The sequence below is a fragment of the Psychrobacter immobilis genome (genome assembly GCF_904846065.1).
Lineage (GTDB): Bacteria > Pseudomonadota > Gammaproteobacteria > Pseudomonadales > Moraxellaceae > Psychrobacter > Psychrobacter immobilis_H.
This window is the reverse complement of the sequence record NZ_CAJGZV010000001.1, coordinates 2883572-2998914: the sequence shown is the minus strand read 5'-3', so window position 1 is coordinate 2998914 and position 115343 is coordinate 2883572. Positions and strand designations below refer to the sequence as shown.

General features: G+C 42.7%; 94 protein-coding genes, 2 tRNA genes and 3 rRNA genes (2 of these 99 running past the window's edge). 52 read left to right on the top strand and 47 right to left on the bottom strand.

The genetic code is table 11. The annotated features are described in order from the left end of the window. Window positions 1-606 carry the 3' portion of an acyl-CoA thioesterase gene (locus JMW64_RS12460; protein ID WP_045452453.1) on the top strand. Its footprint begins 297 nt before the window's first position, so only the last 606 of its 903 coding nucleotides appear in the window; its start codon lies beyond the left edge, outside the window; the stop codon is at window positions 604-606. Window positions 607-727: 121 nt separating this feature from the next. On the opposite strand, the gene mutY is transcribed toward JMW64_RS12460, so the two are convergent. After that, window positions 728-2014 carry an A/G-specific adenine glycosylase gene (mutY, locus tag JMW64_RS12455; RefSeq protein ID WP_227694217.1) on the bottom strand — a complete coding sequence of 429 codons (1287 nt, stop codon included), beginning with the start codon at window positions 2012-2014 and terminating at the stop codon, window positions 728-730. Window positions 2015-2371: 357 nt separating this feature from the next. Here mutY and JMW64_RS12450 point away from each other — a divergent pair, with 357 nt between their 5' ends. Further along, on the top strand, window positions 2372-2887 hold the full coding sequence (locus JMW64_RS12450) for a GlcG/HbpS family heme-binding protein (RefSeq protein WP_201554934.1): 516 nt from the start codon (window positions 2372-2374) through the stop codon (window positions 2885-2887). Between the two features lie 284 nt (window positions 2888-3171). Here the strand turns inward: JMW64_RS12450 and JMW64_RS12445 are convergent, their stop codons facing one another. The 7 genes from JMW64_RS12445 to JMW64_RS12415 form a co-directional block, all read right to left on the bottom strand. Beyond that, the gene (locus JMW64_RS12445) at window positions 3172-5088 is read right to left on the bottom strand and encodes an N-6 DNA methylase (RefSeq protein ID WP_201554932.1); all 1917 of its coding nucleotides are present in this window, start codon (window positions 5086-5088) and stop codon (window positions 3172-3174) included. A gap of 493 nt (window positions 5089-5581) precedes the next feature. Continuing rightward, a complete protein-coding gene (locus JMW64_RS12440) occupies window positions 5582-6898 on the bottom strand; it encodes an AAA family ATPase (RefSeq protein WP_201554931.1) in 1317 nt (438 codons plus the stop codon). Window positions 6899-7146: 248 nt separating this feature from the next. After that, window positions 7147-8103, bottom strand: coding sequence for a ribosome biogenesis GTPase YlqF (ylqF, locus tag JMW64_RS12435; protein ID WP_045452455.1), 957 nt, complete (start codon window positions 8101-8103; stop codon window positions 7147-7149). A 124-nt stretch (window positions 8104-8227) separates the two neighbouring features. Beyond that, the gene (locus JMW64_RS12430; RefSeq protein WP_201554930.1) at window positions 8228-11278 is read right to left on the bottom strand and encodes a DUF2339 domain-containing protein; all 3051 of its coding nucleotides are present in this window, start codon (window positions 11276-11278) and stop codon (window positions 8228-8230) included. Window positions 11279-11433: 155 nt separating this feature from the next. Further along, on the bottom strand, window positions 11434-11904 hold the full coding sequence (locus JMW64_RS12425) for a hypothetical protein (RefSeq protein ID WP_201554929.1): 471 nt from the start codon (window positions 11902-11904) through the stop codon (window positions 11434-11436). A gap of 139 nt (window positions 11905-12043) precedes the next feature. Then, the gene (locus JMW64_RS12420; RefSeq protein WP_201554928.1) at window positions 12044-12835 is read right to left on the bottom strand and encodes an SDR family NAD(P)-dependent oxidoreductase; all 792 of its coding nucleotides are present in this window, start codon (window positions 12833-12835) and stop codon (window positions 12044-12046) included. Window positions 12836-13095: 260 nt separating this feature from the next. After that, window positions 13096-13836 (bottom strand): dienelactone hydrolase family protein, encoded by a 741-nt coding sequence (locus JMW64_RS12415; protein ID WP_201554927.1) that lies wholly within the window; start codon window positions 13834-13836, stop codon window positions 13096-13098. Window positions 13837-14133: 297 nt separating this feature from the next. Here JMW64_RS12415 and JMW64_RS12410 point away from each other — a divergent pair, with 297 nt between their 5' ends. Further along, a complete protein-coding gene (locus JMW64_RS12410) occupies window positions 14134-14619 on the top strand; it encodes a YcgN family cysteine cluster protein (protein ID WP_227694261.1) in 486 nt (161 codons plus the stop codon). 79 nt (window positions 14620-14698) lie between these two features. Here JMW64_RS12410 and JMW64_RS12405 read toward each other — a convergent pair whose 3' ends face one another. Next, window positions 14699-16060, bottom strand: a complete 1362-nt coding sequence (locus tag JMW64_RS12405) for an Lnb N-terminal periplasmic domain-containing protein (protein ID WP_201554925.1) — start codon at window positions 16058-16060, stop codon at window positions 14699-14701. Between the two features lie 245 nt (window positions 16061-16305). On the opposite strand from JMW64_RS12405, the gene JMW64_RS12400 reads away from it, so the two are divergent. The 5 genes from JMW64_RS12400 (at window position 16306) to JMW64_RS12380 (ending at window position 23786) form a co-directional block, all read left to right on the top strand. Further along, the gene (locus tag JMW64_RS12400) at window positions 16306-17205 is read left to right on the top strand and encodes a CBS domain-containing protein (RefSeq protein ID WP_045445952.1); all 900 of its coding nucleotides are present in this window, start codon (window positions 16306-16308) and stop codon (window positions 17203-17205) included. A 244-nt stretch (window positions 17206-17449) separates the two neighbouring features. After that, window positions 17450-19033 (top strand): apolipoprotein N-acyltransferase, encoded by a 1584-nt coding sequence (gene lnt, locus JMW64_RS12395; protein ID WP_060491941.1) that lies wholly within the window; start codon window positions 17450-17452, stop codon window positions 19031-19033. Between the two features lie 180 nt (window positions 19034-19213). Continuing rightward, window positions 19214-19651, top strand: a complete 438-nt coding sequence (locus tag JMW64_RS12390) for a hypothetical protein (protein WP_060491940.1) — start codon at window positions 19214-19216, stop codon at window positions 19649-19651. Between the two features lie 354 nt (window positions 19652-20005). Beyond that, window positions 20006-21568 carry a peptide MFS transporter gene (locus tag JMW64_RS12385; protein WP_109592090.1) on the top strand — a complete coding sequence of 521 codons (1563 nt, stop codon included), beginning with the start codon at window positions 20006-20008 and terminating at the stop codon, window positions 21566-21568. Window positions 21569-21968: 400 nt separating this feature from the next. Beyond that, entirely contained in the window at window positions 21969-23786 is a 1818-nt protein-coding gene (locus JMW64_RS12380) for an aminopeptidase P family protein (protein WP_201554924.1), read from the top strand. A 124-nt stretch (window positions 23787-23910) separates the two neighbouring features. On the opposite strand, the gene JMW64_RS12375 is transcribed toward JMW64_RS12380, so the two are convergent. The 3 genes from JMW64_RS12375 to JMW64_RS12365 all read right to left on the bottom strand — a co-directional run bounded on the left by JMW64_RS12375 (window position 23911) and on the right by JMW64_RS12365 (window position 27715). After that, window positions 23911-24783 carry a hypothetical protein gene (locus tag JMW64_RS12375; RefSeq protein ID WP_201554923.1) on the bottom strand — a complete coding sequence of 291 codons (873 nt, stop codon included), beginning with the start codon at window positions 24781-24783 and terminating at the stop codon, window positions 23911-23913. A 115-nt stretch (window positions 24784-24898) separates the two neighbouring features. After that, a complete protein-coding gene (gene fabF, locus JMW64_RS12370; protein WP_201554922.1) occupies window positions 24899-26278 on the bottom strand; it encodes a beta-ketoacyl-ACP synthase II in 1380 nt (459 codons plus the stop codon). 96 nt (window positions 26279-26374) lie between these two features. After that, window positions 26375-27715 (bottom strand): anhydro-N-acetylmuramic acid kinase, encoded by a 1341-nt coding sequence (locus JMW64_RS12365; RefSeq protein WP_201554921.1) that lies wholly within the window; start codon window positions 27713-27715, stop codon window positions 26375-26377. A gap of 119 nt (window positions 27716-27834) precedes the next feature. Here JMW64_RS12365 and tyrS point away from each other — a divergent pair, with 119 nt between their 5' ends. The 3 genes from tyrS to JMW64_RS12350 are packed head-to-tail and all read left to right on the top strand — an operon-like array spanning window position 27835 to window position 29955. Next, window positions 27835-29046, top strand: a complete 1212-nt coding sequence (tyrS, locus tag JMW64_RS12360; protein WP_201554920.1) for a tyrosine--tRNA ligase — start codon at window positions 27835-27837, stop codon at window positions 29044-29046. Window positions 29047-29106: 60 nt separating this feature from the next. After that, a complete protein-coding gene (locus JMW64_RS12355) occupies window positions 29107-29685 on the top strand; it encodes a GNAT family N-acetyltransferase (protein ID WP_201554919.1) in 579 nt (192 codons plus the stop codon). Window positions 29686-29718: 33 nt separating this feature from the next. After that, the gene (locus JMW64_RS12350; RefSeq protein WP_201554918.1) at window positions 29719-29955 is read left to right on the top strand and encodes a DUF1653 domain-containing protein; all 237 of its coding nucleotides are present in this window, start codon (window positions 29719-29721) and stop codon (window positions 29953-29955) included. Between the two features lie 67 nt (window positions 29956-30022). On the opposite strand, the gene JMW64_RS12345 is transcribed toward JMW64_RS12350, so the two are convergent. Continuing rightward, on the bottom strand, window positions 30023-30979 hold the full coding sequence (locus JMW64_RS12345) for an alpha/beta fold hydrolase (protein ID WP_201554917.1): 957 nt from the start codon (window positions 30977-30979) through the stop codon (window positions 30023-30025). 218 nt (window positions 30980-31197) lie between these two features. Here JMW64_RS12345 and JMW64_RS12340 point away from each other — a divergent pair, with 218 nt between their 5' ends. Beyond that, complete coding sequence (locus JMW64_RS12340) at window positions 31198-31854, top strand: hypothetical protein (protein WP_201554915.1); 657 nt, start codon at window positions 31198-31200, stop codon at window positions 31852-31854. A 24-nt stretch (window positions 31855-31878) separates the two neighbouring features. Here JMW64_RS12340 and JMW64_RS12335 read toward each other — a convergent pair whose 3' ends face one another. Further along, a complete protein-coding gene (locus JMW64_RS12335) occupies window positions 31879-32631 on the bottom strand; it encodes an SDR family NAD(P)-dependent oxidoreductase (RefSeq protein ID WP_060491932.1) in 753 nt (250 codons plus the stop codon). 80 nt (window positions 32632-32711) lie between these two features. Further along, window positions 32712-33359: a uracil phosphoribosyltransferase gene (gene upp / locus JMW64_RS12330; protein ID WP_045445969.1), complete on the bottom strand. Its 648-nt coding sequence runs from the start codon at window positions 33357-33359 to the stop codon at window positions 32712-32714. A 404-nt stretch (window positions 33360-33763) separates the two neighbouring features. Here upp and JMW64_RS12325 point away from each other — a divergent pair, with 404 nt between their 5' ends. The 12 genes from JMW64_RS12325 (at window position 33764) to JMW64_RS12270 (ending at window position 46246) form a co-directional block, all read left to right on the top strand. Further along, the gene (locus JMW64_RS12325) at window positions 33764-34330 is read left to right on the top strand and encodes a DNA glycosylase (protein WP_406947507.1); all 567 of its coding nucleotides are present in this window, start codon (window positions 33764-33766) and stop codon (window positions 34328-34330) included. 632 nt (window positions 34331-34962) lie between these two features. Next, a 16S ribosomal RNA gene (locus tag JMW64_RS12320) occupies window positions 34963-36501 on the top strand. 75 nt (window positions 36502-36576) lie between these two features. Then, window positions 36577-36653: transfer RNA gene (locus tag JMW64_RS12315), tRNA-Ile, on the top strand. A gap of 9 nt (window positions 36654-36662) precedes the next feature. Next, a tRNA-Ala gene (locus tag JMW64_RS12310) sits at window positions 36663-36738 on the top strand. Between the two features lie 344 nt (window positions 36739-37082). Continuing rightward, a 23S ribosomal RNA gene (locus tag JMW64_RS12305) occupies window positions 37083-39944 on the top strand. 187 nt (window positions 39945-40131) lie between these two features. Then, window positions 40132-40246 (top strand): 5S ribosomal RNA (rrf, locus tag JMW64_RS12300). The 16S, 23S and 5S rRNA genes sit together here with 2 tRNA genes alongside, the layout of an rRNA operon. Window positions 40247-40366: 120 nt before the next feature. Further along, window positions 40367-41020 (top strand): IS1595 family transposase, encoded by a 654-nt coding sequence (locus JMW64_RS12295; protein WP_201554913.1) that lies wholly within the window; start codon window positions 40367-40369, stop codon window positions 41018-41020. Between the two features lie 314 nt (window positions 41021-41334). Continuing rightward, complete coding sequence (locus JMW64_RS12290; RefSeq protein WP_201554912.1) at window positions 41335-42396, top strand: TRAP transporter substrate-binding protein; 1062 nt, start codon at window positions 41335-41337, stop codon at window positions 42394-42396. 17 nt (window positions 42397-42413) lie between these two features. After that, entirely contained in the window at window positions 42414-42941 is a 528-nt protein-coding gene (locus JMW64_RS12285) for a TRAP transporter small permease (RefSeq protein ID WP_201554911.1), read from the top strand. Beyond that, entirely contained in the window at window positions 42938-44227 is a 1290-nt protein-coding gene (locus tag JMW64_RS12280; protein ID WP_201554910.1) for a TRAP transporter large permease, read from the top strand. The genes JMW64_RS12285 and JMW64_RS12280 overlap by 4 nt, the downstream gene beginning before the upstream one ends. Window positions 44228-44550: 323 nt before the next feature. Next, window positions 44551-45600: a 5'-nucleotidase gene (locus tag JMW64_RS12275; RefSeq protein ID WP_201554909.1), complete on the top strand. Its 1050-nt coding sequence runs from the start codon at window positions 44551-44553 to the stop codon at window positions 45598-45600. Between the two features lie 40 nt (window positions 45601-45640). After that, window positions 45641-46246, top strand: a complete 606-nt coding sequence (locus tag JMW64_RS12270; protein ID WP_201554908.1) for a rhomboid family intramembrane serine protease — start codon at window positions 45641-45643, stop codon at window positions 46244-46246. A gap of 84 nt (window positions 46247-46330) precedes the next feature. On the opposite strand, the gene JMW64_RS12265 is transcribed toward JMW64_RS12270, so the two are convergent. The 3 genes from JMW64_RS12265 to JMW64_RS12255 all read right to left on the bottom strand — a co-directional run bounded on the left by JMW64_RS12265 (window position 46331) and on the right by JMW64_RS12255 (window position 49368). Then, entirely contained in the window at window positions 46331-46876 is a 546-nt protein-coding gene (locus JMW64_RS12265) for a hypothetical protein (protein WP_201554907.1), read from the bottom strand. Between the two features lie 358 nt (window positions 46877-47234). After that, window positions 47235-49103 (bottom strand): sodium:solute symporter family protein, encoded by a 1869-nt coding sequence (locus JMW64_RS12260; protein ID WP_201540773.1) that lies wholly within the window; start codon window positions 49101-49103, stop codon window positions 47235-47237. A 4-nt stretch (window positions 49104-49107) separates the two neighbouring features. Then, window positions 49108-49368 carry a DUF4212 domain-containing protein gene (locus JMW64_RS12255; protein ID WP_045448034.1) on the bottom strand — a complete coding sequence of 87 codons (261 nt, stop codon included), beginning with the start codon at window positions 49366-49368 and terminating at the stop codon, window positions 49108-49110. A 1110-nt stretch (window positions 49369-50478) separates the two neighbouring features. Between JMW64_RS12255 and JMW64_RS12250 the strand changes: the two genes are divergently transcribed. Next, a complete protein-coding gene (locus tag JMW64_RS12250) occupies window positions 50479-51975 on the top strand; it encodes an alanine/glycine:cation symporter family protein (protein WP_060491926.1) in 1497 nt (498 codons plus the stop codon). 113 nt (window positions 51976-52088) lie between these two features. Here JMW64_RS12250 and JMW64_RS12245 read toward each other — a convergent pair whose 3' ends face one another. Further along, the gene (locus JMW64_RS12245; protein WP_201555150.1) at window positions 52089-53726 is read right to left on the bottom strand and encodes an electron transfer flavoprotein-ubiquinone oxidoreductase; all 1638 of its coding nucleotides are present in this window, start codon (window positions 53724-53726) and stop codon (window positions 52089-52091) included. A 613-nt stretch (window positions 53727-54339) separates the two neighbouring features. On the opposite strand from JMW64_RS12245, the gene JMW64_RS12240 reads away from it, so the two are divergent. The 4 genes from JMW64_RS12240 to JMW64_RS12225 all read left to right on the top strand — a co-directional run bounded on the left by JMW64_RS12240 (window position 54340) and on the right by JMW64_RS12225 (window position 58030). Next, window positions 54340-55035 carry a DUF1285 domain-containing protein gene (locus JMW64_RS12240; protein WP_201554905.1) on the top strand — a complete coding sequence of 232 codons (696 nt, stop codon included), beginning with the start codon at window positions 54340-54342 and terminating at the stop codon, window positions 55033-55035. 246 nt (window positions 55036-55281) lie between these two features. Beyond that, window positions 55282-56289, top strand: a complete 1008-nt coding sequence (gene murI / locus JMW64_RS12235; protein ID WP_201554904.1) for a glutamate racemase — start codon at window positions 55282-55284, stop codon at window positions 56287-56289. 165 nt (window positions 56290-56454) lie between these two features. After that, on the top strand, window positions 56455-57453 hold the full coding sequence (locus JMW64_RS12230) for a DUF4062 domain-containing protein (protein WP_227694213.1): 999 nt from the start codon (window positions 56455-56457) through the stop codon (window positions 57451-57453). 277 nt (window positions 57454-57730) lie between these two features. Next, on the top strand, window positions 57731-58030 hold the full coding sequence (locus JMW64_RS12225) for a hypothetical protein (protein WP_045455583.1): 300 nt from the start codon (window positions 57731-57733) through the stop codon (window positions 58028-58030). Between the two features lie 118 nt (window positions 58031-58148). Here JMW64_RS12225 and JMW64_RS12220 read toward each other — a convergent pair whose 3' ends face one another. From JMW64_RS12220 to msrA, 4 genes are all read right to left on the bottom strand, one after another. Beyond that, window positions 58149-59630 carry a lytic murein transglycosylase gene (locus JMW64_RS12220; RefSeq protein ID WP_201554902.1) on the bottom strand — a complete coding sequence of 494 codons (1482 nt, stop codon included), beginning with the start codon at window positions 59628-59630 and terminating at the stop codon, window positions 58149-58151. A 230-nt stretch (window positions 59631-59860) separates the two neighbouring features. Further along, on the bottom strand, window positions 59861-60574 hold the full coding sequence (locus tag JMW64_RS12215) for a DUF1499 domain-containing protein (protein ID WP_201554901.1): 714 nt from the start codon (window positions 60572-60574) through the stop codon (window positions 59861-59863). Between the two features lie 81 nt (window positions 60575-60655). Further along, the gene (gene tmpT / locus JMW64_RS12210) at window positions 60656-61309 is read right to left on the bottom strand and encodes a thiopurine S-methyltransferase (protein ID WP_201554900.1); all 654 of its coding nucleotides are present in this window, start codon (window positions 61307-61309) and stop codon (window positions 60656-60658) included. A gap of 172 nt (window positions 61310-61481) precedes the next feature. Beyond that, on the bottom strand, window positions 61482-62003 hold the full coding sequence (gene msrA / locus JMW64_RS12205; RefSeq protein ID WP_201554899.1) for a peptide-methionine (S)-S-oxide reductase MsrA: 522 nt from the start codon (window positions 62001-62003) through the stop codon (window positions 61482-61484). Between the two features lie 203 nt (window positions 62004-62206). Here msrA and cmoA point away from each other — a divergent pair, with 203 nt between their 5' ends. Beyond that, window positions 62207-63007 (top strand): carboxy-S-adenosyl-L-methionine synthase CmoA, encoded by an 801-nt coding sequence (gene cmoA / locus JMW64_RS12200; protein ID WP_201554897.1) that lies wholly within the window; start codon window positions 62207-62209, stop codon window positions 63005-63007. Between the two features lie 87 nt (window positions 63008-63094). Here the strand turns inward: cmoA and JMW64_RS12195 are convergent, their stop codons facing one another. After that, the gene (locus tag JMW64_RS12195; RefSeq protein WP_227694259.1) at window positions 63095-63841 is read right to left on the bottom strand and encodes a reverse transcriptase domain-containing protein; all 747 of its coding nucleotides are present in this window, start codon (window positions 63839-63841) and stop codon (window positions 63095-63097) included. Between the two features lie 178 nt (window positions 63842-64019). Continuing rightward, on the bottom strand, window positions 64020-64340 hold the full coding sequence (locus JMW64_RS12190; protein WP_201554893.1) for a helix-turn-helix transcriptional regulator: 321 nt from the start codon (window positions 64338-64340) through the stop codon (window positions 64020-64022). A gap of 714 nt (window positions 64341-65054) precedes the next feature. On the opposite strand from JMW64_RS12190, the gene cmoB reads away from it, so the two are divergent. Both cmoB and JMW64_RS12180 read left to right on the top strand, forming a co-directional pair. Beyond that, window positions 65055-66116 carry a tRNA 5-methoxyuridine(34)/uridine 5-oxyacetic acid(34) synthase CmoB gene (gene cmoB / locus JMW64_RS12185; protein ID WP_201554891.1) on the top strand — a complete coding sequence of 354 codons (1062 nt, stop codon included), beginning with the start codon at window positions 65055-65057 and terminating at the stop codon, window positions 66114-66116. Between the two features lie 37 nt (window positions 66117-66153). Next, complete coding sequence (locus JMW64_RS12180) at window positions 66154-67287, top strand: DUF1176 domain-containing protein (protein ID WP_201554889.1); 1134 nt, start codon at window positions 66154-66156, stop codon at window positions 67285-67287. Between the two features lie 156 nt (window positions 67288-67443). Here JMW64_RS12180 and JMW64_RS12175 read toward each other — a convergent pair whose 3' ends face one another. Beyond that, a complete protein-coding gene (locus JMW64_RS12175) occupies window positions 67444-67662 on the bottom strand; it encodes a DUF2788 domain-containing protein (RefSeq protein WP_045448016.1) in 219 nt (72 codons plus the stop codon). Window positions 67663-68383: 721 nt separating this feature from the next. On the opposite strand from JMW64_RS12175, the gene argS reads away from it, so the two are divergent. The 3 genes from argS to JMW64_RS12160 all read left to right on the top strand — a co-directional run bounded on the left by argS (window position 68384) and on the right by JMW64_RS12160 (window position 72368). Continuing rightward, window positions 68384-70213, top strand: a complete 1830-nt coding sequence (gene argS, locus JMW64_RS12170; RefSeq protein WP_201554887.1) for an arginine--tRNA ligase — start codon at window positions 68384-68386, stop codon at window positions 70211-70213. Window positions 70214-70315: 102 nt separating this feature from the next. Further along, window positions 70316-71128 (top strand): SPOR domain-containing protein, encoded by an 813-nt coding sequence (locus JMW64_RS12165; protein ID WP_201554885.1) that lies wholly within the window; start codon window positions 70316-70318, stop codon window positions 71126-71128. A 145-nt stretch (window positions 71129-71273) separates the two neighbouring features. After that, window positions 71274-72368: a PTS transporter subunit IIC gene (locus JMW64_RS12160; RefSeq protein WP_265089814.1), complete on the top strand. Its 1095-nt coding sequence runs from the start codon at window positions 71274-71276 to the stop codon at window positions 72366-72368. 103 nt (window positions 72369-72471) lie between these two features. On the opposite strand, the gene JMW64_RS12155 is transcribed toward JMW64_RS12160, so the two are convergent. The 7 genes from JMW64_RS12155 to rdgB form a co-directional block, all read right to left on the bottom strand. Continuing rightward, window positions 72472-73422, bottom strand: a complete 951-nt coding sequence (locus tag JMW64_RS12155; RefSeq protein WP_201554881.1) for a c-type cytochrome — start codon at window positions 73420-73422, stop codon at window positions 72472-72474. 330 nt (window positions 73423-73752) lie between these two features. Then, entirely contained in the window at window positions 73753-74763 is a 1011-nt protein-coding gene (locus JMW64_RS12150) for an SDR family NAD(P)-dependent oxidoreductase (protein ID WP_201554879.1), read from the bottom strand. A gap of 225 nt (window positions 74764-74988) precedes the next feature. Further along, window positions 74989-76302, bottom strand: a complete 1314-nt coding sequence (gene clpX, locus JMW64_RS12145; RefSeq protein ID WP_201554877.1) for an ATP-dependent protease ATP-binding subunit ClpX — start codon at window positions 76300-76302, stop codon at window positions 74989-74991. Between the two features lie 150 nt (window positions 76303-76452). Beyond that, entirely contained in the window at window positions 76453-77100 is a 648-nt protein-coding gene (clpP, locus tag JMW64_RS12140; protein ID WP_201555148.1) for an ATP-dependent Clp endopeptidase proteolytic subunit ClpP, read from the bottom strand. A 592-nt stretch (window positions 77101-77692) separates the two neighbouring features. Next, window positions 77693-79036 carry a trigger factor gene (gene tig, locus JMW64_RS12135; protein WP_201554876.1) on the bottom strand — a complete coding sequence of 448 codons (1344 nt, stop codon included), beginning with the start codon at window positions 79034-79036 and terminating at the stop codon, window positions 77693-77695. Window positions 79037-79089: 53 nt separating this feature from the next. After that, on the bottom strand, window positions 79090-79215 hold the full coding sequence (locus JMW64_RS14185; RefSeq protein WP_265089813.1) for a hypothetical protein: 126 nt from the start codon (window positions 79213-79215) through the stop codon (window positions 79090-79092). A 336-nt stretch (window positions 79216-79551) separates the two neighbouring features. After that, window positions 79552-80214, bottom strand: a complete 663-nt coding sequence (gene rdgB, locus JMW64_RS12130; RefSeq protein WP_201554875.1) for an RdgB/HAM1 family non-canonical purine NTP pyrophosphatase — start codon at window positions 80212-80214, stop codon at window positions 79552-79554. A gap of 557 nt (window positions 80215-80771) precedes the next feature. Between rdgB and JMW64_RS12125 the strand changes: the two genes are divergently transcribed. Next, window positions 80772-81401, top strand: coding sequence for a superoxide dismutase (locus JMW64_RS12125; RefSeq protein ID WP_201554874.1), 630 nt, complete (start codon window positions 80772-80774; stop codon window positions 81399-81401). A 102-nt stretch (window positions 81402-81503) separates the two neighbouring features. Here JMW64_RS12125 and JMW64_RS12120 read toward each other — a convergent pair whose 3' ends face one another. The 3 genes from JMW64_RS12120 to JMW64_RS12110 all read right to left on the bottom strand — a co-directional run bounded on the left by JMW64_RS12120 (window position 81504) and on the right by JMW64_RS12110 (window position 84484). Beyond that, window positions 81504-82277, bottom strand: a complete 774-nt coding sequence (locus tag JMW64_RS12120; RefSeq protein ID WP_201554873.1) for a hypothetical protein — start codon at window positions 82275-82277, stop codon at window positions 81504-81506. A 180-nt stretch (window positions 82278-82457) separates the two neighbouring features. Continuing rightward, window positions 82458-83276 (bottom strand): DUF72 domain-containing protein, encoded by an 819-nt coding sequence (locus tag JMW64_RS12115; RefSeq protein WP_201554872.1) that lies wholly within the window; start codon window positions 83274-83276, stop codon window positions 82458-82460. Window positions 83277-83317: 41 nt separating this feature from the next. Then, on the bottom strand, window positions 83318-84484 hold the full coding sequence (locus JMW64_RS12110) for a polyprenyl synthetase family protein (protein WP_201554870.1): 1167 nt from the start codon (window positions 84482-84484) through the stop codon (window positions 83318-83320). Window positions 84485-85246: 762 nt separating this feature from the next. Between JMW64_RS12110 and fadB the strand changes: the two genes are divergently transcribed. The 7 genes from fadB (at window position 85247) to JMW64_RS12075 (ending at window position 93950) form a co-directional block, all read left to right on the top strand. Beyond that, complete coding sequence (gene fadB / locus JMW64_RS12105; protein ID WP_109592461.1) at window positions 85247-87406, top strand: fatty acid oxidation complex subunit alpha FadB; 2160 nt, start codon at window positions 85247-85249, stop codon at window positions 87404-87406. Window positions 87407-87652: 246 nt separating this feature from the next. Further along, window positions 87653-88825: an acetyl-CoA C-acyltransferase FadA gene (fadA, locus tag JMW64_RS12100; protein ID WP_201554869.1), complete on the top strand. Its 1173-nt coding sequence runs from the start codon at window positions 87653-87655 to the stop codon at window positions 88823-88825. 152 nt (window positions 88826-88977) lie between these two features. Beyond that, window positions 88978-89907, top strand: coding sequence for a hypothetical protein (locus tag JMW64_RS12095; RefSeq protein WP_201554868.1), 930 nt, complete (start codon window positions 88978-88980; stop codon window positions 89905-89907). Window positions 89908-89924: 17 nt separating this feature from the next. Beyond that, window positions 89925-91637: a rhomboid family intramembrane serine protease gene (locus JMW64_RS12090; protein WP_201554867.1), complete on the top strand. Its 1713-nt coding sequence runs from the start codon at window positions 89925-89927 to the stop codon at window positions 91635-91637. 202 nt (window positions 91638-91839) lie between these two features. After that, window positions 91840-92415 carry an isochorismatase family protein gene (locus JMW64_RS12085; RefSeq protein WP_201554866.1) on the top strand — a complete coding sequence of 192 codons (576 nt, stop codon included), beginning with the start codon at window positions 91840-91842 and terminating at the stop codon, window positions 92413-92415. A gap of 184 nt (window positions 92416-92599) precedes the next feature. Next, window positions 92600-93229: an HD domain-containing protein gene (locus tag JMW64_RS12080; RefSeq protein ID WP_201554865.1), complete on the top strand. Its 630-nt coding sequence runs from the start codon at window positions 92600-92602 to the stop codon at window positions 93227-93229. Between the two features lie 115 nt (window positions 93230-93344). After that, entirely contained in the window at window positions 93345-93950 is a 606-nt protein-coding gene (locus JMW64_RS12075) for a DUF1287 domain-containing protein (protein WP_201554863.1), read from the top strand. Between the two features lie 118 nt (window positions 93951-94068). On the opposite strand, the gene asd is transcribed toward JMW64_RS12075, so the two are convergent. Further along, window positions 94069-94902 (bottom strand): archaetidylserine decarboxylase, encoded by an 834-nt coding sequence (gene asd, locus JMW64_RS12070; RefSeq protein WP_201554861.1) that lies wholly within the window; start codon window positions 94900-94902, stop codon window positions 94069-94071. A 112-nt stretch (window positions 94903-95014) separates the two neighbouring features. Here asd and dtd point away from each other — a divergent pair, with 112 nt between their 5' ends. From dtd to phoR, 3 genes are all read left to right on the top strand, one after another. Beyond that, window positions 95015-95470 carry a D-aminoacyl-tRNA deacylase gene (gene dtd / locus JMW64_RS12065; protein WP_201554859.1) on the top strand — a complete coding sequence of 152 codons (456 nt, stop codon included), beginning with the start codon at window positions 95015-95017 and terminating at the stop codon, window positions 95468-95470. 155 nt (window positions 95471-95625) lie between these two features. Further along, entirely contained in the window at window positions 95626-96330 is a 705-nt protein-coding gene (phoB, locus tag JMW64_RS12060; RefSeq protein ID WP_055125876.1) for a phosphate regulon transcriptional regulator PhoB, read from the top strand. Between the two features lie 80 nt (window positions 96331-96410). After that, entirely contained in the window at window positions 96411-97514 is a 1104-nt protein-coding gene (phoR, locus tag JMW64_RS12055; RefSeq protein ID WP_060491897.1) for a phosphate regulon sensor histidine kinase PhoR, read from the top strand. Here phoR and JMW64_RS12050 read toward each other — a convergent pair. Next, entirely contained in the window at window positions 97511-98113 is a 603-nt protein-coding gene (locus JMW64_RS12050; RefSeq protein ID WP_201554857.1) for a M23 family metallopeptidase, read from the bottom strand. The two genes, phoR and JMW64_RS12050, sit on opposite strands and share 4 nt — an antisense overlap. A gap of 247 nt (window positions 98114-98360) precedes the next feature. Here JMW64_RS12050 and JMW64_RS12045 point away from each other — a divergent pair, with 247 nt between their 5' ends. Beyond that, complete coding sequence (locus JMW64_RS12045; protein WP_201554855.1) at window positions 98361-99050, top strand: putative quorum-sensing-regulated virulence factor; 690 nt, start codon at window positions 98361-98363, stop codon at window positions 99048-99050. A gap of 36 nt (window positions 99051-99086) precedes the next feature. On the opposite strand, the gene JMW64_RS12040 is transcribed toward JMW64_RS12045, so the two are convergent. Further along, on the bottom strand, window positions 99087-99977 hold the full coding sequence (locus JMW64_RS12040; protein WP_201554854.1) for an alpha/beta hydrolase family protein: 891 nt from the start codon (window positions 99975-99977) through the stop codon (window positions 99087-99089). 286 nt (window positions 99978-100263) lie between these two features. Here JMW64_RS12040 and JMW64_RS12035 point away from each other — a divergent pair, with 286 nt between their 5' ends. Then, on the top strand, window positions 100264-100941 hold the full coding sequence (locus JMW64_RS12035) for an LOG family protein (protein WP_045455284.1): 678 nt from the start codon (window positions 100264-100266) through the stop codon (window positions 100939-100941). 122 nt (window positions 100942-101063) lie between these two features. On the opposite strand, the gene JMW64_RS12030 is transcribed toward JMW64_RS12035, so the two are convergent. Beyond that, a complete protein-coding gene (locus JMW64_RS12030) occupies window positions 101064-102680 on the bottom strand; it encodes an FAD-dependent oxidoreductase (RefSeq protein ID WP_201554853.1) in 1617 nt (538 codons plus the stop codon). A gap of 504 nt (window positions 102681-103184) precedes the next feature. Here JMW64_RS12030 and JMW64_RS12025 point away from each other — a divergent pair. Continuing rightward, entirely contained in the window at window positions 103185-103619 is a 435-nt protein-coding gene (locus JMW64_RS12025) for a COG4315 family predicted lipoprotein (protein WP_193008919.1), read from the top strand. Between the two features lie 110 nt (window positions 103620-103729). Here the strand turns inward: JMW64_RS12025 and JMW64_RS12020 are convergent, their stop codons facing one another. Both JMW64_RS12020 and JMW64_RS12015 read right to left on the bottom strand, forming a co-directional pair. Continuing rightward, window positions 103730-104818, bottom strand: coding sequence for a peptidoglycan bridge formation glycyltransferase FemA/FemB family protein (locus JMW64_RS12020; protein WP_193008920.1), 1089 nt, complete (start codon window positions 104816-104818; stop codon window positions 103730-103732). Between the two features lie 229 nt (window positions 104819-105047). Further along, the gene (locus tag JMW64_RS12015; protein WP_193008921.1) at window positions 105048-105671 is read right to left on the bottom strand and encodes a YceI family protein; all 624 of its coding nucleotides are present in this window, start codon (window positions 105669-105671) and stop codon (window positions 105048-105050) included. A gap of 466 nt (window positions 105672-106137) precedes the next feature. Between JMW64_RS12015 and JMW64_RS12010 the strand changes: the two genes are divergently transcribed. Then, on the top strand, window positions 106138-106419 hold the full coding sequence (locus JMW64_RS12010) for a type B 50S ribosomal protein L31 (RefSeq protein WP_011281173.1): 282 nt from the start codon (window positions 106138-106140) through the stop codon (window positions 106417-106419). 140 nt (window positions 106420-106559) lie between these two features. Here the strand turns inward: JMW64_RS12010 and JMW64_RS12005 are convergent, their stop codons facing one another. The 4 genes from JMW64_RS12005 to JMW64_RS11990 form a co-directional block, all read right to left on the bottom strand. After that, on the bottom strand, window positions 106560-107408 hold the full coding sequence (locus tag JMW64_RS12005) for an SGNH/GDSL hydrolase family protein (protein ID WP_193008922.1): 849 nt from the start codon (window positions 107406-107408) through the stop codon (window positions 106560-106562). Window positions 107409-107412: 4 nt separating this feature from the next. After that, a complete protein-coding gene (locus tag JMW64_RS12000) occupies window positions 107413-108810 on the bottom strand; it encodes a nicotinate phosphoribosyltransferase (RefSeq protein ID WP_193008923.1) in 1398 nt (465 codons plus the stop codon). 133 nt (window positions 108811-108943) lie between these two features. Next, complete coding sequence (locus JMW64_RS11995) at window positions 108944-109993, bottom strand: bifunctional nicotinamide-nucleotide adenylyltransferase/Nudix hydroxylase (RefSeq protein WP_201554852.1); 1050 nt, start codon at window positions 109991-109993, stop codon at window positions 108944-108946. 177 nt (window positions 109994-110170) lie between these two features. Beyond that, complete coding sequence (locus tag JMW64_RS11990; protein WP_201554851.1) at window positions 110171-111130, bottom strand: alpha/beta fold hydrolase; 960 nt, start codon at window positions 111128-111130, stop codon at window positions 110171-110173. A gap of 859 nt (window positions 111131-111989) precedes the next feature. Here JMW64_RS11990 and nfuA point away from each other — a divergent pair. Beyond that, the gene (gene nfuA / locus JMW64_RS11985; protein ID WP_198330258.1) at window positions 111990-112673 is read left to right on the top strand and encodes a Fe-S biogenesis protein NfuA; all 684 of its coding nucleotides are present in this window, start codon (window positions 111990-111992) and stop codon (window positions 112671-112673) included. A gap of 206 nt (window positions 112674-112879) precedes the next feature. Further along, window positions 112880-114202, top strand: a complete 1323-nt coding sequence (locus tag JMW64_RS11980) for an O-acetylhomoserine aminocarboxypropyltransferase/cysteine synthase family protein (protein ID WP_201502561.1) — start codon at window positions 112880-112882, stop codon at window positions 114200-114202. A gap of 125 nt (window positions 114203-114327) precedes the next feature. Here the strand turns inward: JMW64_RS11980 and JMW64_RS11975 are convergent, their stop codons facing one another. Beyond that, window positions 114328-115343: the 3' portion of an adenosine kinase gene (locus tag JMW64_RS11975; RefSeq protein WP_201554850.1), read on the bottom strand. Its footprint extends 4 nt past the window's final position; the window shows 1016 of its 1020 coding nt (coding positions 5-1020); the start codon falls outside the window, past its right edge; the stop codon is at window positions 114328-114330.

The window sequence follows — 115343 nt, the reverse complement described above, 5'->3', positions numbered from 1 at the left end:
TATAAAGAAGTGCGTGGTAAAGCGCCCATTGAGCAAGTAATATTTTCAATGATAGCCTCGTTTTCGCCAATGGAAGAGGGTTTAGAGTATCAAGAAGATATGCCTGTCTATCCGCCACCAGAGGATTTACTGGCTGAGCAAGATTTAAAAGAAGAGTATGTCGGAAAAGTTCCAGACGCGCTCAAAGCCCGCTTTATGCGCCGTCGTCATGTCGAAATTAAACCAGTTAAACCGCGTGATCCGATTCATCCAGAGCCAATGAAACCTAAGCAGGCGAACTGGTTGCGTATCCGCGAATTGGGCAATCAACCTGTTGCGATTCAACAAGCGCTATTGGCATTTTCGTCCGATTTTTATCTGGTTGGTACAGGGCTGATGTCACATGGTGTTAGCTTTATGACCAGCGGCTTGCAAGCGGCTAGTATTGACCACTCGATGCATTTTCATCGTAATTTTGATCTAAATGGTTGGATGCTATACGACATGTGGAGTGATACCACGTCTAATGCCAAGGGCTTAAACCATGGGCAGTTTTGGCAAGACGGTAAGCTGGTTGCTACGGTACAGCAAGAAGGTTTGATGCGTTTGCGAGTGCCGAAGTCTTAGCACTAACTGTGTTTGTAAATAACGCTGAATAAAAAGCGACTGAGAATTGTTCTGAGTCGCTTTTTTTATGGCATATGAAGTGCTTTTTTAGGCAGTTAATTTAGGCAAATTAGCCAACTTATTATTCTAAAATCTTAACCATTGCTCGTGGCAATCCAAGTGTTGCCTGAGCATCAACAGCATTTAGCCAATTAATATTAATTTGTGCTGCTTCTAAGGCTTCGGTTATTTCGGTAATTTGCTCAGCATTTAGAATCAGCGATTGCGGTGTCAAATACCAATGAAAATGGGTCAGTGAATGTTTAATAGGGGCGTCATCGAGCAAGGTATTGCTGACGGATTCTGCTATCAACTGATTTTTTGCCAACCACTCATTGATAATTTGCTCGGCAGTGGTAAATTCTGCTTCATATACTTTTTCATTACTGGTCACTTTTAATGATGTATCGTTAATTTCAGTCGTTTTTTCTGCGGCAGTTTTAGTATTCACTTTGCCTGCGGTTTTTTCAACAAACTGTAAAGGTAAACTCCACAGTCCGCCCCAAATGCCATTGTCAGGGCGTTGTAGCCATAGTATTTTGCCATCAATATCTTCAATCAATAAGGCATTGCTAAACTTGCTGGGTTTAGGCTGCTTTTTTGCTTTGACTGGATAATCCGTTTCGCGCCCCTCAGCATGTGCCAAGCAGTCCTCTTGAAGGGGACATAATAGACAGGCAGGCTTGCTACGCGTGCATAACGTCGCGCCCATATCCATCATCGCTTGCGCGAATAACCCTGAATTCTCTATTGGGGTCAAACGCTCTGCCAATGCCCATAGTTCTTTGGTGGTGGCAGATTTGATAATATCACCATCAATCGCTGCCCAACGCGTCAAGACACGTTTGACATTGCCATCACAAATGACGCCATAACGATGTAAGCCCATCGCCATAATTGCGCCAGCGGTCGATGGCCCGACGCCAGATATGGCTTCCCACCCTGCTAGCGTCTGCGGAAAGTCGCCCGTCTCATCAATGACTTCGACCAGTTGTTTCGCGCCTTTATGCAAATTACGCGCGCGTGCATAATAACCAAGTCCTGCCCAATGTTCCGCGACCGTATCCCATTCTGCGGCTGCTAAATCTTGCACGGTCGGAAACGATGCCATAAAACGGGTAAAGTAGGGCAGCACGGTCGTTACTTGGGTCTGCTGTAGCATGACTTCGGATAGCCAAACGATATAAGGATTGGGCGTGTCGGTTTGGTGTTGTTGCCATGGTAAATCGTGGCGACCATTTTCACTGAACCAATCAAGTAGGCGCGGGGCGAATGAATTGAGAGAAGTACTGGGTTGAGTAAAATTATTTTCTAACGTTGTGGGGTTTGTAGTGGGGATAAGCTGAGTCATATCATCAATTTTTGGCATATTAGTACATGAATTATAACCGATTTTTGAGAGAGGTGAGTTGATATCACGGTTGTGCGCTGTCTGAAATCATAATAACGTAAGCGTCTTTTAAGTACGAGTGTCAAAAAACGACGTATGTAACAGAAACCTTAATTTAGAGTTGCAAATTTATAAAGTAAATCTTACAAAATTCAGTGAATTTTTTAGAAAAATTAACTTATTATTATGCTTTTTGCAAGGTGATAATTTTTATTATCGCTAGGGCGCAAGAGCATTTTTGAGTTAACGATAACTCATCGTCTGGTTTCATCAAATAAGCTTACTAAGCATTTTCAAACAACTGCTCACATGTATGAGTAATATTTAGGACTATTTATGAAGTTAATTTCGAACTACTTATCTAAAGCATTATTGGCGCTAGCAGTCGTCGGCTGTTCAGCCAACGTTTTGGCAGCTAAACCAAACCTAGTGTTACAACAGCCCAATGTTTCTTTAGAATTGGCCAATGAATTAATCGATGCCACTATGGCAGCCTGTCACGCAGAGGGCAAATCTGCCGTTGTCGCAGTTGTTGATCGTGGTGGTAATTTAATCGCGCTACAGCGTGATGATAACGTTGGCCCGCACAATACTGATGCTGCTGTTCGTAAGGCATTTACGGCATTATCTACCAAAACACCATCACGCACTTTGGCGGATAATGCTCGCGCTAATCCAGACTCAAATAACTTGAATACGGTAAATGATTTACTGCTGATCGGCGGTGGTGTGCCGTTAAAGTTTGGCAATGATGTGATCGGCGCTATTGCAGCGGGCGGCGCAGGCGGTGCAGTACAAGATGAAAGTTGTGCGCTGAAAGCTATCGAAAAAGTCATGCCTAAACAGAAGTAGTTGATGACTTAGATATCGCTAAATGATTTAGATATCATCGAATAACTTCGATATCTCGCTAGCAGTAGACATAAAAAAAAGCCCTTAGGGGCTTTTTTTGTATGAGCTCTAAAATAATTTTATGCAGCTAACATTATAGACAAAAAGGGTTGTCGATTTACTTCTGATTCTTCCGTGTTTTCAAACGACGCAAGCGCTTTTCTTCTTCTTTGGCGATTCTTTTCTCTTCAGCAGCCAGACGTTGCTCGGCGACGACGAGTTCTTCAGCTTCAACTATATAGTTTCTAGTATTTAAGAGCTTTTTCTAAAATAGAATTATCAGTAAGTAGTTCGAGATTTTTATTGAAATTCAGTAAAAGGCTTTGTATCGATTCTTTATTTTCTTTCAGCAAAGTAAACCAATTACTTAGTTCAACTTGTTTTTCATAATTAGGAAGCGAAACTACTGTATTGTTTAGCTGTTTAATTGAAATAAACTTTTGTGCAACTCCTGTGGCCATCTTGTTTAAGTCCATGCTTTGTAATACATGGGCCAAATAAGGCTTAAATACCTCTGTCTCATTTTTTACTTCTAAGCTTATTGCATTGCTAGTTAACCAATAGGGTTTAGATGATAAATGGATATTTCCACAATACATTCCAACCTTACCAACGACGATTGAACTACTAAACCTATTTGCTTCTTTGTAATAGCCTATAACCCCATTGCCTCCAAAAACTGGATATGCTCCATTACTGGATATTTCCGATTTATTAAGGTTAGACCCGCTCCTAAGTTCACATATACTCTGTACAGTCACATCTTTGAACTGCTCAACATCTATATTTTTTGATGCGTTTTCAAAATAATCTTTAATTGATTCGATCAGAGCTGATTGCTCTTTTTTCAATGAGTTGATTTTTTCTATTTTATCAAAAATAAACTTTTCTTCGTTTTTTGGTAATGAAAATGAAAGGTTAGAGGTTTCATCTGCTATTAAGGACTGCTTATCTATTAGGCAAGAATTCTCACCGACTCTTCTACTTTCAAACTGAGAAATAAACTCTTCAAAGTCACTATCACCAATTGAATTAAGTCTATTTAAAGGCTTCTTAGTATTTAACTCATAAAACCAAATATCCTCCCCTGGAGTCGTATTTTCAAAAAACAAAACACTAACTTTAATTCCTGTATATGGTGCTAGTACTCCTTCCGGAAGGCTTAGAATAGAGTGTAGGTTAAAATTAGTTAATAATTGGCCTCTCAACATGTCCAAATGGTTAGCCACATTAAATAAAAGGCCATCTGGCACAATCAGAGCCGCTTTGCCATTTTTCGCCAGCTTGTCCATAGCATGCTGAAGAAACATAGCCTCTAAATTACCAGTGTATCCATGGTAGTAATATTCGTCCTTACTCATATCTGAGGCTTTACCAAACGGCACACCCGAAAGAATAAAGTCGTACTTTAAGTTATCTTTAAGCAGTAAAGAATCAGATAACGATATTTTTTCAAGATCAATTCCATTTAAAAGTAAATTCAGTATACCTATTAAGTATGCAAAAGGATTAATGTCATTCCCAATAGCCTTAAACCTCCTATCCCCATAAGTTTTAGATAGATGTTTTTCAACTTCCACAAATGTACGGCCGGTGCCCATAGCTGGGTCATAAATACTTGTTGCAGGGCTGGGGTTACTTACTTTAACTATTGTTTCAACTAAAGATTTTGGAGAGTGAAAAGCTCCTGAAGAGCTTGAGTCTTTAACCATACTTGATAACAACTCATCAAAATCAACGTCTAATGAGTTGCAAAAATCAAGATCTTCCAATCTATATAACGTAGCCTCTAAAACTTTTAAAGAACGGATACGCAGTGGGATATTATTAAATAAAAATTCAATACCTCTCCAGCTATTTTTATCAAAAAAAATCTTCCTAAAAGAACTCTTATTTCTATGAATTATCTCATAAAATATATTTTTTATGATAGAAAAATCATTATTTGCTTCTCTGTGTTCAAAGCCATCAATTTCGGAGAATAATCCCCTAAATGAAGTTCTGCGAACGTTATTTTGGTTATGGGATAGAGCAACGTCATAAAAATATTTTGTCAAAAGTAATAAAGATAGCTGCTCTATTGCCTCTATTGAGTTGTTGATGCCAGTATCTTTTCTGAGCAACTCAACTATAAGCAATAATTTATTATTAGAGTTATTCATTAGTAGCCACCAAATAATTATACATATTTGTTATATCTTCACTTATTTCCACTTCAGGTATTAAGTTTATAAATTTTGCTGCCTTATTCGAACAAAATCCCGTATCTATTTTTACATAAGGATCTATCACATCCTTGATAAGAACTGATTCTAATGATGCTGGCTTAATATTATAATCTCCACTAGTTGAGTAGTCCCCTGAACTGCTTACTGCTAATTTTGTTCTATTACCTAAATCGAATGTATTATTTAGCTCATTGATATCTTCTTTAAGGGGTGAAGGACAAATGAGATAATGCTTAATCTCTCTTCTTTTCCAAGAAAGTAGGTGTGATGTTAACTGGTTTTTATTAAATTTTTTTATTCCGGCCTGCTGTACTAATAAATCACACTTACCAGTGCCTATATTCGTTAGGGAAAACTCATCTCGATCACATATTAAATAAACATTTTTAGTATTATGCGGATGACCTTCTAAATAGTCTGTAAAGTTTTAAAGTCGTTTTAATTTTTTATCACCAAAAATTTGAGTATTTTTTTCGTAGCCAGATTCTTGCTTTATAACAACGAATCTATTGAAAAACTCCTTCATTCTAATCGCGTCATCTTCAGTTTTCGCTAACTTTTTAATCGCTAACAACATAAAGATTTCCCAGTCATCCTCGTCGTCCATGAAAACGATATTTTCTGCAATCGACATAACTTTAAGCTGTGTACTATTAATTTCTGATAATTCAGTTAATCTGGCAGCAAGGTAACTAATTTTCTCTCCTGCTTTTATTTGTCCGTTTTCAATAACTCGAAGTCTGCCTATACCTGATTTGGAAATTGAATCAAGTAAATGAGTAGTAGTAATAGCTTTGCCACTTATTCCATTAAATGTTGCCCATAAAAGGGCAATATTTTTGTAATGAAGATGTGAGCCAGCCTCATCAAACAAAAACAGAGTATTTTCTCTATCAAATAGATCTATTAGCGCATAAAGAAAAAGTAATTGATACTCACCATCGCTTAGATCTTCCAAGCGTAAAGTTTTATTACCCTCATCTTCCAATTCATTAACTCTTAAAAATTCAACTTCAACGCTATTTTTAACAATAAAATAATCATTATCAGCAGCTTGTGTAAAGAACATGATTTTTGAGTCGAAAGAGGGTTTTTCATCAGCTTCAAAGGACACTTTGGAAAGTATATTCTGAGTTAAGTTAACTGTTTTGAGAGCTATTGAGTCACTAAAATCATAGCTTTCATCAATTAGAGCATGAACAAAATTTTCTAAAGTCCGGTGGTAAGCCTTATTTGTAATAATTTCGCTATTACCACTCGCTTCTTCCTTGCCTGCCTGCTTTACTTGCTCTACATAGGCTTTATCAACTTTAACATCAAAAGAGAGCTTTGTTGACTCATCTTCATCCAATTCACTTTCAACAACGTAGTTATTCTGCCTTAAAAATGTACGTACTAAACCATTGTGATCGCTTGTTGTAGATAAAAATATTAAAAGTTTCGCAAGTGATTTATCATAATAAAAACAATCTAAGCTAAGTGCTCTTTTGTTTGCTCGCTCAGTATTTAAATAGTGAGCGAATCGCTCAGAATAACTTTCATTTTGCCCTGAAGAAAAACAAACAACTTTATAATTCTCGTAGAGATTGCTGTCCGGCTTTAATTTTTCATCAAAAATGGATTTCAAAATTGATGATTTACCAGAGCCATTCCCGCCTATGAACGTAGCAATTTTGTCAAATTCTAGCTGCTGAGGGTGGTCATAAAGGACATTAGCTGGTAGAGGAAGTGAAACAGTTGTCATCAATAATATTCCTTTATGTAGCCGTATGCTCTATCAAACAGTATTTGATATTTGTGGAGCTCATATTTAAATAATGTCTTGCGAAGTGATTGAGTGCTCATAGCGAAAACATATTAGAATTCGTTACTGAGCTACAGAATACGTTTGCTGTCTCTCTACCGCTACCAGACAATAATTTGCTAGGGTTGGTTTCTCTGCCTGACGGACAAGTTTTTACTTCTACATGATTGGTCTTATGTTTATCAAACCTATTTCCGATTCTTCCGCGTTTTCAAACGACGTAAGCGCTTTTCTTCTTCTTTAGCGATTCTTTTTTCTTCTGCTGCTAAGCGTTGCTCGGCGACGACGAGTTCTTCAGCTTCAGACATGGCTGGCGTCTCAAGCGTAATACGCCCAAGCTTAGCGCTACGTAACTCGTTGATCAAAATCTCAGACATGCGGTAGGTATCGACTTGATTGCCCGAACGTACACAGCCGCGATTGCGTCCAGCGACTTCAAAAAACTCCCAATCAGTCTTTGGTAGCGCTTCAATTTTGTAGCGGGTTTTTAGCAGCTCAGGATAGGCTTGCATCAAGTATTCAGCGGTATAGCTGGCAACATCAGCGAAGTCAAAAGCCGTATCACGAATACCACCCGTCGCTGCCAGACGATAGCCAGAGTTTTCGTTTTCGACTTTTGGCCATAACATACCGGGCGTGTCATAAAGCATGATGTCATCATCAAGTTTAATCAACTGCTGTGACTTAGTAACTGCTGGCTCATCGCCAGTTCTTGCTACGGCGCGTCCAGCCAAGGTATTAATCAACGTCGATTTACCGACGTTTGGTATGCCCATAATCATGGCTTTGATTTGGCGACCCGTACCCACTTTATTGGGCACCAGTTGTTTACAGATGGCGATGATACGTTTGACATCATTGGCTTTATCAGTATCGCAAGCAATGGCTTTCACACCGCTTTGCTGCTCAAGATAGTCCATCCACGCTTGGGTCAATTCAGGATCAGCAAGGTCAGCTTTGTTCAGGATTTTGATGACGGGTTTTTCGCCGCGCAATGCCGCGACCATTGGGTTTTCACTACTATATGGGATACGCGCATCGATCACCTCGATGACCAAATCCATCTGCGGCATGATTTCTTTGATTTCGTTACGGGCTTTGTTCATGTGCCCAGGGAACCACTGAATACTTGCTCTCTTATCCATCTGCTTTCATAACCTTTTATAAAAAATGCGCAAAGTAAGACGATCGTCATTTACTTTTTATGGTGTCCAGTTTACTACAGAACCACCTTGCTCACGCTACAATTTCGCCCAACCAGATGCGCGGTTACTCTTGAGCTGGATTTTCTATTTCATCGCGGGCAGGAGGTAACGGTGCAAGATAACCAATTAATAGTATTAAACTGCCTGCGCCGAGGAAAGATATCACCCGCCAAATTGCTTCGGTCTGTGACAAATCAACTATTACCAGTTTGAGTACGACAATACCTAATAGCCCGATGCCCATAAACCAAAGCGTCCGCTGCCAATAGCGACTGGCGACGATGGTGGCGACTAAAGCTAAGAGCGTCCATAAAATGGTCAGTCCTGTCTGCACTTGCTCGCTATTCCATGCGCCGCCCTGAGCGCTGTCCCACAACGGTGTACCGATAAAGGCATGTAGCGTTCTGACCAACATACTGGAAATCAGCCAAAAGCTAATAAGTCCCAACATAACCAATAAATAATCTGCGGTAAATATACGCTTAGTTTGGGGAGCTGCACTTGATTCGATAATACTCTCATCGCGGCGATGTTGGCTCATATAATATAGACTAAACCCAACCAATAGCGTCAGCCATGAGGTGATATCGTATAAATTCAATAGCGGAAAATATGACAGTCCCCAAATCACACCATCATAAGACCAGTTGGTAATGATGACCCAACCTAAGGCAATGGGAGCAAAGATAGCCGTGCAGCTCAATAGCGCTTGTTGCCAATCAAACCAGTACAGTGGGCTTTGCTTGAATGCCTTGTTTGTACGCGTATTTTGCTTGGGATAGTAAGCATAACGATGACAGCGCCATAATCCGGCCAATATTAAAATGGCTGGCATCAAGACAGCCATCACGCCAGCGGAATCTGCTAGTCCATAGTGGGCGGCGGCAGCAATGATTAGAATGCTAGCTCCCAGCCAGCTTGCACTATCGTAGCGTGACAACTCGGAATGGTCGTACCATGTCTTTAACCACAACTGTCCGATAATCAACCAACCAATGATTAGACCAGTCAATAGTAGCCAATCTGCTCCTTGCCATATTAAATGAAACTCGAATTTTTGCGGCAATTGCAGGACGAGCATGAGATAAAAGACGATCGATAAGCCATGGCTAAGTTGTCTGATTTCTATCCACGAGCGATAACGATTGATTGTCCAATAAATGGCAAGGCTAACCAGTGCTGCGAGTGCAATCATGGTCGTCGTTGCCAGTGTCCAACTGGTGAACCACTGGTTAAAATCAAGCAGCAGCACTTGTAGTAGCCACGCTATAGCCGTAAAGGTCAAAAACCTTATAAGTATAGGACTGTGCCAAACAAGATTAAATACTGTGCTGTGGCTGTTGATTGAGGTTAGCCATTGCTGAGCGGCATGAGTGCTAATACCTAATGCGTCGGCATAGGTTGCTATCGCATCTGGCGTGGCGTTTTGCTCTTGAGAATATGTTGAATGATTATCTAAGCTATCATTTAAGTCTTCGTTCAAACTATCATTTAGCATAGCTGGAGAGTTGTTCGTGCGTAAAATAAATACAGTGGCTAGATAAGTCATAGCCGAAATGGTTAAGGCCAATGTCGGATAATCCTGAATGGCGAAGACCACTTTTACCATCAGCATACCTATACTGATTAGCTGCAATAACGAACCAAATAGCACTGACCATGCGCGTAGTGAGCGCCGTCCAAACCAGACCAGCGCCAGTCCTTGTACTGACCAGCCAAAGGCAATCCATTCAGCATCTAATGCCAGCGGAATGACCAACGCCAAAAAGCCAAACCCTAAAGCTAGCATGCCCTCGGTGATTAAGGCATAACGCTGGCTACGCTGCACAAACAACCCGCCGAGTCCTAAATAAACAGTGGCTAAAATAGCACTAGCGATGGTTAAGGCGTTAGGAATGTCATCTAATAATGCCGAAAATAAACCAAAGGCTAATATCGGCACTGAAAACAGTAAGCCAGTATCAATAGGGAATACATAGCTATTATATCTTGCCTGAACGCTATCTAGATGTTTTACGTTGTCTGCGCTCTCTGTCTGGATGATGTCTGTTTCATTAAGGGTATTGTAGACAATGATTTGTTGGGCGTAGCGAATGACGACAAACAGATATAGCAGTAAATGTAAGGTGACCAGTAGGACTAAAGAGCAGCGCTGCGCCTCAATGACTGTGCTCAAATTTTCACTGATGCCCCAGTAGTAAGCCAATCCAAAGGTCATAGTGACACCGAATAAATTCAGTATTTTCCACGGGCGGTAATGCGCAATAATCGCAATCGTCACGTTCAATAGTAGATAGTAACTAAACAATACCACCAAACTGCCCGTGTCTTCACTGGTCAAAATAGGCGCAAAGAAACCACCCGATAATGCCAACAAAGCCAGTGGAAAAGCGTTTTGACGCACGGCAAGGGCAATGGTAATCGCAGATAATAGCCCAAGCCCAATAAAGCTCGGTAGACTAGGCAAGACTTGGTAAACGCTATAGGCAAAAAAGGTCGTTAAATACGCAATCGCTAAGCCTGCGCCTTGCAGGGTGATGCCATAAGCAAAGCGATTTTTTGCCAATTTTAGACCTAATGCTGCCAGACCTAAACCGAGGATGCCTATCGCTAAAAGCTTGGACGCTATCGACACTTCGATATAGTCGCTTAACAAGCGAAGTAGTAGCACCACACCGATAAGTAGGACGATCACGCCAACGCGCACGACTAGATTGCCGCCAAAAAACCAGTTTTTGATAGAGTGAATCAGCGAAGTGACGATAGGCAGTGAGCGTTCATCCGGCTCTATGGGCGATGGTTTTTTTGGAGAAGGGGCTGGTTTCGGGTGAATCGTAGCAGTAAATAAAGGAGGTGCTGAGTCAAATAGCTCCTCGATAATAGGTTGGGGCGAGTGAGTCTCAGCTAGCGTTTGAGTCATTGGTTCAGTATGAGCGTCTACATCATTATCGGCGTTATTACTCATAGAGCTGACACGGTGTTGCTGCGCTTGTAACTCATCTTGCAGTTGCGTGATATCTTGTTGAAGCTGATCAACGCGTCGCTTTAGTTTATGGTAAAAAACGATAATCACTACTAGACAAACAAGCAATACAAACCCGCTGATATCAGACATAGCGCTACCACACCGTTACTCAATATTTGATGGCTTGATGATGACTCGATTTCAAAGCAAACACAAGCAAAGCGCTCATCAAAATAAAAGGATTAGCCCAAGATTATTCGTTCACTATCATTGAGCTGACCTTGATGCTTTATAAACTAAGATATTTATGCGGCATATAATTTATGTCTTTCTGATAATGTACATTCACGCAAGGTTAGATAATTCACCATACCTGAGACGATACCTGCAATAACACCGATAATAATTAAAGCTGAAATCAAAGATACTTCGACCGTACCTGCGTATTTTTGCCATAGTACAGCAAGAGAGATTAATACCCCAAAGGTAAAAAATCCATGCTTTATCGTCAACCAAAAAGCAGTTGGGAAGAAGGCTACTTTTTTTTCTTTGATACCAAAATAAGCCACCATAGTTAAAATCATGGCTAACGTAATCGATAAGGTAACGGAGGTACCGAGCACTGTGTCTTCATTATTGGTAATAGAGTCAACAGATATTGCGATTGATGAGTATGTTTTTAAGAAGAAATATTGTATGCCGCCGTTAATGAAGGCATTGATTATGCCAGTAAGCATAGCGCCTTTTAGCAATTTTGCGTTTAATGTTGTTGCCATGGTGTATGTTCCAAGTCTAAGCGGGTAGGTTTATGCATAAAAAATACTGAGTAGATAAAATCCTACCCAGTATGGTCGAATGCTCAACACGCCCTATTATGTATCGTTTATAAATTTATGATTAAAGTGATGGCTGAGTTTATGAGGTTGGCATTTTGCTTTTGTAAACACCGCCGCCATTGACTGTCAGTTCAGCACCAGTAATCCAAGACGCTGCATCACTTAACAAAAACGCCATCGCTTGAGCGATATCTGCTGGCACGCCACGTCGTTTTAGGACGATACCTTTGACCACATTATCGATCATTTCTTGGGTATAACCAGCTTCTTCAGAGGAAGCACCATTATCTACTGTACCGATGATTAGTGAGTTAAAGCGCACTTCAGGACCTGATGCGACCGCCATACTTTTCACCATATTTAGCAAGCCCGCTTTAGCTGTGCTGTATTCGATAAATTCTGGCGATGGTGTATTGCCAACCATGGATCCAGAAAATACCACAGAGGCGTTTTCTTCTTGTTTTAAATACGGCATACATAAACGAGTCAAATGATAAGATCCCAAGGTGTTGAGCTTATACGCATTGACCATTTTTTCAGTGGTAGATTCCCATAAGGGCGTATTTGCACCCCAACCGACGTTGTTGACTACCGCAGAAATCTTGCCGAATTTTGCAATAGTTGCATCGACCAAGGCTGCAATTTGCGTCTCGTCAGTAAAGTCGGTTTTCATGCCTAAGGTTGCATTGCCTGTTTCTTTTTCGATATCAGCGGCAAGTTGCTTCACTTTATCTTCATTTAAATCAGCGAGGACAATGTTGCCTCCTAATGAGCTTAAAAACCGTGCCGCCTCGCTACCAATAGCGCCTGCTGCACCACTGATAATGATGGTTTTATGATGAAAGTCGAATAGTTGTTGGATGGTTTTCATGATTTTACCTTATTATTAGTGAGTGATTAGAGAGCTATCAGCAAGTGATGTGACCGATTATATGAATCACGACTGTACAATAACCATGTTAGCGTCTTAAATCCTTACCAATAGTAAGCCTTTGTAAGTGTGTGATGACCAATATGGATTTGTTTACGATAAAAAAAGCAGAGTGCGGCGGGCGCACTCTGCTATATATTGGGTTAATAAATAGTGTGTTAATAACCTGAAAACAGCTATTGATATGCCTGATTCAAAGATTATTTACCTAAGTTGTTTTCCATAAATTCAAGCATGTTTTCCCAGCTTTGCTTAGCAGCGGCTTCGTTGTAGCCAAGATCAACCTCATTTTTAGCAGCGCGCTCATCGGCATGTGGGTTGGTAAAGCCATGTTTAGCGTTGTCATAAACATCGATAATATAGTCAACGCCAGCAGCATCTAGTTCTGATTTTAGACCTTCTATTGCTTCCATTGATACCATTGAATCATCGCGACCGTGAGCAACCAATACGTTAGCGGTGAAGTTTTTATCCGCTGGCTGTTTTGGTGTTGGATTGCCATGGAAAGTGGCGACCGCTTTTAATGGCATGCCTTCGCGCGCCATATCGAGGACGACCTTACCGCCGAAGCAAAAGCCAATCGCTGCTAGATTGTCACCATCAACGGCTAGTTGGTCGCTAAAGTCATTAAGGATTAAGCGGCAGCGTGCCATCAGCATATCTTGATCTTCTAATACTTGCTCCATCCACATATTCGCTTGTGCAGCATCGGTGGTCAGCTTGCCTTCACCGTACACGTCCATTGCGACGGCGGCATAACCTGCTTCTGCCAAGCGCTCGACCACTGATTTTGGATGCTCAACCACGCCCCACCATTCTGGCGCTACTAAAATTCCCGCAACAGGATGGTCGTCAGATGCATTTTCTGGCAATGCCACATAGCTGATAAGCTGGACACCGTTTTCGGTGGTACTGATTAATTCAAAAGTCTTAATTGACATATTATTATCCTTTTTTATGTGAGGAGTTTTACGTTATAAAGGTTATTTGTCTGTGTTTTTGCGACATCGTTTTTCTTACTTTTACTACCTTAACGCTCAACCTAGGCAAAAACAGCTATAATACTGTAACGCTCTTTATCAAAATGCTACGGCACCTTTATGACACTAAACTTGTTAAACAACTGTGCAGCCCATCTAGACTCTGACGCAACTTTGCCGCTCAAAGTCATGGAAAAATCAGCTGTGAGCTTATTTCCTGACAGTGGTAATGAAAGCAACAGCGACCATGACAGTAAGATCAATGACACATTGCGTCCGAAATTTTGGTCGCGCTTTGCATTGTCAGAACTCAATCATAGCGAATGGGAAGCGTTGTGTGATGGCTGTGGCAGCTGCTGTTTGATTAAGTATATTGACGAAGATGAGCATGGTGATGTGGATGAAGAGTTGGTCGAGTATACCGATGTGACTTGCCAGCTAATGGACTGTACGACGGGTTATTGCCAGCATTACGCCACGCGTCAAGAGCATGTGCCCGACTGTATTCAGCTGACCATGGACAATCTGCCGCAGATGATGTGGTTGCCTTCGCACTGCGCCTATAAGCGTCTGTATAAAGGACAAAATTTGCCAAGTTGGCATTTGTTATTGACTCAAGATGCAGTGGTAACGCAGCAACAAATGCGTGCTGCCAATGTTGGCGTGGCAGGGCGCTGTGTTTCTGAGACTGGTATGTCTGATGAAGCGATGGAGGAGCGGGTGATCAGCTGGGTTAAGCCTTGATAATACTGAGAGTTACTGAAATCGGTGACATTAGTGACGTTGGTATTATTGCAGGGTAAAAGTACAATGCTACTTGATTTTAATAAGAAACCTGAGCCGCAGATTTGGCTTTTGCCTCAGCATCTTCTTGCGTGTCAGCCAATGGCGGGATAGGAATATCCTGACGAATTTGCTCAGAGAACTCGCGGCTGTTTTTGTGACTATTAACGCCAGACTCTAGATTGATTTGATTATTGAATTCTTTAACCTTTGAGTTGATATGGGTACGCTCGTACCATGTATCCATTGACCACGGCTGTCCAGTCTTTTCTGGATTAGCGTCAAGCATACCGACATCATATAGATAATTTGGCAGCCAGCCAGAGACCCAAATCCGATAATCCCACGGCAGGCGATCGCCACTGACGATACGCGCCATATAAAAAATGATATTGGTGCAATTACTGAGTAATGTGTTATACCAAGCAGGCTTGGCATTCAATTCATCGGCAGCGGTTAAATAAGATTCAAATAGTGACTTGACCTCGTGCTGCTGCAAGTTGCTAACGGGAAATAGATAAACTTGCTCGCCACGCGCATTCGTTCGGGTATAAATAATATCGCGCTCTTCTGCGGCAATCAGGCTCAGCTCATAGCGTCTAAAAAACCCTGCCAATGCCGAAAACGACTCGCCTTCTTCTTTACGAATCTCAAACGAGAAAGCAAGCGGTCTATCATCTTCAAAACGAAAGCTGACCAACGTATGAGCAATCAGTGGACCCATCCAGTAAGAGTTGGTGACATCGACGCCAGATAGTTTGGACATATCAATGGTACGTGTGTCCCAGCGTTCGGTCGCCTCCGTGTCGGTATGCCAATCAAAGTTGCGTACATTGGTTAGGGTCACTAAGTCAGGATTGGTTGCATCGCGCTCATAGGTGACCCTTTTACTTACCTCAGCCATCCAGTCGCGCTCTTGTTGGGGTTCAATAGAAAAAAACCAGCCAACGCCTACCAACCAAATAGCGCCATATAAAGCGGTTAACCATTTATTTGCTGACTTGCTATTTATGGTTGCTTTGTTGCTCCATGGTTTACTGCTGCCTTGTCTATTATCAAAGCGCTGAGCGATTTTCGGCCAATAGCGAACGCTTAGTAAGGCTGTCAGTACACCAACAATGAAAAGTGCGGCTAACCAAGTGATGGCAGAGCCTGCCCCAAACTGATACCAAATCGCCAGCAATAACCAAACGGCTGACAGTAGCAAGGTAATAATGATGAAAAACTGTACAAGATAATATCGCCATGTAGGTGTCGGTTGGCGACCATTAGCAGTGTTATTTTTTAAGCCGTGTCTATCCGAACCATGATTATTTGGCTCAAGCGTGTCCAAGCCGTTATCTGAACGATGGCTATGTGAGTGCGGCGTGAGCAGGCGAGAGAAAAAGGAACGTAGCGACATAGGGTGTGCTTTGGTGTGTGAAGGCTTTGACCATAGCAAAGTTTATAACGTACTGACAATACAATTTGAGTGAATTTATCGTTGAATGTCGGTGAGCCTTGCGCTAAAGTGAAGCTACTTTGATCTGCTCTATTTATAATTTAATAATCAAAGATCTGTTTTATTTGCTGTATTCATCCCCATCTACGTCTGTTATTACGTATTATTTTAATTGTTATTAACTAAAGAGGTTAAATCACATCACCATGTCTGACGACACTCCCAGCCCGAGTAGTTGGTCGATGCGCGGCTTAAAACGCTGGCTATCGACCGCCCCCGAAACCCGTGACGAATTGATTCGTCTGGTACAAGACTCGCGCCAGTTCTTAGAGCCTGATACCGTCGATATGTTGGAAGGCGTGCTGGATCTGCCTGCGACACAAGTGCGCGAAATTATGACTCCGCGTCCGCAAGTGGTTGGGCTGCATGAAAGCACCAGTCTCGCTGAGGTGATGGATATCATCCTTGAGACCACCCATTCGCGTTATCCTGTCTTTGACAGTCAAGATGATGATGCCGTCATTGGCATCTTATTGGCCAAAGATTTGATTCCTATTCTTGTGCATATGGTGCGCGATCAAGAAGATAAAATCGATAGCAAACGTTTGAGAGATCTGGTACGTCAGCCGCTATATATTAGTGAGACGGCACGTTCTGATACCTTGTTACGCTCATTGCAGCGTACCCAAGTACATATGGCGATTGTCGTCGATGAATTCGGCAACTTTGGCGGTGTCGTTACCATGGAAGACTTGCTTGAAGAGATCGTCGGCGACATCGTTGATGAGCATGATGACTTCGATGAAGACAGTGATATCAACAATATTGTCGCTGATCCTGAAAAACCAAATACGTGGCGTGTGCAAGCGTCTACCGTGATTGAAGACTGTAATGATGAGCTTGGCAGTCATTTTGATGATACGGATGTCGACACCATGGGTGGTCTAGTCATGCAGGCGCTTGGTTATGTGGGTGATTTGGAAGGTGAAAGCGTGGTGATAGATGATTGGAAAATCACTATTACTGATGTTGAAGGGCGTTTTATCCAAAATCTTGAGCTCACCAAAATCAATCCTGATCAGCAAATATTGATAGGCAGTCATTGATGTGTCGATAGCGACCTAAACATTGTTTGATATACTCAAAAAAACACGATTGCGGTCGTGTTTTTTTTGTGTTTGCTATTGGGTATTTGCTACGCAATGTTACCTATTAATGGGTTGAGACTGGTATCATGGGCGGGTTTAACTTTTAGATACTGTAAAAAACACAATACGGTCTGCTTCAGCTTGGTTTTCATCTGAATGTTGACGCTTAAAATTTTGAAAAATATGGTTTTGGATAACTGCTATGCGCCTGTCTACTGTTGATTTACAAAAACGCCTGAACCCTGACAAGCCAAAGGGTTTGCCTATAGCGCTGACGGTATTGATTGCGTTGCTGGCAGGGGCGGTGTTTATATTTGCACTGGCGCCTTATGGTATTTGGCCACTGGCGCTAGTGTCGCCTGCTATTTTATATGCCTTGCTGATGCCTGATATGAGTGGCAAGCGTGCTTTTCTTATCGGTCAGGCTTACGGTACGGGACTTTGGTGCGTTGGTGCATTTTGGTTATACACCTCTATTCATGTTTATGGCGATACGCCAGCATGGCTTGCGCTGATTATGATTGCGCTGATGGGGCTAGGTATGGGGTTATTCCATGGCTTTTTGGCGTTGGTTTTCAACCGTATGGTCGGTCGTCAGCCGTTGTCGTTTGCGGCGCTATGGATACTCCAAGAGTGGCTGAAAACGTGGCTGTTCACTGGATTTCCGTGGTTGTTTGTCGGTTATGCCTTTACGGAGCAGTATTGGTTATCGTCATTAGCACCAGTCGCTGGCGTCTTTGCAGTGTCTTTTGTGGCGGTATTATTGGCAGCCAGTTTGGTTGAGCTATTGCGTCGGCGTGGTGGTTATATGATTCCGTCGATAGCATTGTTGGTAATTAGCAGCGCGTTATGGTTGATGAATCCGCAATGGACGAAACCAAAAGGCACGCCTGATTTGTCCGTGTCCTTAATCCAAGGTAATATTCCACAAGACTTAAAATGGCTCACCGAATATCAAATAGAAACCTTAAAGATTTATGCAACTCTGACAAGTACTGAGTGGGATCGCGATATCGTCTTATGGCCAGAATCCTCGATTCCTATGTTCCAAGATGAAGCGATTGGCTTTATCAGTGAAATGGTTAAAATGGCCAAAGAAACAGATACCACATGGGTAACAGGTATTCCTTATCGAGATTTAGAAAACTTTGACCCAAAAACGGATAAATATCCGCCATTTTATAATAGCGTGGTTGCGCTAGGTAGTGATGCTGAGGGGATGTATAAAAAGCAGCGTCTGGTACCATTTGGTGAATATATTCCCTTCGAAGGCATGTTAGATATCTTGCCAAATCTTGCTGGTAGCCAAGAAATCATGAGCTATAGTCGTGGTAGTGACAACCAATCACCGCTGCGTGTACGTGGTCATAATTTGGGCTCAGCAGTCTGTTATGAAGTGGCTTACCCTGATACCACTCGTAAAAACGCGATTGGTACGGACTTCTTATTGACCATCTCAAACGATGCTTGGTTTGGTACGTCGGCAGGTCCATTGCAACATCTGCAAATGGTACAGATGCGCGCGCTAGAGAATGGGCGTTGGTTTATGCGCGCGACCAATACGGGCGTGACCGCGATCATCGATCATAAAGGTCGTATCGTCGAGCGTGCACCGCAGTTTGAGCGCACCGTATTGCGCGGGGATGTTCAGGCGCGGGTTGGTAATACACCTTTTATGAGCTTCGGTAATTATCCGATTCTCTTTATCATTACGCTGTTACTTGTCTTGAGCTACTTTGGTAAGCGTGGGATGCCGCAACCGCGTTTGGGTAAGTCACTAAAATAATTGGCTATTATTACCAGTGATAATGAATCGCTCGAATGAGTTATGAGAATTAACCACAAAAGCGAGTGGCAAAGTTTGTTGATAATAAATCCTTTAAATACTTAAGGGTTTTAACAAATCGGTACGAATTGCGATATAATAGACCAATATTTTAAATATTTTGTGCAAGGTGGATAAGGTATGTCAGAACATATTGTCGAAAACAACCCTAAGAAAGAGTTCTTATTTGCTTTAGGCGGTGTTGCCTTATTTTTAGGTATCGTCTTACTTATTGGTATTTCTGGATTTTTGCGTCCAGCAGGCGAGCACATTACTGCTGAGACGACCGAAACATCAGCGGCAGCTGATGAAGCAGAAGCGATTGCTGCTGAAGACACTGCGCCAGCTGAAACAGCACCTGTAGCCGCGGATGCTACGGCGACTGATACTGCTGCAGATGCAAGCGTCACTCCAGCGACCGATACTGATAGCGCTGTGGTTACCGCAGAAGCTGGTACTGCAACTGCTTCTGGTACAGTTAGTCAAACTGCGGTTGCAGATGCTGATCTAACGGCTGAGCAAGCAGACGGTGATTTGGAAGCGGGTGATACCACTGATGAAGCGGTAGCCGCACAGTAATATACGTAAGTCGATGCTATACTTTTAAAGTATGGCTCGACAAACCGCTTTGCTTAAAGTCCAAGTATTTTCGCTTAAAACCTAAGTGTTTTTGCTTAAAACCTAAGTATTATGGCGATATTATTGTAATACCATAAGCACAACAGCGTCGTCATCAATGCCATTGATGCTAAAAATAAAAGCCCGCTTTCAGCCAATGATAGCGGGCTTTTTTGTGGGTATTTGTGTAATTATTGACCAATTATTTCTTTACTTGATTATATCCAAGTGAAACAATGATGCGCCTATATGACCGCTTGTCGGGATAATTATATATTTGGTCGTTAATACAGTGGTCTTTAAAGGAATAAAGTTATGAGTACAGAATCAAAGTCAGAGGTTAGTGCTGCTGAATTGGCAGCACTAGATAATGGATTTATGGGGCACCCTAAGCCGCTACGTCCATTGTTTTTCACAGAAATGTGGGAGCGATTCTCTTATTATAGTATCCGTCCACTATTAGTATTATTTATGGTAGCGACCGTCGGTAGTGGCGGTTTTGGTTTCGATGAGGTCACAGCTTCTGCTATCTATGGTATTTTTGCTGGTTCGTTATATTTAGCGGCAGTACCGGGTGGCTGGTTGGCTGATAATTGGCTCGGTCAAGAGCGCGCACTCTGGTGGGGTAGTATTATTATCGCCCTTGGTCATTTGTGTATCGCACTATCCGCTATGTTTGGGATGACGCTGTTTTTTGTGGGTTTGATGTGTATCGTTCTCGGTTCAGGCTTATTTAAAACCTGTATCTCCGTGATGGTCGGAACGTTATACCCCAAAGGCGATGCACGCCGTGATAGTGGCTTTACTCTATTTTATATGGGTATCAATATTGGTGCGCTACTGGCTGCCCTTATCGTTGGCGTATTTAAAGAAAAAGGTATGTGGCATGTAGGCTTTGGTGTCGGTGGTCTTGGCATGTTAGCTTCACTATTGATTTATCGTTTTTCAGCTAAAAAAACCTTAAATCGTTATGCTCGGGCCAAAAACATTACGCCTGAATGGGAACAAACGACTGGACGTTTCAAAAATGTAGGTCGCTGGGTTGGCGGGTTTCTCGCGCTACTTGCTGCCATTACTGTCTTAGTGTCGACTGGTATTATGCCATTTAACCCTGAAATGGTTGCTCAGTATATGACTTACCTCATTGCAGCAGTCGTCATACTATACTTTGCTGTCATGTTTATTTCACCGCGATTGGACAAAACTGACAAGCTGCGTTTGTTAATTTGTTTTATCTTAATCATCGGCTCGACGCTATTTTGGTCAAGCTTTGAGCAGCAGCCAACGTCTTTTAACCTGTTCGCTGATCGCTATACAGACCTGAATGTTTTAGGCTTTGAAGTGCCTAGTATTTGGTTCCAGTCGCTTAATCCCTTATTTATTTTAATATTAGCACCGATCATCAGCATTGTCTGGGTCAAGCTTGCCAATCGAGGTCTTGAGCCAAATAGTATGGTAAAGTTTGCGCTTGGTATGTTGTTTGCCGCTGCAGGCTTTGCTTTGATGATATTTGCCTCAAAAAGCATTTTGACTAGCGATGGTGGATTGGCTTCACCTTTATGGTTGGTGGGTAGTTTATTATTGCTGACCCTTGGTGAGTTGGCGCTCAGTCCTGTTGGTCTGTCTGCAATGACTAAGCTTGCGCCAAAAGGCATGCAAGGTCAGATGATGGGGCTTTTCTTTGCTTCTCTCGCTTTAGGTAATTTGGTTGCTGCGTTCTTTGGTGGTCAAGTATCAGCGGATAAGATCGAAGGGTTGCCGGGCTTATTTACGATGATGACGATCTTTTTGGTGGTCACAGCCGTTGTCTTATTGGCATTAGCCAAACCAATCAATAATATGCTGCAAAAAAGCGAGCGTGCAGATAAGCTGAGCTAATTCAGAGACACGGTTAACGTGATTTAGTATCAATAGCAATACCAGCAAAAATGTTAGATGGCGAGACGTGTTACCATGATTGGTAGCACGTTTTATGGTGACACTTAGTAAGTTATTGCCCCCACGCTATTGAAAGTCCGCTTTCCGCCCAAACATCTAATAATGCTCTGCTGTAATGCTACTAAAAATAGCTAGCCTCATTTATCTGCTCATTGACAATATTTTAATTTTTAAGACATTGAGCGTCTTACGAAGGTTGTTTAGATGCTAAGCATTCAGTGAATGATAAATAGCAAACGCCTAAAACAGTTTACTCGCTCAAATAAGACGACTATCCATAGTCGCCTCACAATATGATTTTTCCAAATCTTATTTTTTAAAATCAATAAGGACACCTTTTATGAATAAACAAAGCATCCACGATCGTATCGACAGCCTACGTCAGGCGTTGGTAGCACAAGATCTGACCGCTATTATCGTACCGTCTGCTGATCCGCATTTATCTGAGTATTTGCCAGAATATTGGCAAGCTCGCTTATGGTTATCAGGATTCACAGGCTCAGTCGGTACGCTCGTTGTTACCGCTGATTTTGCTGGATTATGGACGGACAGCCGCTATTGGGTACATGCCGCTGACCAATTAGAAGGTACTGGTATTAGCTTAGAGAAGCTTGCACCGGGTCAGCCGAATCATATTGATTGGCTCGCCGAGCACTTAGCAGAAGGCGATAGCGTGGCAGTCGATGGCAATGTATTGTCTATCTCTGAGCAAGATAGATTGTTAAATGCCTTTGATGCCAATGACATTACCTTAATCACTGAGCGTGACGTATTGACAGAAATATGGAGCGATCGTCCAGCGCTACCTACTGCCAGTCTATATCAACACGATGCGCAGTTTGTTGCGCAGTCTGCTACCTCAAAACTTGCCGCTGTACGCGCAGGTATGGCTGAGGCAGGCGCAACCCATCACTTGCTTTCAAGCTTAGACGATATTGCTTGGTTGACCAATTTACGCGGCGCTGATGTTGATTATAACCCTGTGTTTTTGGCACATATGCTCATTAGCGAAAATGACGCGACATTGTTTATCGATAATAATAAAGTCAATAGCGAGATAGCACAAATCTTAAAAGACAGCGGTATCACCCTTGCTGATTATGACGCTGTGCAAGATGCGTTGGGCACATTGACCGCCGATGACTTATTGCTATTAGACCCAAGTAAAGTGGCAGTGGGTACGTTATCTAAAATGGGCGATGGCATAGGTTTTATTGAGCAAATGGCGCCAAGTACGTTGCTAAAATCGGTTAAATCTGACGCTGATATCGACCATGTGCGTGAAGCCATGCGTCAAGATGGCGCGGCATTAAGTGAGTTTTTTGCTGCATTTGAGCAGCGTTTAGCAAACGGTGAGCGTTTAAGCGAGCTGGACGTCGATAGTATGCTCATCGAAGTGCGCAGTCAGCAGCCACATTATGTATCGCCAAGTTTCCCGACTATCGCAGGCTTTAATGAAAATGGTGCACTGCCACATTATCGCGCAAAACCAGAAAAATTCAGCTACCTTGATGTGGTCGAGGGCGAAGGTGGATTGTTACTGATTGATTCAGGTGCTCAATATCAAAACGGCACGACTGATATCACGCGTGTGGTCGGTATTGGACAGGTAAGCAGCGAACACAAACGTGACTTTACCACCGTACTCAAAGCCCATATTGCCTTGGCCAAAGCGCATTTCCCCGATGGTATCGCTTCACCACTCATCGATGCGATATGCCGTGCACCATTATGGCAGGCACAGATGGATTATGGTCACGGTACTGGTCATGGCGTTGGTTATTTCTTGAACGTCCATGAAGGCCCACAAGTGATTGCTTATAGCGCTAGCATGCCGAAAGAGCGTGCGATGAAAGAGGGCATGATCTCAAGTAATGAGCCAGGTCTATACCGTGAAGGCAAATACGGTATTCGTATTGAGAACCTGATGGTTAATAAACGTGTTGCCCAGCCTATAGAAACGGAATTTGGCGATTTTCTTAATTTTGAGACCGTCACTTATTGCCCAATTGATACCCGTTTAATTGAGTCATCATTATTGACTCAAATCGAAATTGATTGGTTGAATAATTATCATAGCCAAGTCTATGCAGAGCTAAAAGACCGCGTTGAAGGTGCGGCACTTGACTGGCTGACTGAGCGGACTAAGGCTATCTAATGTAAACGCTCATATCGACGAAGCTAAAATGAAAAAACCCCCGTAAAGTTTACGGGGGTTTTTTAGTACTAGGAATTTATTACTGAGGATTTATTGCTAAAAGGTGATGCGTAGGGAGCAGCGTTTAGCTTTTTTTCGATTCTTTGTCAGTTCCTGCTTCATCTTCGCTTAGATTTTGAGTCACTTCAGCACGTAACCAAGATTTTAAATTTTCAGACATCAGCATCATTTGCTCACTGAGATAGTCATCAATTTGCATTTCCAACTCACGGATCATCTCTTGATGCGTGGTACTCAGTTTCGCATCTTTCAGTACCAGTTTGATGGCGGCACTGGCTTTGTCATTGACCGCTTTTATACTGTGATCGTCATTGATATGCTTGTCATTAGCGACATTAGCATGTTCACTGATGGTTTTGTTCTCAGAGCTGGTAACAAGGTTATCATCAGTATTAGATTGCGTCGCAGCCGATTTTTCAACATCTTGGTTTTTTTCAACCGTGTTATCAATACTAAGCGATTCTGAATCACTCGCATCATTGGCATTCATAGCGGTCGTTTTATCAGAAATACTCTTCTTCTCAGCGGCTATTTGCTCAGTTTTCTGTTGTTCTTTTTGCGCGGTATCTGCTGCTTCACGAAGTTTGGTTTCTTCTTTTAATCTAGCACTTTCTTTTAATCTGGCATCCTCTGCCGCTTTTGCTTTTTGTTGTTCTTCTCGCTGTTGTTTTTCAGCAGTCGCTTGCTCTTCGGCCTTTTTGTCAGTAATGGCTTTAGCGATGGCTTGCTCCGCTTCATGGTTTTCGTAGAGCTCATCGATGTGGGTATCCAAATCATGAGTATTAAAGACAAAGCTTTCAAATGGGGTATCGTTTTGCAGTAAGGTGGTGATGTCTTTTAGCTCTTGGGTAATTGCTGCGCGAATAGGCTCAGGCGCACACGTCCAGCGCTGGTAAAACTGATGGGAAAATGAGTAGCTTGACATGGTATCGTCCATAAATGTTCCAAAAATTACCCCTTATCATACGCAAATACGATAAGGGGCTGCAAGTGGACAAACGTAGCAAATCTGACACCAAGGTTACAACAACCGATATGGTGAGTTTTATACCTTAATGATTCACGGGCCAGCGCGCAAATACTAACGAGCCATTGGTACCACCAAAGCCAAAGCTATTGGATACGGCATACTGTAGGTTTTCAACTTTGCGCGATTGGTTGGCGACATAGTCGAGGTTACAGTTGTCTTCCACATTGTCCAAATTAATGGTGGGTGGCACATGCTGATGCTGTAGGGCAAGAACGGTGAATATGGCTTCAACAGCACCCGCGGCACCAAGCAAATGACCCGTCATAGATTTGGTTGAGCTGACCAAAATGCGGTCTTTGACTAGGGCAAAAACGGTTTCAATAGCGATCGATTCAGCGACATCACCCGCAGGGGTGCTGGTGCCATGAGCGTTGACATAACCAACACTCGACGGCTCGATGCCAGCATCATTTAGGGCATTACGCATCGCTCGCGCCGCACCGCTGCCATCTTCAGGCGGCGCGGTGATGTGACTGGCATCATCACTCATCCCAAAGCCGACCAGTTCAGCGAGTATGGTTGCACCGCGTGCTTTGGCATGAGCGAGGCTTTCTAGTACCACCATACCCGCGCCATCACCGAGCACAAAACCATCACGGTCTTTGTCAAAGGGACGCGAGGCTTTGGTCGGTTCGTCATTGCGAGTTGAGAGGGCATGCATGGCACCAAAACCTGATATGCCAAGTGGGCTTGATCCTTTTTCACTACCGCCTGCTAGCATGACATCGGCGTCACCATAAGCAATCAAACGTGCAGCGAGCCCCATCGCATGGGTAGCGGTGGTACAAGCCGTCGATGTCGCAAGGTTGGGACCTTTTAAGGTATGTTTAATCGCCACTAAGCCTGCTGCCATATTCACAATAGAGCCAGGAATAATAAAGGGCGAAACTTTCATAGCGCCTTTTTCTCGTAGCATATCGCGACTGTTTTCAATGGTTTGGATACCACCAATACCTGAGCCTAAAATAATGCCAAATCGTTCTTGATTAACCCCATGTACGGGCGCATCAGCAGCACTTACTTCATCGATAAAACCAGCATTCTGTAATGCCATACTAGAGGCGGCAATACCATAATGAATAAATTCATCATAGCGTCGCGCGTCTTTGGCATTCATATATTGCTTGGCATCGAAATCCTTGACCACGCCAGCAATTTGAGCGCGATAGCCAGTAGCATCAAAATGTGTAATTGGCGCGATGCCGCTATCACCATTGAGCAGCTTAGTCCATGAGCTATCGACGTCGAGTCCCAAAGGTGTCAACGCACCCATACCCGTAATTACGACGCGCAAGTCATCGCTACGCTCATAGTGCGGTGGTTTCTGACGCGGTTGATGCTCTGCTGTTGCGCTAGCATCATTGGTAGCTTGATCAGTAAGTGAACTGCTGTGTTGGCTCATGCGATATATCCTGTACTTACGAGTCCTAAGAGGAGGGTATTTCAGAATTCATTATAAAACACATAAGTGCACGTGTGTAAACTAAAATTTGACCAGTCAGGCGAAACAAACCTGACCCAAAACCACGCCTTTACTGGCGCCGGTAACAGCTGGTAAGTTACCCGTTTCACCTATTAGTGTTTGCCGTGCCAGCCATGCAAAGGCGACGGCTTCGACCCACGCTGGATTCAGTCCTAAGTTGGCAGTGGTCTCTACCGTGCAATGGGGCAGATGCGCTTGCAAGCGAGTCATTAAATAATCGTTTAATGCACCGCCACCACAGACGTAAACCGAGCTATTTTCATGAGCATTAATAAACATATTAATTTGCATGCTGGCACTCATCGCTGTCAGCTCAGTAAGCGTTGCCTGCACATCCGCTGACGAATAGCGAATATGGGCAGATGCCTGATCGAACTTTTGCAGCTCATCCTGTAGCCATGCTAAGTTAAAATCTTCACGCCCAGTGCTTTTTGGATACGTTCGCGCAAAAAACGGATGTTCTATTAGCTGATTAAGTAGCGGCTCAATCACTTGTCCAGACTGCGCCCACGCGCCGCCATCATCATAATCTTTATCAGTATGCAATGCTGTCCACGCATCGAGTAATAAATTGGCAGGACCCGTATCATAACCAATCGCAGGACTATCGTTTGCTCGCAAGACTGTGATATTGGCAATACCGCCTAAATTTAATAGCACGCGCGTGCTATCAGGCGTGGCAAATAACGCTTGATGAAAAGCTGGAACCAATGGCGCTCCTTGACCACCAACCGCCATATCACGGCGGCGAAAATCGCTGACGACGCTAATGCCAGTACGCTCAGCAATGATATTGGCATCGACCAATTGCAAGCTAAAGCCCAGTTGCGGACGATGGCGTACCGTTTGACCGTGACAGCCAATCGCCAACACTGACTCTACATCAGTATTCGATTGCTGCAATAAATTATTGACCACCTTGCTGGCAAATTCAGCGTATTCTTTACTTGCCCAACCGAACCAGTCTAATTCGCTGTTTGGCTCACCCTCTGCAGGTACTAATTCTTGAACACCATTAGGCTGGCATAAAGCCAATAACACTTTACGCAAACGCGGCGGAAACTCTTGGCTATGAGTTGCTAACAGTCGCATCGGTTGCTGGGTATCTGTTTCAGCACTACTATCACTACTAAACTGACAAAGAACCGCATCCATCCCATCTAAGCTGGTACCAGACATCATGCCGATATATAAGCCATCATCGAAGTTTTCAAACACGGTTTGCTCGAGTGCATCGGTCAAGGTGGCATAGTTTAAATCGTCAATATTATCTAGACGGCTATCTAAGCTTATCTCTAAACTTAAATCTGTGTCAGGAGTATTCTGAATATCGTCAATCGATACGGGCTTGGTCATGGCAATTTACCTTAAAAAACGCTAGTATATCTCTCAAATTCTAACATCTTTTACTGGCTATGAGATTCTAAATAGCCCAAACGCGTTACCCTTTTAATAAAGACAATAAAGAGAGCATCATGACCACGCAAACCTACACCCTAGAAGAACAGCTTGCCTTGATCCAACGCGGTACGCAAGAAATCCTATCTGAAGAAGATTTGGTTAAAAAGCTGAAACTCAATCGTCCGCTACGTATCAAAGCAGGCTTTGATCCTACTGCACCTGACCTGCATTTAGGTCATACCGTGCTTATTAATAAACTCAAACATTTTCAAGACTTGGGTCATGAGATTTATTTCTTAATCGGTGATTATACTGCCAAGATTGGTGACCCGTCTGGTAAGAACAGCACCCGTCCGCCATTGACCGATGAGCAAATCAAAGTCAACGCACAGACTTATGCGGAACAAGTTTTTAAAATTTTGGATAAAGAAAAAACCAAGATTGTCTTTAACTCCGAATGGTTCAAGGATATGTCAGCGGGTGACATGATTCAGCTTTCTAGCCAATTGACCGTCTCACGTATGCTTGAGCGCGATGATTTCTCTAAACGCTATGCCGCGCAAACGCCAATTGCTATCCATGAGTTTCTCTACCCATTGGTGCAAGGTTATGACTCTATCGCGCTAAAAGCGGACGTCGAGCTTGGTGGTACTGACCAAACCTTTAACATCCTAATGGGGCGCACCCTGCAAGGTCGCTATGGTCAAGAGCCACAAGTTTGTATCACCGTACCAATCTTAGAAGGGCTAGACGGTGTTAATAAAATGTCTAAGTCTCTTGGCAACTATGTCGGCATTTACGATGCACCGGGCACCATGTACCAAAAACTGCTGTCAATGCCAGATACCTTAATCCGTCGCTACTTTGAATTTTTAAGCTTTAAGCCAATGGAAGAAGTCGAAGCGTTAATGGCAGAGATGGAAAACGGTCGCAACCCACAAGAAATCAAACGTATTCTTGCTGAAGAATTAATCGAGCGTTTCCACGATGCCGATGCTGCCGCCATTGCACACAAGTCAGCAGGTAACGTACTTGCTGATGGTGAACTGCCTGTTGATTTGCCAGAAGTGACGTTAGATTTGGAAGGTGCTGAGGCGCTATTTATTACTCAAGTACTCAACCAAGCTGGATTGGCTAAAAATAGCTCATCTGCTAAAGATATGATTAAACGTGGCGCGGTGAAAGTAGATGGCGAAGTTGTTGATGCAGGCTTTAGCTTAACGTCTGGTCAGACAGTCGTCATTCAAGCAGGCAAAAAGGCTTATGCGAAAGTGACGGTAGGGTAGTTAAAAAATTGAGTTAGGTAGCCAAAGTTTCTAAGTTCATTATGGCTTAAGGAGAAGTATATGTTAGCCCTTCCTACGTTATCAAGTAATGGCATTACCCTTAAGCCGTTGACGCTAAGTCATGCAACTGACTTAGCCGAAGCTTGCCAAGATGGTGAACTATGGAAAATAAATGAGACATCAGTACCTGAGCCAGACAAGGTTATTGACTATATTAATACCGCAACATCAATGGCTGATAGAAAAGCCTTTGTCGTCATTGATGACTTAACTGGAAAAGCGATTGGATCAACAAGTTTCCACGATATTTTACCTTTTGCAAAACGTCTAGAGATTGGCTATACCTGGTATGCAAAGTCGTACTGGCGAACGCATGTCAATACGACCTGTAAGCTCATGCTACTAACTCATATATTTGAAACTTTAGACTATCAAACCGTAGGCTGGCGCACGGATATTGGGAATTACCGTTCACAACAAGCGATTAAACGTTTAGGTGCTAAGAAAGATGGGGTGATTCGAGGTAATCGAGTACGCCGTGATGGTGTTATTTCAGATACAGTGATGTATAGTTTAATAAAATCCGAATGGCCACCCGTAAAATTAGCGCTGACGAAAAAGCTTAATGACGCTCACTAAGCTTTTATAATAATTGATACAAGTAATAAAATTATGACTCAACAACTTCAAAGTGTCCCTCAAGGTATTTACCGCCACTATAAAGGCAGCCTTTACCAAGTTTTGCATACCGCGCAGCATTCAGAAACTGAGGAAGCCTTAGTCGTTTATCGCTGCCTATATGGTGAGTATGGCGTATGGGTACGACCGTTATCTATGTTTTCTGCAACGGTTGAAGTTGAGGGTAAGCAAGTGCCGCGATTTGAGCTGACCAAAGCATTAGCTGATTAATGATTAAACTTTATTGCTCAAATAAAAAGCGACCTCAACGGGTCGCTTTTTTTATATAAATGAACAACTAATCCTGTAAAAACCCTTTTGATACTTTATAAAACCCAACAGGCTCATCCATCGGTATCGCATGACCTGAGCGCGGTAACACGACCTCAGTTGCATTGGGTAGCATTTGGGTGACTTTCTGCTGCCACTTACCATCGTAAAGTTTGGAGCGACCACCGATGAGGTTGACCACTGGAATAGTGACACGCTCTATCGCACCGCGAAAGTCATAGGGTAATGTCAAATAAGCTTGTAAGCAGCGCATTTTATGATGCCAAATACTGTGCTTATAAAGCGCAAGTTTGGGGTCATTTTTATAAGTCATCACTTGTATAAACGCTTTCGAGCGTGTGCGATTGACGGATAAGAGAGAGAACAGTCGTTCGACATCCGTTGCACGGCGTTTCAGGGCAAAAGGCAGATGGGTAAAGCTTTTGACGTCAGCATAAGGCAAAGTCTTATCAATTATCTCATGAAAGATATCGAATACTTCTTGCTGGCGCGTGCCAAACAATCCACCTCGCCAATCAGGCTGATTATGGATAGCAGGACTTTGGTCGATGTTCAAATAACGGCTGATTTTCGCGCTGCCATAACGCTCAAAATACGCCCACATTACTTGTGCGCCCATCGAAATAGCGGCAACTGGCAACGATTCTATATTGCGTGCCAAGCAAATTTGCTCAATCACAATGCTGATATCATCGGCATACTGGCGCACAAAATCAAACTGGGTGAGGTCGATATCTTTTGCAGCGCCAAATCCTCGTAAGTGCGGCAGGTAAAATGCATACTTGCCAACCAAGGGTAAAATAAATGGCAAAAACTCACGCGCGTCCATACCATAAGCATGCAGTAATATTACAGGTTTGCCACTACCTATGACTGACACTGGTAGCAACGTACCGTCAGTTAAAGTGATATCAATCGTTTTCAACTGGTAGTTAGTAGGCAAGTTGATTAAGTTTTTCTTCATAAGGCAATGTACCTTGTTTTCATTAAACGATTGTACCAAGTCGATTTAGCCAAAATGTATCGTAGCAAAAGTCTTTATCTCATTTCTAAAAGACTGCTATATTAAAGCAGGTAATTAACCATAGCATAAAAGCTGTTTAGGGTTAAAAGTAGTGACTTGCCATAGACTTTGACCAATCGAATCAAACGTCAGTAAGTAAAATATAAGGATATTAAGGCATGAACAAGCTGACGTTACCATTGCTTGATAGCAGCCTATATCCACAATTTTGGCAGCAGCAAACATTTACCAATCCACAGGCGCTATTGATGGCAATGCTGACAGCGGATATTACGCCAGATGCCGATGTTTTCACTAGGCAGTTACTAGCTAATGATACTTATCAAGAGTGGATTAATAGCAGCGTATTTGGGCGTTATTTACAGCGTAATTTTACGGCGTTTTCTCAGCAAACAGAAGACAGTTTCAACATTGATATGCCTTCGCTGTTTCGTCAGGAATTGATGCGTCACGCGCAGTATTTGCCGCTAGAGCAAGTCTTGTTTTTTGCAGGGAATTTGCCAAAAATTGTGCGTCAGACAAAGGTTTTAAGCACCACTGTTAATCCTGCCACTGCCGTGATTAATGCGCAAAAGCTGAGTAGGAAAGTTATGATGAATAATCCGACCATGATTATCAATCAAGTAGTGATTAGGGATAAGCAAGTATTAGGATTTCCGATACGCCATAATAAACGTACTAGCGAGCGTTTGCGCAATGAGGTATTGATTTTAGACTTTCAGGATTTACGCTTGGTTAATGAGATGAATATCAAAGGCAAAAAAAGAAGCAATATAGAGGAATCTATATTGCTTCGGTCTTATGAATTACGTTAGTGAGCCAAATGTTCGGCTAAACCTTTAAGAATCTTGCTTAGCAATCGTCAGCCCGTTATAAGTTTGCGCAACTGGCATCACTTCTAAACGATTGACGTTAATATGAGCAGGCGATTCAATCAGCCATAATAAAATATCGCCAATATCATCGCCGGTCATGGTTTTAAAGCCGTCGTAAACCTTGGCGGCTTTATCGTCATCGCCATGATAACGGACGTTTGAAAACTCAGTGCCCGCGACATTACCCGGTTCAAGGTTGGTCACGCGCACTTGCGTACCGATGAGATCCGCGCGCAGATTTAGGCTAAACTGTTTGACAAAGGCTTTGGTCGCACCATAGACGTTGCCACCAAAATAAGGCCAACTGCCAGCGATTGAACCAACATTGATAATATAACCGCTATCGCGCGCCACCATCGCTGGCAAGACTGCATGGGTTAGCGCCATCAACCCTTTCACATTGGTATCAGTCATACGCATCCAGTCATCAAGATTTGCCTTGTGCGCAGGCTCTGTACCTAACGCTAGCCCAGCGTTATTGACCAAGACATCGATTTGACTAAAGTCAGCAGGCAAATCAGCAATGATTTGCGGGATAGTAGCCGTGTCACTCACATCCATGACCACAGGTAAAAATGCTTCGCCTAAAGTGTCTGCTAAAGCATTTAGTTTGTCTAAGCGTCTGGCACAGCCAATCACGCGATGACCATTGGCAACCAAACGCTCGGCCAGCGCTTTACCAAAACCTGCGCTTGCTCCTGTAATCAATACGTTCATCTTATATCCTTATCATTGATGTTTTGTACCTGTGTCATGGGTGTTACGATGACGGCTAGTCTTGATTTACTTGCTTTTTCTTACTTGTTGAATAATTGCTTACCAAAGATTTTATCGCCCGCATCGCCTAAACCTGGGATGATATAGCCATGTTCATCTAAATGGCTATCTAATGCGGCGGTATAAATGGTCACATCAGGATGCGCTTCATTGACCACACGTACGCCTTCAGGGGCCGCAACCAATACCAAGGCTTTAATGTTGGTACAGCCATTTTTCTTTAACATTTCGATGGTCGCGACCATTGAGCCGCCAGTGGCTAACATTGGGTCAATGATAAGGGCTGGACGTTTGTCCATATGGCTGACAAACTTTTCAAAGAACGGCACCGGTTGTAAGGTTTCTTCATCACGCTGTAAACCGACGACAGAAATTTTTGCGGTAGGAATCAAATCGAGCACGCCGTCAAGCATACCAATGCCAGCACGCAAAATCGGTACAATCGTTGCAGTCTTACCGATGATTTGTTCACCTGTGATTTCACCACACCAGCCTTGCATTGGGAAGGTTTCGATTTCAAAATCACGGCTTGCTTCATACGCCATCAAGCGTGCAAGCTCTTTGGTCAACGTGCGAAACTTATAAGTACTACAGTCTTTTTCGCGCATAAGGCTGAGTTTATGACGGACTAACGGGTGATCAATGACGGTGATTTTTAAGTCGCTCATAAGGTTTCTCTTGGTTTTTTGGTCCGATGCTTGCGCAGTTACTGCGGTTGCCATTAGTATAAAAGATACAAACACTTACTGCACTTCAACCCTATATTTAGCCCATCAATAGTAAGCTTACTGCTTTGATAATAAAGTAAGCCAAATATATTTATGGCAGGGTTGGTTTTATTTAAGCCGACTATGTTTGACTATAATAGCGCCCTAATAAATGAAGCAGTGTTTAGGCTTGCTATGATAGCAAAAAAACCGCTTTTCTGATGAAGAATCTTATGACTACACAACCATATCACACCCATAATAATACGCATCAAACCGATAATAGCTTGATATTATCTGAAGCCCAAGCAGCAGAAGTAGAAACACATCCGTTTGCTCCCGTTTTACCACCTAATGCTACGGTAATGATGATGGGCACTTTTCCACCGACCGCTGATAAATGGGCAATGCCATTTCACTATCCAAACTTTTACAATGACATGTGGCGTATCTATGGTAGTGTTTTTTTTGATGACGTGGATTATTTTAGAGTAGGGGATGAGAAGCGCTTTGATCCTGAGCGTATTCGCGCCTTTATGTTCGAGCGCGGAATTGCTTCTTGTCCAACGGTCAATCAGGCTATTCGTGAAACGGGCAATGCCTCAGATAAGAACTTAACCGTCGTCACACCCGTTGACCTAGATAGTATATTGCCACAAGTGCCAAAGGTTGAAACCTTATTTACCACGGGCGGTAAAGCAACAGAAGTGCTGCTTGGTTTATTAGCCGAGCCACCTGCTAAATCCAAGTATCCTAAGACCAATCAAAGTATGGATTATCCTTACCAATGGCAAAACGATCACAATCGAAAAGTGGATGTAAATAATCTTACCTTATATAGGTTGCCTTCAACCTCACGTGCCTATCCTTTAGCCTTAAATAAAAAAGTCGCTGCTTATAAAGAATTCTTCAAAAAGATAGGCAAACTGTAAAGTTGCCATTTATAGAAAAGAGGCAAGCAGTTTTAAGGGAAAAAAGCTATCCTTGCTCAAAACCCCATACACTGCCGCCCGATTAAAGAAAAAGTAGCGTCGCCATTCTGCCAATTTAGTCTAACCACCAAGTTTATTCAAATTAAGGTGAATTATCTCTTGACTAAAGATTCAAACCCTCTATAATACGCCCTCATCAAGACGAGCTGGAAGCTTTATATGTAAGACACATATAAATAACCCAATTCACTTGATTAGAGCAAAACATAAAAAAGCTTGACAAATCAAATCATTATGATAAGATAGTCGGCTCGCTAGATAGCTTAACCCGCAAGGGTTTGAGACTAAACAGCAAGAGAGTTACCCTATATATCAGTTACTGGACGACAGTGATTGAGCACTATTTAAAAGCATAACTAAAGAACAACTTGTGTGGATTTTTGCTGATTCAGAATGCTAAAAAATAAAGTTGACTATCTTTTCTTTTCGGAAAGATTATTAACTATAAAAATTATCATTTAAGACAGCAGAAAAACTCAAAGTTAATTCATTACGAACATAATTTTTAGCGATTTTGCCAGATTAGATGAGCCAAGTTTAGAAGCTTCTTTAAAGAGCTTCATAGCAAGATTAAACTGAAGAGTTTGATCATGGCTCAGATTGAACGCTGGCGGCAGGCTTAACACATGCAAGTCGAGCGGTAACAGGAGAAGCTTGCTTCTCGCTGACGAGCGGCGGACGGGTGAGTAATACTTAGGAATCTACCTAGTAGTGGGGGATAGCACGGGGAAACTCGTATTAATACCGCATACGACCTACGGGAGAAAGGGGGCAGTTTACTGCTCTCGCTATTAGATGAGCCTAAGTCGGATTAGCTAGATGGTGGGGTAAAGGCCTACCATGGCGACGATCTGTAGCTGGTCTGAGAGGATGATCAGCCACACCGGGACTGAGACACGGCCCGGACTCCTACGGGAGGCAGCAGTGGGGAATATTGGACAATGGGGGAAACCCTGATCCAGCCATGCCGCGTGTGTGAAGAAGGCCTTTTGGTTGTAAAGCACTTTAAGCAGTGAAGAAGACTCCATGGTTAATACCCATGGACGATGACATTAGCTGCAGAATAAGCACCGGCTAACTCTGTGCCAGCAGCCGCGGTAATACAGAGGGTGCAAGCGTTAATCGGAATTACTGGGCGTAAAGGGAGCGTAGGTGGCTCTATAAGTCAGATGTGAAATCCCCGGGCTTAACCTGGGAACTGCATCTGAAACTGTAGAGCTAGAGTATGTGAGAGGAAGGTAGAATTCCAGGTGTAGCGGTGAAATGCGTAGAGATCTGGAGGAATACCGATGGCGAAGGCAGCCTTCTGGCATAATACTGACACTGAGGCTCGAAAGCGTGGGTAGCAAACAGGATTAGATACCCTGGTAGTCCACGCCGTAAACGATGTCTACTAGTCGTTGGGTCCCTTGAGGACTTAGTGACGCAGCTAACGCAATAAGTAGACCGCCTGGGGAGTACGGCCGCAAGGTTAAAACTCAAATGAATTGACGGGGGCCCGCACAAGCGGTGGAGCATGTGGTTTAATTCGATGCAACGCGAAGAACCTTACCTGGTCTTGACATATCTAGAATCCTGCAGAGATGCGGGAGTGCCTTCGGGAATTAGAATACAGGTGCTGCATGGCTGTCGTCAGCTCGTGTCGTGAGATGTTGGGTTAAGTCCCGCAACGAGCGCAACCCTTGTCCTTAGTTACCAGCGGGTTAAGCCGGGAACTCTAAGGATACTGCCAGTGACAAACTGGAGGAAGGCGGGGACGACGTCAAGTCATCATGGCCCTTACGACCAGGGCTACACACGTGCTACAATGGTAGGTACAGAGGGCAGCTACACAGCGATGTGATGCGAATCTCAAAAAGCCTATCGTAGTCCAGATTGGAGTCTGCAACTCGACTCCATGAAGTAGGAATCGCTAGTAATCGCGGATCAGAATGCCGCGGTGAATACGTTCCCGGGCCTTGTACACACCGCCCGTCACACCATGGGAGTTGATTGCACCAGAAGTGGATAGCTTAACCTTCGGGGGAGCGTTCACCACGGTGTGGTTGATGACTGGGGTGAAGTCGTAACAAGGTAGCCGTAGGGGAACCTGCGGCTGGATCACCTCCTTATAGATGGCATTCGGTCAGCAAGAATTCACAACAAGTTGTTCTTTAGTTTAAGCTTACGTTTTAACAAGCGTAATTGGGTCTGTAGCTCAGCTGGTTAGAGCACCGTGTTGATAACGCGGGGGTCAGTGGTTCAAGTCCACTTAGACCCACCATTTTATAATGGGGCCATAGCTCAGTTGGTAGAGCGCCTGCCTTGCACGCAGGAGGTCAACGGTTCGACTCCGTTTGGCTCCACCACTATAGACGAATAAGCTTTAAGTGCTAATAGTATAAATAGAAACAAGTGATTTATCTTTGAATAAAGACACGATTACTTCTTTCTGTTTTATACAGAATCTGTGACTCGACGAGAGCATAGAGACTATTTAAAAACATAGATATGAGTCTGGGTTAGGAACACGTGTTCACGCGTTGTTCCTAACCTTAATCACTCACCTCTTAACGACATCAGTTGTTATCCCAGGGGTGAGTGATTAAAAAAGTAATAAGAGAACTGAATCAAGCGTATAAACATAGGTGATATCGTTATCATAATTAGACTTTATAACACTTAGCAGTCGAAAGACTACTTGGGGTTGTATGGTCAAGTAATGAAGCGCACATGGTGGATGCCTTGGCAGTCAGAGGCGATGAAAGACGTGACAGCCTGCGATAAGCTTCGGGGAGGCGGCAATATCCTGTGATCCGGAGATTTCTGAATGGGGAAACCCACCTACCATAAGGTAGGTATCTTGTACTTGTACAAGAAGCGAACGAGGGGAAGTGAAACATCTCAGTACCCTTAGGAATAGACATCAAATGAGATTCCCCTAGTAGCGGCGAGCGAACGGGGAGAAGCCGATTAATGCTAATGTAGAAGAACAGCGTGGGAAAGCTGACCGTAGTAGGTGATAGTCCTGTATTCGAAACATTAGCGTTAACATATTAAGTAGAGCGGGGCACGAGAAATCCTGTTTGAAGATGGGGGGACCATCCTCCAAGGCTAAATACTCCTGACTGACCGATAGTGAACCAGTACCGTGAGGGAAAGGCGAAAAGAACCCCTGTGAGGGGAGTGAAATAGAACCTGAAACCGTGTGCGTACAAGCAGTGGGAGCCTTAATTTATTAGGGTGACCGCGTACCTTTTGTATAATGGGTCAGCGACTTATATTCTGTAGCAAGGTTAACCGTTTAGGGGAGCCGTAGGGAAACCGAGTCTTAATAGGGCGTTTAGTTGCAGGGTATAGACCCGAAACCGAGTGATCTATCCATGAGCAGGTTGAAAGTGCCGTAACAGGCACCGGAGGACCGAACCCACTGTCGTTGAAAAGCCAGGGGATGACTTGTGGATAGGGGTGAAAGGCTAATCAAACTCGGTGATAGCTGGTTCTCCCCGAAAGCTATTTAGGTAGCGCCTCGGACGAACACCATTGGGGGTAGAGCACTGTTTCGGCTAGGGGGTCATACCGACTTACCAAACCGATGCAAACTCCGAATACCGATGAGTGATATCCGGGAGACACACAGTGGGTGCTAACGTCCATTGTGGAGAGGGAAACAACCCAGACCGCCAGCTAAGGCCCCAAATTCCTAGTTAAGTGGGAAACGAGGTGGGAAGGCATAGACAGCTAGGAGGTTGGCTTAGAAGCAGCCATCCTTTAAAGAAAGCGTAATAGCTCACTAGTCGAGTCGGCCCGCGCGGAAGATGTAACGGGGCTCAAACTAGGAGCCGAAGCTGCGGATTTGAATTTGTTTTCAAGTGGTAGGGGAGCGTTGTGTAAGCCTGTGAAGGTGTGTCGTAAGGCATGCTGGAGGTATCACAAGAGCGAATGCTGACGTGAGTAACGATAATGCGAGTGAAAAGCTCGCACGCCGGAAGATCAAGGGTTCCAGTCCAACGTTAATCGGGGCTGGGTGAGTCGACCCCTAAGGCGAGGCCGAAAGGCGTAGTCGATGGGAAATCGGTTAATATTCCGATACTTGTTTATAATGCGATGGAGGGACGGAGAAGGTTATGTCAGCCTGGCGTTGGTTGTCCAGGTGAAAGGATGTAGGCTTGTGGCTTAGGTAAATCCGGGCTACTACATGGCTGAGATCTGATAGCAAGCTGTACTTGTACAGTGAAGTGGCAAATACCATGCTTCCAGGAAAAGCTTCTAAGCAATAGTTATAAACGAATCGTACCCTAAACCGACACAGGTGATCAGGTAGAGAATACCAAGGCGCTTGAGAGAACTCTGCTGAAGGAACTAGGCAAAATGGTACCGTAACTTCGGGAGAAGGTACGCTGCTGATGGTGATAGGACACGCTCCTTGAGCTGTTGGCAGTCGCAGATACCAGGCTGCTGCAACTGTTTATTAAAAACACAGCACTCTGCAAACACGAAAGTGGACGTATAGGGTGTGATGTCTGCCCGGTGCTGGAAGGTTAATTGATGGGGTTAGCGTAAGCGAAGCTCTTGATCGAAGCCCCAGTAAACGGCGGCCGTAACTATAACGGTCCTAAGGTAGCGAAATTCCTTGTCGGGTAAGTTCCGACCTGCACGAATGACATAATGATGGCAGCGCTGTCTCCAGCAGAGACTCAGTGAAATCGAAATCGCAGTGAAGATGCTGTGTACCCGCGGCTAGACGGAAAGACCCCGTGAACCTTTACTACAGCTTTACATTGAACTTTGACCTGACTTGTGCAGGATAGGTGGGAGGCTTTGAAGCCGAGACGCTAGTCTCGGTGGAGCCAATCTTGAAATACCACCCTGGTCATGTTGGGGTTCTAACTCAGGTATAACAATACCGAGGACAATGTATGGTGGGTAGTTTGACTGGGGCGGTCTCCTCCTAAAGAGTAACGGAGGAGTACGAAGGTGCGCTCAGACCGGTCGGAAATCGGTCGTAGAGTATAAAGGCAAAAGCGCGCTTAACTGCGAGACCCACAAGTCGAGCAGGTACGAAAGTAGGTCTTAGTGATCCGGTGGTTCTGTATGGAAGGGCCATCGCTCAACGGATAAAAGGTACTCTGGGGATAACAGGCTGATACCGCCCAAGAGTTCATATCGACGGCGGTGTTTGGCACCTCGATGTCGGCTCATCTCATCCTAGGGCTGAAGCAGGTCCTAAGGGTATGGCTGTTCGCCATTTAAAGAGGTACGCGAGCTGGGTTTAGAACGTCGTGAGACAGTTCGGTCCCTATCTACCGTGGGCGTTGGAAATTTGAGAGGATCTGCTCCTAGTACGAGAGGACCAGAGTGGACGAACCTCTGGTGTTCGGGTTGTCACGCCAGTGGCATTGCCCGGTAGCTACGTTCGGATGGGATAACCGCTGAAAGCATCTAAGCGGGAAGCCCACCTCAAGATTAGATTTCCCTAAAGAGCCGTTGAAGACTACGACGTTGATAGGCAGGGTGTGGAAGTGCAGCGATGCATGTAGCTAACCTGTACTAATTGCTCGTTTGGCTTGACCATACAACACCCAAGTGGTTTGTATGAAAGCTCTAATTAATCTATCTTGTATAAGCGAAAGCTTATAGAAACGAGAGAATATTTCGATATCACCTTTAACCTTGATTCAGTTAGGTTACAAGTTGATCGACCATAAACTAAACACTTATAGTCAACAATAAAAATAACAGACTCATATCTAACCCCCTTTGCTGACGACAATAGCATGATGGCACCACCTGATCCCTTCCCGAACTCAGAAGTGAAACATCATTGCGCCAATGGTAGTGTGGATTCGTCCATGTGAGAGTAGGTCATCGTCAGCTCTCTATTCTAAAGTAAAACCCCTTCCGCGAAAGCGGAGGGGGTTTTCTTTGTCTGTGGGTTGGAAAATAGTATAAAATTAGGGGCTGTCCTAGATAAGTAAAATAATCTAGGATAGTCATATGAGAAAGAGTAGATTAAGTTGGTACAAACAAACTAAGCTTATCGAACTATTTGTTGCCGATTCTACCGCAAGAACAGCAGCAAGCTTAGTGGGTGTTAATAAAACAACACCCAGCTATTACTTTCACAGGCTAAGACTATTGATTTATGAAAATAGTCAGGAGCCCGGCCTTCTAGAAGGCGAAATAGAAGTTGATGAGAGCTACTTTGGCGGCAGGCGCAAAGGCAAACGTGGTCGCGGTGCTGGTAACAAAGTTCCTGTGTTTGGACTGCTTAAGCGTAATGGTAGCGTCTACGCATGTATTATCCCTGATGCCAGAGCCGATACCTTAATTATTCCTATCATAAGGGAGAAAGTAAAGCCTGATAGTATTGTTTATACTGACTCCTTTAGAAGTTACAACGTACTTGATGTCAGTGAGTTCACCCATTACCGTATCAATCATTCAAAAGAGTTTGCACAAGACAGAAACCATATCAACGGAATAGAGAACTTTTGGAGCCAAGCCAAGCGACATATGCGTAAATATAATGGCATCTCAAAAGAGCATTTCCATCTGTTTTTAAAGGAATGCGAGTGGCGTTTTAACCACAGTGATCCAAAACGTCAATTACATCAGCTAAAACAATGGGTTAAACAGGAACTGAACTAGTTATCTAGGACAGCCCCTAAAATTATACTTAATCTAACTTACTTTTAGAATTCACACTCTATAAATGCGTTTTCTATTTGAATTGACGAGTTTTTTTTGTTTAAATACTATGCAATTTTATGAATATATTTTCCAGCCCTGCCATCAAAATGATTTGACTTATATCATTATAGCTGCTAATTTTAAAATAGATTTTTATTACAGGTATGTAAAAGATATATTTAAAACTTGTAAATTATTACATCTGGTATAGATTGGATTATTTACCAGTGATGTATTACTCCTATTTTCATAATTATCAAAAGGAATTGATAATGAAGCTAGCTCCTCTTTTTTCAATTGGTGCCTTAGCGGCTGTTAGTCTTTTAGGCTGCTCTAACCAATCTGCTAACACGACTGATGGCTCATCAGCAAACTCTCAAGAAACGACCGTTTTACGCTTCTCCCACTTTTGGCCAGCAACCTCTTCTATTAGCACAGAGGTTTTTGAGCCTTGGGCAAAGCAAATAGAGACAGATTCTAATGGTCGCTTAAAAGTAGAGTTGTATCCTTCCGCGGGTCTTGCCAAAGCAGATGTTACCTACGAATCTGCTGCTAAAGGTACGATAGATATTGGCTCACAAGCACATGGTTATACCAGTGGTCGTTTTCCTTTAACTCAAATCACTGAACTTCCTGGTTTATCAAACTCAGCGACTCAAATGGGTTGTATGCTTCAGACTCTTTATGAGGATGGCACGCTTGCTAGTGAGTATGAAGACTCACATCTGCTATTTATGTATGGCGCTGGGCCTGGCTCACTGCATACTACGGATAAGTTGATTCGAACTCCTGAAGACATGAAAGGCATGCGCATCCGCCGCCCTTCTGCGGTCGCGGGTGATATTCTCGAAAGTGCTGGGGCATCACCAGTAGGATTGCCTGCTAATGATATGTATACCTCGCTACAGCGCGGCGTCGTCGATGGGTTGAGTTTTCCTTGGGAGGCCGTAACAGCGTTCAAAATTGACGAAATCACCAAATATCACACCAACATTCCTTTTTATAGTTCGGCGCTGATGGTCACTATGAATAAGGATAAATATAACGCCTTACCTGATGATTTAAAGCAAGTATTAGATAAAAACTCAGGAATGGCATTGGCGAATAAAGTTGGTGAAGTGTTTGATAAGCATGATCAAATGGCCATTCAAGCTGCTAAAGCTAAAGGCGATGAGATCGTTGAAATCCCTGATCCACTAAATGATCCAGATTGGAAAGGACCGCTCGAAAAAGGAACGCAAAAATATCTAAGTGATGTCAATGCTTTGGGTTTAGATGCTGATAGTGTCTATGAGAAAGCAAAAGCTGCCAGTGCTGCTTGTAAAGTGGTATAACCCATTGGAGGTGTCACATGGCATTTTTAGTAAAATTCAGTATTCTAATCTCTAGATTATGCCAGTTTATTGGTGGTATCAGTCTTATTATTATTGTTCTCACAACGATGCTCGATGTGACTGCTCGCTATATTTTCAAGCTGACTGGTGGTGAGTTTGGCTTTACCGTTAAAGGCAGTGTAGAGATCGTCTCTTACTTCATGCTCTTTGCTTTACTTGCTGCCTTTGGCGCTTTCGTCGAACGCTCACAAATCATCGTTGATGTCTTTACCCAAAAAATGCCGCAAGCCGTTAAAGGTTATATGATGGGCGTCTTTATGATGGGCTTTTTTATCATTGGTATCGTTTTTGCTTGGGGGCTTTATGAGAGTGCAGTTGATGCCATAGAGTACGGCAAAGTCACTCAAGATCTTAGATTGTCAATGATGCCCATCTATGCATTTAGTGCATTTTTAAGTCTCTTACTCGCCATTCGCTCATTAATCGAATCCATCAATATCTTTAAAACGGGCGAGTTCTTTGACGCTGAGGAGACAGGCGCATGAGTCCAGAAATTATCGGTGCGATTGGCCTAGTTGTCATGATCTTGTTTGTTGTCCTACGAGTACCAGTGGCGCTTGCCATGTTAGGTGTTGGATTGGTTGGTTTTGGCGCAGTGACGGCACCCAGTGGTGCATTACAAATGCTTAAAGATATTCCGGTAGATGTGTTAGCCAAATATGACTTTAGTGCGATTCCCTTATTTATTTTAATGGGAGTCTTTGCTACCCATTCAGGGATGGCAGGGAAATTGTTTGAAGCTACCCGAACTATTTTTGGGGGAGTGAGGGGCAGTTTGGGTATCGCTGGCATAGGATCGTCTGGTATTTTTGCTTCTATCTCAGGCTCATCCTTAGCCACAGCATCCACTATGACCAAGGTTGCGCTGCCACAAATGGAGAAGTATGGTTATCAACCAGGTTTTGCCTGTGGTATTTTAGCAGCGGGTGGCACGTTAGGTATTATGATTCCGCCTAGCATTGCGCTACTGGTCTATGCCATCTTAACCCAGCAGTCAGTCGGTGACATGTTCATCGCTGGTTTCTTGCCTGGGATTTTGGGCATGGTGATGTATTCAATCACTGTTATGATTATGGTACGCTGGAAGCCGCATTTAGCGCGTCGCGGTGAGCCTACTTCTTGGAAAGCCAAGCTGCTGTCGTTGACGGGACTCATACCATTTAGCTTTATTTTTATTGTGATTATCGCTGGTATTTTCTTTGGGTTATTTACTCCGACAGAAGGAGCGGCAGTCGGTGCTTTTGTTTCTTGGGCTTATGCTTTTGCCAAAGGCATGCGTATAAAAGGTCTAAAGCAATCTTTGATTGAAACGCTTGCATTATCAGCGGTGGTGTTCTTTATGCTGCTGGGTGCAGAAGCCTTGGGTTACTTTATCTCCGTCTCACGCTTGTCTTATACGCTAGCGACTTGGATTGGTACATTAGCAGTTAGCCCGATGATTGTACTGATCTGTATCTTAATCATGTACTTCCTCTTAGGGTTGTTCATGGATGCTTTGGCAATGCTGGTTATTACCATTCCAGTGGTATATCCAATCATTGTGGCGTTAGGGTTTGATCCCGTATGGTTTGGTATCATCGCTGTATTGACAGTAGAGCTTGGACTGATTACGCCGCCGATGGGGATGAATATCTTTGTGATTAAGGCAATGGCACCGCATATTAAGCTGTCTGATATGTTCCGCGGGGTCGCACCGTTCATTGTCTCTGATCTGATTCGACTGGTTATTTTGGTCGCCTTTCCAGCGATATCTTTAGTGCTGCTAACGTAAGCGCTATTGATAAAAGTAAGCTTAGAAAATCATAGCTTCGTCGTTCATTTGTATTGTTCATTAATAGAGTCATATTGTTTTTATAGCAATATGGCTTTTTTATGATAAAAGAAAAAGTTGACGTGATAACTCTATGGTTAAATTATTTCACATAAAGTCACATTATGAGACACTTTCTGAGCGGTCATTTTGATTACTTAAAAGGTGGTTTTTATATTAAATGACATTATACGTGGATAACTTTTCTTATCATTCTAAGGGCTTGTGAATGTAGTAAACTGGTTGGCATTTCCGAATAGATAACTTTATAAGTAGAGAAAATCATGGCAGTCGATTTTAGTAATACGCTCATCGTCGCGATTTCTGCAACGGCACTTTTTGATTTAACAGAATCAGAAAATTATTTGCTAGAGCTGCTAGAGCAGAGACCTGTAAGCGCCATAAAAGAGTTTAGAGACTATATGACCAAGCGTGAAAACGATGCTCTCAGTATTGGTGCTGGTTATCCATTAATTAAAGCTCTATTAAATCTGAATAATTATTGCAATGATGGCATGCAAGATTTAGAGGTTGAGACACCTTTGGTGGAAGTGGTCATTGTTTCAAAGAGTAGTCCAGATACGGGCATTCAAGTCCTCAATGCAATTCTTGAACATGAGCTGACTATCTCACGCTCGGCATTTATTTCAGGCAGTCCTGTGGCTCCTTATATTAAAGACTTCAATGTCGATCTATTTTTGACGACCAATCGCGAAGATGCCCAGCAAGTGGCTGATGCCAATATCTGCGCTTGTGCGATACTCGATGCAACCCCCGTCAATACCTATGAGTTAGATACCGATCAGTTGCGTATTGCTTTTGATGGTGATGCGGTGCTGTTTGATGATTCAGGTGAACTGCTGTACAAGCAAAAAGGACTGCGTGCTTTTCACGATCGCGAAATACAGATGCGTGATTTACCCATTGAAAAAGGCCCTTATGCTGAATTGTTGATTAAACTATCAAATTTACAGGAACGTCTACCCGCTGGTCTCAAGTATTCTCCCATAAAGATTGCATTGGTGACAGCTCGCAACGCACCCGCTGATCTGCGTGCGATTAAGACATTGCGAGAGTGGGGCGTCAATGTTGATATGGCGTTTTTCTTAGGAGGTTTAGAAAAAACAGCTGTACTTAGAACGTTTGCACCTCATATCTTTTTTGATGATTCTATCAAACATATCGATGCCGCTCGTCGTTTTGTGCCCACCGCTTTAGTGCCTTATCACTCGACGTCGTTATTACATAGTGACAGTGATTTGATGACTGACAAAGAGGCTGCATTGTTAGATTTTACACCTGTAACATGCTCCACTACTACGCTGAGTCATTAAAATATCGCTAAAAAGATGGATTAAAAGAATAGGGCATTATATGAATTGGCAGCAACTGCTTAGCTTGATTATGATACGAATAAAGCAGGTTATAGGCTTATATGCTTTTGTATTAATACCGATGTGGGGCATGTTTTTTTTAAATGAAGTGGCATTATTTGGCATGTGGAATATATTTGGGATTGTGCCTCGTGCCTTAGATGTGGGCAGCATGATTGGAGTATTTGCATCATGGACGATGCATGGCAATTTTTCACATTTGCTTGGTAACACTTTGACGTTGTTACAAATTTTATTTTTGTTTGGATTGTTTGAGAAGAATGCTTATCGAACAGTGATTAAGCTCATTATCGCATCTGGATTGGTCACTTGGATTATTGGCTCGCCATTGTCAATTCATGTTGGCGCATCAGGGCTATGCTTCGCGATGCTCGGCTATATGATAGGCGGTGCTGTATTTGCGCGGCGTTGGGGTTATTTGATTGCTTGTATTATCATGGGTACTGGCTATTGGTTGACTATTAAGCAAGGATTGATGCCGCAACAAGGTATCTCGTTTGCGGCGCACTTCGGTGGTCTATGCGCTGGATTGCTGTTAGGCGCTAATTCTAAGCATACTTATACGGCAACTTCTCAGCGCAAATGAATACACGATTATAATATAAGCCGTCTTAAATCCCTTAATAATCAGCTATTTTAGCAGGGTTGTATTTGCATATTTATGAGGAGGTTAGCTTTTACCAGTACAAATACTAATGAACAACGGGTCATCTGTTGCCAACTCTCGCCATGCTGTTGTTTGCTTGACATGTTCATCAATCGTTAGCTTACTGTCTTTTTCGGGTATGACATAATCGGCACGCGCAGGAATACGACAGTCTATAACTTGTGGTACTTTCTGCACGCTTCTGCGTCTTTCAAACAGATATAAATTAACCAAATATACATCTGGATTGTCTACCTGCACGCTAGCGTTGGCGGTATCGGCAGCGATAAAACGTAATATTTGCGGTTTGATATAAGACCATGGGCGAAACCACTCGGTGCTTTTTGCTACTTTGACGACTTGCACGCCTGCTGGTAACTTGCTCACTTGCTGACCATACCAGTTATACTCTTGGTGTATTTGAAAGGCAAACATACCAATCGCAGCAAACAAAGGAATAAGCCACTTTGGTGCGCGTTTGCCAGCCAGTTTAATGAGGTGAGTTATAATGAGTGCCAGACCAGCCATGCCAAATGCGGCAGCGATGGTAGCGATAAACTCAAAAAGCATAAAATCTTCCTTAATGCGTTAAGCACTTTTAATTGAGCGCTTTTAACTAGGGCGTGTTCTCATTTTAAAAATGGTAATAAAAATGAGATAAATTGCCGTCAAACAAGGAAAGTAGCGCAAATAATATCGAGATATTGATAAGCTATTGACGATGTTTGGCAAAATTTAGCCATTTTTAGCCCATTTAGAGGGTAATCGATTTAATTGAGAACACGCCCTAAGCATAGTTAATAAAGTATATTCAATAAAGCAAAAATCTAACATTTTTTATAATAAGTAAGAGATAAAAAATCACTCACAAGCAGCTACTGCCTGTGAGTGATATATAGTAACTGAAGATATATTCTCATTTATATACTTAGTGGTCGACTGCACCGCCTGCGCCACGTGGAGAGCGGACACTTTCAACCAACTCTTGAATGTGTAATGGTGGCGGAGCAGTAGCATAAGAGACAGCAAACGCTACGATAAAGTTAAGCAATGCCCCAATCGCACCAAATGATAGTGGTGAGATACCAAACAACCAATACTCTGCCGTATCAGGGAAGTTCGCTGTACCGCTAATGAAGAACCAACCTTTAAAGACAAAGATATAAACAAGGATACTAATCAGACCTGTTAGCATACCAGCGATGGCACCAACATTATTGATCCGTTTAGAGAAAATACCCATCATCAGTGCAGGGAAGAGCGATGCACCAGCGATACCGAATGCTAATGCGACTACCTGTGCGGCAAACCCTGGTGGATTTATTCCTAACCAAGTAGCAACTACAATCGCAACACCCATCGTAATACGCGCAACTCTCAATTCGCCTTTATCAGTAATGTTTGGATTAAGGTTTCGTTTAATCAAGTCATGACTGATCGCTGACGAAATAGCGAGTAGTAGGCCTGCTGCTGTTGAGAGCGCTGCTGCCAAACCACCTGCGGCAATAAGACCAATAACCCATGGTGGAAGATTCGCAATTTCTGGGTTAGCTAATACTAAGATATCGGCATTGACATCCAGCTCATTACCCTTCCAGCCTGCTGCGGTGAAGCGTCCATCAAGTTCTAAATCCTGTGCGACACGTGCAGTCTCTACGGCTGCAGTGGCAGCGGCTACATCGCCACCATCCGCTTGTGCAGCACTCAAGGCAAGCTCAGCGGCACCAAGACCACTGTCGTTGTACATTTGGATACGACCATCATTATTAAGATCATTATATTTAATAAGACCGGTATCTTCCCATGTCTTCATCCAGTCTGGACGTTGATCATAGTTTATAGGTGCTTCTGCTACCCCTTGTGGATAAATCGTATCAATCAGGTTTAAACGTGCCATTGCACCTACGGCAGGAGCAGTGAAGTATAGTAGCGAGATAAATACCAATGTCCAACCAGCTGTCCAACGCGCATCAGCGACTTTAGGTACGGTGAAGAAGCGGATGATAACGTGTGGTAGACCTGCTGTACCGATCATGAGTGATAAGGTAAATAGCACCATGTTTAGTTTGTTAGGAACGTCAGCGGTATAAGCCGTGAAACCCAAATCAGTAACCACCTGATCTAGCTTGGTCAAGATAGGAACGCCTGCTTCCACATGGTTTGAAAACAAGCCCAAACCTGGAATTGGATTGCCTGTTAACTCAAGTGAGATGAAAACAGCAGGAATGGTATATGCAATCATTAGAACCACATACTGCGCTACCTGCGTATAAGTAATTCCTTTCATACCACCAAGTACAGCATAGAAGAAGACAACAACCGCAGCAATCAGTAGACCAGTAGTGTTTTCAACTTCCAAGAAGCGTGAGAAGGCAACACCAGCACCCGTCATCTGACCGATAACGTATGTGGTCGACGCGATAATCAAACAAACTACGGCAATCATTGCTGCCGTTTTTGAATAAAAACGGTCACCGATGAAGTCAGGTACCGTAAACTTACCAAATTTACGTAAATAAGGCGCTAGGAGCATTGCCAGTAGTACATAACCACCTGTCCAACCCATCAAATAAGTTGATGCGCCATAACCGCCAGCGGCAAGAATACCTGCCATCGAAATAAATGACGCAGCACTCATCCAGTCAGCAGCCGTTGCCATACCGTTGACGACAGGGTGAACCCCGCCGCCTGCTACGTAGAATTCACTCGTTGTGCCAGCACGTGCCCAAATTGCAATACCGAAGTATAGAGCGAAAGATAGACCTACAAAAATAATATTAATCGTAAATTGACTCATGGGGCTATTCCTCGTCTACGCCGTATTGTTTATCTAACTTATTCATACGCCAAGCGTAGAAGAAAATTAAAACGATAAATACCCCAATGGATCCTTGCTGAGCAAACCAAAAGCCCAAGTCGGTACCACCGATTTTAATACCTGCTAAGAGAGGACGTAACAAAATCCCAAACCCGTATGAGCATAGCGCCCAAATAAATAGGCTACCTAAAATGAGACGGACATTGGCACGCCAATAACCGGATGGATCGTTGTGGTTTTCCATAGGACAACTCCTTTTGCCTAACATAAAAACAAGATTACTGATTTGAGCCTGACAAGTTATTTTGCTTTAGCATGTATCACATGATGGAAGACAGTTCGATACGTTGTCTATAAACGAATCCTAAAATCAGTTTATAGGCTGATAAAGCAGAATGACCAACCAGTAGTAAGTAACCCAATATTATCGAAAAAAAAGCAGATTTCTATTAATCAAAGCACTACGAAAAATACTTTTCTGTGGTTCGATTTTGCTAAAAATTTACATTGTAAAATATGGCTGTGGGTCGACTATAACCTAAACATCTAACAAGACTTATGGGCTATAGAATGACTGGATTTATAGTATATAGAGATGAGGATTTATGGAGGAGGGTCGTTATTGATTGACAGTCCTCTGTCTTATTATGCTCATCATCCCTGATGATATTGTCTTAATATTTCAACTTGTTATTCATGCCAATAAGTATTGCAAGAAATATTTATGAACTTATTGGGAATATATACAATATTGACTTAATTAACAATAAATAAATTTTATTTACTTTATGTAACTAAATGTTTGCTTTATGGAAACCATGGTCAACTTATGTTAGAGAGACCAGCTAAAAAAACGGCCGTTGCTCAGGAGCTGTGCTAAAACCCTATTTATATTAAGGATTTAGTTTTATAGAGGTATTAGAGCATTATTAGCAATAAAAGTCATCCATTCTATAAATATAGCCCATACTTTGCTCAATAAATATTATGACAGTGACTATTTTTTTTGGAATGATGTTTATATGAATACGTTTTAAAATCTATCTGTTGTACCTAGTCTCAAAAGTTTTCTTCAATATTTCATATAAAAAATATTTTTTTGATCTTTATCTAAATACTTTGCAAAAGTTCGTAATTATTTAATTTTATAATAGAGGTTTGAAATAGTTAAATAATCTTTAGTCAGTTAAAATGTAGCGACAGGATGTTAGTGATTTACTTTGCCAGTATATTGATCAGGTATTTACTGTTTCATGAGTAGGCAGAGGGATTAGTAAGCATTTTTAAATATCATTAATCACATCAATCCATAAAATATACTAGCAGTATAAAATGTAAGTGAGAGGATAGCAGTATGGGTGAAGGGATAGCAGGTTGGTTTAATAGCATCGTCAATTATGGTGTCAGTATTATTTGGGGCAACAATGATTGGTTGATTGCAAGTAACCCTTGGTATGGATTACTGATGTTCGTACTGATTGGTGCAGGTTTGTATTTTACCATTGCCACACGTTTTATTCAGTTTCGCCACTTTGGGCATATGTGGCAGCTATTGCGCGTGTCCAATCAAGGGCGTAAAGATGGCGGTATCAGCTCATTTGAGGCGCTGATGACCTCATTGGCAGCGCGGGTCGGTACGGGTAACTTGGCAGGGGTTGCAATCGCGATTTACCTTGGCGGTCCGGGTGCCGTGTTTTGGATGTGGATGACTGCGATCGTCGGTATGTCGACCAGTTTTATCGAATCAACATTAGCACAAGCCTATAAAGTGCCGCACAATGACAATGTTTACCGCGGTGGACCGGCTTATTATATCGAAAAAGGTCTCGGTCAGCGCTGGCTAGCGATATTTTTCTCATTATGCTTATTAGTAGCGTTCGGTTTAGCCTTTAATGGCGTGCAGTCAAATACCATCGCACAAGCGACCAATGAAGCATTTGGTGTTCCAACGTGGATGACAGGTTTGGTATTGGTCGTATTAGTTGCGCCAGTGGTATTCGGTGGTTTGCGCTCGGTTGCTCGTATTGCGGGTAAAATCGTACCCGTTATGGCGATTCTCTATATCTTATTGGCCTTGTTCATTATCGTGACGAATTTTAGTCAATTCCCAGCGGCGATTGTGTTAATTGTTAAATCAGCATTTGGTTTTGAGCAAGCAGCAGGCGGGGTGATTGGTTATGGTATTGCTCAGGCAATGATTAACGGTATCAAGCGTGGTCTGTTTTCAAACGAAGCGGGTATGGGTTCAGCGCCTAATGCAGCGGCAACGGCGAAGAGTCATCCCGATCATCCAGCGGTGCAAGGATTTATGCAAATGCTGGGTGTGTTTATGGATACGCTTGTCATTTGTACGGCAACGGCGTCGATTATTATTTTGTCCGGTGTGGTCGATCCTAGTGTTGAGCAAGAAGGTATTCAGCTGACTCAGTTGGCACTCTCACAGTATGTGGGTGATATGGGTGTTATCTTCGTTGCGATTGCTATTTTCTTCTTCTCTTTCACCTCTATCATTGCCAATTATAGCTATGGTGAGTCAAATCTTGAATTCATCTCTGGTGCCAAAAATGCCAAAGTCATGATCATGATATTCCGCTTTATGGTACTTGGCATGGTATTTGTGGGTGCTATTGCGAGTCTTCCTGCCATATGGAACTTCGCTGACTTATCAATGGGTCTAATGGCACTTGTTAACCTAGTGGCTATTTTAATCTTGTCACCCGTAGCGCTGCGCATATTGCGTGATTACGAGCGTCAGATTAAAGAAGGTAAAACTGGCGATCAAATCAAGTTTAATCCTGATGACTTTGTGAAGCTGAAAAACGAAGCCAATCGTGATGCATGGACAGATTAATCTCACCTGATTAAAGATACACTTGTTTCATGTTTCGAAGTTAAAAAAACCGCCCTTATGAATTCATAAGGGCGGTTTTTAGTATCAGCGATTAATTCTAATATTGTTTATATTTACATATTAGGGTAGTTAGGGCCACCGCCACCTTCTGGCGTTACCCAAGTGATATTCTGTGAAGGATCTTTGATATCACAAGTTTTACAATGCACACAGTTTTGCGCATTGATCACAAACTTAGCTCCTTCCGCATCTTTTACTATTTCATATACACCAGCTGGGCAGTATAAACGAGCAGGCTCAGCATATAGCGGTAAGTTAATTGAAACAGGTACCGTTGGATCAGTCAGTTTCAAATGTACCGGCTGGTCTTCTGCATGATTAGTATTAGAGATAAATACCGATGACAGCTTGTCAAATACCAGTTTGCCATCAGGCTTGAGATAGGTTGGCTGAAAAGCATGATTGGCACGCTCTAACTGATCATAATCTGGCAGGCTGTCATGTAAGGTAAGCGGCATTTTACCTTTTAATAAGTTGTGCTCGATAAAGGTAAAAGCACCGCCCATAAACAGACCCATGCGATGTATTGCAGGCGAAAAGTTGCGTGACTCATAGTTGTCTTGATACAACCATGACTCTTTATACATGGTGGTATAAGCAATCACTTCATCATGCTGACGATCGGCCTGTAGTGCCTCAAAGATGGCTTCGGCGGCTAGCATGCCTGACTTCATCGATGTGTGTGTGCCTTTGATTTTAGCAGGGTTCAAGAATCCAGCATCATCACCGACCAATACACCACCTGGGAAAGTGAATTTCGGTAGAGAGTTTAAGCCACCTTTGGTCAAAGCACGTGCGCCATAAGAGATACGCTTGCCGCCTTCCAATACGTTTTTGATGACAGGATGGGTCTTTAGGCGCTGCATCTCATCGAATGGCGACATATATGGGTTGTGGTAAGACAAGTCAGCGACAAGACCAAAGCTTACTTGGTTGTTTTCATCGAAGTATAACCACCAGCCACCAGTAGAGCCTGTTTCGGTCAATGGCCAGCCAAGACCGTGCATGACCACGCCTTGCTCGTGTTTCTCAGGGGCTACGTCCCACAGCTCTTTTAGACCGATACCATAATGCTGAGGATCTGAGTCTTTATCAAGATCAAAACGGCTGATTAAGCGCTTACCTAAATGACCACGGCTGCCTTCGGCAAAAATAGTGTATTTAGCAAGTAACTCATAACCTGGCTCAAAGCTAGGCTTGGCTTCGCCATTGGCAGCCACACCCATATCGCCCGTCAAGACACCGCGTACAGAACCGTCGTCGTTATATAAAATATCATCTGCAGGGAATCCTGGGAACATCATGACTTCAAGCTCTTCAGCTTGTACCGCCAACCAGCGCACCACATTGCCCAATGAGACAATATAGTTGCCATTGTTGTGCATCGGTCCTGGAATCAACGAGTCAGGTACTTTAGTAGAGCGTGTGGCTGAGTTTAGATAATAAAAGCGATCTTCGGTCGCTGGCACATTAAGCGGCGCGCCTTTTTCTTTCCAATCTGGTATCAGCTCGTTCAAAGCGCGTGGTTCGATGACAGCACCTGATAAAGTATGCGCACCAAACTCAGAACCTTTTTCGACCACACAAACCATAAACTCATCATTACCAGCAGCGATAGCGAGCTGACGCAGGCGGATAGCAGCAGATAGCCCAGCAGGTCCACCACCAACGATGATAACGTCAAATTCCATGGACTCACGTTCAATCTCAGGCTCTGCCGCGACAGCTTCTACTACTGGCTCTGGCGCTTTGTCGATAGCGACTGTTTCAGCTGGCACTTCTTGGGTCACAACGGCTGACTCTGCTTTATCTAGATTTGCCGTCTCTGTCGCTACTGATGGGTCAGTATTCACAGTGTCACTATCAATGACTGGCTTTTGATTGTCTTGCTCTTGCATACCTACTCCTAAACTTTTAGTGGCTTATCTCAGGGCATCATTAGCTTAACAATTGAATAATAGACTTGCGGCGCTAACATTACTCAGACATATGGCTGCCCGATAAAAACTGTTTTTGCGACATCAATTGACCATGTTACTGTTGAGATCCAGGTATTTAAGGATATCAACACATCACGTAAAATGTGTCATTAACACAACACCCACTTGACCATTTCAATAAAAAATCGTTACTCATTATAAAAGAAAAGTCCTACAAACACGATACGCATTTATGAGTATCGATGTTAAGGTAAGATTGAACTAATGAGGGTGCTAAGATGATATGTTTTCATCATACCCGAAACTAAAATTTATAGTAATAATAGATTTGCCAAACTTTGAATGCTAAGTAAAGGATTATAAGATGAATAACAATAATGAAGACATAATTCAAAACGATGAATCGGCAGCTAAACCGCCAAAAGACGTGCCATCTGAGCTAAGTAATATGGATTCGCTCAGTCAGTATCTAAAGTCTACCGTAGGCAAACGTGAAGGACGGGCCATCCCACCATTGGATAAATGGCACCCAAAAGATGTGGCCGATATGGATCTGGTCATAAAGGCAAATGGCGAGTGGTGGCATGAAGGCGGGCAAATGACCAGAGAGTCATTGGTGAGCTTATTTGCGACTATTTTATGGAAAGAAGACAATAATGGCATCATTGAATATTTTTTGAAGACGCCAGTACAGAAAATCCGTATCCAAGTTGAAGACGCCCCTTTATTAGTCAATGACGTCGGTATCGTCAACGAAGGCAATAACCGTTGGCTAGAATTTACCACGACGACTGGCGATGTGGTGCGTTTAGATGATGAGCACACCATCACATTAAAGGCGTATAATCCTACAGACAATGATACGATTGATCAGCAGGCAGCAATGGATATGCAGGTACGTCCTTATATGCCCGTTAGAAATGGTTTGGACGCACTTATTGGGCGTAATACTTTCTATCACTTGACCGAAATTGGCGAATTGACAGAGCAAAATGGTGAGACGATACTGACATTACAAAGTGGCGGAAAATCCTATGAGCTGTCGATGCCAGCCAGTTAACGTAAGGACTTAAAGCTATGTATCCGTCAAATGATTTACTGCTTAGATATAGTCAATCCTATATAAATCAGATACGGAGTCAGACTCGCTTAGTCTACTATTTGTAGTACTTTCGCTTGCCCTCCTTGTATCCAAATTATATTGAACCGACTATAGCGATAAATCACCAGATAATTACTGTAGTATGCCAAACAGCAAACAGCATAAAGATGACAATATGTATATAAAAATGGCAGTAGAGTAGTGATGGATATTACTGCAAGTAATAGCTTAAATAGGGTGAAAATGCGCTCAGATAGCTTTGATGGTAAACATGTTGAGCATGTCGAGAGTGCAACTAATGCTAAAGCTGACATTCATAAAACGAATATTGGCACAGTTATAAATAATAAAAAGCGCAATGCGCCAATCGGATTGTTTGACTCTGGTGTCGGTGGACTGTCAGTTTATCTACATTTGGCACAGCAGTTGCCTGCTGAGCGTTATGTCTATTATGCAGACACCTTAAATGTGCCTTATGGTAATCGTGATAGCGCCGATATTGAAGCGTTGACTTTAACAGCCGTTGATTGGTTGTATGAGCAGGGCTGCAAGCTCATTGTTATTGCTTGTAATAGCGCCTCAGCTTATGCTTTGGAAACAGCCAGACGGCGTTATCCGCAGCTGCCTATCGTCGGATTAGTCCCGGCGCTAAAGCCCGCCATATCGGCGAGCAAAACTGGTCGCGTGGTCGTTTTAGCGACTAAAGCTACCTTGAATGGCACATTGCTTAATGAGGTCATCGATCACTTTGCTAAACCCAACAATACGGTAGTGACCAAATATTTTGATCCGCAATTGGTACCTTGGGTAGAGGCGGGAATGCCAGAGCAGGACGATACTGCTTTAAGATTACGCCAGCAGCTCACATTATTTGCTCATGATGGCGTTGATCAATTGGTACTAGGCTGTACGCACTATCCATTTTTCAAAACGTTTTTGTTAGATGAGATTGCTCAGCAGCAATTGGCGATGCAGGTCGTTGATTCTGGACAAGCCATTGCTGAGCGAGTTAAGCAGCTATTGGCTGCAAACCAGCTGTCTGCATTGGTTGACAATATATCAGATGATCATTGCTTAGAAACAACTAACAAAACAAAAGTTGTCATTCGACCGCCATTGATTTTTTATGCGACTAAGTTCGATGATAAACTGGGTACTTTAATAGCGCGTTTGCTTGGTAAAGACGCCATCTTGCAATACTATTCTGAATAGGCGCAGCTAAAGGTGTTTATATCAAACCCATAACCATAATATTGATATATTAAAAATAAATTGAGCTTATTTTTATAAGATTATGCTAGGCTGTGCAACACAAGATATTTGTGCTCTATTTTATATCATATTATTCTATGTCATGACCTAAGCTTAGAGGTGATTGTGCCAAACCGTCGCTATCATATTCACATCATATGCGCTGACAATGATCAATTGTTGGTCTTGGACAGCTTGGCGATATTTTTTCAGTCGCGGGCTTTCTTGACCTATGATGTGTCGAGCCAATTGCCAAAAGCATCGCTATATGGTCGACAATGTATCGACTCCTGCGATTATGCACTGATGCTCATTGGAGACAGTTATGGCACCGTGCAAAGGAATGGCGTTAGCCAAATGCATTTGAGCTATTTGAATGCCAAAGCCAAGCTCAAACCGTTACTCATCTTAATCAAAAATCATCATCCAGATGCGAGTATCAGTCGTCAACTGCAAGAATTTATTAAGTCGGTAACTCGGCAGGACAATACGATATATTATTATGATACAGAAACGGATATTGAGCCATTACTTGTACAAGCTTACTATAACGCAGTGACCAATCATCAGGTCGTTGGTGGATGGCTGAGAGCTAATGAGGAAATGATTAAATTTAGCAAGCAAACCGTGGCGGAACGGTTTGCAGATCTATTGTCTACTGACAAAACGCTAAAGGAAAATAGCCCACCTGCTGATGAATTCGTCTCTGATGATGTGAGTAAGCCAATTGTATTGTTAGAAGCTTTTGATATTCAATATAGCGCTCAAGCTTATGCAGGTGGCAACCTGACCGATGTTACCAGACCCTTGACCTTGACATGGCAAGAGATATTGATCGCCTTGATGAAAATACCAGCGACCTTTTCGAGCTATGGCTTGCAAAATGCTGTGAATCGCTTGATAGCGTCAAAAGCTGAGCAAGACATCAAAAAAGAGATGCCGAATGTCCATGCCGTCTCGCGCTGCCAAATTTCTCAAGATGATTTGAACCAGCTACAACGTCAGCTAGTGGGTGCAAACTGGATACAGCTCACAACCTATGGCACTCGCGTCTCGCAAGAACTTTGGAAGTTGACCTTTCATGCAAAAAATCTATTGAACGAAGTCCATCATAACTCCCAATGATTCGTATTCTGCACTAATAATATTCCTGCCTTCCTCATTTCAAAATAGTCAGTAGCCTATCTGCTGTAAAGAGCACACGTGTGGCTGTGACTACGTTTTGTAATACAAAGCATACGCGTCAACGGTTGTGAATCCATTTAAGACTGGTAATATTAAGACTAATCAGAGATTGATAATAAATACATTATTTATATTAAAATTACTGACGTATATATTGTATACATACAAATCGAATGTATATAAATCGCATAATAATACTGACTAAGGAGAGCACCTGATGAGTAACGCTAAAAACGATGCATTAAAAAAAGAGCTTGATGGCTTAGAAGAATCTATGCATGCTGCCGAGCAGTTTCATACACTAGAAGAGCAAGTAGCGGACATGAAACGTCGCGGTATCGACCCTAGCCAAGCTTACAAAGACTTGGACAGAAAAGAAGAAGATGCTGATTGGGGCGATGCTACTTGGAAAGAAAACGGCAAGTGGGAACCAAAAACACCTGCTGATCTAGATGAAAAAGCACGTGAGAACTGGGATGGTGACAATGGTAAACCGAACCCACCACCGATCGTTTAACTTTAATTAAAAAAAGTAGTTATATATAAAATTCGTTTAGAAAATTCATGTTATAAAAAAGCCACGCTATTATTAACGTGGCTTTTTATTTTAGTAATAATTAACAGACATTAACTAATTAAGAACCTTCGTCAACACGAACGAGCTTTACCACACCGTCGCTACCAGTGACACGGCGATAGCGTGTGTTACCAGAGGTAGGTGATTGTGCAGAAGGCTGCGTTGAGTAAGTATTAGGAGTACTCGTTTGCTGCTGAATCAACTGTCCCATGCGATCAGCAGAGGCAAGGTTTAAAGGCTGGCTATTCGACGGCTGTCTGTATTGATTGCCGTATTGCGTACTTTTCGGGGCTGTGTTTCCAGCATCTCCAATGATGGCGCGGTAGAATTTTTGTCCTGCGCGGCCATCCGCTGGCAAGATACCACGACTAGATTGGTATTGCTGAATCGCGATACGGGTGTTATCGCCAATAATGCCATCAACACCACCAATATCGTAACCCGCGTTCAATAACGCCTGCTGGATATCTTTGGCTTGCTGGCGACTGATACCAGGGTCATCGGTAGGCCATGCTGTGACAAAGTCAGTTTTGCTGCTGTCCTCTTTGGTGATTAAGTCTGATAAATGGGCGATTGCCAACGCATAATTTTCTGACGCATTATAAGAGTAAAACGTATCAAAGTTTTTACCAACTAAGAAAGCAGGACCATCTTTGCCAGCGGGTAATAATAACCCAGCGCTACTCAAATCGTTTGGCAATGGACTGCCATTGGCGAGCGTGATACCTTGATTGCGCCAGTGGCTGATAGACTTCTTGTTTTTACGGTCAGACGCTGCCCAAAATCCACTGGGCAGCTTGACTTCGTAACCCCAAGGCTCGCCCGTGCGATAGCCGCGCTTATCTAAGAAGTTTGCGGTAGAGGCTAGCGCGTCAGGCACACTATTGACCAAATCACGGCGACCATCGCCATCAAAATCAACTGCCAACTCTAAAAAGGTACTTGGCATAAATTGCGTTTGCCCAAAAGCGCCTGCCCATGAGCCGGTCATATCACTTGGCGCGATATCACCGTTTTGGACGATTTTTAGTGCATTGGCATATTCGCCTTGGAAGTAGCTCTGACGGCGATCAAAACAAGACAGCGTCGCCAAAGACTCAAACAAAGGTTTTTTGCCTAATGTCTGCCCAAAGTTTGACTCAACACCCCATACACCTAGTACGTGCTCGGCTTTGACGCCATAGCGTGATTCAATTTGACGTAGCGTATCCGCCCATTGACGCTTGGCGCGGATGCCATCTTCTACACGCTCTTTATCGACCAGCGAAGATAAATAATCCCAAACGTCTTTTTGAAATTCTGGCTGATAATTCAATGACTGAATCACGCTAGGATCAGGCTGGCTAGGGCGATAGTTATTAAAAGTAGAGCCATCAACCCCTCGAAATTTGCTAGAGTTTTTTAGACCGTCTAAGCATTGTTGAAACTCGGCATTAGATAAGTTTGGTGCTGGTGGTTTGGCTGCTTGAGCAGTGCTAGCAAAACTCAGCCCAACAGCAAGGCTGAGTAACGATAAAGTAGAAACTGGAGTCAAACGCATGAAAATATCCTATAAACGTTGAAATAGTTATTAAAAGAGAAAGCAAAGCGGATTGGTGCAGTATGGACTTAGAGTAACCAATCTCATGGGTAAAGAAAAGGTATCGAAGTAAGCTGTTACTATAAATTGACGGTGGCGTGACGTTAGGAGAGGGTTTAGGGTAGATAGGCTAAAATGGATAAAGTGCTAAAAAAATCCAATTAATCATTTCTACTTCATTCAAAACCCAACTAATCCCCCAAAACCCCATCCAACTCATTAATAAAGTCATGAATACGCGCCGCATTTTTGCCCAAATCGCTCCCACCAACCCGTGACTTGCTACGAATATCTACTAGACGTTCACTACTGTTATCCGTGATACGCACGACGACATCATCTTTAAAACCGAACCAAGCAGTCGTATCTGTCGCTTCGATGACACCTTTGTCAGCATCGATATTGACAAGCTCCCAACCTAAATTATCGATGGCTTGTTTGGTTGCCCCAACCAACTCAGATTTTGACTGGCTATAGCGTAATGTTTGTAATTCAGGGTAGGCGGCGCGCTGCTGCGTTGCAGTCTCTACACCTGCATACTCAACTGGGTTTGGTGCATCAGCGCGCAGTGGGGCAATGGCCACAAATTTAGGTGGATTCACTAGGTCGGTTGAAATATCGTGAATGGGCGGTACGTTTTTGGCGGTATTCATCATGCTTAGTGGAATAGCAATGGCAATGATAGCAAGCGCTGCTGATGTTAATACGCTACCAAGGCTAGCCGTGTCTCGTTTAAATAAAAGCTGTATGCCTAATAGTACTAATGCTGCGATACCAGCAAATACACCAAACTTAAACCCTGAAAACGCAATCGCTAAATCGACTAAGCCAAACTTGTACAGCGGACCTGCGAGTGTGACTAGCAAAATAGAGATTAAACTTATCAGCCCAACTAATATTTTCATTCAATTTCTCCATCATGATTTAGTACTGATTAATCGCTGCGCAAACGGCTTTATTAACCACTCATTTCATTTATTAACCACTCACTTTAATAGCCAAACATGCTCAGAGGCTGTTAGCTCAGGTGCCGATCCTATAGAAGTAGGTTCACTCGTCAGTTCGCTTATATGATAGTTATCGCCATAATATTGCTGTATTTGCTCGCTACTGATAGAAAACGGCGGTCCCGCTTTTTTGCTTTGGTCATAAGTGAGAGTGATGATAAATTGTGGTGCATGACCACTTATTTTACGTATATACTCGCTATACTTCGTACGCATATCAGCCGGTAGCGCAATCAATGCGGCTTTATCATACACCGCCTTTACAGATCCGATATCCTCAGATAACAGTGCAAAAATATCAGCAACCCATAAGGTAATGGTTTGTCCTGACAACTGACCTTGATAGTATTTAATCGCTGAATTGTCTACATGTTGGTGCACAGTAGGGAAGATATTTTGCTCAGTAAAGAATGCTTGTATCGCTGTTTCCACCAATTCAACGCCTACGACGTCGTAGCCTTGCGCTGCCAGCCAAGCCATATCAATCGATTTACCGCAAAGAGGGACAAAGACACGGCTACCAGCTGGCAGGTTTAACTGCTTAAAGTAATTTATTAATAATGGATTCACCGCAGACTGATTAAAGCCAATGCGTTTCTCTTGCCAGCGGCTGTGCCAAAATTCAGCGTTCATACCTTCGCCTTTATTCGTTGAGGGTTATATTTGAGTTGTTTCTATCATAACTGTTTGAGTGAGAATGCTAAAGATGTTAAAAAGCCAAACGCTCGTACAATAAGCGTTTGGCTATAATAAAATGCTGAAATATTTTTTTATTCTAAATAAAAAAATATCTTCATTTTGTGGTTTAGCTCACCATATATTGACTAAACTCTTTACGCAATTTGGCAAGCTTTGGCGGTATGGCAAAGTTGCAATACCCTTGTCCTGGATTCTTATTAAAGAAATCCTGATGGGTCTCTTCTGCTTGATAAAACTCAACAGCTGGATGTACTTCGGTGACCACATTGACGCCCATATCGCGCAGTTTGTTGATAGTGCGGTCAATCGTTGGTTTCTGATTTTCTTCGGTATAAAAAACCACGCTGCGGTACTGGCTGCCGACGTCATTGCCTTGACGATCCATTGTGGTGGGATCATGGGTGGCAAAGAAAACATCAAGTATCACTTCTAACGGAACGATAGAGTCATCGAACTCGACCTTGATGACTTCAACGTGCCCTGTATTTCCACTACAGACCGCTTCGTAATTGGCAGAAACAGCGTCACCGCCTATGTAGCCTGAAACGACAGATTGCACGCCTTTTACGGATAAAAATACCGATTCGGTGCACCAAAAACAGCCACCGCCCAAAATAATGGTTTGCATAATTTTTCCTATTTTTATAAATATAAAATATGAGCCAAGTGTTTTTTACTTAGCAATACGTATTTAGCTTAGCAGGGCATCTGACCGCGATAAGTAACAAACAGTAATGTTATAATGGGCTTTTGCTACGTCGTGCCGCTTTCAGCTAATAATGACAAGCAAGACCATTAATTATCTCCTAATTTAAGTTCTATTATCACAAAATGAGTCGCACCATGAGTCAATCTAAGCCTGCTATTATTAAACACGACACCCTATTTGACAAACCGTTTACCACGCCACTCGATAAAGCGGCGCGCTTCTCCTTTGATGAGCAAGTGGTGGCTTGTTTCCCTGATATGATTCGCCGCAGTGTGCCCGGTTATGGTCAGGTGCTAGCGATGTTGCCCATATTTGCCCGACGCCACTGTAAGTATCATCAACAGAGCGATAGTGGTCAGCGCGTCAGTCGAGTGTATGATTTGGGCTGTTCACTTGGCGCAGCAAGCATGACGTTGGCGGGTGAGTTTGAGCCGCAAGATTTGCAGATTAAAGCGATTGATATCTCACCAGCGATGACGACCGAAGCGACCACGCTACTGAGTGAAAACTATCCTGAGCATGACATCGAAGTGATTACCGCTGATATTCGCGATGTCGAGCTTGAACCGTGCGATATGGTGATTTTGAACTTAACGCTACAGTTTTTACCCGCCGCCGATAGAGTCGCAGTCTTAGAGAAGATTTATGCAGCGTTAAGTGAAGGCGGGATACTGGTATTAACTGAAAAAACCCATGCTTTTGATGAACAATATGATGCGTGGTTGGTCGAGCGTTATTATGATTTTAAACGCGCCAATGGTTATAGCGAGATGGAAATCAGCGGCAAGCGTAATGCACTAGAAAACGTCCTTATCACTGATACATTAGATGAGCATCATGCACGGTTAGATCAAGTTGGCTTTAAGCGCCATCTCACATGGTTTCAGTTTTTGAACTTTGTGTCTATTGTGGCGTTTAAGTAGGATTGATGAAGTTGTGTTGCTTTTGTAGATGAAGTCTATGTGGTGTGATCTCTAATCTAACTAAAGAAAATTTTCATTTGGAGAAACTTACGACTGAACACTTACAATGTTTCTTAGTTTTTCTTCCATCTCCAAAGAATGTGAAGGAACAAGTGAACCTAAAGATCGTAGGTACGTATTTTTACCTCTTAAACTATTATATTCTTTGAGCAATAACTTGTTATCTAAGTTTTGAATGTCACCACTTAGAAATTCGTTTTTTTTCCTCAACTTATACATAAATTTATTAACACTATTAACTTTACCATTCGAAACGGCAAGCCCAGTAATTATTGGTGTATCGTTGTAAGTGTATCGTTTTGTTTTATTACTTTTGATTAAATAGCCGTACTTTTCAACAATCTTCTTCATAGTATTAAAGAGGCTTTTATCAACGTGTTTACCTGATAAAGTAATATCATCAACATAAAGGGTAAAATTAGTGTTGTTAGCTTTAGCTAATATAGACATCTCTTCGAACATGTCTATATTAGCTAAAAAGCTTAAGTAAAAACTAACAGCACTACCTGTTGGAAGAGCGCTTTCTACGCTGCAAAGCTCAGATAGAATATAAGCAACATCTGGAGAACATTTCATCTTATTTCGAAAGAAAATCTTGACAGTATTGGATGTTATACTTGAAAAGAAAGAGCTAATATCAAATGTTATTACTTGGCGAGAGTCACTATGAAACGAAGCATTCGTAATGTAAGAGCTTTTCTTTTTAGAATGTAAGTATTCGGGTGTCTCTATTCGAGCGAGTAAACTACCGATCACATGGTGAATCTCGTACATTTTACTGATGGGATGTCGAATTAGTCGATTTTCTATAAGAAAACAGTCGTAGTGTTTGGAGAGGTTTTCCGAATCAATTAATTCTTGGATTTCGTTTTTAGATACGTTTAGTAATCTACATAGTTCTTTTTGGCTCGAAAGCTTGTAAAGAGGACTCTGATTGAGGTTATAACATTTATTATAAGTTTTTAGCTTCCTTTTCTTGTTGGTCTGCATTTTTATTGCTCCACTCTAAAATTTTCAGAACTAAAGATGCTGATTTAATTCGGAATGATTTAGAGGTCGTTGTATCTTGTTCTAATTTTTCCGAAAAAAACAACAAAGAAGAAACAGGAATATCAAAAACTTCTGAATAATTTTTTAATAGTTCTAAATTGGGTGCTTTTTTACTATTTTCGATTTCAGATAAGTAGGATTTCGAAATCTGTAGTTTATCAGCGAGTTCATTCTGTTTCATCTTATGAAAAAGACGTATTTGTTTGAGTGCCACGTTAATCATTTTTTTATTCCTAAGTTGTTAGGATGACGCTCAAGAACCTCCGTCAATCCACCTTAGAATGTTGTATATTAAGTTAAATAGAGATACAAGAAACTTAATTAAATTCCATAATGGTTTCTTCAGAGTCTTGAGCGTTCGCCGAATATTGTTAAGAATTTTCATATTTAATCTCCTAATACTATTGGCAAGAAATTTAATAGCGATGCCAATAGTTCATCAAATTAGAAGAAAGACGTGTATTCGACGATTAGTCCTAAAACCCGTATCTTGTATCATCACAAGATACGGCTTACCGCTCTTAGTATAAATGCTCATTTTGCATTTGTGCTCAAGAGCCCGATAAGTGGGTAGGAAGAGAAGTCTTCCCGCAAGTATCAAAGATACTTAGATATTCATGATGAGATTTCGTCTATGAATCTTAACAGAATAAATTCTAACATAAAAAGTTCACTATTTGCGAACTTTTTATTTTGATATCGTTTGGACTAACTTAAAAAATGCAAATTTTAAAATATTTATTCATATACTTATTTATATCTCAAGAACAACGCGCTTTTACCAAGGGACGAGGCGCGAGCATAATTATTAAAGAGCGCTGACCTGTGCTACGCATATTTTCCCACTTTTAAAGCACTCCTATATCGAGGATCATCTTTTTTTGAATCTTTTCATTATTATCCATTTAAATAACAATCAATACGGTAACCTGCTTTTATGCTTAACGACACTATTACTCACGCCGAACGCGAATTGTACTTAACCTTGTTGGAGTTAGCCCAGCAGCAGCCAAGTGCTTATGAATGGCTTACGCGCTTGCCAACATGGTTAAATGATATCAAGGACAAAGCCAACTACGCGCATGCACCTGCTTATCAAGCCTCGGTAGCACGCTTGCCAGAATTGACGGCCAATAATGTCGATCTGAACAGTGATGTTCTAACGATTGAGGCAAATCTTAGTGAGTCTCAGCGTAAACAAACAATGGCATTATTAAAGCAGCTGATGCCGTGGCGCAAAGGGCCTTTTCAAATTGGTGGTCAGCTCGAAAATCAAATTGATAGTGGTCAGAATGAAGACCAACAAGCCGCGCCAATATTGATTGATACCGAATGGCACAGTGATTGGAAGTGGCAACGGGTCACACCGCATTTGGGTAATTTAAAAGGTCGTCGCGTATTGGATGTGGGCGGTGGCTCTGGCTATCACGGCTGGCGTATGGCTGGCGCTGGCGCGGATACGGTCATTATCATTGATCCGTCTTGCTTGTTTTATCATCAGTTTATGGCGATTCGTCATTTTGTCGGGGCTGCTGATAGCTATAAAACGCATTATATCCCCGTACCACTTGAAGCATTGCCCGAGCACAGTCAGCTGTTTGATACTGTATTTAGCATGGGGGTGCTCTATCATCGCCAATCGCCGTTTGAGCATTTACAACAGCTTAAAGGGCAGTTGGTCAAAGGCGGTGAATTGGTGCTTGAAACCTTGGTTATCGAAGGTGATGCCAATACTGTACTGGTGCCACATGACCGCTATGCCCAGATGAATAATGTATATTTTTTACCATCAGTCGCCGCATTAATTGGCTGGCTAGAAAAAGCAGGCTTCTCAGACGTACGTTGCGTGGATGTAGCAGTGACCTCGACGGAAGAGCAGCGTAAAACGGAATGGATGACTTATCATTCGCTGGCCGACTTCTTAGATCCTAATGATTGCAGCAAAACGCTTGAAGGCTATCCTGCGCCGATGCGTGCGACTTTGATTGCAAAAAAGTAGCGCGTGCGTACTGTATCACTCATAAGGAATATGGACAGTGAAAAAAATAACGATTTTGCTCAGCGCTATGATGGGCTTGCTGCCATTGACGTCCATATCAGCTCATGCTGCCTATGGTACGCCATTTGAAGGGTGGGGCTTTGTGCAGGATGATTGGCAAGTGGTTTGTGATAATACATTGACCTGTCGCGCAGCAGGTTATGCAGATGAGAGTGTGTTCGATATGCCAGCTTCTATTTTATTAACTGTCATACCCAAAAAAGCCTTGCCGATTGCCCAAATCCAGTTTTTATCAGAAACCTCAGACAAAACCTACCATAGTGCTGAACTGTGGTTAAATGGCAAAAACCAAGGCATGCTACAACCAGATGCTGATGGTTCTGCGTACGATTTAACCGCCAAGCAAACGCAACACCTTATTAACCATGCGCGTCAAAATACTAGGATAGAGATAAGAGTAGGTAGTGATCGCTGGACAATTAGTGACAAAGGTATGGGTGCGGTATTGCTCAAACTTGATGAGGTGCAAGGCAGAGTGGGCACGCCAATAGCATTGGTGAGTAAAAACCACACAAGTAAGCAAACACCGAAATCCGCTAAGCCAAAGCCAATCATCAAAAAGGCATTCTTGTATTCAGAAAAAGACAATAAGACACTATCTGCATCAAAACAGGCGTACTTTCAGGTCAATATAAATAAGTGGATCGATATTGATGACGAGCAGTTAATGGGCTCTGAAGATGATATGGGAGACTGTGAGCTGATTAATCCAAAAACCGAAGTGTATCAACGAATGCAAGAGTATGGTGTTGATAGACTGGATTGGACGTTTACACCCGTAGATGCCACCCATACGCTTGCTAGCCACCTGTGCTGGCAAGGCGCATATAATGAAAGTTCGGGTTATTGGCTTATTAATCATGACAAACCAAGCAAGCCAAAACTGATCACTACGGCAGGCAATGACTATTCTGATGGCGAGATTTGGGCCACCCATAAAGATCGAGGCTTGGGTGACTGCTGGAATCGTTTGGTTTGGGTTTGGAATGGTCAAACATTTGCCAAATCAGAAGATTCCAGCTCAGGAATGTGCCGCGGTTTTGCCGGTGGTGCGTGGGATTTACCAACTTACGTGAGTGAAGTCGTAAAAAATGATAGCAAGGCTCAGTGAGTGATATTCTGATAGGAATGATTGACACACTATAAAGTGAAGCCGTCATGAGCCATGCATTTTTTTAATTGATTATTTAACCGTCTATTTACAGTGATAGGCGAGTTATTTATTACCTATCATTGACAGTGAAGACACAGCTTAATTATATAAAAATTATATCAACCACCTTTTAAAAGCGACTTCCAACAATAGCTTGAGTAAGAAGCCCACAAACCCTGCGCCTAGTGCTAAGAAAATCCAAAATGTACCTGCACGCCCAGCTTGAGATTCTTTAGAGATATCCCACATAATAAAAAATAAGAAGGCGATGAATATGGGTAGTAAAACATACAATCCCCAACTGGTAACTGTACTGGCAGCAATAGCAAACATGGCATAATCCTATAAAGTAGTAACGCCGTCTTTATTTATTTCTATTATGGATCTTTTGATAATAATTGCCTTCAAAATGAAGTATCACCATTCATGATATAAGCAGTAATCCATAAAATAAGTCAGAAAAAAGCAGGCAGCAATACAAACCGTTATTATAACGCGGAAGCGAGCAGGTATAAACTGCTGCTAAGTATGAGACAACAGTAACGCTACAATTTGCAGGGCTGACTTATCGGTAACAGCGCTAAATGCTGATCTATTTAAAATATTTTAATCTGACTTATCGTGAGTGAAAGCACAGACAACGCCTGTTAGAGCGTGTCTTCAATTCAATCGATTAACCTCTAAATGGGCTAAAAATGGCTAAATTTTGCCAAACATTGTCAACCAGCTTATCAATATATCGATATTATTTGTGCTATTTTCCTTGTTTGACGGCAATTTATCTCATGTTTATCACCATTTTTAAAATGAAGACACGCCCTAGTCACTTAAATTATCAGTGTTAACTGTCATAACCGTAAGATTTTAGTGCTAATTTTGGTGCAAATGGTGCAATGCAGGGCAAAGATTGTTATATTTACAGGTTACTTATCTTTTTTGTATTATTTTATCCCCTGCAATGTCGGTCGCTATTATAATAGGCAGTTATTGGCTGCTCGCATTCGCCACATTTTTATACCGTTTTTGTTGTTTATTTAACTGAGTTCAAATCCTTATGTCACAAGCCCAAATTGATACACTTGCATCACTATTTAACGATGCGATTCAAACCCTACAAGCAGATGGCACGTTACCAAGCGATTGGCAAAATAATAGCCAAATCACCCGTACTAAAGATTTAAGCCATGGTGATTTCGCCAGTAATATCGCGCTGACAGCTGCCAAAGCTGCCAAGGTCAATCCAAGACAGCTTGCCGAAAAAATCGTCAATGCGCTGCCTGAAAACCAAGACATTCGCCAAGTGGAAATCGCAGGTCCAGGCTTTATTAACGTGTTCTTAAATGCGGAAGCCAAGTTCGCGGTATTAGATGATATCTTTGCCTTGCAAGATCGCTTTGGTTTAAGCGATCAGTTTGATGGGCAAAAAATTCAGGTTGAGTTTGTCTCTGCCAATCCAACGTCAAGTTTGCACGTTGGGCATGGTCGCGGTGCAGCGTTCGGTATGAGCGTGGCAAACCTGCTGGAAGCGATTGGTTATGACGTCACGCGTGAATATTATGTCAATGACGCCGGTCGTCAAATGGATATCTTGGCGACCAGTACCTATTTGCGTTATCTAGAAAGCAACGGTGAGCAAATAATCTTCCCAGTCAATGGCTATCAAGGTGATTATGTCAGTGACATCGCCCAAACGTTAAAAGCGCAACACGGTGATCATTACGTTCATAGCTTTGCAGCAATCGCCAAAGATGTGCCAGCAGATGCTGAGTTTGAGATTAATGCGGACGGCGAAAAAACATTGCTGTCAGGTGACAAAGAAGCACATATTGATGGCTTGATTGCCAACAGTAAAGCCTTGCTTGGTGAGGGTTATGAGCTGTTTTTAAATGCGGCATTGAGCAGTATTTTAGCCGATATCAAAGATGACTTAAATGACTTTGGTGTGCGTTACGAGTGCTGGTTTAGCGAACGGTCTATTGATAGCGAGATTGAGCCAGTCTTGCAAACCTTAGATGAAAAAGGCTATCTATACGAAAAAGACGGTAATATTTGGTTCAAATCAACCGATTTTGGTGATGAAAAAGACCGTGTGGTGCGCCGTGCCAATGGTCAATCTACTTATTTTGCTTCTGATATCGCCTATCACAAAAACAAATTTGATCGCGGTTTTGATAAAGTGGTCAATGTTTGGGGTGCCGATCACCATGGTTATGTGCCACGCGTAAAAGCCGCTTTATTGGCGCTTGGTATTGATGCTGAGCGTTTAGATGTGGTGCTTGTGCAATTTGTTGCACTATGGCGTGGTAGTGAAAAAGTGCAAATGTCCTCGCGTTCAGGTCAATTTGTCACCCTGCGTGATTTACGTACCGAAGTTGGTAACGACGCCGCGCGTTTTTATTATGTCGCCCGTAAGCCTGAAGTGCATATTGATTTTGATTTGGAGCTGGCTAAATCACAAAGCAAAGACAATCAAGTGTATTACATTCAATACGCGCATGCCCGTGTTTGCCGAGTATTAGAAAAGCTACAAAACAGTGGTCTTGTCGTAGACGATGCGATTGGTTTAGAACATCAAAACTTACTTAGCGCACCAAACGAAGACGAGCTGATTAAATTATTAGCAGGATATCCAGCGACGTTATTACGCGCCGCGACGGGTTATGAGCCACATGTCTTGACCAACTATCTTAAAGAGTTGGCAGCGCTATTTCATGGTTGGTATGACAGCAATCGCATTTTGCCAGTGAGTTTGACCTCAGGTGAGACACCAAGCTCGGATGAGATGGAATTGATGCAAGCCCGTTTGCGTCTGTCTAAAGCCGTACGTCAAGTATTGGCCAATGGTCTTAGTTTGTTAGGGTTGTCGGCACCATCTAGCATGTAGTTTTTTTCTAGTATATAGTAACTTTCTAACATGTAGTATGAGTATAGATGACTGCTAGCCATAATTTGATGATAGTTAGATTCAGTAGGGAGAACCAGATCCATGCTAGCCAAAAAACCTAAAGGTGCGACTGAAAAACGCAAAACAAGTAGCGTATCAGGCTTATTGTGGATGTTTGTCGGGGCTGTATTGACCCTTATGATAGGGGTGTTTATATACTTGTCACCATTATTTGATTTCAGTCCCGCTGACAGCACCGCTGGTAATGATCCTGATCGTCAGGTACAGCCACGTGTCGACACTGATACTGATAATGGTGATTATGAGTTCTATGATATTTTGCCCAATCAAGAGATGGCGACTATTCCTGATGAAGATATTGCTGAGACAGGCAATGATCGCATAGGGGATATCAGTGCCTTTGAGCCTGATGTGGTGGTGACTCAACCTGAAGATGGCTCAGCCAGTCGCAATGATGATACTGGTAACTTTGGTATCTCTGAAAATACAGTGATTGCGCCCAGTCGTGGCAATAACGCTGCTACCAGTAATAGCGGCGATGACATTGTGATCGTTGAAGAAGACGCGACCTATGATGGATCGACGCCTGCTAGTAGCAATAATACGTCCAATAATACGGGCGCAGGTACTGCTAGCGTTCAGGCTGCAAAACCTGCGGCAACTTATATTTTGCAGATCAACAGCTTCGGTGATGCGGATGAAGCAGATCGCCGCCGTGCTCAAGTGTTGATGGCAGGTGTAGACGCTCGCGTGGTCAAGAATACGACGGGTAATGGTTTGCCAATCTATCAAGTTATTTCTCGCCCGATGAATAACCGCCAAGCAGTAACCACTGCTCAGCAGCGCCTACAAAATAATGGTATTGACTCCATTATTGTTGAACAGCGTCGTTAAGTTATGCTGTTTAATGACAGTTATAGTTCTTTATGAATAATAAAAAAAGCGTCGCAATGACGTTTTTTTTATCTCTGATTTTTAGCAAAGTTATTTTTCTGTTGGTTTATTACCTTTCATCAAAAATTTTATAAAGAGCATGGCTATGACTGTCTCTCATTTAGCAACACCGCCTACTGGCTTCATTAAAGCATTTTTCCAAAAGTATTTTATTGATGCGTTTACTGGCATGGCTTTAGGGCTATTTGTCACATTGATTGCTGGTCTAATCATCTCGCAAATCGGTGGCTGGTTAGATTTGCCCGCATTGGTTGCGGTGGGCAAGCTTGCCTCAGTATTAATGGGTGCGGGTATCGGAGTAGGGATCGCCTATTACCTTAAAGCACCGACGCTCGTCATGCTCAGCTGCTTGGTGGCGGGTATGCTTGGCGCACATTCTGAAGCATTAATGGCAGGGACGTTATTTACGCCCCAAGTAGGCGGACCTGCGACCTTTGCCGCCTTACCGGGCAATCCGATAGGGGCGTATTTGACCTCGGTATTTGCTTACCGTGCTGGTACTTGGGTCGCTGGCAAAACCAAGCTTGATATTCTATTGGTTCCTTTATTGGTATGCGCGGTAGCATTAGCAGTTTGCGCCCTATTGAATCCACCTATCGTCGCTGCGGTCGCTGCCATTGGTCAAGGTATTCAAGCGGCCACTGAGTTACAGCCTCTGTTAATGGGTATTGTGATTGCAGTGGTGGTGGGTATTTTATTGACATTGCCAACGTCCAGCGCTGCTATTTGTATCGCAATTGGGCTTGGTGGCGTAGCAGGCGGGGCAGCCGTGGTAGGCTGTGCGGCACACATGATTGGTTTTGCCGTTGCAAGCTTTAAAGACAACGGCGTCAGTGGCGTAATATCTCAAGGTCTGGGCACCAGTATGCTACAGATTCCTAATGTGTTAAAAAAACCGCTGGTGTTGTTGCCTGCTGTGATTGCCAGCGCCATCGTTGGTCCTATTGCGACAGTAGGTTTTGGACTGGCATGTACAGCAACGGGTGCGGGTATGGGTACCGCCGGATTGGTCGGCGTATTTGGAGTGATTGAAGCGTCACAAGACATCATGAGTACGGGTCAATTATGGACAGCGATTATCCTGTTGATGTTTGTATTACCTGCCCTAATTGCAGGGGTGGTCGCTCATGTGATGCGCCGCGTGGGCTGGCTGGTTGATGGTGATATGAAATTGCCTTAAATTAAAGATAAAGGACGCAAATTGTCCTAACTATCAATAATAAAAAAGCCCAGCTATTAAATAACTGGGCTTTTTTATTATATAAATTATGAGCTTGTTTTAATTAGCGGCGTACATCTTTAGGGGCATCACCATTGGGCCAGTCTTTGTCTTTGTTGGCTTTGATAGGTCGCGGCAGATGGGTAAAGTAAGCAGCAATATCGACCGCTTCTTGGTCACTAAGCGAGTTACCTTGACCAAAGGGCATTTTGCCTTTGATAAAGGCCGCTGCTGTATAAGTTCGTGCCATACCTGCGCCATCGTTGAATGACTTGTCTCCGGCTACTGCTGGATAGATATAAGTGCCATCGTCGTTATATTGACCTTCGCCATTTTCACCATGGCAAACGCTACATTTCTCCGCAAACAGCTTTTTGCCATTATCCGTATTTGGCTCTAAAGTTTTGTCTACTTTAACAAAACCGCGACCTTCGGGCGAGACACTATAAGGCAAGCCCTGTGATAGCCAGCTCATATAAGACACCATCGCATTCATATCATCTGAACCTAGGTCAAGCGCTTTGCCATTCATTGAGCGTTCAAAACAGCCATTGATGCGCTCTTGTATTGAATTCACGCGACCAGCACGTGACCGATAAATAGGATAAATACCCGGCATGCCATTCCAAGGCGCCGCGTAGGCCTCTGAGCCGTTACCCAAGTGACAGCTGGTACAGTTCAACTGATTGCCGACATTGTCAGGCATCTCTTTATAAGTATGATTGGCGATTTGTAAGCCGCGACGTACTGCTGCGCCGAACTCATCATCTGGAATAGTGGACTCATCTGGCATGCTAACGCTCAGTTTGGCGCTTGGATTTGCAGCCATCTCGTCTTTAATTTCTGCGGCACGTGCCTCAAGTGACTTAACGCGGGCTAATGCTTCAGCTTCTTCGACACGGTCGACAGCCTTGGTATCTGATTCACTACAGCCTGACAGGCTAACCGCACCAATAGCAAAGATAGCAGCCAGTAAAACGGAGGAAGAGGGTTTGACCCTTAAAAGTATTTTCATTGGAATATCCTTATTATCAAAAATAATATGTAATAATATATTTTTATGATAATTTAGCTGTCAAAATGACAGAAGTGATCTTAATTTTTGTGCAAAAAATCTGAATGAGTCATCAATCTGTAAGTTGCTAGAAACATAATTGTACCAAATATTAAATACTTAAAGTATATAAATAGATAAAGTGTTTTGGCTTTAGAGTGATATGAATTAATTTCATACCGTATGAAGAACGATATTGAAAGACAGTATTGACATTCTATCGATCAAAAAAGCGCTTAAATATTGATAATATTTAAGCGCTTTTTTGTGGGCAAATACTCTTCGAATATATTATTTTGGCGTGCTTGGTTTTTTATGGCGGCGTGGTTTGAGCTTACGAGAGAGCGTATGGACATCGTTCAATATTTGACTGTATGTCGCTGGAAAGACACGCTGTACCGCGTCGATTATTTTGGCATCGTTGCCAATCAGACAGCGCGGTTGATTGGTCGCGGCAGCCTGCAAAATAATCCAAGCGGCATGGCCTGCATCAAATTTCAGGAATTTATTAAAGCTCTGAATGGCTTTGGGGCCAGTACGCATGCCAATATCATTGATACTGTCATTGCCACGGGCACTATTGGCAATATTGGTTTTAATCCCGCCGGGATGGATGCAGGTCGCTGACACACCGCAGCGCTGAATATCTAGCTCTTGACGCAAGCTTTCGGTAAAGCCGCGTACAGCAAATTTACTGGCGTTATACGCAGATTGTGACGGCTGCGCGGTCAAGCCAAACAGGCTTGAGATATTAATGATGTGACCATGCTCGTTAAATTGGCGCGATCTGTTTTTTTTGCTGCCATTCGTCGATTCGCTTTGTTTGACACTATTTTTAATCAATGGCAAAAATGCCTTAGTGCCATAGACCACACCCCAAAAATTGATGTCCATTACCCATTCAAGCTCGCTAATGCTACTGCCTTCTACGGTCGAATATAGCGCCACGCCTGCATTATTAAAGATGAAGTTCACTTTGCCATAGTCTGCCATGACGCTATCTGCCCACGCTTCCACGGCTTTATTGTCTGAGACATCAAGGACTGTCATGGTCGCTTTGATGTCATAACCGACGAGCAATTCTTTGGTCTGTGCCAGTTGCGCCGCGTTGATATCAGAGAGTGCCACGTGGCAGCCCATCTTTGCCAAATGAATAGCCAACTCGCGCCCCATACCAGAGCCAGCACCCGTAATAGCCGCGACATGATTATGATAATAAGGGGCAATATCTTGGTCTATCGTGGTATGAAAAGGCAAGTGTTGACGTAATGAGGTTGCGATAGAAGTAACATTGTTAAGCATGATAAACAGTCCTTTGTTTCATCAGTGATAGGTGTTGGTAGCACATTTACCTTAGCATGCTTTGTGGCTTTAGCTATGAACGATTGATAGACGCCACTGTCACTTTATCCATACATTGGCTGTCATAAAAAGATCATAAGTGAGCAGCCATAAAAAAACGTCTAGCATAAGATATGCTAGACGCCTTTACTTCAATGACAGTTTTAATAAAGCTGATAACAACCGCTAAGCATCTATCGCTATTTGCTCTGAGTCGTCGGTAGAAAAGATGATTTCAGGTGTTTTACCTTCATTAATCACTTGCTCATCGACGATGACAGTCTTGGCGTTTTTCATCGAAGGCAACTCATACATAGTCTCAAGGAGCGCATTTTCAACGATAGAGCGCAGTCCGCGAGCACCAGTCTTACGCGCCATGGCTTTTTTAGCAATAGCATCGAGCGCTTCTTTGGTAAAGCTAATGTCAGCGCCTTCCATATCGAATAGGTACTTATATTGCTTAACCAAGGCGTTTTTTGGTTCCGTCAATATCTGAACCAATGCATCCTCGTCCAGCTCTGTGAGCGCAGCGAGAACAGGAAGACGACCGATGAGCTCAGGAATAAGACCAAATTTGATCAAATCTTCAGGCTCTACTTGTTGCAGTAATTCTGAGCTGCGTTTGCTATCGTCTTTTGAGCTGACATCGGCGTTAAAGCCGATACCGCCTTTTTCTGTACGCTGCTGAATAACTGCATCAAGACCAGCAAACGCCCCACCGACGATGATTAAGATGTTACTCGTATCAACTTGGATCAGCTCTTGCTGTGGATGCTTACGACCACCATGTGGCGGAATGGCAGCGACCGTACCTTCGATAAGCTTTAGCAACGCTTGCTGTACGCCTTCGCCTGACACATCACGGGTGATAGACGGGTTGTCGCCTTTCTTACTGATTTTATCAATCTCATCGATATAGATAATACCTTGCTCTGCTTTGCTCACATCATAATCTGATGCTTGCAAAAGTTTTTGCACGATATTTTCGACATCTTCGCCGACATAACCGGCCTCGGTCAGGGTCGTCGCATCGGCTATCGCAAAAGGTACATCAAGCAAGCGCGCTAGAGTTTGCGCTAACAAGGTTTTACCAGAACCGGTTGGACCGATTAGTAGGATATTACTTTTTGCCAATTCAACCATGGCATCATCAGCACCGATTTTAGCTTTTTTGCTGTCATTGGCCAAAGTTTGGCTGACTTTTAGGCGTTTATAATGGTTATAAACCGCCACTGCCAAGGCTTTTTTGGCCGCATCTTGCCCGATGACATATTCGTCAAGCTTGGCACGCAGCTCTTTTGGTGTTGGCAGCTTTTTATTGACCCAAGAGGTATCAATATCGCTATCGTCGTCACCATCTTCGGCGCTATCGGCAATCAGGTCTGTACATAGCTCAATACATTCATTACAAATATTGGCGTCGTCAGCGGCAATCAGCTGCTTTACTTCACTTTTTTCTTTGCCGCAAAACGAACACTGCGGGGTGTTATCTTCTGCCATATACAGGCACTCCTAAAATTTTATACTGATCAATATTCTGATTATGGACATCGATGCAAAAGCGCAGGGCACTTAATATATTTTCTCTCACCCTATCGCGCTTAGGCATCTGATGTTTTAAAGTCTCGTAGACGGCTATTATTAAAGCGCTTATAGAGAAGTCGGGCGACGCTCTAGTACTTCGTCAACCAAACCGTATTCTTTGGCTTCTTTAGCATCTAACCAATAGTCACGCTCAACGTCTTTTTCGATTTTTTCTACCGGTTGACCGGTACGCTCAGCCAAAATCTCGTTCAAGCGAGCACGCGTTTTCAGAATTTCACGCGCATTAATTTCGATATCGGTTGCTTGACCTTGCGCGCCGCCTGAAGGCTGGTGAATCATCACGCGAGAGTTGGCTAGGGCATAACGTTTGCCTTTTTCGCCAGCTGCGAGCAAAAATGAGCCCATGCTATAAGCGCCGCCCATACAAATGGTCGAAACTTCAGGTTTGATAAAGTTCATGGTATCAAAAATAGCCAAACCAGCACTGACTGAGCCGCCTGGCGAGTTGATATATAAATGGATGTCTTTATCAGGGTTTTCTGCTTCTAAAAATAATAGCTGCGCCACAATAAGATTGGCCATATGGTCTTCAACTTGACCGGTCAAAAAGATAACGCGCTCACGTAATAGGCGTGAGAAAATATCAAACGAGCGTTCACCGCGCGCTGACTGCTCAACCACCATTGGAACCAATGCGGCTTGGGGCGCGCTTTGGTTATATTGTGCGCTTTGGGCGGTATTGTGCGCACTCATCAACATATCAAAATGCGGGTTAGCAGTGATGCGATCATAATCTGTCATAAAGATGTCCTGTTTATAAGTACATAAAGTAAAGAGGTATAGGCTAGCTGTTGGCTAAATTTTTATGGTGGTTATCATTGTAAACATTGCCGCCTATGAATAAAAGCTGCCTGTTAATAAAAGCTGTCTGCTAATAAAACCTATTCGGTTCAATTAAATGCTCTAAATATCGCTAGCAAGTAGCCAATCATATTCATGATTTAAGACGGCGCTTAAAAGTTATTCCAGCTACCTGCTAGAAATAGCAGCTGTCAAAAATAGTAGCTGCTAAAAATAATTGAGCTAATGGTAACTTTTTTATTGCGGCAATAGTAACTTTTTAATGTGACAAATGATAAATGACTCCCTATTAATAAGGCGTCTGTGCCCATTTATCAAGGGCAGTGGCAATAAACACCAGATAAAAGTAGCTAATAAGCCAGTAATTTATAAGCTTGCAATAAAAATGCCCTAACAAGATGTTAGGGCATTGTAATAGGGCATTTTTGCAGTAAGAGTAGCAATTTGCCATTAATGGCAAGTTGCCAAGTTATCTCTTACTAAATTACATACCTTGCTGCTGTTGTTGCTGAGCAGCTAGCAAGTCTTGGTAGCTGACTTCTTTGTCAGTTACTTTACCTTGCTCGATTAGATAATCAACCACTTGGTCTTCTAGAACCACAGACTCAATGTTAGCGCGTTGCTGCTTGTCATTGGTGTAGTACTCGATGACCTCGCTTGGATCTTCGTAGTTTTCAGCGGCTTCTTTGATAAAGCTTTCAACACGCTCTTGGTCGACTTCTAAGCCTTTGGTGTCGATAACGCGAGCAACGATGATGCCAAGACGGGCAGCACGTAGCGCTTGCTCTTCGAACAGCTCATTTGGCAGCATGTCTTTATCGAAGCTATCAGCATTGGCACCGAACTGCTGAGAAAAACGTTGCATCATCATGTTGCGTTGACGCTCGATTTCTTGCTCTAGCATGGCGTTTGGTACGTCAAACTCGTTCTTTTCTAGTAGCGCATCAAAGGTCGCTTGTTTTACTTGGCTACGCGCCGCATTTTTGATTTCGCGTTCCATGTTTTTACGCACGTCTTCTTTTAATTTCTCAACGCCGCCTTCTTTAACACCGAATAGCTCTAGGAACTCTTCGTTGATTTCAGGTAGTTTTGATTTTTCAACCAATTTTACGTTGATTTTGAACTGGGCTTCTTTACCAGCCAAGTTTTCAGCTTGGTAATCTTCTGGGAAAGTCACGTCAATGACTTTTTCTTCGCCAGCTTTCATGCCTTTGATACCATCTTCAAAGCCTGGAATCATCTGGTTGCTACCGATAACCAATTTGAAATCTTCAGCAGAACCGCCTTCGAATTTTTCGCCGTCGATTGAGCCTTCAAAGTCAAACGTTACTTGGTTGTCTTTGGCCGCTTTACCTTTTTTCTCAACGAATTCTTCACGTTGTTTTTGTAGGTTTTCAATCATGGTGTCAACGTCTTCATCGCTAACCGTCGCTGTGTGACGCTCAACTTCGATCTCATCAATACCTTGCACGTCGATTTCTGGGAAGATTTCAACAGTCGCTTGATATACCAAGAAATCATCTTCAAGTTTTACATCATCGATGTTAGGCATGCCAACCGCGCGGATGTCTTCAGATTTGATCGCTTCAAAAACAGTATCACGTATCACATCGTTGATAACTTCTTGTTGAATGCCAGCACCGTACTGTGAACGGATATGTGACATAGGGACGTTACCTTTACGGAAACCGTCAATCTTGGCAGTTTTCGCAACTTGGCGAATACGGCCTTCAACTTTGTTTTGAATTTTTTCAACGGGTACTTTAACCGTTAGCTGAGTTTCTTTGTTAGATAGCTTGTTGGTTGTAACTTGTAAATCTGTAGCCATGTTCATTACACCTTTAGGATTTAATAGTACGTTTGATTGAATAGTACTTAGGGTTAAATAGTAATAGACAACCGTGCCTCAAAATACGGGCGGGTGTTACCGATTGCCGTTGGAATAAATAGGGGATATTGATAGCGCGCAATTTCGCAGTCCGTGCCCGTAGCAATCGCTGCTGACACAAAAATGTGAAACGCTTTATCTGAATAGACGCTATCTGATATCAATATTAACCATGAATAGGTCGCATAATAACGATTTTTGCGCAATTATACAGACAAATAACGGCTTTCAACAAAATTTTAAAAGTAGAACAGTATAATCCATCTGTTTATCAAAGTAAAAATTATCTGTTTGCTGTCTATATAGGGCAGCGCTGCTATCGTCCGTTTAAATAAAATTGCTGGGTTAATATTGTCGTATTATCGGTATTAACTATTATCGGTATTAATAACATAGCAAAGCAGTAAACGCTATGGATCGACGATAAAGTAGGACTGCTGTTATTCGGATTGCTTTTATAAAGACAATAAAGGCAACTGTGCCAATAATTGCTCAATCGCCTGACCGCGATGACTGATGCTATTTTTATCCGCCGCGCTGAGGCTTGCCGCCGTTGCTTGCAGTTCTGGCAACCAAAACAGCGGGTCATAACCAAAACCGCCATCACCATGCGGCGCCGCCAAAATCTCACCGTGCCATAAACCTTGGGCGATAATCGGTAGCGGGTCATCGGCATGACGTACCATCGCCAATACGCAAACGAACATGCCTTTAATAGGCTCATCAGGCTGTGCTGCACGGATAGGCTGCAAGTCGGCAACAAGCTTAGCATTGTTTTTACTGTCATTGCCGTGCTCGCCTGCATAGCGGGCAGAGTAGATACCGGGTGCATTGCCCAATACTGGCACGCATAACCCTGAATCATCAGCAATCGCCGGTAATCCGCTTGCTCGGCTGGCATGACGGGCTTTGATAATGGCGTTCTCAACGAAGCTTAATCCATCCTCGATTGCATCGTCGATATCAAGCTGACCTTGCGGGACAATCGTCACATCCAAATCTGCCTCAGAAAATAGGCGTTTAAACTCAGCAAGTTTGCCTTTATTGTTACTGGCGAGCACCCATTGATTATCAGGGGTCGATTGGGTGGAGGATCGTGAGGTATTCGTGGTGCTCATAGGGTTATTCCGTTATGTCATAATTAAGAATATGATTAGTGAAAGTATCATTATTGAAAGTATGGTCGGTTTTTAAATTATAGCGGTATCTTAATGCCAATTTCATCAGTTTATCAGTTAGCTAAGTGCCTAGTACGATTGGCATGGCAAGGCATTCTACACTTAGTCTATAGACAACCAAAGGCTATACTAACAGTGTTATCCATAACATTTGGTAACTGATATTTGTCGCCACTGTTGCTATAATAGCCGCCAAGCTACCGTGAATGATATCTTATGGCTTGTGAATATTAAGTTAATAAATGCTTATGAAGTCAAGCACTTGGCTTTTGAGCAAACAGTAACAAAAGTAAGTTAATTTTGGATTCATAATAATACGTGATACTGTGTTAAACAATAAACGGTATTAAGCAATAACATTCATTTCAAACAATAAACTCAGCCAATTTAGTCCGCCATTTTATCGTGTTTTTTATCATGTAAAAATAGCGTAAAATTCAGTTTCTATAATGAGTTTTTATCAAATGACGGCTAAAAACAGCAAGGATAAAATAATTATGTCAAACATTACATTGCCAGAACTACCATACGCAAAAGACGCACTAGAGCCACATATCAGTGCCGAGACGCTGGAGTATCATCATGACAAGCATCATAATGCATACGTGACTAAGCTCAACGAATTGCTACCAGGTTCTGGTCTGGAAGACAAAACATTGCCAGAAATCATCGTAGCGACTGCTAAAGATGACAGTAAGCAAGGTATGTTTAACCAAGCAGCTCAAGTATGGAATCACACGTTCTATTGGAACTGCATGACGCCAACTAACGGCGGCGGCGAACCTACTGGCGATCTAAAAGCTAAAATCGAAGAAGATTTCGGTAGCTATGACAAGTTCCGTGAAGAGTTTAAAAACGCTGCACTAACCCAGTTCGGTTCAGGTTGGGCTTGGCTAGTTGCTGATAAAGTCGGTGGCAAACTGTCTATCGCTAAAACAGCAAATGCTGATACACCACTTGCACATGACCAAGTAGCGGTATTGACTTGTGACGTATGGGAACATGCGTACTACATCGATTATCGTAACCGTCGTCCTGACTATGTTGATACGTTCCTAGACAAACTAGTGAACTGGGACTACGCAAACGCAAAATATAAAGGTCAAGATGCTGGTGTTGAAGAGTAATCTTTAACCACTAAGTATTTGATTTGAAAAAAAGGACGCTGAGAGGCGTCCTTTTTTTTGGTTTGGATTTATATAAAAAACGGCTCTTTTGGGATTGTCTAATTAGTTAGGTTCTTTCTCATCTAATAGTTGTATTTTAGTGGAGCTTAAATCAATGAAGTTTGCGATTTCTCTTACAGAAATTAATGATAGCTTTTTAGTATTTAATTCATAATAGCGTTGGTTATTTTGCCAGCTAAAATTGTATAAAAGCTCTTGTCTATCAGAATATAGGCTTTCCACTCTTGCAGGCTTATCATTGACTTTATCGTTCAAGAAATCCTCAATCACTGTTAGCCTGACGGAACCGTTTTTAGGTATATAATGTTCTGTGAGCTCAATAACAGATTGACCATTATTGATATCGTAGACCTGATAAAATATATTGTATTTGTTATGAGCTAATATGCCAGAGCTATTCAAACCTACCAACTTACTATTATAAAAATTATCTAAGAGAACTGGCTCGAATGTTAATTTATATTTAGCTTTATTGATATCTTCATCTAGGGCTTGGAAGTTATTCTTAGCCTCCCCAATCATTGTTTCATCAAACTCTGTTGTCTGTATGCCACCACTAAGGCTGCCAGTAGTTTTCAAATTTTTTAATGCAGTTAAGGCTTCGTTTCTTTCAGATTCTATTAGGTTAGATAATTTGATGTAGTGTATGCCCATATCCTCTTCTTCTAAACCAAAAGCTTTGTAGGCTTTTTGCTGATTATTTTCACTATCTACGTCGATAATATTCGCTACATTAGGGTTTATCAGAAATAAAGATATAATAAGAATAAAAGAAATTGTACCTAATCCTAAAAATACTATAAGGTTTTTTCTCATAAGAACGACTCTTTACTATAGTGATAAATGGCAGCTTTTTACAGCAGTAAAAGGGTGGATTTAAGTTCCCAAGCTAACTTTTCTGCTATGTTTCTAAGAAGCTACAATAACCTAAAAATATAGATTTTCATCTAAACTAGAGTTAGTCAAACCCTCTGATATACAGCGTGGGGAGTAGTGCTACAACACCTCAAACCCAAACTTACCCAACGCTTCCCTCAACATCGCAATATTATAATAAGCATGCGCGTTGACGGTATTTTGAAAGAAAATATAGAGCGTATCAAAGTGCTGACGCTGATTGGCAATCGCCTGCGCCCAGTCCTGCATCTCAGCTTCGCTATAGCGATAATCATGGCGGTCAGCGGCACTCATCGCATCCCACCAGTTTAGATTATTACCATGCATCCGTAGATAGCCAGTGCGCTCGGTAAATATCAATCGTGACGGTGGTAGACCGCTGACTTTGGGGTAATCGACGCTGCACCAAATGAGACCTTGCTGCCGAAAGCTATCGACCACTTGCGGGGTATGCCAGCCATTATGGCGAAACTCAACGGCTAGTGGATAATCTTGAAACCAACTGACAAGGTTTGCCAGATATAGACGATGCTCGCGGGTACGATCAAAGCCGTGTGGGAATTGCAGTAGTAGTGGCGCGAGAGCGTTGGCTTCGATCAGTGGCGTTAGAGCAGTAATAAATGCTTGGGCGTGATCGCTAGTGCCTTTACGTGCATGAGTAAAGTCTTGATGCAGTTTGACCGCGAACTTCAATTCACTGTCTGCTTGCACATAGGCTTTATCGACCATACCAGCAAAGGCTTTTTGCCCGATGGGCGCGTAGAAAGTGCTATTAATTTCCACCGCGCCGTATTGCTTGGCGTATTCGCGTAAGAAGTCGGTTTTTTTGGTGCCGATTGGATATAGCGTACCAAGTAAGTCGGTATCGCTATAACCGCCGGTGCCAAGATAAATACGCGGAGTAGGGGTACTGTCCATGTTGACCACTCATTACCATTCTTTGATGATTAAATTTTTGGCTATTTTTTACGTGCCCATAGCCATTCTATTAATGCCAGTAAAGCATCGTTGTTTGCGTCACTGCCAAGCTCGCTACTGCTTGATTCATGACGACTCAGTTCACGAATGATGGCTGTGCGTCCATCATTAAATAGCGATTGCGCATAGCTGGTTGCCTGCTCAACGCCCATCAATTTTACGTAGGTAGATTTATCCAATTTTTCATCACTGCCAGCAGGTTTACCAAGCGTATCGGTGCTGGTGGTGACGTCTAAAATATCGTCTTGTACCTGAAAGGCTAGACCAATATGCTGCGCACACTCTTGTAGAGCCATACGCTGTGGAGCGGTCGCGCCAGCACAAATACCGCCCATTAGCATCGCCGCTTCAATGAGTGCACCGGTTTTATCACGGTGGATAGCTTCCAAGTCGCTTTGTGAAATGCCTGTAGTAGCTTCGGCATTGAGATCGAGCATTTGACCCGAAACCATACGTCTGGCACGCGGTGCAAATATCGCGATGAGCTGGCTTGCGATAGCTGAATCAAAAGGGGCAAAGGTTGGCAGCTCTGCGGTCAACACTTCAAAAGCGAGTGTCTGTAGCACGTCACCTGCCAGCAGTGCGGTCGATTCTTCAAAGACGATATGGGCGGTTGGCTGACCACGGCGCAGCTCATCATCGTCCATACATGGCAAGTCATCATGTACCAATGAGTAGGTATGCAACAGCTCCACGGCTAACGCCGCACGGCGACACATATCATAATCGGAGTCGTTTTCTAGCAGCGACTCTAAATCGCTATTATAAGTGGTTCTTCTATCAGTGCTTTTATCCGCGCTTTCATCGTCATTACTAACATTGTTATTAGCGCTGTCATTAACATTAACATTGTCATTAGCGCCGTCATTAAAGTCGTCATTAGCATTGCTTTGATTGACACTATCAAAGGCGCTGGCGACCAATAACGGACGTACCAATTTACCTTGACCAGTCATCACATAACGGCAGGCATCAATCAGTGGGCTTGGCAGCTCAGCATAAGCAAATAGCACCTCGATATCTTGTGCAAGTTGCGCCCGCACGGTGCTATGAAATTGCTCGGTGTTGTTATTAAAGCTAGTAAAAGATACAAGTCTTGAAGGCATAAGGCTTTCAGGTATAAAGCTTGGCGTAGAAGAAACAGTCATAACCCAACCATTTATCAGGTGAATAATAAAAATAGCGCTAGTGTAGCATGATAGATTATATAGCTTATGGGCTGAGCATCATCAATGCCATATTTTTGCAGCTTACTTTTAAAAATTCGATTAAGTACACCGAAATAATGCAACAAGCCCTCGTTACGTATTGGTGATTTAACTTAGTCAGTGGATATGTTTTGATAAAGAATCAAGTTAAGCGTGTGACCATAAGCATCTGTCATTATAATCTTTAAAAGACGAATTTTTAGTATACAATTTCAGTATACAAACCGTCACTTAAAGCACATTACTAGTCAGGTAAAGGGCTGCTGCTGATTTAAGAGTGACTTGCGAGTATGGTATTAGCTTGTGACAGTTAGGGGCATAATCCCCTACACTAATTGGCGTAAAAATGATCTGATGATTCAGGGCAGAAGGTTTGCGTGCTTATTTCAGCGAAAAATTTGCTCAACTCTCAGTCCATATTTTTAATGTTAGTATGTTCAATATCAGTACTGGTCACAATATATATAAATGAAGCGCCGTATTCACTTGTGCTAACGCAGTAATATTAAGCATAAAAAATGAATATATAACCATGAGCGCTGGATAATAAAGACATCTTCACTGCTTACTCTATACTGACTTTATAACACAGTATATTGGCAGTGTTATTACTCGTTTTACTAACAATAACTGGCTATGACCTTTAATTTTAAAACTTTTAATTTTAAAACGTAGCTTTCGTTATATAGCAAGGAGTTCCAAATGGTATACCAAGGAAATCGCATCACGGTGACAATGCTAGAGGATGGCATCGCCAACATGCAGTACAACGCCGAAAATGAGAGCGTGAACAAGTTTGATGCTGAAACCAATAAGCAATTTGGTGAAGCCGTTACTGCTTTAGAAAAAGCCGATGACGTTAAGGGTTTAATTGTTACTTCGAGCAAAGGCGTGTTTATTGCTGGTGCTGACATTACAGAATTTGTGGCGTCTTTTAAACAGCCAGAAGAAGAGATTAAAGATTGGGTTATTAATATTAATGACGCCTTTAATCGCTTTGAAGACCTGCCTTTCCCGAAAGTAGCGGCCATCAATGGCGCGGCGCTTGGCGGTGGTTGTGAGATGACCTTGGTTTGTGAATATCGCGTCATGAGCGACAAAGCCATCATCGGTCTACCAGAAACCCAACTGGGTATCTTCCCAGGTTTTGGTGGTACGGTTCGTAGTACGCGTGTCATCGGTATCGATAATGCGCTTGAGTTGATTGCGACTGGTACACCAAAGAAACCACTTGATGCCCTAAAACTAGGCTTGGTTGATGCGACTGTTGCTGCTGATGATTTGCAAGATGCTGCCATTGATTTAGTCAAAAAATGTATCTCAGGTGAGCTTGATTGGAAAGCGAAGCGTGAAGAGAAACTCGTTCCTGTTAAATTAAATCAGCTTGAGCAAGCGATGGCGTTTAACAGTGCCAAAGGTATGATCTTTGCTAAAGCCAATCCTAAGCAATATCCTGCGCCAGCACTGGCTATCGCTGCGATGGAAAAACACGTTAACTTACCACGTGATAAAGCGATTGAAGTAGAAGCCGCTGGTTTTGCAAAAGCGGCGAAAACCCCACAAGCAGAAAGCTTGGTTGGTTTGTTCTTAAGCGATCAGTTGGTTAAAAAATTAGCCAAGCAGCATAGCAAAAAAGCGCATGAAATCAATGAAGCGGCAGTACTAGGCGCTGGTATCATGGGTGGCGGTATCGCTTATCAAGCAGCCAGCAAAGGCTTGCCAATCATCATGAAAGACATCAAGTCTGAGCAATTAGACCTTGGTATGGGCGAAGCCAGCAAGTTACTTGGCAAAATGGTCGATCGCGGCAAAATGACCCCAACTAAAATGGGTGAAACCTTAAGCCGTATCCGTCCTACTTTGAATTATGGTGATTTTGCTGAGACTGATATCGTTATCGAAGCAGTCGTAGAAAATCCAAACGTGAAGCGTGCGGTATTAAAAGAAGTGGAAGGCTTGGTAAAAGACGACTGTATCCTAGCGTCAAACACGTCGACTATCTCTATTACATTCTTGGCTGAAGCACTTGAGCGTCCAGAAAACTTCGTTGGTATGCATTTCTTTAACCCAGTACATCGTATGCCATTGGTCGAAGTTATCCGCGGTGAGAAATCATCTGAAGAAGCGATTGCGACCACGGTTGCGCTAGCGTCTAAAATGGGTAAAGTGCCTGTTGTCGTTAACGATTGCCCAGGTTTCTTAGTCAACCGTGTCTTGTTCCCATACTTTGGCGCTTTTGATTTGCTGCTTAAGCAAGGTGCTGATTTTGCTCATGTCGATAAAGTCATGGAAAAATTCGGCTGGCCGATGGGTCCAGCTTATCTAATCGACGTTGTTGGTTTAGATACTGGTGTTCATGGCGCAGAAGTCATGGCAGAAGGTTTCCCTGACCGCATGAAGCCTGATTATAAAGGCGCGATTGAGCTTTTATATGAAAACAAACGCCTAGGTCAGAAAAACGGCGTTGGTTTCTACAAGTATGAAATGGACAAACGCGGCAAGCCAAAGAAAGTTGCTGATGAAGCCACCTATGAGCTATTAAAAACCACCACAGATAGCGACAAGCAAACGTTTGAAGATCAAGCGATTATTGACCGCACTATGCTAGCGTTCTGTAATGAGACTGTACGTTGCCTAGAAGACAACATCGTCAGCACGCCATCAGAAGCTGATATGGCGATGATTATGGGCGTTGGTTTCCCGCCATTCCGCGGTGGACCTTGCCGTTATATTGACCAAATGGGTTTAGATAACTACTTGGCACTGTGTGAAAAATACGCATACCTTGGTAAAGCTTATGAAGCCCCGCAGAAGATTCGCGACATGGCAGCAGCAGGCGAGACCTTTTACGCCACCGCGTAATAGGCAGTCATTACTAGGATGAAGTGCCGTACGTTTACTATTTAGGCTGAGAAAAATTAGTTTATCACTACTCTTTAGTAGCAAGGTTCTTTAATAGTAGACGTACGATTATAGTTAGTTTTATTTAATGCTAGTACAAGGAAATCGAGCGCAGAGGTACGTATTGTACTTCAAGTGAGATTGACGAAGTAATAGCATTGAAATGGGCTGACTACACTGACAATAAAAATTGAAAAGGAAGATAGTATGACAATTTTAAGTCCAAAAGACGTGGTCATCGTAGATGGCGTACGCTCAGCGATGGGTAAAACCAAAAACGGTATGTTCCGTCATGTCCGCGCTGATAGCATGTCTGCTGAATTGGTTCGTGCATTGGTTGAACGTAATGACTTTGACCCACGTGACGTCGAAGACATCATTTGGGGCTGTGTCAATCAGACCTTAGAGCAAGGCTTGAACATCGGTCGTAACATCGGTCTGCTAGCTGGTATTCCAAAAACTGCTGGTGGCCAAACAGTCAACCGTCTATGTGGTTCGTCTATGCAGGCGCTACATACTGCTGCGGCGCAGATCATGACCAACCAAGGTGATGTGTTCATCATCGGTGGTGTTGAGCATATGGGTCACGTCGGCATGATGCATGGTGTTGATCTGAACCCTGAAGCATCAAAGCACTATGCAAAAGCCTCAAACATGATGGGCTTAACTGCTGAAATGCTTGGTCGTATGAATAACATCACTCGTGAAGAGCAAGATGCCTTTGGTCTTGAGTCGCATCGCCGTGCATGGGCTGCGACCACTGAAGGTCGTTTTGACAATGAAATCATCGGTATCGAAGGTCATGACGAAGCGGGTCGCTTGCAATTATGTACTGTCGATGAAGTGATTCGTCCAGATGCCACGATGGAGCAAATGCAAAAGCTACGTCCAGCCTTTGATCCAGTAAGCGGTACAGTGACTGCTGCTACCTCATCTGCATTATCTGATGGTGCCTCAGCAATGCTAATCATGAGTGCGCAAAAAGCCAAAGAGCTAGGTCTTAAACCTCGCGCTCGTATTCGTAGCATGGCAGTCGCTGGTTGTGATGCGGCTATCATGGGTTACGGTCCAGTACCTGCGACGCAAAAAGCGCTTAAGCGTGCTGGCATGAGCATCGATGATATGCAAACAATCGAGCTAAACGAAGCTTTTGCAGCGCAGGGCTTATCAGTACTAAAAGCCTTAAACTTGACGGACAAGCAAGACATCGTCAACATTAATGGTGGCGCGATTGCATTAGGTCATCCACTAGGGTGTTCAGGTGCTCGTATCACGGTTACTTTGCTAAACGCCATGGAGCAGTCAGATACTGAAATTGGTCTAGCGACTATGTGTATCGGTCTTGGCCAAGGTATCGCGACTATTATTGAGCGTGTGTAATTTTTATCTAATCTCCAAATAGCAGTAAATATTAATAAAGCTGATATTTGTCGATTAAATTTGTACTAATGTCTTGTAAAATGAGCGTCTCTCACTTAATGTTGGAGGCGCTTTTTTTGGTTTAAGTCATAGTAATGAAAGGTAGAGTATAAATGGCACATCATAAATCGTCAGATAAGAGGCGCTTAGATTTAGAGGTGTTTAAGTTAAAAATGCGCTATATCTTTCTTCCTTTTTTAGGTTTTAGTATTGGCGCCATTTTATTCTACAACATCATAAGATGGATGTTGGACATCTGTCTAGGGATATGGCCTCTAAAAGATACGGTCTGGAACTTAATTATCCCAATAATTATCAGTGTTATTTTAGTGCTTGTCATAATGCGATCAAGGATTAGACTGCTACGATTTGAATTATTTGATGATAATAGCGCTAATGTATTTTACTTGGTGATGATACTTGCTTTATTTCCGCCTATATCAATCAGTCAAGCTTACTTATATGAAGCAGCATATGACATTATTGATATAAGTAATATAAGTGATATTAAATTATATCCAAAACAAAAATACTTCCAATTTGATAATAAAAGTATTGAGAAACAAGGGGTTGTTTCTTACTTCAATACTAGGGAGATGGGGAAATCTAGACAAGAGTTAAAAATATACTTATATTTTGCCACTCCTTTTTATGGAGATAAAGATATCTGGTGGGGACAGGCTTTTACTAAGGTTATTGATAATGATCTTGAAGAAAAAGAGAAAGTTCAACAAATAGAAAATTTTAAAAGGATTTCTAGACAACAATATGCAAATGAAGAGATATCTACTGCTGATTATTTTGAAAAATTGCAAAACTCAGATACTAAGTATGGTTATTTAGAAGCGATTAGATTGTCAGGTCAGCAACATATTAATGACCCAATAATACTTGTATCTCAGTTGAGCACACTTAACGAAAAAGCAGATAAAGAGTTAGCAAAATTCTTTAGATTTTTTATCATTGGCATGTTTATTTGCTTACTATTAGTCTTAAAAGCAACGATTGATAAAAAAGCATTTCAACAGTTTAAGTTACGCTAGATTTGTGGTGATAGGGCATGGATAATAATAAGCAAAGCCAGTATAGGTATAAAGATAAAAATAGAAGCAGAAACAAAAAAAGAGTAAGCAAAAGGGATAAAAAGAAGCGAACACAAAACCTAAGCGCTAAAGAATCGATCATAATAAAACTAAAGCAAGTATTCTTGCCATATTTAGGTCTTAGTGTCCTGACCATTCTGCTTTTTGGGGCTTTACGCTGGTTGCTTGATATTTATCTAGATATTCTACCTTTAAAGGAAGGCTATTGGGATTTTGGTATTCCTTTTCTGTTATCTGTTTTAGTCGTTAGTATTTGGATGTGGCCGAGGTATGAGCTTTTAACCTTAAAATGGGTTAAGCGCAGTAGTTCAGGCTACTTTTTTATAACGATGGTTCTAGCATTAGTGATACCGCTCGTTCTCAGCCAAAACTATTTGTCCAAAGCGGCTTATGAGGTCATTGAAGTAAATAGCTTGAATGATATTCGTCATTATCCAAAGCAAAAGTATTTCAGAGTAAATGATTTTGAGCCACTCAAATTAGAGAGCGTTTCTTTTATAGAAACACAAGTAATCAGTGGACGAAATTTTGACTCAACATTGCATATTGATTATTACATTGCGACGCCATTTATAGCCGCTGAGAATATTTGGCTAGGTTCTAGCTACCACACGAAATACGATAATCGTGCAGACCAAAGTATTAAAGACAGTCAATACTCAGCGTTTATTAACGACTCGCGCCATAAGTACGAAGCCAAAGACCTCTCTACTATCAGCTACTTTAAGAAACTTAAATCATCAAATAGCAGAAATGCTTACTTACACACGATTTCTACGGCTAATAGGCAATCTAATTTGCCACCCTTGATATTGAAGCCAGAAACAGGATTACTTGCTGATAGCTTAGATCGTGATTTTGTTTGGGGATTTGGTTCGTTTTTTATTGGTATGGTGCTGTGCTTGTTGCTCGTTCTTGCAGCAGAGTTTGATAGTCAAGAAAAGAAAGGTACGCAAAAACATATACAAAAGCGAAAACATATACAAAAGCCTGTAAAAAAACGAGCACCAGTCAGTGATGTATCAAAAAGCCTAGTAGTTTGGTTTAAAAATAATAAAGAGCGACCTGCGACGTTGGTGTTAATACTGACCTGTATAGGTGCATTTATACTGACCGTATTCATGGGTATGGATATCATTGATCCTTTATCTAGACAGGTAAATAGTGCAGGTGGGTTGACGATGGACGCGATGCAAGCTGGTAAGTATTGGCGAGTAGTGACATCGCTTTTTGTACACGCAGGGATTATGCATTTAGTAATGAGTCTAGGGATGCTGTTTGCGACAGGTTATATTTTGGAAAAAGTATTGGGTCCTATACGTTTTGCGATTGCGTTTTTTATATGTGGTATTTTCGCTCATGTTTTAGGGGTACTATATTTTGATATGGATATGGCAGGTGTTTGGGGTGCTACATTTGGCTTGTTTGGTATCGCGATACCGTTGGTGGCCTTTAAGGTTTTTAATAAAAAATATCGAGAGCTATTCGGCGGTACTATCGCTGCGATATTAATCATTACTTTAACCAGCATGTTCTTTGCATTTATAAACACGCTCAGTTATATGGTGTATTATCTTTTAACCTTATGTTTTGGCGTTGCTTTCGGTGTGGGCATGGTCATGACTCAAAAACAGTCTTTATTACGTAATGCTAGGCGTCATAATATATAGTTATTGGCTATTCATAATCAAAAACCTACGCTAAGCAGTATGAATCAAACGTGATGAATTGTTATTAATCATTATTAGAGACTATCTCCATTGACGCCCTCAGCAAACTATGACTAAATAAGAGTAAGGCTAATAAAGACAATATCAATGATAAAATTAACATAGCCTTTAACAATAAAGTCAGCCGTACAAGGAGTGTGCCATGTCTACTATGATTACCGACCGTACCTATCGAATCGCTCGCGAAAATACCCAAGCGATGATAATCGATGTTCAAGAACGCTTAACACCGCATATTTATGACCATGAAAACATCGTTAAAAAAACAGTGACGCTTATTAAGGGTCTGCAAGCACTGAATATTCCTATCATGCTCAATGAACAGTATAAAAAAGGGCTCGGCGATACGCTACCTGAAATACGCGAGGTGTTAGAAGGCGATAACGCCAAAAGCTTTGAAAAGGTTACTTTTAGCGCTTGTGATAATGATGATTCGTGGCATTATTTAGCACAGCAAAATCGAAGTATTGTTTTGCTATTTGGCGTAGAGACACATGTCTGTGTACTACAAACAGCGCTTGATTTGCTAGATAATGGTATGCAGCCGGTTATTATTGGGGATGCGGTGGGTTCTCGTTTTCCGTATGATAAAAAGCAAGCAATTCGCCGTATTCGCCGTGCTGGTGGCGTGATTACCACAGTTGAAACCATTCTATTTGAGTTATGCCGCAGTAGTAAAGACCCTGCTTTTAAAACCATTAGTAACTTGATTAAATAGTTCTTTTATTCAAGATAGAACCGATAGCGCTTACTCACATAAGCGCTATTTTTTTATAATGGTGACGCTCATTAACGCTATTCTGTCATTCTCTTTTATAGCGCTCATAAAATGTATAATACTTGCTTATGCGTAAAGGTAAAATGAAGCGCTATATATTCGTAGAAAAATTAAGAGAAAATTTATGCCATCAACCAAACCCCTTTTATTAACCAACCCAACGCTTGCCTCAAACATTGATATAGATCATGTTACTCATTTCTTATTAGAGCTTGATGCGCTTAAACGTATCAATCGTCGTAGCTATGTGACGCATACCACACGCAAAGAAAACTCTGCCGAACATTCATGGCATTTAGCCATGGCGTGCTGGTCTATTGCTGAACAGTTTGAGCTAGATGTCAATCATGAAAAACTACTCAAGATGGCATTGGTACATGACTTGGGTGAGATTGACGCAGGCGATACGTTTTTATTCGCAAACAGTCGTAGCGAGGCGCACATTGAAGAACGTGCAGGCATTGCTCGATTGCAAGCTGAGCATGGCAATGGCATCATGGATTTAAATGAGGTTTGGGAAGAACAGGAGACGGGTAGTAGTAAAGAAACCCAGCTGCTCAGAGTGGTTGATCGCTTATTGCCTTTTTTATTGAATTTAAATACCAATGGAAAAACGTGGATTGATGCTAACGTCACGTGCTCGCAAGTGACTACAGCACTTGCTTTTATCAAAGACAGCTTTCCTCCCATTCATGATTGGCTATCAAAAAATATCGACTATGCGACTCAGCAAGGATGGTTGATTGATGCTTAAGTAAAGCCATCATTTTGCCGTTTACATGTTTGCAAATATTTGTATTCTTTAAATATTAAAGTATTTAGAATTAGCTAAATGAGCGATTAAGTACATTATATAGAGAGATTGTTAAATGAGAGTCACTGGCACTTATAAGGTTTTCGCTAAATCGCTCGTCTTTGTTAGCCTATTAACTTTGGCGCAACTAACTCAGGCTGCCGCACCTATTAGTAATGGTGATAAACTGGCGCACGATGCCAAAAAACAGATCGGCATTACCGCCAGCTATGATCCTGCTTACCGCAAGTTGGATTTTCCGCGTGGCGATGTGCCGATAGAAACTGGCGTCTGTACCGATGTTATCGTCCGTGCTTATCGCTTGCAAAATATAGATCTACAGCAATTAGTCAACCATGATATGATGTCAAATTGGTCGGCTTATCCAAAGACTTGGGGGCTGAAATCAACCGATAAGAATATCGATCATCGCCGAGTGCCCAATCTTGAAGTGTTTTTTGCGCGTCACGCAAAGACATTATCGACGACTGATAAAGCCAGTTTTCAAGCAGGGGATGTGGTGACGTGGCGGCTACCGAATGGTAATTTGCCGCATACAGGTATTGTCTCCGATAAAGTCGCTGCGGATGGTACACCGCTGATTATTCACAATATCGGACGCGGTACGCAAGAAGAAAACATCTTATTTGCTTATCCTATTCTCAAGCACTTTCGTTATTGACTACTTTCTTTATTAACTAGTATGTTGCGATAAGATAATTACCCACAATAAAAAGCTCAGTTCAACATAGATTAGGATGCTGGACTGAGCTTTTTTAAGTCATTAAATCGCTCAATTATTAAGCGTTAGTAGTCCCTAGTAGCTGTCCCATTTTTACCACACTATCGGCTTTCATACTGTCTTGCCAATCTGCTTTTGCGCCTTTTGGTAGAATGACAATTGCGGTTGAGCCTAAATAAAAACGACCCAGCTCATCGCCTTTCTCAAAGCTCATATTGTGCTCAGCTTCTTGAATATCATCAGTGCGGGCAATTTTACCAGTTGCCACCGTTTCGATACCAGCGACAATCATCGCCCCAACCATCACCACCGCTGCTTTACCATATGCTGTATCAAACAGACAAACCAAGCGTTCATTACGCGCAAATAAGTCTGGCACGTTCGCCGCCGTAGTATTGTTGACCGAAAACAGCGTACCCGGTACATAACGGGTTTTGGTCAGAGTGCCGGCGAAGGGCATATGTACACGGTGATAGTTACTGGGGGCAAGATAAACCGTTGCAAAACTCCCATCCGCAAAATAGCGGCCATCTTCACTGTCAGCAAGCAGTTGACCAACGTCATAATAGCGACCTTTTGCTTGGAGCAATTTATGGTCGTCAATTTGACCCAACTGCGAGATAATACCATCGGCAGGACTGACGATACCATTAGGCGTTATGTCGATAGGGCGCGCGTCTTCTTTTAGCTCACGAGTAAAAAAATCATTAAAGCTCTCATAGGCGTTGAGACTTTGGCGCTCATACTCGTCCAAGCTGACGTTGTAGGCTTTAGCAAAGCTGCGGATAAACGTGCGTTTAACATAAGGATGGCGGCTAGCGGCTAGGCGCCCAGCAACTTTACTCAGTTGCTGCTGCGGGACAAGCTGTTGTAAAGTAGTGAATACATTCATAATGAGGCTACCAAAATAGGGTGTGATGTAATAATTAATAAGCAAGAGAATGGCCGTATTTTATCATGGACGGCGTATTATTGTATGGGCATAATTGGTAAGGAATCCGTAAATGAAAGCACTTATACAGCGCGTACGCCATGCTAGTGTCACCGTCGATGCGCAGTGTGTTGGTACGATTGAGCAAGGCATATTGGCTTATATTGGTTTAGGGCCTGATGACGACCTAACAAGCGCCCAGCGCATGGTGGATAAAATCCTCACCTATCGTATTTTTGACAATGACGATGATCCTGCCAAGTACGGCAAACTGGATAAAAACGTCCAGCAAGTTGGTGGTGGACTGTTATTGGTATCACAGTTTACGCTAATGGCAAAAACAGACAAGGGTCGCCGCCCTGACTTTGGTGGTGCGATGGCACCTGATGCGGCGCAAGCATTGTTTGCGCAATTGGTCGCCTATGCCAACACGCAACATCCAAACGTGGCAACTGGTCAATTTGGTGCCAATATGCAAGTGTCGAGCGTCAATGATGGGCCATTGAATTTCTTGTTAGAAGTAAATTGAGTAAACCAAGCATTAGCCGTCATTAGACTTATGAACCGCTTAAAAGTTGAATGTCATTAAACTGTCATAATTACCCCGTTTAATAGGGAGCAGCAGGCGAGCATTTATCGCCTTTTTGTCAGCTAAATGTTGTCCTCTAACACTGAGAATGCCGTATGTATAATGAGCAAATTTTGATTGTTGAAGATGAACCTGCGATTCGTGAAATGATCGTCATGACGCTAGAGATGGCGGGATTTGATAGTCTGCAGGCAGCAGATGTATCTGAGGCGCACCAACAAGTGGTCGATCACCGCCCGGCGCTGATTTTGCTAGATTGGATGCTGCCCGGCGATAAAAGTGGCATTGATTTTTGTCGACTGCTCAAAAACGATGAGCTACTCGCTGAGATACCAGTCATTATGTTGACGGCTAAAAGTGAAGAGGACAGCAAGGTGCATGGCCTTGATGCTGGTGCTGATGATTATATGACCAAGCCTTTTTCGACACGAGAGTTAATATCCAGAATCAAAGCAGTATTGCGGCGTAGTAACGCGCTCAGTAGTGATAAACCTATCGAAATCGGCAATCTGAGCCTTGATCCCAAAAGTCAGCGGGTGACAGCGGCTGGTAAAGTGGTTGATGTTGGTCCTACGGAATATCGATTACTGGCATTTTTTATGAGTCATCCAGAGCGTGCCTATACGCGGACGCAGCTGCTAGACCAAGTATGGGGCGGTAATGTATATATCGAAGATAGAACCATTGATGTGCATATCAAACGTTTGCGGACATTACTACGACCGCATCAATGTGATACGTTGATACAGACAGTACGCGGGACAGGCTATCGATTTTCTAGCTTTATTGAACCAATTTAACTGACGGTTTTTATTCGCTATAAAAGCAGTATGTTAATCGCAGCACAGTGAAAAACGGCGAATAGTGATAAGGATGATGGATGAACACCCTAATATCGGCTCAAGGCGACCAACAAAATAAGTCACTGCTAGCAACTCAGCAGAATACAACAGATCAACTCAAAAAAATTAGAAGCGCACTACGCGCATTGCGTGATGCGGTGGTTTTGCTCAATGACGATGATGGGCTCGAATGGTGGAATCAGGCCGCCGAAGATTTAATGTTGTTACAATTATCAGATAAAGGTAAGTGCATTTTTGACTTTATCAGTGCGCCTGAATTTCGTCAGTATTATCAGGCGACGACCAACCCTAACGATGGTGCTCAGGATGGTGTGCACATTGTCTCGTGGCGCGCGCCCAAGCGTTATTTAAAGTGTGAGCTCACGCCTTTTGGCGATGAGAAGCTGCTCATTATTTATGATGTGACGCGCTTGCATCATTTGGAGGAGATGCGCCGCGATTTTGTGGCGAATGTCTCGCATGAGTTACGCACACCGTTGACCGTCATGATGGGTTATCTAGAAAATTTTTCGGATCAGCCAGATATGCCGCCGCATTGGAAGCGCGGGTTTGAGCTGATGAGCCAACAGACTGCGCGTATGAATAGAATTGTAAATGACTTATTGCTGTTATCTCGCATCGAAATCGAAGAAACCCATGAGCTCAGTTATATTGATATGACCAAGCTGCTGACCCATGTTTATGATGATGCGCAAGCGTACAATCAAGAATATGGGCATACCATTCACTTGCAGATAGACACTTATGACGGACTGTATGGCTCAGAGATGTATCTAAATAGCGCGCTTTCTAATCTGGTGATTAATGCCATCAAATACACGCCCAAGGGCGGTAATATCGCCATTAGCTGGACAAAAACGTCAGAAGGTTGCCGATTTGCCGTCGAAGACAACGGTATTGGTATTGCACCTGAGCATATCGCACGGTTGACGGAGCGCTTTTATCGTATTGATAAAGGTCGTAGTCGGGCGACTGGCGGCACAGGGCTAGGTTTGGCAATCGTTAAACACGTTTTATATCAGCATGAGGCTAATTTACAAATTGAATCAGTAGAAGGGCTGGGCTCGACGTTCAGTATGGTATTTCCAGCTGCCCACATTAGATCAGCTGCGATACCCTAATCTTTTTGTAAAAGTGGATAGGGGTTCACTGCACTACCATTGATATAAATACCATAATGCACATGTGGCGGCGTACCTTTTGCATTACCACTGTCGCCGACGTAGCCGATGATATCGCCAGCATCGACCCAGTCGTTTGGACTAATATCTGCATAATCTTCTAAATGCGCATAATAATGCCCTGCGCCGCCTGGTCCAACCACGACCACCACACGACCGCCTAACGTATTTTCACCAACTTTGCTGACGATGCCTTGTGTCGTGGCTCGTATTGGTGTGCCTCGTGGGGCAAAGATATCGATACCTTCATGACTGCGACCTTGACTGCGTGCAGCGCCCCATGTATCTGTTAGATGTTGTTCTGGAAGTGGACTGGGTAAGCAGTTTTCCGTCGGTAGTTCTTGCTGTAACAAACTGAGCTGTTGCCATTTTGCTATTACAAATGACTGAGTTTGTTGGCTGATACTGGGTAAGAGCCTATCAAATACAAATAATAGCATCAACAATATAGCCGCTTTAATGAGCACACTGAGTACACGGCTTAAAAAGGTTGGCCTTTTCTTTGGCTTTGATTGCGGGTTACTGCTATCTGCTGGCATCTATCTCTCTTTAGTTTTTTAAATTAGTTTTTCTTATTATTATATAAGTGAAGTCGTCTATTCTTTGTATGCCATTGTTATCTCAGGTTTTTATCCCCATAAACATAACGTTTCTTTTAAATTTTACGTATTTTTAAAACGTTACATAAAATACCAATGTTGCTATCTATTATTGCTATCTATTATTGCTATCTATTATTGCTATCTATTATTGCTATCTATTATTGTTATCTATGGCTGAACTTTTATGACTGACACTGCGCTGATTATCGATACCGAAACCGATCAAGGTCGTGATCCGCGTCCGATTCAAGTGGCGACTATTAATGTAATGACGGGTTTGGAGTGGATGAAGTACTTTAATAGTGGTCGTTCGATATCACCAGTTGTCATTAGAATTCATGGTATCACCGATGAGGATGTCGCTGGTCTTGAGCGCTTTGATTTAGAGGCATTTGAGTTGCCGCAGTATTTGATTGGTCATAATGTCCGCTTTGATTGGCGGGTTATTGGCAGTCCGTCTACTAAGTTGATATGTACGGTTCGGCTGGCGCGTGTGGCTTTTCCAGAGTGGAGTGCTTATGGTCAGTCCAAATGTATCGAGCAATTATTAGGCAAAGAGGAAGCAAGTAGGATGACGATTGCCGCTCATGATGCGCTAGGTGATGCGCGTATGTGTTATCTGCTTTATCAGGCGTGTTGTGAGCGCCTAGCCATAGCACCGACGGATTTTGCTGTTGTCCATGCTATCGCTAATAAAGCCAATCCAGTGAGCAAAATGCCCTTTGGCAAACATAAAGGCACGCTGATTAAAGACGTGCCCATCAGCTACGTAAAATGGATGCTGGGTAATATCCACAATATGCAGCCGTCGCTTTATTCTGCCTTAACCAAGCGTGTCAAAGTAGAACAGGCAGCAAAAAGTACGCAAGACTAAATAGAATTGCACTTGAATGGATTAACTAAACCGAACTTATTGCTGCTTAGCTAGCCAATCAACTGCCATTTGCCAAAGCTGCGGTGCTTTAGTGTTGGTTCTGCTACTAAAATAGCGCATATGACCGATGCTGTTTAGACCACAGTCTTTGGGATCTAAAAACTGTTTTTCGACTGGCATTTTAGTAAAAACACGAATCATATCATCCATATTTTTGCTATTGGCAATGTCATCATCACTAAACCCCAGCCATAATGATGGCATAGTAATGTCATTGTAAAAGTGCGTTTGTATACTTTTGCCAAAGGCTGTTTTGATATAGCCTGCGCCATTACACCATTCGCGCCACTGCCGAGACACGCCCCGTGGTAGCGGTTCGCCCATACCAATTTTATCTGACGGCGTGTACCCTAACGTCAAGTTGGCGAGTGGAATAAAGGCATCCATAAAACCCATCGCTTTGAGTTTATAGGGCATGCTCATGTTTTTAATACGACCTGATGAGCAGGCGACATTGAACACTGAAGCGAGCGCACTATAATTTGGCATCAAACCAATCAGCTGACCGCCAGCGCTATGACCAATTAAATGATAAGTGGCGTTGGAAAATTCATCTTGCAACGCATCAAGGACGGCTGGCATATCATGGCGACCCCAGCTAATCAGCGATGCATCGCATTTAGCCAATGCAGACGACAGCGATTTACCGATGCCTTCATTGTCAAAGGTTAGTACACCAAAGCCATTTTCTGCTAAGTGAGTGGCAAAATTGTGATAAAACTGGCGCTTGATACCCGTTGCTGGCGCGAGCATAACCGCTTTTTTTACCTCATTTTTAGGGCGATAGACAGTCGCTGCCAATGCCTGATTGCGCTCAGTCATGATACTCAGTGAATAAATATCCGTCTGATACTGTTTATTTTCCATGCTTTAACCTTCATATTGTTAGGGTTCTATGCGGTGTGGAGTGGTTATTTATTTGCAATTATTTATCAACAATCTGCTCTTAAAATGTAGTCATTACGTAGTGATAAAACGCTTAAATTAGCTGATAGCCACCTGATAGCATCGCTTATGTTAAGATAAATGCTGGCAAGCAAGGCGTTCAATTGTGACTTTCAAGTTCTATGCTATTTATCTTGGGTGGTATTATCCATTAGGGTTTTAACGAGTATTTAACAAAAACAATCGATATAAAAATTAAGGAAGCTATATGCAAATGAAAATTAACAATGACACTTATGAAGTCATTACCAGTCAAGACATTACCAATATTGAAAAAGCAGTGGATAAATCAACGTTAACGATGCCGTTGGTAGCGGTTTATTGTGGTTCGCGTTTGGGCAATAATGAAGTCTACGAGCAGGCAGCCCGCGAGTTGGGTAGTGCGCTTGCCGACAATGGCATGGGTTTGGTCTACGGCGGCGCGAGCATCGGGCTGATGGGTGCCGTTGCAGATGAGGTGATTCAAGGCGGTGCGCAAGCGGTCGGTGTGATTCCAACCTTTATGCTCAAGCACGAAATTGCTCATGAGCAGCTGACTCGTCTGCATTTAACCGATACCATGCACACCCGTAAAACCGTGATGGCAGAGTACGCGGATGCTTTTATTACCTTGCCGGGCGGGCTTGGTACCTTAGAAGAAATTATGGAAATCGCTACGTGGCGTCAGCTATATCAACATGAAAAACCGATGATTATTCTGAATATCAATGGTTTCTATGATCGTATGATCGAGCACTTAAAATATACGGCTGACCAAGGTTTTATGAAACAAGAAGATCTGGAGCGTTTGGTAGTATGTAACACGATTAATGAAGCCATTGAGCTATTAAAAACAGTCGTAAAAATAGACGATGCAGTCGATACCGAAAAAATGGCTGGTAATTAAGAGTACATATTTCTATAGATGAATACTTTTATATATAAATATTTCATCTATAAAAAAGGAGAGAAGGGCTGATCATTAGCCCTTCTCTCCTTTTTTTTGTTCAATTTTTAATAGAACGCTTTTTATATCTCAGTAGCACCTGCATCATTAACCGTGTTGAAACCCTTTAAAGTTGTCTCGCCAATACCGTGATTCACATCAGCCATTGCCAATGGAAAGCCTCGTTGCTCAGCCAGTGTACGCGCGACTTCATCAATCGCCATGCTATCGTGTTTTGTTAAATACGCCCAATTATGAGCATAACGATTGCGGTTGGCTGGCGTGTCATGATCGATTAAGCCAAGTTCAGTCAATTCATCAACGATTTGATCGGCAGCAATCAAAGTTGATGATGCTTTGACGTTTTCCGCACGAGCATAGCGAATATTAGAGTACAAGCTTACATCAGCCACTCGCAGCGTATCGTCCTCACCGGGAATTTGCTGCCCACCATATAGCGCGTTACCGACCGTACGTGCGCTATGGAAGGTCGGTACAAACTCCGCTACATAATCAATCGCTTGCTGACTACGCGCTTGTAACGGTGCTTTATCCCAGCCATCTTCGATGTAGTGCACATACTGTGGCGGCAGCTTAGGTTGGGCGCTGTCTTTGCTAGAGGCGACCAAGCCATCATCGAATAGCGTGATAAATTTGCTCATGCCATGTATTTGAAAATAACCACCGGGGTAAGGCGTGAGTTGTGCCATGCCTTCAGGTGTGCCGCGACTGCCATAAACGATAATCTCTGGTATCTGTCCGCCAGTATCATCCCAGTGGGTAATATAAGACGATTTAAACTCGACCATACGCGTGACTTTGACCCCGACCATATCGTCGATGACGCCCGTACGAAAACCGCAAGCGTTGATTAAATAATCCACTTCGATAGATTCGGTTGTATTTTTGGTCTCAGATTCGGTTGTAAGCTGAGTTTCAGAGCTGGCAGATTGTTGATAATCAATACGCCATTTAGTAACATGATGGTCTGCGTTTGAGCAATTTTCACAATCAACAGGCATGACTTGCTTAACCTGCGTATCTGTAAAGACGTGGGCATGCTCATAATCTGCTAATGCCAATTGCGCAGAGGCCGCCAAGCGAAAAATATTCCAGCCATACTCTTGCACGACAATCAGTGGAAACTTGACTTTATTTAAGTCCAAATACTTAGCTACTGGTATCATCCATTCATCAACCGACCGCGGCACTGCGACTTGCTCACGTTCTGACAGCGCAATGAGTTGCTCATGGCTATAAAGCTGATAATAGTTTTCAGGTTCGCCCAACACTTTGTTATTAGCATCTTCAGCGATAAGCTTACGATACGCATCAGTCAAGATATCAAGACGTGGTAGCAAATCTTCTGGCAAGCCTTCATCGCGGGTTGGCACGGCAAATACTGTTGGGCGAACATCGATGGTATAAGGATAAAGGCGCAATATATCGATACATTGTTTGAGGAGAGCCACACAATCTTCATCAGGAATTTCGCGGTATAGATTGCCGCCAGCATGCAAGTGACACATCGGTGGACCATCAATCAGCGATTTGTTTTTTTCAAATACATAAGTTTCAAGCCCCAATGCCGCAAGGCGGATAGCAATGGTTGCTCCTGCCGTACCACCACCAAGAATACCGACACGTTTGGCAGAGTGCGCTTGGTTTTTCACTGGGTTTTTAATGAAAGAGTGAGTCATTGTCGTTGTTATATCCTTAGTAGCAGTTACAGCAGGTCATGCTCGGTGTATTTGTTAAATGTTTTATTCTAGAGTCTTATTTTAAAAAATTTGTCCTAATGGATGTTGTTCTAAGCCGTTTATAACTATTGATATGCGTGCAAAGGACGTCAAGTTCAATATGCATATGAAGCCGCAAGGGTCATATTTGTCATTGTGTAGTAATTCTTAATGTGTATAGAGTATTCTACGAAAAATGACAACCAATATGACGGCAAATACGTAAGTAGATACGTGAGTTTTGTCAATGAATGGCTATGCCAGTTTAACCAATTTGCAAATACATAAGCTTTTGTAAATTTATATAGGGATAGAAACGACTGCGCTGTTGCATATGCTATATTAAAACTGCTTGAAGTCAGCGATAGGTTTTTTTGCTGCTTAAATAGTCTGACGATGAGAAAAATCCAAATAGAAATTTATGATGACAATCATAATCACAATCAAAATGACAAGGAAGTTATTATGAAACGTATGCTTATATTATCGGCTCTCACCGGTGTTTTAACGCTTACTGGTTGTACTACGTTAAACAATGTATTCGGCAATGATGATTCTGGCATGCATGATGTACAAGCCACCAATAAAAATACCGCGCCAGTCGCGAGTAAAAACGGCATGTTAGTCGATGCAAGCAATCACATGACCTTATATACCTTTGACAAAGATGGGATGAACAAATCAGAGTGTGGTAGTGCCTGTCTAATTGCTTGGCCCGCATTTATGGCACCGAGTAATGCCAAAGCGTCAGGGCAGTTTGCAGCATTTCAACGCGAAGATGGCAAGTATCAATGGGCGGTAAATGGTAAACCGTTATATTTCTATGCCAATGATACAAAGGTGGGCGATAAAGATGGCGACAATAAACTGGGCGTTTGGCATATCATCAAAACTAAGTAAAGTAAGCCCATTATCTACCGAAATGAAAGACAATTAGCATCAAAAAAGCAGCCATCGTAATGGCTGCTTTTTTATTGGCTTGAATGATTAGAATCGTAAAATAACGCAGATCAAATATCTGCCAAAGCTTCAGCTTGTTCAGTCTCCAAGATAGTTTCTTTAGTAGGCTCTTTTCTATATAAAGGGAAAAAGTCGGAGCGTAAATCATTTTCGGTGAACCAGCTATCAGCGACTAATGCTGTGTATTTTTCTGGATTAACGATGAGTCTATAGGTTTTGAATAATAACTCTTGTGAGCTAAACCCTTTTTTATACTCGTATAAAGAATCTAGATTAGAGCCTACACCGCCGCCAAGATGCAGTAATTTATAATGATTGGTTCGGCCCCAATCACGAGCCACATGGGTAATGAGTTTGGAAGGTTGTAGATGGGTATAGGCGTTGAGCGTGCCTCCGAGATGAAATTGCATAATGCCCGATTCTTTACAGATTGTGTAGATAGAGGAACCAATGGCTTTATTATCCTGATAGGCAGTTATCAGTAGTATTCTGTCTTGCAAATTTTCGAGCAAATTAAAAAAGTAATCATCATCAAAGAAGTAGTACTGATCTGCCTTCACCTGCGCCATCGTTTCTTTGTAAATATTGGAAAACATCACTGCATTGTCTCTGGTTAAACGCTCAATTTTTGTCACGACATCCATTTTTAAGGCTTTTTTAATGCCTCTACGATGACGATTTTGAGTCTCACTCCAGTGCTCCTCTTCAGATTTACCCAAGTCAGACATCAATGTCAATCCATGAGTGAGTGCTTTGCCGACCGTTGGTAGCCACTCTTTATTGATGATTGGATGCAGTCGCATGAATAAAGACACACAGCCTTTTGCTAAGAGAAAGCCCCTTACTTCTGCCAATATTATGTCTAATTCGGCATCAGTGAGAGACTTATCCATGACAGGACCGCCGTAACCATAAGTAGAAGTCGCATCCCAATGCTCTGAGTCGAGTTCTCTTATAATGAGAGGTAAAAAGATTTTTTTATTGTTATAAGTGGCAATCACTCCTTGAGGAGTGCCTTTATCGACAATAGCTGACGCAGCAATCCAACCAGATAAGTGATAAATATCAAAGTGATAATCAGCGATGTTTTTATCCCAGTCTTTATTTATCTCGGCAAAGTCTACCTGTACTGTATCCATCTTTCTGCTCCCTCAGTGTTATGTTTTATATTCGTAAATCCGTATATATGAATATAACAATAAAAACTGAGGTTAACAAGCAAATGGGAAGTATTTATGCGATTTATTGAATATATATAAATGTCGAGTTAGTTGATTCATTATTGTCAAAAAAGCAGCCATCATAATGGCTGCTTTTTTTTAGAGTATGTAGAGGAAGTAGCGATTTGTGCTTGGCTAAAAATTAGAATTATTTAGATTTTTTGTTGGTTTGCGCTTTTTTCTCTATCAACTCACCATCGATTTGGATCGGGACATTGGTGGTAATGCCATCTGCGAAAGCTGTCATACCATAGGCTGCGCGATCAATATTACCCGTTGCACGGAAGCCAATAACTGGCTCTTTGGTAAGAGGGCTGTTGGCGATTTTATTCAAAGTCACATCCAAAGTTAATGGTTTGGTTTGACCCAGCATAGTAAAGTCACCTGTGACCTTGGCTTGTTGCGGGTTTATAAATTTTACGCTGGTTGATTTAAAGGTCATGGTTGGATATTTGGCGACGTTAAAAAATTCAGCCTTTTTTAAATGCTCATCACGTGCATCCCAATTGGTGTCAATGCTATCGGTTGCAATGGTGAAGCTCATATTGGTTTTACTGGGTGCTTTAACATCGTAATTAACGACCCCTTTGACGTCGTTAAAATGACCCATGGTGGTCGAAAACCCTAAATGATTGACAGAAAATCCCACACGGGTGTGCGAGTCGTCTAATTGCCATTGATTAGGCAATGCCGCACCTGCAACAGTGGTGAGTGCCAGTGCTGAGCTGATAAGCAGGGCTTTTGCGCTATTCTTCATAACAGTATTTATCATTATATTGTCCTTACTGAGTGTTTATAAATAGTGGGTGCTTGATTAATGAGGCGAAATAAGACGGTATCCATCATCATTAACAAATGATGAATATCAAAAATAAATTATTAAATAAATCTAAACTTAAAATGTATATTGGTTATTTTAATTAATTTAATATTATACTAACATACCGTATCCCTCTCAACAAAATAGAGATTTTGGTGACAACTTATCACATATATCACTCACAACTGCTGCTTGCGTCTAGCGATAAAAACCGTTAAAATCGCGGTTTGATTTTCCCGCTGGGGAAAGGCTAAGTGAGCAGAGGAATGGTGTTGGGTGCTGGAATAAGCCAGTGACGCAGCTGCCATACTTATCAATGTCCTTAGTGCCTCAGTTACGTATGTCATGACTTGTTTGACACATCGTCTAAGATGGTGTTCAAGAGTGCTATACATACATCGGACATAGAGAGTTTATTATGCGTAAAGATATCCATCCTAATTACCAAGAAGTTTTGTTCCATGACACTAACGCTGACGTGTTTTTCTTAACTCGTTCAACCGTTAAAACCAAAACCACTCGTGAATACGAAGGGTCAGAATATCCATACTACCCACTTGATATCTCAAGTGCGTCGCATCCATTCTATACTGGCGAACAACGCAAAACTTCTACTGAAGGTCGTGTTGCTAGCTTCAACAAACGCTTTGGTGCATTTGGTGGCCGTAAGAAAGCTGCTGATACTGACGCTGCAGAATAATTCACACCTATTGCGTGATATTATTTTGAGCATGTGTTTTCTCAAACATGCACAGTTATAGTATTAAGAACATAAAAAAACCGCTGACTATTCAGCGGTTTTTTTTGTTTAAGTTTTTAGAAGTAACGCCTCAATGGTTCTTAATCAGTCAACTCAGCATCGGAAGGGGAAGGGTTCAGTAACTGTATAATCAACTCTGACAGTTGCTGCGCCCAATAGCCATACATGAGGCTGCTAGGATGAAAACCGTCACTGGCAAACATCACTTTGATATCGATTGGAGTACCGTTCGAATGCTCTGCTATCATTCGTGGAAAGTCAGTGGCCATGTAGGTGACACTATCATGAGCGGCGCAAACTTGCTGCAATGTCTTATCAAGGATAGAGGCTTTAGCACCCACAAAGTTACTTAGCGGGGCAGGTATCGCAGGCATCTGTGCCATCGGCGGCAGGCTTAAAAAAATCAACTCTCGCACACCAAATTTACGCTGAGCGATAGCAATGATATTTTCAATTTGCTGTTGCCATTTATCCACCGATACTTTAGAGGTGGTGTCGTTGACGCCGACACTCAGCACCATCACATCAACAGGCTGGCTAGGCGCGAGTAGAACATAAAGCCTACGCAAGATATCAAAGCTGGTATGCCCCGTTGTCGCTTGCAATGACCAGTTCAGTATATCAAACTGATTTTGGATAGCAAACTGCTGCGTCAAAACAGGAATTAAGTTACCGACAAGCGCTTCTTGCTGCGTCTCACTACCGACGCCAGCCGCCGCCGAATCGCCAACGACCATTAGATTTAATGTCCGCTTGTGCGCTTCCTTTAGCGATTCAATCGTGTCATTTAATTGAACTTGCCCGTGCCTTTCACCATTTGGCTCAGGTAGACGTACCGTATCACGCTTAATTTTGCGCCCTTGATAAAGATAAATAGGAGCAAGCAGTACATCTCTTGCCACCGAGGCGATTTTATTGCTATTTATCATATTGCTACCATCCTGCACGCTCCCGAATAGTGGTGAGATTGTCTTCAATTAATAATTTACCATCGACATAAATATCACGCAGTAGGTTATCTGCGTCTGCAGATAGGTCTTCAGCCTTGATGGTTTTTAGCTGTCCATTGCTGTTTTTGACCAGCGCCAAACGTCCCTTCTTTGAGCGTTTAGAGCGGCTGGTAATGGGGTCTTTATAGATGTCTGTCCATGTGCCATCGATAGAGATAGCGCTGGCTTTCATCGCCCAGCTCATGGTGTCGCGGTTGACTTGTTGTAATAGACCACCGCCCATACCAAATGTTACATTATCTGCGCTAAAGCCTGCTTTCATGATCACTTCAATGATCTTAGTTAAGCTTTGTGGGCTGATGCCATCCCCTTGGATGACACGTACATAATCAGGCAGCACTTTATAGCCTTTACTATTAATCGTCGTTCCAAATTTTACTGCCAAGCGCTCTAAGGCTTCGCGAACCACTTTGGCAGGCTCACCACTATCGGGTCGGATAACCAAAGTCCCGCCCATATTTTTCACATCATCTTTTAAGCTGCCGCCCCAGATATTATCGATGGCGTTCCATAAGTCATAGCTGTCAGAGACCACTGAGAAGCTTTTACCAGCGCCGCCAAACTGCGCAATCATATTGGCAAAAGCAGCGGTTTCGCCGTCACGACCCCACGCGGTCATGGTGCTATGCTCAGCGGCAGGAATAGAAAACGCTGGCATGTCCTTATCCATGTGATACCAGCGGCTGGCAGCCACCAACGCTGTCATCGAATCGGTTCCAGCAAAGTTCACCAAATGCGCTAGGCTGCCGAGCGCGACAGACTCTTGACTAGATGCTCCGCGCGAGCCGAAATCATGTAAAAGAAAAGTGAGTGATTCGGTATTGTCCGCTGATTTTTCTAACGCTTGACGAATGATGCCTTTGCAGTAATGCGAGACACTAGCGACGGTTGATGGATACCAAATGGCACGAAGCAAAGCAGTCTCGATATAGCTTGGCAGCCAATAAAACTCTGGATCGGTATTGATAACTTGGCAGACCACATTGGATACTGGTACGATGCTGCCTTCAGGTATGGCTTCGATGCGCAGTGGCATGTAGCCGCCATGTTTATCAACCAAACGCTCCCAGCCAGCACGGTTAAAGGTTAAACCATGTGCTTGAATGACCATTTCGGCTTCATCAATGTCTTGATGAGTGATTGGCGTGCTTAGATATTCTTTAATAAAGGCTTGCAAGCCAAAGAACACCACATCGTAGTCGCCTTTACGCGCCTCAATATAGCTGGACAGATACTCACTACCTTTTGGGTATTGCACCCAATGTGAGGTTTTGTAGCTGTCGCTATTTAGAATTAAATTGTTTAAATTGCTGGTATACATCACAGAACTCCTCTGCTTTGAGATGCCGTAGCTGCGTTAATGAAAGAACAGTTACGGCGGTTAGCCCTTGCTGTCTATCAGCTTGGGCGTGGAAAATTGTTAATGAAAAATCGGATAATCGTCTGATAAAATCCTACAAACCAACCATTTTAGTAATAATTGCATAATGGTCTTCAAACATCATGGTGGCGTCAAGCTCAGCGAGTGGTAGCCAAAAAGCCGTGGCTGCATCGTCGCCGCCTTTAACTTTTGGCAAGCCTTTTGGGTCATTTTTAAGTTGAAAATAAAAGGCTTGGGTAATCGTCCGACCACGTGCTGAGCGATATGGGTCATCAAAGGTATGCTGACTATGACAAGAGCCGCGCAATACTGGCTCAGGGACTTTTAGGCGAGTCTCCTCACGTAGCTCACGGATACAGGCATCGAATAAGGTCTCTTTTGGATTTAAAAAGCCGCCTGGTAATGCCCAAAGTCCACGCCCTGGCATGCTGCGGCGCTCAACCAATAGAATATGTCCTGACTGGACAATTAGGGCATCTGCTGTCATAAAGGTTGGTGGATAAGGCGCTGATTCCCACTGTCTTTTATATTTATCAATAAAGTCCGCTTCTTCGTGCAGATTTTGATATTCGTCTGTTTTTTTGAAATCGTTCAGAACTTTGCGCGTCGACTCAGGCGTGCGTTCAGGAGTCGGGGTCGCGCCCATTAGATAGCTATCACGAATCGGGGTGGCGGATAGATTGTGATAGCTCGGTACTGAGACGGACGCCCAATTGGGGAATAGCGATAAATAATACGAGGAGCTGTCTTTGGAATGACCAATCAAGCCGATATCAGTTTGCAAATCACCAGTGACAGACTTCACGCCTGCTTGCACGTACTGTAGCCAGCGCGTGTCGTTGTAGAGTGCATCATCTAGAGCAACGCAGTGAATACGTGCTGCTTCTGTTGCTGAATACGCGCCTTTAATCATGGCAGCACGCTCAGCGACGCTAAAGGGATTGCGTAAACTACGCGGTAAGTTAGCAGAGCCGATCAACATAATGACATTATCAGCACGCTTTAATGCTTCGTCGATGACCGCCTTATGTCCACGATGGAAGGGCTGGAAACGCCCGATAAAAACCAAATAACGATAGTGTTTGTTTTCTTTAGCTGAACTTTGCTCTGATGATTCGCTCATATACGCCACTTTCCTACTACGGATATTTCATTGGTTAAAATTTATTGAGTAAAAAGTAATGACGCCAATACTGACACAGCCCATCACTCGCTGACAAGTATAAAGATGTTTAGAGGTGTGCGGTTTCTGATTATAGTCCGTACCATGCTGTAGTTAGGCTACAACCGCACCGCTATTTTAACGGGCATGCTGCTCAATCCACGCGGTAACTGTTGGCCAAATTTCGTGGGCGGCGTTACGACTGATCATAATGCGGCTGTGCGTATAATCGTCCAAATCCCCATGGCTGAGCGAGTATTCTCGAAAAATATTGGCAGGGTTTTTAAAGGGTTCAAAAAACAGCTGACAACCACGAGTAGGGGAGATGAAATTGTCGCCTTTTGCGCTGATAGCATAGATGGGTATCGTGATTTTTGGCATCTGTTGCCGGTAGTCTAAAGGTGCATCATCAGCGGCGTATGTATCCATGCTGGCTGTATTAAATGTACGTTGCTTAAGAAAACTGCTGTTAAAGTTTTTTTGTAGATTCCAGTCATACCACTGGTTCATCATATGATAGCTTTCGTTAATAGGCCCTAGCTTAATTTTTTTAGCAGGGATGTAACCAACCAGCCGCGTGAATAATTTTGCTACAAGAATTTTAGTATGATTTATCGGATTTATTGCAGCGCCATAAGCTTGGCAGGCAAACATGCTGGCGCTATTAATCTTATCGATATAGCAGGGATGCTGGATCAAAAACATCGTTAAGCCAACCCCGCCGCCGCTATGGGTGACGCAATGTAGATTATCGAGTTTTAATTCCTCAAAAAGATAGCGAAAAGTCGCTTCATAGTCATAGGTTGCAACCGTTTCGAAATTGAATTTTTCTTTGGGTATTGAGCTTGCGCCATGACCGCGCCATTCCATGATGTAGCAATGATGACCGAGGCGGGCTAGATACTCAGCGATTTTCAAACAGGTTTGTTTGTCCGAAAACGTGCCGTGCGTCAAAAATATGTTTTGCGCTTTTATGGCAAAGGTATTGGTGGTAAGGGTATCGCTCTTTGTTTCGTCTTTTGTATTATCCACAATCTTCCAAACGGCTACTTGTTCGTCGTCTTTGGTCGTTACTAGATTCACTGTTTGCGTCATCATAAGATTGATTCAACTAAAATATGAAATTTCTGCTAGCTTAAATGTAATGTTTAACAATGAAAATTATAGTAATAAATATAAAGATGCTAAAAAATTGCGTTATAAAATAACGTTTGAACATCCTCTTTTCTTCGATATCTAAGCGATCTCTATAGTCAATATAAAAGAATATCAACTGGAGTAATGGATTACGAAAAAATACCAACGCTACATGAATTTTGATATAGCGAGACATAATTTCTTTTACAGCTTTGGTATAGTCAACACCCTCCGGCACTAAAAGCGCGACGACTATAATAAGGGCAACAAGAATGCCTAATATAATAATCAATAAGTAAACCTATAAAAAGGTATTTATGACAATACACTTTACCTTGTAAATAGATCTAAAACTAGCGCTAGAAAATAGTAAGCATGATAAGTGCTTTGGTTGTATGGTCTCACACAGTGTTAGACATGCCGTAGTATTCGGAAGAAAGTAGGTGGTTAGTTAGTGTTCTGGGTGCTTGATAATCACGGTTGCTGTCTTTATATAGTAGGGGATATATCAATCATTAGATAAGCGCTATTTGTCGTGTCTATTTCGTCATTGTTAATAAAGCATTGATAAAACCGATAGCAGTCATTTATGAGCATTTTGGTTTAATTCACAGTAGCGCAGTCGGAATTGTCGTCTGAGTACGTTATAATAGCTGCTATAAATTGAGCAAAATGTTATAACAACGGCAGTCCGCATTTTAAGACAACAGACCGTAATGATTGATAACCCGCATAACTTATACCCGCTACCTAATTTTAAATTCACGACACAGTAGCCATGACAGATATAGCGTTTGTGTCATAACGCATAGGACATATTATGAGTGAGCACAACCAAGCTGAGAGCCAACTAGACCAGTCAGCAGACTATGAATCAGCGCTAGATACTGAGCAAACTGTAGCAAAGAGCAATATTACTATTACTGAGTCAGCCCAAAGCTACTTAGCAGATTTGTTATCCAAGCAGGATACCGATGGTATCGGCGTGCGTATTTTCGTTGAGCATCCAGGTACGCCGCGTGCAGAGTGCTGTATGGCTTATAACCAACCGGGCGAAGAGGATAGCGCTGACCTGCGTTTTACGTATGAAAGCTTTTCTGCCTTTATCGAAGCGGCGTCTGTTCCTTATTTAGAAGATGCGGTGATTGATTATAATAAAGACCGTTTTGGTGGTCAGCTGACCTTCCGCGCGCCAAATTCTAAAGTACCTAAAGTGGGTGCGGATGCCAGTGTCGAAGAGCGTATCAACTACGTATTGCAGTCAGAGATTAATCCCGGCTTAGCGGCGCATGGTGGCGACGTACAACTGCTTGAACTGATTGATGAAGAAGGCGTTGGTCTGACTGCGGTATTGAAGTTTGGTGGTGGTTGCCAAGGCTGTTCAGCCGTTGATATGACCTTACGTCAAGGCGTTGAAGTGCAGCTGAAACAACAAATTCCAGAGCTGACCCAAGTGATTGATGAAACCGATCATACCCGTACCGAAAACGCTTACTATAAATAGAAATCTCAGTAAAAGCCAAAGCGTTAATTAATGTCTGAAGAGTTATTTTAATTAAAAAGCCAAGTTTTGATGAACTTGGCTTTTTTTATTGCTATGATTTGGTAGATTGTTTTTTAGCTGAATTTTCAGTGACATATTGTTGATTAATAATTTGTTGATTAGTCATGTATTGATTAATAACTTTTATCGAAATAAAGGAATATATGATGAGTGACGAACAAGCAGCCCAGCAAACAGCCCAAAAATCAGAGACGCCTCAACGTCTTGAAACCTTGGCGATTCATGCCGGTTATAGCGTTGAGCCAACGACCAAAGCGGTCGCAGTGCCTATTTATCACACTAGCTCGTACGCCTTTGATAACACTCAGCATGGTGCTGATTTGTTTGATCTAAAAGTTGCAGGCAATATCTATACCCGTATCATGAACCCGACCAATGCCGTGTTGGAGGAGCGCGTCGCGGCGCTCGAAGGCGGTATCGGTGCGCTTGCCGTAGCATCTGGCATGGCAGCCATCACTTATGCGATTCAAACCATCTGTGAGGCGGGTGACAATATCGTTGCTGTGTCGACCTTGTATGGTGGTACTTACAATTTGTTTGCCCATGCGTTGCCGCGTCAAGGTATAGAAGTCCGCTTTTTTGATCACAAAAATCCTGAGGCGATTCGTGATTTGATTGATGATAAGACTAAGATGGTCTTTGCAGAAAGTATCGGTAATCCATTAGGTAACATCGTTGATATTCAAGCGCTGAGTGATATCGCACATGAATATGGTGTGCCAGTCGTGATTGATAGTACGGTTGCCACGCCTGCATTATGTCGTCCTTTTGAGTTTGGTGCGGATATCGTGATTCATTCATTGACCAAATATATGAGTGGTACGGGTACGTCGATTGGTGGGGCGATTGTCGATAGTGGTAAATTCGCATGGGGCGACTATCCTGAGCGTTTTCCCTTATTGAACACGCCAGATCATAGTTATCACGGTGTGAACTTTGTCAAAGATGTCGGTGCAGCAGCCTTTATCGCTCGTGCTCGTGTGGCACCGCTGCGTAATACTGGCGCGGCACTTAGCCCGCTCAATGCTTTTGGTATTTTGCAGGGTATGGAGACATTGAGTCTACGTATGGAGCGCCATGTACAGAACGCGCAAGCCGTTGCGGAATATCTGCGTGACCATGACAAGGTTGCTTGGGTAAAGTATGCGGGTTTACCGGATCATCCTGAGCATGAGCTTGCTAAGAAGTATATGAAAGGCACGCCATCTGCTATTTTGACCTTTGGGGTAAAAGGTGGCTTGGAAGCAGGTGCGCGCTTTATCGATGCGCTGCAGCTGATTACTCGTTTGGTCAATATCGGTGATGCCAAATCACTAGCCTGTCATCCAGCGACAACGACCCATCGCCAGCTCAATGAGCAAGAGCTCGAAAATGCAGGTGTAAGTACTGATATGGTTCGTTTATCAATTGGTATCGAGCACATCGAAGATATCAAAGCGGATCTTGCGCAAGCATTAGCCTCGGCTTAGTATTAAACGCTTTTTATTGAACTGAGCAATGTGAACTGAATAATTTGTCTCATAATTAATAATAAAAAAGCCCATATCAATCGATATGGGCTTTTTTATTATCGGCAATGACAGATTTTTATAAGTTAAGCAGATAGTACACGCTTTGCAATATCTCTATAATCTTGTGAGGCCAATCGTGGTCCAAACTGTTGAATCACCTGCGCCGCCACTTCGCTGGCAAGACGACCACATTCAGGCAAGCTATAGTGCTGCGACAACGCGTATAAAAATGCTCCTGCGTAATTATCACCGGCACCGTTGGTATCAATGACATTAGTAACGATTGGTGTAGCAACTTCATAAATCTCAATCTCTGATTTATCATCAGCTTTATGGGCGATCGTTGCACCATTGGCACCATCAGTGACGACTGCCGTCTGGCAATACTCAAGCAGTGCGCGTGCGGCTGCCTTGACTTGTTTTTTGTCCGTAAAGAGTTTGGCTTCCTCACTATTACAGAATATCACTGCCACTTTATTGCCCAGCATATTGAGTAAACCGTCTTTGGCAAACTTCACCACGGCAGGATCAGCAAAACTTACGGCAATTTTTGCAGAATGAATCCCTGCTTGTTGACGCAACTGAGTCATAGCAGGCTGAATACTCTCAGTCATGGCCAAGTAGCCTTCTATATATAGCCAGTCAGCTTGTGTCAGCGCATCAAAATCGACATTTTCTGCGGTGATTTCGCTTGAAGTGCCGAGATAAGTTTGCATGGTGCGCTCGCCATCTTCAGTCACTGCGACCACACATGAACCCGTTACTCCGCCTGCATGGATAGATTTCTCTGAAGTTGCAACACCTGCTTCATGTAAGTCTTTTAGGTAAAACTCGCCTTGTTGATCGTCACCAACGCGGCAGGCATAAAATGGCTTGCCGCCTAAACTGGCAAAGGTATACATCGTATTAGCCGCTGAGCCACCACCAGCCTGCTTTGATGGTGCAATTTCTGCCAGTTTAAAATACGCCAATAATTGCTGTTGCTCGTCGATACCTGCCAGCGTCATATTGCCTTTGGTCAAATCAGTCTCTTCTAGCGCCGCATCTGACAATACATATTCATGGTCAACCAATGCGTTGCCTATCGCCATTACATTGT

What these genes read in the sequence shown, in the direction of transcription:
- mutY (WP_227694217.1), bottom strand. Translation starts at nt 2,014, where the DNA reads ATGCCAAAAATTGATGATATGACTCAGCTTATCCCCACTACAAACCCC.
- JMW64_RS12450 (WP_201554934.1), top strand. Translation starts at nt 2,372, where the DNA reads ATGAAGTTAATTTCGAACTACTTATCTAAAGCATTATTGGCGCTAGCA.
- JMW64_RS12445 (WP_201554932.1), bottom strand. Translation starts at nt 5,088, where the DNA reads ATGAATAACTCTAATAATAAATTATTGCTTATAGTTGAGTTGCTCAGA.
- JMW64_RS12440 (WP_201554931.1), bottom strand. Translation starts at nt 6,898, where the DNA reads ATGACAACTGTTTCACTTCCTCTACCAGCTAATGTCCTTTATGACCAC.
- ylqF (WP_045452455.1), bottom strand. Translation starts at nt 8,103, where the DNA reads ATGGATAAGAGAGCAAGTATTCAGTGGTTCCCTGGGCACATGAACAAA.
- JMW64_RS12430 (WP_201554930.1), bottom strand. Translation starts at nt 11,278, where the DNA reads ATGTCTGATATCAGCGGGTTTGTATTGCTTGTTTGTCTAGTAGTGATT.
- JMW64_RS12425 (WP_201554929.1), bottom strand. Translation starts at nt 11,904, where the DNA reads ATGGCAACAACATTAAACGCAAAATTGCTAAAAGGCGCTATGCTTACT.
- JMW64_RS12420 (WP_201554928.1), bottom strand. Translation starts at nt 12,835, where the DNA reads ATGAAAACCATCCAACAACTATTCGACTTTCATCATAAAACCATCATT.
- JMW64_RS12415 (WP_201554927.1), bottom strand. Translation starts at nt 13,836, where the DNA reads ATGTCAATTAAGACTTTTGAATTAATCAGTACCACCGAAAACGGTGTC.
- JMW64_RS12405 (WP_201554925.1), bottom strand. Translation starts at nt 16,060, where the DNA reads ATGTCGCTACGTTCCTTTTTCTCTCGCCTGCTCACGCCGCACTCACAT.
- JMW64_RS12400 (WP_045445952.1), top strand. Translation starts at nt 16,306, where the DNA reads ATGTCTGACGACACTCCCAGCCCGAGTAGTTGGTCGATGCGCGGCTTA.
- lnt (WP_060491941.1), top strand. Translation starts at nt 17,450, where the DNA reads ATGCGCCTGTCTACTGTTGATTTACAAAAACGCCTGAACCCTGACAAG.
- JMW64_RS12390 (WP_060491940.1), top strand. Translation starts at nt 19,214, where the DNA reads ATGTCAGAACATATTGTCGAAAACAACCCTAAGAAAGAGTTCTTATTT.
- JMW64_RS12385 (WP_109592090.1), top strand. Translation starts at nt 20,006, where the DNA reads ATGAGTACAGAATCAAAGTCAGAGGTTAGTGCTGCTGAATTGGCAGCA.
- JMW64_RS12380 (WP_201554924.1), top strand. Translation starts at nt 21,969, where the DNA reads ATGAATAAACAAAGCATCCACGATCGTATCGACAGCCTACGTCAGGCG.
- JMW64_RS12375 (WP_201554923.1), bottom strand. Translation starts at nt 24,783, where the DNA reads ATGGACGATACCATGTCAAGCTACTCATTTTCCCATCAGTTTTACCAG.
- fabF (WP_201554922.1), bottom strand. Translation starts at nt 26,278, where the DNA reads ATGAGCCAACACAGCAGTTCACTTACTGATCAAGCTACCAATGATGCT.
- JMW64_RS12365 (WP_201554921.1), bottom strand. Translation starts at nt 27,715, where the DNA reads ATGACCAAGCCCGTATCGATTGACGATATTCAGAATACTCCTGACACA.
- tyrS (WP_201554920.1), top strand. Translation starts at nt 27,835, where the DNA reads ATGACCACGCAAACCTACACCCTAGAAGAACAGCTTGCCTTGATCCAA.
- JMW64_RS12355 (WP_201554919.1), top strand. Translation starts at nt 29,107, where the DNA reads ATGTTAGCCCTTCCTACGTTATCAAGTAATGGCATTACCCTTAAGCCG.
- JMW64_RS12350 (WP_201554918.1), top strand. Translation starts at nt 29,719, where the DNA reads ATGACTCAACAACTTCAAAGTGTCCCTCAAGGTATTTACCGCCACTAT.
- JMW64_RS12345 (WP_201554917.1), bottom strand. Translation starts at nt 30,979, where the DNA reads ATGAAGAAAAACTTAATCAACTTGCCTACTAACTACCAGTTGAAAACG.
- JMW64_RS12340 (WP_201554915.1), top strand. Translation starts at nt 31,198, where the DNA reads ATGAACAAGCTGACGTTACCATTGCTTGATAGCAGCCTATATCCACAA.
- JMW64_RS12335 (WP_060491932.1), bottom strand. Translation starts at nt 32,631, where the DNA reads ATGAACGTATTGATTACAGGAGCAAGCGCAGGTTTTGGTAAAGCGCTG.
- upp (WP_045445969.1), bottom strand. Translation starts at nt 33,359, where the DNA reads ATGAGCGACTTAAAAATCACCGTCATTGATCACCCGTTAGTCCGTCAT.
- JMW64_RS12325 (WP_406947507.1), top strand. Translation starts at nt 33,764, where the DNA reads ATGATGATGGGCACTTTTCCACCGACCGCTGATAAATGGGCAATGCCA.
- JMW64_RS12295 (WP_201554913.1), top strand. Translation starts at nt 40,367, where the DNA reads ATGAGAAAGAGTAGATTAAGTTGGTACAAACAAACTAAGCTTATCGAA.
- JMW64_RS12290 (WP_201554912.1), top strand. Translation starts at nt 41,335, where the DNA reads ATGAAGCTAGCTCCTCTTTTTTCAATTGGTGCCTTAGCGGCTGTTAGT.
- JMW64_RS12285 (WP_201554911.1), top strand. Translation starts at nt 42,414, where the DNA reads ATGGCATTTTTAGTAAAATTCAGTATTCTAATCTCTAGATTATGCCAG.
- JMW64_RS12280 (WP_201554910.1), top strand. Translation starts at nt 42,938, where the DNA reads ATGAGTCCAGAAATTATCGGTGCGATTGGCCTAGTTGTCATGATCTTG.
- JMW64_RS12275 (WP_201554909.1), top strand. Translation starts at nt 44,551, where the DNA reads ATGGCAGTCGATTTTAGTAATACGCTCATCGTCGCGATTTCTGCAACG.
- JMW64_RS12270 (WP_201554908.1), top strand. Translation starts at nt 45,641, where the DNA reads ATGAATTGGCAGCAACTGCTTAGCTTGATTATGATACGAATAAAGCAG.
- JMW64_RS12265 (WP_201554907.1), bottom strand. Translation starts at nt 46,876, where the DNA reads ATGCTTTTTGAGTTTATCGCTACCATCGCTGCCGCATTTGGCATGGCT.
- JMW64_RS12260 (WP_201540773.1), bottom strand. Translation starts at nt 49,103, where the DNA reads ATGAGTCAATTTACGATTAATATTATTTTTGTAGGTCTATCTTTCGCT.
- JMW64_RS12255 (WP_045448034.1), bottom strand. Translation starts at nt 49,368, where the DNA reads ATGGAAAACCACAACGATCCATCCGGTTATTGGCGTGCCAATGTCCGT.
- JMW64_RS12250 (WP_060491926.1), top strand. Translation starts at nt 50,479, where the DNA reads ATGGGTGAAGGGATAGCAGGTTGGTTTAATAGCATCGTCAATTATGGT.
- JMW64_RS12245 (WP_201555150.1), bottom strand. Translation starts at nt 53,726, where the DNA reads ATGGAATTTGACGTTATCATCGTTGGTGGTGGACCTGCTGGGCTATCT.
- JMW64_RS12240 (WP_201554905.1), top strand. Translation starts at nt 54,340, where the DNA reads ATGAATAACAATAATGAAGACATAATTCAAAACGATGAATCGGCAGCT.
- murI (WP_201554904.1), top strand. Translation starts at nt 55,282, where the DNA reads ATGGATATTACTGCAAGTAATAGCTTAAATAGGGTGAAAATGCGCTCA.
- JMW64_RS12225 (WP_045455583.1), top strand. Translation starts at nt 57,731, where the DNA reads ATGAGTAACGCTAAAAACGATGCATTAAAAAAAGAGCTTGATGGCTTA.
- JMW64_RS12220 (WP_201554902.1), bottom strand. Translation starts at nt 59,630, where the DNA reads ATGCGTTTGACTCCAGTTTCTACTTTATCGTTACTCAGCCTTGCTGTT.
- JMW64_RS12215 (WP_201554901.1), bottom strand. Translation starts at nt 60,574, where the DNA reads ATGAAAATATTAGTTGGGCTGATAAGTTTAATCTCTATTTTGCTAGTC.
- tmpT (WP_201554900.1), bottom strand. Translation starts at nt 61,309, where the DNA reads ATGAACGCTGAATTTTGGCACAGCCGCTGGCAAGAGAAACGCATTGGC.
- msrA (WP_201554899.1), bottom strand. Translation starts at nt 62,003, where the DNA reads ATGCAAACCATTATTTTGGGCGGTGGCTGTTTTTGGTGCACCGAATCG.
- cmoA (WP_201554897.1), top strand. Translation starts at nt 62,207, where the DNA reads ATGAGTCGCACCATGAGTCAATCTAAGCCTGCTATTATTAAACACGAC.
- JMW64_RS12195 (WP_227694259.1), bottom strand. Translation starts at nt 63,841, where the DNA reads ATGTACGAGATTCACCATGTGATCGGTAGTTTACTCGCTCGAATAGAG.
- JMW64_RS12190 (WP_201554893.1), bottom strand. Translation starts at nt 64,340, where the DNA reads ATGATTAACGTGGCACTCAAACAAATACGTCTTTTTCATAAGATGAAA.
- cmoB (WP_201554891.1), top strand. Translation starts at nt 65,055, where the DNA reads ATGCTTAACGACACTATTACTCACGCCGAACGCGAATTGTACTTAACC.
- JMW64_RS12175 (WP_045448016.1), bottom strand. Translation starts at nt 67,662, where the DNA reads ATGTTTGCTATTGCTGCCAGTACAGTTACCAGTTGGGGATTGTATGTT.
- argS (WP_201554887.1), top strand. Translation starts at nt 68,384, where the DNA reads ATGTCACAAGCCCAAATTGATACACTTGCATCACTATTTAACGATGCG.
- JMW64_RS12165 (WP_201554885.1), top strand. Translation starts at nt 70,316, where the DNA reads ATGCTAGCCAAAAAACCTAAAGGTGCGACTGAAAAACGCAAAACAAGT.
- JMW64_RS12160 (WP_265089814.1), top strand. Translation starts at nt 71,274, where the DNA reads ATGACTGTCTCTCATTTAGCAACACCGCCTACTGGCTTCATTAAAGCA.
- JMW64_RS12155 (WP_201554881.1), bottom strand. Translation starts at nt 73,422, where the DNA reads ATGAAAATACTTTTAAGGGTCAAACCCTCTTCCTCCGTTTTACTGGCT.
- JMW64_RS12150 (WP_201554879.1), bottom strand. Translation starts at nt 74,763, where the DNA reads ATGCTTAACAATGTTACTTCTATCGCAACCTCATTACGTCAACACTTG.
- clpX (WP_201554877.1), bottom strand. Translation starts at nt 76,302, where the DNA reads ATGGCAGAAGATAACACCCCGCAGTGTTCGTTTTGCGGCAAAGAAAAA.
- clpP (WP_201555148.1), bottom strand. Translation starts at nt 77,100, where the DNA reads ATGAGTGCGCACAATACCGCCCAAAGCGCACAATATAACCAAAGCGCG.
- tig (WP_201554876.1), bottom strand. Translation starts at nt 79,036, where the DNA reads ATGGCTACAGATTTACAAGTTACAACCAACAAGCTATCTAACAAAGAA.
- rdgB (WP_201554875.1), bottom strand. Translation starts at nt 80,214, where the DNA reads ATGAGCACCACGAATACCTCACGATCCTCCACCCAATCGACCCCTGAT.
- JMW64_RS12125 (WP_201554874.1), top strand. Translation starts at nt 80,772, where the DNA reads ATGTCAAACATTACATTGCCAGAACTACCATACGCAAAAGACGCACTA.
- JMW64_RS12120 (WP_201554873.1), bottom strand. Translation starts at nt 82,277, where the DNA reads ATGAGAAAAAACCTTATAGTATTTTTAGGATTAGGTACAATTTCTTTT.
- JMW64_RS12115 (WP_201554872.1), bottom strand. Translation starts at nt 83,276, where the DNA reads ATGGACAGTACCCCTACTCCGCGTATTTATCTTGGCACCGGCGGTTAT.
- JMW64_RS12110 (WP_201554870.1), bottom strand. Translation starts at nt 84,484, where the DNA reads ATGACTGTTTCTTCTACGCCAAGCTTTATACCTGAAAGCCTTATGCCT.
- fadB (WP_109592461.1), top strand. Translation starts at nt 85,247, where the DNA reads ATGGTATACCAAGGAAATCGCATCACGGTGACAATGCTAGAGGATGGC.
- fadA (WP_201554869.1), top strand. Translation starts at nt 87,653, where the DNA reads ATGACAATTTTAAGTCCAAAAGACGTGGTCATCGTAGATGGCGTACGC.
- JMW64_RS12095 (WP_201554868.1), top strand. Translation starts at nt 88,978, where the DNA reads ATGGCACATCATAAATCGTCAGATAAGAGGCGCTTAGATTTAGAGGTG.
- JMW64_RS12090 (WP_201554867.1), top strand. Translation starts at nt 89,925, where the DNA reads ATGGATAATAATAAGCAAAGCCAGTATAGGTATAAAGATAAAAATAGA.
- JMW64_RS12085 (WP_201554866.1), top strand. Translation starts at nt 91,840, where the DNA reads ATGTCTACTATGATTACCGACCGTACCTATCGAATCGCTCGCGAAAAT.
- JMW64_RS12080 (WP_201554865.1), top strand. Translation starts at nt 92,600, where the DNA reads ATGCCATCAACCAAACCCCTTTTATTAACCAACCCAACGCTTGCCTCA.
- JMW64_RS12075 (WP_201554863.1), top strand. Translation starts at nt 93,345, where the DNA reads ATGAGAGTCACTGGCACTTATAAGGTTTTCGCTAAATCGCTCGTCTTT.
- asd (WP_201554861.1), bottom strand. Translation starts at nt 94,902, where the DNA reads ATGAATGTATTCACTACTTTACAACAGCTTGTCCCGCAGCAGCAACTG.
- dtd (WP_201554859.1), top strand. Translation starts at nt 95,015, where the DNA reads ATGAAAGCACTTATACAGCGCGTACGCCATGCTAGTGTCACCGTCGAT.
- phoB (WP_055125876.1), top strand. Translation starts at nt 95,626, where the DNA reads ATGTATAATGAGCAAATTTTGATTGTTGAAGATGAACCTGCGATTCGT.
- phoR (WP_060491897.1), top strand. Translation starts at nt 96,411, where the DNA reads ATGAACACCCTAATATCGGCTCAAGGCGACCAACAAAATAAGTCACTG.
- JMW64_RS12050 (WP_201554857.1), bottom strand. Translation starts at nt 98,113, where the DNA reads ATGCCAGCAGATAGCAGTAACCCGCAATCAAAGCCAAAGAAAAGGCCA.
- JMW64_RS12045 (WP_201554855.1), top strand. Translation starts at nt 98,361, where the DNA reads ATGACTGACACTGCGCTGATTATCGATACCGAAACCGATCAAGGTCGT.
- JMW64_RS12040 (WP_201554854.1), bottom strand. Translation starts at nt 99,977, where the DNA reads ATGGAAAATAAACAGTATCAGACGGATATTTATTCACTGAGTATCATG.
- JMW64_RS12035 (WP_045455284.1), top strand. Translation starts at nt 100,264, where the DNA reads ATGCAAATGAAAATTAACAATGACACTTATGAAGTCATTACCAGTCAA.
- JMW64_RS12030 (WP_201554853.1), bottom strand. Translation starts at nt 102,680, where the DNA reads ATGACTCACTCTTTCATTAAAAACCCAGTGAAAAACCAAGCGCACTCT.
- JMW64_RS12025 (WP_193008919.1), top strand. Translation starts at nt 103,185, where the DNA reads ATGAAACGTATGCTTATATTATCGGCTCTCACCGGTGTTTTAACGCTT.
- JMW64_RS12020 (WP_193008920.1), bottom strand. Translation starts at nt 104,818, where the DNA reads ATGGATACAGTACAGGTAGACTTTGCCGAGATAAATAAAGACTGGGAT.
- JMW64_RS12015 (WP_193008921.1), bottom strand. Translation starts at nt 105,671, where the DNA reads ATGATAAATACTGTTATGAAGAATAGCGCAAAAGCCCTGCTTATCAGC.
- JMW64_RS12010 (WP_011281173.1), top strand. Translation starts at nt 106,138, where the DNA reads ATGCGTAAAGATATCCATCCTAATTACCAAGAAGTTTTGTTCCATGAC.
- JMW64_RS12005 (WP_193008922.1), bottom strand. Translation starts at nt 107,408, where the DNA reads ATGATAAATAGCAATAAAATCGCCTCGGTGGCAAGAGATGTACTGCTT.
- JMW64_RS12000 (WP_193008923.1), bottom strand. Translation starts at nt 108,810, where the DNA reads ATGTATACCAGCAATTTAAACAATTTAATTCTAAATAGCGACAGCTAC.
- JMW64_RS11995 (WP_201554852.1), bottom strand. Translation starts at nt 109,993, where the DNA reads ATGAGCGAATCATCAGAGCAAAGTTCAGCTAAAGAAAACAAACACTAT.
- JMW64_RS11990 (WP_201554851.1), bottom strand. Translation starts at nt 111,130, where the DNA reads ATGATGACGCAAACAGTGAATCTAGTAACGACCAAAGACGACGAACAA.
- nfuA (WP_198330258.1), top strand. Translation starts at nt 111,990, where the DNA reads ATGAGTGAGCACAACCAAGCTGAGAGCCAACTAGACCAGTCAGCAGAC.
- JMW64_RS11980 (WP_201502561.1), top strand. Translation starts at nt 112,880, where the DNA reads ATGAGTGACGAACAAGCAGCCCAGCAAACAGCCCAAAAATCAGAGACG.